109 protein-coding genes, 1 tRNA gene and 1 other RNA gene (1 of these 111 only partly in view) are annotated in these 111,464 nt (G+C 63.7%); 64 read left to right on the forward strand and 47 right to left on the reverse strand.

Translation table 11 applies throughout. The features are described from left to right. Window positions 1–14: 14 nt before the first annotated feature. From AAIH46_RS13505 to AAIH46_RS13535, 7 genes are all read right to left on the reverse strand, one after another. The gene (locus AAIH46_RS13505) at window positions 15–851 is read right to left on the reverse strand and encodes a DUF1206 domain-containing protein (protein WP_430306383.1); all 837 of its coding nucleotides are present in this window, start codon (window positions 849–851) and stop codon (window positions 15–17) included. A gap of 104 nt (window positions 852–955) precedes the next feature. Then, entirely contained in the window at window positions 956–1,981 is a 1,026-nt protein-coding gene (locus tag AAIH46_RS13510) for a DUF3618 domain-containing protein (protein WP_430306384.1), read from the reverse strand. Continuing rightward, window positions 1,981–2,397 (reverse strand): phage holin family protein, encoded by a 417-nt coding sequence (locus AAIH46_RS13515; RefSeq protein ID WP_430306385.1) that lies wholly within the window; start codon window positions 2,395–2,397, stop codon window positions 1,981–1,983. Before AAIH46_RS13515 ends, AAIH46_RS13510 begins: the two co-directional genes overlap by 1 nt. Beyond that, the gene (locus AAIH46_RS13520) at window positions 2,390–3,055 is read right to left on the reverse strand and encodes a nutrient deprivation-induced protein (RefSeq protein ID WP_430306386.1); all 666 of its coding nucleotides are present in this window, start codon (window positions 3,053–3,055) and stop codon (window positions 2,390–2,392) included. Before AAIH46_RS13520 ends, AAIH46_RS13515 begins: the two co-directional genes overlap by 8 nt. A 134-nt stretch (window positions 3,056–3,189) precedes the next feature. After that, entirely contained in the window at window positions 3,190–3,594 is a 405-nt protein-coding gene (locus AAIH46_RS13525) for a DUF2177 family protein (RefSeq protein ID WP_430306387.1), read from the reverse strand. Between the two features lie 29 nt (window positions 3,595–3,623). Further along, window positions 3,624–4,289: a ChrR family anti-sigma-E factor gene (locus AAIH46_RS13530; RefSeq protein ID WP_430306388.1), complete on the reverse strand. Its 666-nt coding sequence runs from the start codon at window positions 4,287–4,289 to the stop codon at window positions 3,624–3,626. Then, window positions 4,286–4,867: a sigma-70 family RNA polymerase sigma factor gene (locus tag AAIH46_RS13535; RefSeq protein ID WP_430306390.1), complete on the reverse strand. Its 582-nt coding sequence runs from the start codon at window positions 4,865–4,867 to the stop codon at window positions 4,286–4,288. Before AAIH46_RS13535 ends, AAIH46_RS13530 begins: the two co-directional genes overlap by 4 nt. Before the next feature lie 210 nt (window positions 4,868–5,077). Here AAIH46_RS13535 and AAIH46_RS13540 point away from each other — a divergent pair, with 210 nt between their 5' ends. From AAIH46_RS13540 to AAIH46_RS13550, 3 genes are read left to right on the forward strand one after another with little or no spacing between them, the layout of a single operon-like run. Further along, the gene (locus tag AAIH46_RS13540; RefSeq protein WP_430306391.1) at window positions 5,078–6,424 is read left to right on the forward strand and encodes an NAD(P)/FAD-dependent oxidoreductase; all 1,347 of its coding nucleotides are present in this window, start codon (window positions 5,078–5,080) and stop codon (window positions 6,422–6,424) included. Continuing rightward, window positions 6,421–7,200 carry a DUF1365 domain-containing protein gene (locus AAIH46_RS13545; protein ID WP_430306392.1) on the forward strand — a complete coding sequence of 260 codons (780 nt, stop codon included), beginning with the start codon at window positions 6,421–6,423 and terminating at the stop codon, window positions 7,198–7,200. The genes AAIH46_RS13540 and AAIH46_RS13545 overlap by 4 nt, the downstream gene beginning before the upstream one ends. A gap of 15 nt (window positions 7,201–7,215) precedes the next feature. Beyond that, on the forward strand, window positions 7,216–8,439 hold the full coding sequence (locus AAIH46_RS13550; protein ID WP_430306394.1) for a class I SAM-dependent methyltransferase: 1,224 nt from the start codon (window positions 7,216–7,218) through the stop codon (window positions 8,437–8,439). 42 nt (window positions 8,440–8,481) lie between these two features. Here the strand turns inward: AAIH46_RS13550 and AAIH46_RS13555 are convergent, their stop codons facing one another. Continuing rightward, window positions 8,482–9,258, reverse strand: coding sequence for an SDR family NAD(P)-dependent oxidoreductase (locus tag AAIH46_RS13555; RefSeq protein WP_430306395.1), 777 nt, complete (start codon window positions 9,256–9,258; stop codon window positions 8,482–8,484). Window positions 9,259–9,435: 177 nt separating this feature from the next. On the opposite strand from AAIH46_RS13555, the gene AAIH46_RS13560 reads away from it, so the two are divergent. Next, the gene (locus AAIH46_RS13560; protein ID WP_430306396.1) at window positions 9,436–10,383 is read left to right on the forward strand and encodes a nucleoside hydrolase; all 948 of its coding nucleotides are present in this window, start codon (window positions 9,436–9,438) and stop codon (window positions 10,381–10,383) included. Window positions 10,384–10,454: 71 nt separating this feature from the next. Here the strand turns inward: AAIH46_RS13560 and AAIH46_RS13565 are convergent, their stop codons facing one another. From AAIH46_RS13565 to AAIH46_RS13610, 10 genes are all read right to left on the reverse strand, one after another. Then, window positions 10,455–11,384, reverse strand: coding sequence for a pseudouridine-5'-phosphate glycosidase (locus tag AAIH46_RS13565; RefSeq protein ID WP_430306397.1), 930 nt, complete (start codon window positions 11,382–11,384; stop codon window positions 10,455–10,457). 4 nt (window positions 11,385–11,388) lie between these two features. Next, window positions 11,389–12,507, reverse strand: coding sequence for a carbohydrate kinase (locus tag AAIH46_RS13570; RefSeq protein WP_430306398.1), 1,119 nt, complete (start codon window positions 12,505–12,507; stop codon window positions 11,389–11,391). A 96-nt stretch (window positions 12,508–12,603) separates the two neighbouring features. Beyond that, entirely contained in the window at window positions 12,604–13,911 is a 1,308-nt protein-coding gene (gene pncB / locus AAIH46_RS13575) for a nicotinate phosphoribosyltransferase (protein ID WP_430306399.1), read from the reverse strand. Window positions 13,912–14,062: 151 nt separating this feature from the next. Next, complete coding sequence (locus tag AAIH46_RS13580) at window positions 14,063–14,371, reverse strand: hypothetical protein (protein WP_430306400.1); 309 nt, start codon at window positions 14,369–14,371, stop codon at window positions 14,063–14,065. A gap of 102 nt (window positions 14,372–14,473) precedes the next feature. Further along, the gene (locus tag AAIH46_RS13585) at window positions 14,474–16,102 is read right to left on the reverse strand and encodes an ABC transporter ATP-binding protein (RefSeq protein ID WP_430306401.1); all 1,629 of its coding nucleotides are present in this window, start codon (window positions 16,100–16,102) and stop codon (window positions 14,474–14,476) included. After that, window positions 16,099–16,365: a hypothetical protein gene (locus AAIH46_RS13590; RefSeq protein WP_430306402.1), complete on the reverse strand. Its 267-nt coding sequence runs from the start codon at window positions 16,363–16,365 to the stop codon at window positions 16,099–16,101. Before AAIH46_RS13590 ends, AAIH46_RS13585 begins: the two co-directional genes overlap by 4 nt. Before the next feature lie 232 nt (window positions 16,366–16,597). Then, a complete protein-coding gene (locus AAIH46_RS13595) occupies window positions 16,598–16,846 on the reverse strand; it encodes a hypothetical protein (protein WP_430306403.1) in 249 nt (82 codons plus the stop codon). A 63-nt stretch (window positions 16,847–16,909) separates the two neighbouring features. Then, window positions 16,910–18,064, reverse strand: coding sequence for an ABC transporter permease (locus AAIH46_RS13600; RefSeq protein ID WP_430306404.1), 1,155 nt, complete (start codon window positions 18,062–18,064; stop codon window positions 16,910–16,912). Next, entirely contained in the window at window positions 18,064–19,143 is a 1,080-nt protein-coding gene (locus AAIH46_RS13605) for a microcin C ABC transporter permease YejB (RefSeq protein ID WP_430306405.1), read from the reverse strand. The genes AAIH46_RS13600 and AAIH46_RS13605 overlap by 1 nt, the downstream gene beginning before the upstream one ends. Window positions 19,144–19,345: 202 nt before the next feature. Then, window positions 19,346–21,184: an extracellular solute-binding protein gene (locus tag AAIH46_RS13610; protein ID WP_430306406.1), complete on the reverse strand. Its 1,839-nt coding sequence runs from the start codon at window positions 21,182–21,184 to the stop codon at window positions 19,346–19,348. A gap of 213 nt (window positions 21,185–21,397) precedes the next feature. On the opposite strand from AAIH46_RS13610, the gene mepA reads away from it, so the two are divergent. The 7 genes from mepA (at window position 21,398) to AAIH46_RS13645 (ending at window position 28,382) form a co-directional block, all read left to right on the forward strand. Beyond that, window positions 21,398–22,435, forward strand: coding sequence for a penicillin-insensitive murein endopeptidase (mepA, locus tag AAIH46_RS13615; RefSeq protein ID WP_430306407.1), 1,038 nt, complete (start codon window positions 21,398–21,400; stop codon window positions 22,433–22,435). A 94-nt stretch (window positions 22,436–22,529) separates the two neighbouring features. After that, window positions 22,530–22,904, forward strand: coding sequence for a methylglyoxal synthase (locus tag AAIH46_RS13620; protein WP_430306408.1), 375 nt, complete (start codon window positions 22,530–22,532; stop codon window positions 22,902–22,904). Window positions 22,905–22,926: 22 nt separating this feature from the next. Further along, window positions 22,927–23,952, forward strand: a complete 1,026-nt coding sequence (locus tag AAIH46_RS13625; RefSeq protein ID WP_430306409.1) for a glucokinase — start codon at window positions 22,927–22,929, stop codon at window positions 23,950–23,952. 110 nt (window positions 23,953–24,062) lie between these two features. After that, complete coding sequence (locus AAIH46_RS13630) at window positions 24,063–25,847, forward strand: ABC transporter ATP-binding protein (protein WP_430306410.1); 1,785 nt, start codon at window positions 24,063–24,065, stop codon at window positions 25,845–25,847. A 30-nt stretch (window positions 25,848–25,877) separates the two neighbouring features. Further along, complete coding sequence (dapB, locus tag AAIH46_RS13635) at window positions 25,878–26,699, forward strand: 4-hydroxy-tetrahydrodipicolinate reductase (RefSeq protein WP_430306411.1); 822 nt, start codon at window positions 25,878–25,880, stop codon at window positions 26,697–26,699. A 32-nt stretch (window positions 26,700–26,731) separates the two neighbouring features. Then, a complete protein-coding gene (locus AAIH46_RS13640) occupies window positions 26,732–27,367 on the forward strand; it encodes a 2,3-bisphosphoglycerate-dependent phosphoglycerate mutase (protein WP_430306412.1) in 636 nt (211 codons plus the stop codon). A 328-nt stretch (window positions 27,368–27,695) separates the two neighbouring features. Then, on the forward strand, window positions 27,696–28,382 hold the full coding sequence (locus AAIH46_RS13645) for a DUF1045 domain-containing protein (protein WP_430306413.1): 687 nt from the start codon (window positions 27,696–27,698) through the stop codon (window positions 28,380–28,382). A gap of 44 nt (window positions 28,383–28,426) precedes the next feature. Here AAIH46_RS13645 and polA read toward each other — a convergent pair whose 3' ends face one another. Continuing rightward, window positions 28,427–31,426: a DNA polymerase I gene (polA, locus tag AAIH46_RS13650; protein WP_430306414.1), complete on the reverse strand. Its 3,000-nt coding sequence runs from the start codon at window positions 31,424–31,426 to the stop codon at window positions 28,427–28,429. A 514-nt stretch (window positions 31,427–31,940) separates the two neighbouring features. On the opposite strand from polA, the gene AAIH46_RS13655 reads away from it, so the two are divergent. Both AAIH46_RS13655 and AAIH46_RS13660 read left to right on the forward strand, forming a co-directional pair. Beyond that, window positions 31,941–32,381 carry a MarR family winged helix-turn-helix transcriptional regulator gene (locus AAIH46_RS13655; protein ID WP_430306415.1) on the forward strand — a complete coding sequence of 147 codons (441 nt, stop codon included), beginning with the start codon at window positions 31,941–31,943 and terminating at the stop codon, window positions 32,379–32,381. 106 nt (window positions 32,382–32,487) lie between these two features. Beyond that, entirely contained in the window at window positions 32,488–33,870 is a 1,383-nt protein-coding gene (locus tag AAIH46_RS13660) for a M20/M25/M40 family metallo-hydrolase (RefSeq protein ID WP_430306416.1), read from the forward strand. Between the two features lie 382 nt (window positions 33,871–34,252). On the opposite strand, the gene AAIH46_RS13665 is transcribed toward AAIH46_RS13660, so the two are convergent. Further along, window positions 34,253–34,462: a cold-shock protein gene (locus AAIH46_RS13665; protein ID WP_430306417.1), complete on the reverse strand. Its 210-nt coding sequence runs from the start codon at window positions 34,460–34,462 to the stop codon at window positions 34,253–34,255. Between the two features lie 515 nt (window positions 34,463–34,977). Between AAIH46_RS13665 and AAIH46_RS13670 the strand changes: the two genes are divergently transcribed. After that, entirely contained in the window at window positions 34,978–35,463 is a 486-nt protein-coding gene (locus AAIH46_RS13670; protein WP_430306568.1) for a YbaK/EbsC family protein, read from the forward strand. Here AAIH46_RS13670 and AAIH46_RS13675 read toward each other — a convergent pair. Further along, complete coding sequence (locus AAIH46_RS13675) at window positions 35,457–35,810, reverse strand: hypothetical protein (RefSeq protein ID WP_430306418.1); 354 nt, start codon at window positions 35,808–35,810, stop codon at window positions 35,457–35,459. The two genes, AAIH46_RS13670 and AAIH46_RS13675, sit on opposite strands and share 7 nt — an antisense overlap. A 114-nt stretch (window positions 35,811–35,924) precedes the next feature. Next, window positions 35,925–36,173, reverse strand: a complete 249-nt coding sequence (locus tag AAIH46_RS13680) for a hypothetical protein (RefSeq protein ID WP_430306419.1) — start codon at window positions 36,171–36,173, stop codon at window positions 35,925–35,927. Window positions 36,174–36,529: 356 nt separating this feature from the next. Between AAIH46_RS13680 and AAIH46_RS13685 the strand changes: the two genes are divergently transcribed. The 3 genes from AAIH46_RS13685 to dnaJ all read left to right on the forward strand — a co-directional run bounded on the left by AAIH46_RS13685 (window position 36,530) and on the right by dnaJ (window position 42,279). Next, window positions 36,530–38,959, forward strand: a complete 2,430-nt coding sequence (locus tag AAIH46_RS13685; RefSeq protein WP_430306420.1) for a PBP1A family penicillin-binding protein — start codon at window positions 36,530–36,532, stop codon at window positions 38,957–38,959. 198 nt (window positions 38,960–39,157) lie between these two features. Then, entirely contained in the window at window positions 39,158–41,059 is a 1,902-nt protein-coding gene (gene dnaK, locus AAIH46_RS13690) for a molecular chaperone DnaK (protein ID WP_430306421.1), read from the forward strand. An 83-nt stretch (window positions 41,060–41,142) separates the two neighbouring features. Then, window positions 41,143–42,279, forward strand: a complete 1,137-nt coding sequence (gene dnaJ / locus AAIH46_RS13695; protein WP_430306422.1) for a molecular chaperone DnaJ — start codon at window positions 41,143–41,145, stop codon at window positions 42,277–42,279. 67 nt (window positions 42,280–42,346) lie between these two features. Here dnaJ and AAIH46_RS13700 read toward each other — a convergent pair whose 3' ends face one another. The 3 genes from AAIH46_RS13700 to AAIH46_RS13710 are packed head-to-tail and all read right to left on the reverse strand — an operon-like array spanning window position 42,347 to window position 43,516. Further along, the gene (locus AAIH46_RS13700; RefSeq protein ID WP_430306424.1) at window positions 42,347–42,889 is read right to left on the reverse strand and encodes a DUF924 family protein; all 543 of its coding nucleotides are present in this window, start codon (window positions 42,887–42,889) and stop codon (window positions 42,347–42,349) included. Window positions 42,890–42,901: 12 nt separating this feature from the next. Next, window positions 42,902–43,141, reverse strand: coding sequence for a SlyX family protein (locus AAIH46_RS13705; RefSeq protein WP_430306425.1), 240 nt, complete (start codon window positions 43,139–43,141; stop codon window positions 42,902–42,904). A 54-nt stretch (window positions 43,142–43,195) separates the two neighbouring features. After that, the gene (locus AAIH46_RS13710) at window positions 43,196–43,516 is read right to left on the reverse strand and encodes a hypothetical protein (RefSeq protein WP_430306426.1); all 321 of its coding nucleotides are present in this window, start codon (window positions 43,514–43,516) and stop codon (window positions 43,196–43,198) included. Between the two features lie 144 nt (window positions 43,517–43,660). On the opposite strand from AAIH46_RS13710, the gene recF reads away from it, so the two are divergent. The 3 genes from recF to AAIH46_RS13725 are packed head-to-tail and all read left to right on the forward strand — an operon-like array spanning window position 43,661 to window position 46,060. Then, window positions 43,661–44,782 (forward strand): DNA replication/repair protein RecF, encoded by a 1,122-nt coding sequence (gene recF / locus AAIH46_RS13715; RefSeq protein ID WP_430306427.1) that lies wholly within the window; start codon window positions 43,661–43,663, stop codon window positions 44,780–44,782. A 34-nt stretch (window positions 44,783–44,816) separates the two neighbouring features. Beyond that, window positions 44,817–45,575, forward strand: a complete 759-nt coding sequence (locus tag AAIH46_RS13720) for a molybdopterin-synthase adenylyltransferase MoeB (protein ID WP_430306428.1) — start codon at window positions 44,817–44,819, stop codon at window positions 45,573–45,575. A 2-nt stretch (window positions 45,576–45,577) separates the two neighbouring features. Then, window positions 45,578–46,060, forward strand: a complete 483-nt coding sequence (locus tag AAIH46_RS13725) for a GNAT family N-acetyltransferase (RefSeq protein WP_430306429.1) — start codon at window positions 45,578–45,580, stop codon at window positions 46,058–46,060. Here AAIH46_RS13725 and AAIH46_RS13730 read toward each other — a convergent pair. After that, complete coding sequence (locus tag AAIH46_RS13730) at window positions 46,050–46,550, reverse strand: DUF3833 family protein (RefSeq protein ID WP_430306430.1); 501 nt, start codon at window positions 46,548–46,550, stop codon at window positions 46,050–46,052. The genes AAIH46_RS13725 and AAIH46_RS13730 overlap by 11 nt on opposite strands. 76 nt (window positions 46,551–46,626) lie before the next feature. Further along, window positions 46,627–47,631, reverse strand: coding sequence for a 2-hydroxyacid dehydrogenase (locus AAIH46_RS13735; protein ID WP_430306431.1), 1,005 nt, complete (start codon window positions 47,629–47,631; stop codon window positions 46,627–46,629). Window positions 47,632–47,808: 177 nt separating this feature from the next. Here AAIH46_RS13735 and AAIH46_RS13740 point away from each other — a divergent pair, with 177 nt between their 5' ends. Next, window positions 47,809–48,363 (forward strand): SH3 domain-containing protein, encoded by a 555-nt coding sequence (locus AAIH46_RS13740; protein WP_430306432.1) that lies wholly within the window; start codon window positions 47,809–47,811, stop codon window positions 48,361–48,363. Here AAIH46_RS13740 and AAIH46_RS13745 read toward each other — a convergent pair. Next, the gene (locus AAIH46_RS13745) at window positions 48,356–49,348 is read right to left on the reverse strand and encodes an adenosine kinase (RefSeq protein WP_430306433.1); all 993 of its coding nucleotides are present in this window, start codon (window positions 49,346–49,348) and stop codon (window positions 48,356–48,358) included. The genes AAIH46_RS13740 and AAIH46_RS13745 overlap by 8 nt on opposite strands. A 341-nt stretch (window positions 49,349–49,689) precedes the next feature. On the opposite strand from AAIH46_RS13745, the gene AAIH46_RS13750 reads away from it, so the two are divergent. Then, on the forward strand, window positions 49,690–50,637 hold the full coding sequence (locus AAIH46_RS13750; RefSeq protein ID WP_430306434.1) for an AEC family transporter: 948 nt from the start codon (window positions 49,690–49,692) through the stop codon (window positions 50,635–50,637). A 55-nt stretch (window positions 50,638–50,692) separates the two neighbouring features. On the opposite strand, the gene AAIH46_RS13755 is transcribed toward AAIH46_RS13750, so the two are convergent. After that, window positions 50,693–51,271, reverse strand: a complete 579-nt coding sequence (locus AAIH46_RS13755; RefSeq protein WP_430306435.1) for a c-type cytochrome — start codon at window positions 51,269–51,271, stop codon at window positions 50,693–50,695. 162 nt (window positions 51,272–51,433) lie between these two features. On the opposite strand from AAIH46_RS13755, the gene AAIH46_RS13760 reads away from it, so the two are divergent. The 3 genes from AAIH46_RS13760 (at window position 51,434) to AAIH46_RS13770 (ending at window position 54,061) form a co-directional block, all read left to right on the forward strand. Continuing rightward, window positions 51,434–52,189, forward strand: coding sequence for a 3-deoxy-manno-octulosonate cytidylyltransferase (locus AAIH46_RS13760; protein ID WP_430306436.1), 756 nt, complete (start codon window positions 51,434–51,436; stop codon window positions 52,187–52,189). A gap of 12 nt (window positions 52,190–52,201) precedes the next feature. Next, on the forward strand, window positions 52,202–53,065 hold the full coding sequence (locus tag AAIH46_RS13765) for a prephenate dehydratase (RefSeq protein WP_430306437.1): 864 nt from the start codon (window positions 52,202–52,204) through the stop codon (window positions 53,063–53,065). 84 nt (window positions 53,066–53,149) lie between these two features. Then, window positions 53,150–54,061: a DMT family transporter gene (locus tag AAIH46_RS13770; protein ID WP_430306438.1), complete on the forward strand. Its 912-nt coding sequence runs from the start codon at window positions 53,150–53,152 to the stop codon at window positions 54,059–54,061. On the opposite strand, the gene nudC is transcribed toward AAIH46_RS13770, so the two are convergent. Continuing rightward, the gene (gene nudC, locus AAIH46_RS13775) at window positions 54,062–55,024 is read right to left on the reverse strand and encodes an NAD(+) diphosphatase (protein WP_430306439.1); all 963 of its coding nucleotides are present in this window, start codon (window positions 55,022–55,024) and stop codon (window positions 54,062–54,064) included. It lies immediately after the preceding gene. Beyond that, the gene (locus AAIH46_RS13780) at window positions 55,021–55,431 is read right to left on the reverse strand and encodes an HIT family protein (RefSeq protein ID WP_430306440.1); all 411 of its coding nucleotides are present in this window, start codon (window positions 55,429–55,431) and stop codon (window positions 55,021–55,023) included. Before AAIH46_RS13780 ends, nudC begins: the two co-directional genes overlap by 4 nt. 86 nt (window positions 55,432–55,517) lie before the next feature. Between AAIH46_RS13780 and ffs the strand changes: the two genes are divergently transcribed. The 3 genes from ffs (at window position 55,518) to AAIH46_RS13795 (ending at window position 57,940) form a co-directional block, all read left to right on the forward strand. Continuing rightward, window positions 55,518–55,614: signal recognition particle sRNA small type (ffs, locus tag AAIH46_RS13785), an RNA gene on the forward strand. Window positions 55,615–55,694: 80 nt separating this feature from the next. Continuing rightward, complete coding sequence (locus AAIH46_RS13790) at window positions 55,695–57,596, forward strand: DNA polymerase III subunit gamma/tau (RefSeq protein WP_430306441.1); 1,902 nt, start codon at window positions 55,695–55,697, stop codon at window positions 57,594–57,596. A 20-nt stretch (window positions 57,597–57,616) separates the two neighbouring features. Further along, window positions 57,617–57,940 carry a YbaB/EbfC family nucleoid-associated protein gene (locus tag AAIH46_RS13795; RefSeq protein ID WP_430306442.1) on the forward strand — a complete coding sequence of 108 codons (324 nt, stop codon included), beginning with the start codon at window positions 57,617–57,619 and terminating at the stop codon, window positions 57,938–57,940. A gap of 95 nt (window positions 57,941–58,035) precedes the next feature. Here AAIH46_RS13795 and AAIH46_RS13800 read toward each other — a convergent pair whose 3' ends face one another. Further along, window positions 58,036–58,647, reverse strand: coding sequence for an MOSC domain-containing protein (locus tag AAIH46_RS13800; protein ID WP_430306443.1), 612 nt, complete (start codon window positions 58,645–58,647; stop codon window positions 58,036–58,038). A gap of 56 nt (window positions 58,648–58,703) precedes the next feature. Here AAIH46_RS13800 and recR point away from each other — a divergent pair, with 56 nt between their 5' ends. Together recR and AAIH46_RS13810 are read left to right on the forward strand one after the other, a co-directional pair. Then, window positions 58,704–59,309, forward strand: a complete 606-nt coding sequence (gene recR / locus AAIH46_RS13805; protein ID WP_430306444.1) for a recombination mediator RecR — start codon at window positions 58,704–58,706, stop codon at window positions 59,307–59,309. A gap of 12 nt (window positions 59,310–59,321) precedes the next feature. Then, a complete protein-coding gene (locus AAIH46_RS13810) occupies window positions 59,322–60,572 on the forward strand; it encodes a lytic murein transglycosylase (RefSeq protein WP_430306445.1) in 1,251 nt (416 codons plus the stop codon). A gap of 64 nt (window positions 60,573–60,636) precedes the next feature. Here the strand turns inward: AAIH46_RS13810 and AAIH46_RS13815 are convergent, their stop codons facing one another. Beyond that, a complete protein-coding gene (locus AAIH46_RS13815; protein WP_430306446.1) occupies window positions 60,637–62,277 on the reverse strand; it encodes an MFS transporter in 1,641 nt (546 codons plus the stop codon). Window positions 62,278–62,521: 244 nt separating this feature from the next. On the opposite strand from AAIH46_RS13815, the gene rimP reads away from it, so the two are divergent. From rimP to AAIH46_RS13865, 10 genes are all read left to right on the forward strand, one after another. After that, window positions 62,522–63,115, forward strand: a complete 594-nt coding sequence (gene rimP / locus AAIH46_RS13820) for a ribosome maturation factor RimP (RefSeq protein WP_430306447.1) — start codon at window positions 62,522–62,524, stop codon at window positions 63,113–63,115. 59 nt (window positions 63,116–63,174) lie between these two features. Next, the gene (gene nusA / locus AAIH46_RS13825) at window positions 63,175–64,800 is read left to right on the forward strand and encodes a transcription termination factor NusA (RefSeq protein ID WP_430306448.1); all 1,626 of its coding nucleotides are present in this window, start codon (window positions 63,175–63,177) and stop codon (window positions 64,798–64,800) included. After that, window positions 64,797–65,483: an RNA-binding protein gene (locus tag AAIH46_RS13830; RefSeq protein ID WP_430306449.1), complete on the forward strand. Its 687-nt coding sequence runs from the start codon at window positions 64,797–64,799 to the stop codon at window positions 65,481–65,483. The genes nusA and AAIH46_RS13830 overlap by 4 nt, the downstream gene beginning before the upstream one ends. Before the next feature lie 101 nt (window positions 65,484–65,584). Further along, window positions 65,585–68,350: a translation initiation factor IF-2 gene (gene infB, locus AAIH46_RS13835; RefSeq protein ID WP_430306450.1), complete on the forward strand. Its 2,766-nt coding sequence runs from the start codon at window positions 65,585–65,587 to the stop codon at window positions 68,348–68,350. A 267-nt stretch (window positions 68,351–68,617) separates the two neighbouring features. Continuing rightward, a complete protein-coding gene (exbB, locus tag AAIH46_RS13840) occupies window positions 68,618–69,661 on the forward strand; it encodes a tonB-system energizer ExbB (RefSeq protein ID WP_430306451.1) in 1,044 nt (347 codons plus the stop codon). Window positions 69,662–69,664: 3 nt separating this feature from the next. Beyond that, complete coding sequence (gene exbD, locus AAIH46_RS13845; RefSeq protein ID WP_430306452.1) at window positions 69,665–70,156, forward strand: TonB system transport protein ExbD; 492 nt, start codon at window positions 69,665–69,667, stop codon at window positions 70,154–70,156. After that, window positions 70,153–71,133: an energy transducer TonB family protein gene (locus AAIH46_RS13850; protein WP_430306453.1), complete on the forward strand. Its 981-nt coding sequence runs from the start codon at window positions 70,153–70,155 to the stop codon at window positions 71,131–71,133. Before exbD ends, AAIH46_RS13850 begins: the two co-directional genes overlap by 4 nt. 69 nt (window positions 71,134–71,202) lie before the next feature. Further along, window positions 71,203–72,192 (forward strand): Ldh family oxidoreductase, encoded by a 990-nt coding sequence (locus tag AAIH46_RS13855; protein ID WP_430306454.1) that lies wholly within the window; start codon window positions 71,203–71,205, stop codon window positions 72,190–72,192. A 372-nt stretch (window positions 72,193–72,564) separates the two neighbouring features. Continuing rightward, complete coding sequence (locus tag AAIH46_RS13860; RefSeq protein WP_430306455.1) at window positions 72,565–73,191, forward strand: ribonuclease D; 627 nt, start codon at window positions 72,565–72,567, stop codon at window positions 73,189–73,191. Between the two features lie 220 nt (window positions 73,192–73,411). Continuing rightward, a complete protein-coding gene (locus AAIH46_RS13865) occupies window positions 73,412–75,121 on the forward strand; it encodes a hypothetical protein (protein ID WP_430306456.1) in 1,710 nt (569 codons plus the stop codon). 83 nt (window positions 75,122–75,204) lie between these two features. Here the strand turns inward: AAIH46_RS13865 and rpsA are convergent, their stop codons facing one another. From rpsA to AAIH46_RS13880, 3 genes are all read right to left on the reverse strand, one after another. Further along, window positions 75,205–76,908 (reverse strand): 30S ribosomal protein S1, encoded by a 1,704-nt coding sequence (gene rpsA / locus AAIH46_RS13870; protein WP_430306457.1) that lies wholly within the window; start codon window positions 76,906–76,908, stop codon window positions 75,205–75,207. A gap of 162 nt (window positions 76,909–77,070) precedes the next feature. Further along, window positions 77,071–77,703 (reverse strand): (d)CMP kinase, encoded by a 633-nt coding sequence (cmk, locus tag AAIH46_RS13875; RefSeq protein ID WP_430306569.1) that lies wholly within the window; start codon window positions 77,701–77,703, stop codon window positions 77,071–77,073. A gap of 40 nt (window positions 77,704–77,743) precedes the next feature. Beyond that, window positions 77,744–78,451 carry a hypothetical protein gene (locus AAIH46_RS13880; protein WP_430306458.1) on the reverse strand — a complete coding sequence of 236 codons (708 nt, stop codon included), beginning with the start codon at window positions 78,449–78,451 and terminating at the stop codon, window positions 77,744–77,746. Between the two features lie 295 nt (window positions 78,452–78,746). Here AAIH46_RS13880 and AAIH46_RS13885 point away from each other — a divergent pair, with 295 nt between their 5' ends. Both AAIH46_RS13885 and AAIH46_RS13890 read left to right on the forward strand, forming a co-directional pair. Then, window positions 78,747–79,133: a TIGR02300 family protein gene (locus AAIH46_RS13885; RefSeq protein ID WP_430306459.1), complete on the forward strand. Its 387-nt coding sequence runs from the start codon at window positions 78,747–78,749 to the stop codon at window positions 79,131–79,133. 149 nt (window positions 79,134–79,282) lie between these two features. Further along, a tRNA-Ala gene (locus AAIH46_RS13890) sits at window positions 79,283–79,358 on the forward strand. A 168-nt stretch (window positions 79,359–79,526) separates the two neighbouring features. On the opposite strand, the gene AAIH46_RS13895 is transcribed toward AAIH46_RS13890, so the two are convergent. After that, window positions 79,527–79,781, reverse strand: a complete 255-nt coding sequence (locus AAIH46_RS13895; RefSeq protein ID WP_430306460.1) for a hypothetical protein — start codon at window positions 79,779–79,781, stop codon at window positions 79,527–79,529. A gap of 151 nt (window positions 79,782–79,932) precedes the next feature. On the opposite strand from AAIH46_RS13895, the gene AAIH46_RS13900 reads away from it, so the two are divergent. The 6 genes from AAIH46_RS13900 (at window position 79,933) to AAIH46_RS13925 (ending at window position 85,164) form a co-directional block, all read left to right on the forward strand. Then, a complete protein-coding gene (locus AAIH46_RS13900; protein WP_430306461.1) occupies window positions 79,933–80,553 on the forward strand; it encodes a DNA-3-methyladenine glycosylase in 621 nt (206 codons plus the stop codon). A gap of 130 nt (window positions 80,554–80,683) precedes the next feature. After that, on the forward strand, window positions 80,684–81,889 hold the full coding sequence (gene kynU / locus AAIH46_RS13905) for a kynureninase (RefSeq protein ID WP_430306462.1): 1,206 nt from the start codon (window positions 80,684–80,686) through the stop codon (window positions 81,887–81,889). A gap of 38 nt (window positions 81,890–81,927) precedes the next feature. Further along, entirely contained in the window at window positions 81,928–82,725 is a 798-nt protein-coding gene (gene kynA, locus AAIH46_RS13910) for a tryptophan 2,3-dioxygenase (protein ID WP_430306570.1), read from the forward strand. A 25-nt stretch (window positions 82,726–82,750) separates the two neighbouring features. Further along, entirely contained in the window at window positions 82,751–83,578 is an 828-nt protein-coding gene (locus AAIH46_RS13915; RefSeq protein WP_430306463.1) for an alpha/beta hydrolase, read from the forward strand. Window positions 83,579–83,645: 67 nt separating this feature from the next. Then, complete coding sequence (locus AAIH46_RS13920; protein ID WP_430306464.1) at window positions 83,646–84,377, forward strand: YoaK family protein; 732 nt, start codon at window positions 83,646–83,648, stop codon at window positions 84,375–84,377. A 4-nt stretch (window positions 84,378–84,381) separates the two neighbouring features. Then, on the forward strand, window positions 84,382–85,164 hold the full coding sequence (locus AAIH46_RS13925; protein WP_430306465.1) for a YdcF family protein: 783 nt from the start codon (window positions 84,382–84,384) through the stop codon (window positions 85,162–85,164). A 6-nt stretch (window positions 85,165–85,170) separates the two neighbouring features. On the opposite strand, the gene AAIH46_RS13930 is transcribed toward AAIH46_RS13925, so the two are convergent. After that, complete coding sequence (locus AAIH46_RS13930) at window positions 85,171–85,644, reverse strand: hypothetical protein (protein ID WP_430306466.1); 474 nt, start codon at window positions 85,642–85,644, stop codon at window positions 85,171–85,173. Window positions 85,645–85,764: 120 nt separating this feature from the next. On the opposite strand from AAIH46_RS13930, the gene AAIH46_RS13935 reads away from it, so the two are divergent. Next, window positions 85,765–86,418: a trimeric intracellular cation channel family protein gene (locus tag AAIH46_RS13935; RefSeq protein WP_430306571.1), complete on the forward strand. Its 654-nt coding sequence runs from the start codon at window positions 85,765–85,767 to the stop codon at window positions 86,416–86,418. 3 nt (window positions 86,419–86,421) lie between these two features. Here the strand turns inward: AAIH46_RS13935 and irrA are convergent, their stop codons facing one another. Then, window positions 86,422–86,838, reverse strand: coding sequence for an iron response transcriptional regulator IrrA (gene irrA, locus AAIH46_RS13940; protein ID WP_430306467.1), 417 nt, complete (start codon window positions 86,836–86,838; stop codon window positions 86,422–86,424). A 284-nt stretch (window positions 86,839–87,122) separates the two neighbouring features. Between irrA and fabA the strand changes: the two genes are divergently transcribed. From fabA to fabI, 3 genes are read left to right on the forward strand one after another with little or no spacing between them, the layout of a single operon-like run. Continuing rightward, window positions 87,123–87,638, forward strand: a complete 516-nt coding sequence (gene fabA, locus AAIH46_RS13945; RefSeq protein WP_430306468.1) for a 3-hydroxyacyl-[acyl-carrier-protein] dehydratase FabA — start codon at window positions 87,123–87,125, stop codon at window positions 87,636–87,638. A 60-nt stretch (window positions 87,639–87,698) separates the two neighbouring features. After that, the gene (gene fabB, locus AAIH46_RS13950; protein ID WP_430306469.1) at window positions 87,699–88,922 is read left to right on the forward strand and encodes a beta-ketoacyl-ACP synthase I; all 1,224 of its coding nucleotides are present in this window, start codon (window positions 87,699–87,701) and stop codon (window positions 88,920–88,922) included. A gap of 4 nt (window positions 88,923–88,926) precedes the next feature. Continuing rightward, on the forward strand, window positions 88,927–89,733 hold the full coding sequence (gene fabI / locus AAIH46_RS13955; protein WP_430306470.1) for an enoyl-ACP reductase FabI: 807 nt from the start codon (window positions 88,927–88,929) through the stop codon (window positions 89,731–89,733). A gap of 318 nt (window positions 89,734–90,051) precedes the next feature. Here the strand turns inward: fabI and AAIH46_RS13960 are convergent, their stop codons facing one another. The 5 genes from AAIH46_RS13960 to rbfA all read right to left on the reverse strand — a co-directional run bounded on the left by AAIH46_RS13960 (window position 90,052) and on the right by rbfA (window position 95,407). Next, entirely contained in the window at window positions 90,052–91,068 is a 1,017-nt protein-coding gene (locus tag AAIH46_RS13960; RefSeq protein WP_430306471.1) for a class I SAM-dependent methyltransferase, read from the reverse strand. Between the two features lie 77 nt (window positions 91,069–91,145). Next, the gene (gene pnp / locus AAIH46_RS13965; protein ID WP_430306472.1) at window positions 91,146–93,281 is read right to left on the reverse strand and encodes a polyribonucleotide nucleotidyltransferase; all 2,136 of its coding nucleotides are present in this window, start codon (window positions 93,279–93,281) and stop codon (window positions 91,146–91,148) included. A 340-nt stretch (window positions 93,282–93,621) separates the two neighbouring features. Further along, a complete protein-coding gene (rpsO, locus tag AAIH46_RS13970; RefSeq protein ID WP_430306473.1) occupies window positions 93,622–93,891 on the reverse strand; it encodes a 30S ribosomal protein S15 in 270 nt (89 codons plus the stop codon). Between the two features lie 160 nt (window positions 93,892–94,051). Continuing rightward, on the reverse strand, window positions 94,052–94,981 hold the full coding sequence (gene truB, locus AAIH46_RS13975) for a tRNA pseudouridine(55) synthase TruB (RefSeq protein WP_430306474.1): 930 nt from the start codon (window positions 94,979–94,981) through the stop codon (window positions 94,052–94,054). A gap of 6 nt (window positions 94,982–94,987) precedes the next feature. Continuing rightward, entirely contained in the window at window positions 94,988–95,407 is a 420-nt protein-coding gene (gene rbfA, locus AAIH46_RS13980; protein WP_430306475.1) for a 30S ribosome-binding factor RbfA, read from the reverse strand. Window positions 95,408–95,845: 438 nt separating this feature from the next. Between rbfA and AAIH46_RS13985 the strand changes: the two genes are divergently transcribed. Together AAIH46_RS13985 and AAIH46_RS13990 are read left to right on the forward strand one after the other, a co-directional pair. Continuing rightward, complete coding sequence (locus tag AAIH46_RS13985; protein WP_430306476.1) at window positions 95,846–96,934, forward strand: DUF475 domain-containing protein; 1,089 nt, start codon at window positions 95,846–95,848, stop codon at window positions 96,932–96,934. Window positions 96,935–97,213: 279 nt separating this feature from the next. Further along, window positions 97,214–97,972, forward strand: coding sequence for a siderophore-interacting protein (locus AAIH46_RS13990; protein WP_430306477.1), 759 nt, complete (start codon window positions 97,214–97,216; stop codon window positions 97,970–97,972). A 12-nt stretch (window positions 97,973–97,984) separates the two neighbouring features. Here the strand turns inward: AAIH46_RS13990 and AAIH46_RS13995 are convergent, their stop codons facing one another. Next, entirely contained in the window at window positions 97,985–99,706 is a 1,722-nt protein-coding gene (locus AAIH46_RS13995) for a chemotaxis protein (RefSeq protein WP_430306478.1), read from the reverse strand. 323 nt (window positions 99,707–100,029) lie between these two features. Here AAIH46_RS13995 and AAIH46_RS14000 point away from each other — a divergent pair, with 323 nt between their 5' ends. The 10 genes from AAIH46_RS14000 to AAIH46_RS14045 all read left to right on the forward strand — a co-directional run bounded on the left by AAIH46_RS14000 (window position 100,030) and on the right by AAIH46_RS14045 (window position 110,306). Beyond that, window positions 100,030–100,356, forward strand: a complete 327-nt coding sequence (locus tag AAIH46_RS14000) for an STAS domain-containing protein (protein ID WP_430306479.1) — start codon at window positions 100,030–100,032, stop codon at window positions 100,354–100,356. Then, window positions 100,353–100,721, forward strand: a complete 369-nt coding sequence (locus AAIH46_RS14005; RefSeq protein ID WP_430306480.1) for a response regulator — start codon at window positions 100,353–100,355, stop codon at window positions 100,719–100,721. The genes AAIH46_RS14000 and AAIH46_RS14005 overlap by 4 nt, the downstream gene beginning before the upstream one ends. Next, on the forward strand, window positions 100,718–102,742 hold the full coding sequence (locus AAIH46_RS14010; protein WP_430306481.1) for a chemotaxis protein CheA: 2,025 nt from the start codon (window positions 100,718–100,720) through the stop codon (window positions 102,740–102,742). The genes AAIH46_RS14005 and AAIH46_RS14010 overlap by 4 nt, the downstream gene beginning before the upstream one ends. Then, window positions 102,739–103,254 (forward strand): chemotaxis protein CheW, encoded by a 516-nt coding sequence (locus tag AAIH46_RS14015; RefSeq protein WP_430306482.1) that lies wholly within the window; start codon window positions 102,739–102,741, stop codon window positions 103,252–103,254. Before AAIH46_RS14010 ends, AAIH46_RS14015 begins: the two co-directional genes overlap by 4 nt. An 18-nt stretch (window positions 103,255–103,272) precedes the next feature. Further along, complete coding sequence (locus AAIH46_RS14020; RefSeq protein ID WP_430306483.1) at window positions 103,273–104,979, forward strand: methyl-accepting chemotaxis protein; 1,707 nt, start codon at window positions 103,273–103,275, stop codon at window positions 104,977–104,979. Window positions 104,980–105,130: 151 nt separating this feature from the next. Beyond that, the gene (locus tag AAIH46_RS14025) at window positions 105,131–107,038 is read left to right on the forward strand and encodes a methyl-accepting chemotaxis protein (RefSeq protein WP_430306484.1); all 1,908 of its coding nucleotides are present in this window, start codon (window positions 105,131–105,133) and stop codon (window positions 107,036–107,038) included. Window position 107,039: 1 nt separating this feature from the next. Continuing rightward, complete coding sequence (locus AAIH46_RS14030) at window positions 107,040–107,528, forward strand: chemotaxis protein CheW (protein ID WP_430306485.1); 489 nt, start codon at window positions 107,040–107,042, stop codon at window positions 107,526–107,528. Between the two features lie 12 nt (window positions 107,529–107,540). After that, on the forward strand, window positions 107,541–108,398 hold the full coding sequence (locus tag AAIH46_RS14035) for a CheR family methyltransferase (protein WP_430306486.1): 858 nt from the start codon (window positions 107,541–107,543) through the stop codon (window positions 108,396–108,398). 7 nt (window positions 108,399–108,405) lie between these two features. Then, window positions 108,406–109,485: a protein-glutamate methylesterase/protein-glutamine glutaminase gene (locus AAIH46_RS14040; RefSeq protein WP_430306572.1), complete on the forward strand. Its 1,080-nt coding sequence runs from the start codon at window positions 108,406–108,408 to the stop codon at window positions 109,483–109,485. 122 nt (window positions 109,486–109,607) lie between these two features. Then, window positions 109,608–110,306 (forward strand): ParA family protein, encoded by a 699-nt coding sequence (locus AAIH46_RS14045; protein ID WP_430306487.1) that lies wholly within the window; start codon window positions 109,608–109,610, stop codon window positions 110,304–110,306. 10 nt (window positions 110,307–110,316) lie between these two features. Here AAIH46_RS14045 and ccoS read toward each other — a convergent pair whose 3' ends face one another. Continuing rightward, the gene (ccoS, locus tag AAIH46_RS14050) at window positions 110,317–110,469 is read right to left on the reverse strand and encodes a cbb3-type cytochrome oxidase assembly protein CcoS (protein WP_430306488.1); all 153 of its coding nucleotides are present in this window, start codon (window positions 110,467–110,469) and stop codon (window positions 110,317–110,319) included. Then, window positions 110,466–111,464, reverse strand: partial view of a heavy metal translocating P-type ATPase gene (locus AAIH46_RS14055; RefSeq protein ID WP_430306489.1) — the end only. 1,293 nt of this gene lie beyond the right edge of the window; the window shows 999 of its 2,292 coding nt (coding positions 1,294–2,292); its start codon lies beyond the right edge, outside the window — the gene reads right to left on this strand; it ends in the stop codon at window positions 110,466–110,468. Before AAIH46_RS14055 ends, ccoS begins: the two co-directional genes overlap by 4 nt.

A 111,464-nucleotide genomic window follows, 5' to 3' on the forward strand; every position in this document is an offset into this window, starting at 1 on the left:
CAGCCGGCCAGACGCTAAATCGGCATCGCCTGTCTGGCCTGCTGCAGGCTCGGCGGTTGTACCCGGCGGTAGCGCGCCTCAATGAAACCGTAGAGGCCGAAGGACAGGAGACCAAGCCCCAGCAGGATATAAAGCGCGGCGCCGAACGGCAACTGCCTGACCCAGGTCAGCGCATCGGCGGTGCTGCCTGCCTGATCGGGATCAACGGCGAAGGCCGCATAGAGAAAGAAGCTGGCGACGATGAGAAACACGACGCCCTTGGCCACAAGCCCGAAGACGCAGGCGAGATCCAGCGCCGGATGCAGGTGCGCGTCGAGCGACAGAAACCGCCGATAGCGCCGGCCGATGCCCTTGAAGATCAACGCCAAGCCGGCGCCGAGGATGCACAGGCCGACAATGCCGACCAGATAGGGACCGAAAGGCTGCCGTATCAGCCAGGCAGTCCAGCTCCGCGAGCCGTCGCCGGAACCACCGCCGCCCATCTGCAGCGCGTGGCTTACGGCATAGAAAGCGAGACCGCTGTAGGTGATGGCGCTGACGAGCATTCCGGCCCGGGCGACGTAGCCCTTGGCGTTCTCCGGATGATTGTCGGCATTGGCGACTGCCTGCATGAGGCGCCACAGGACGAAACCGATGAGCGCCACGGCAACGAGACCAAGCCAGATGCGACCGAAGGGCTGATCCAGCAGCAGTTGCAGCGCCGACTTCGAATCCGGACTACCGCCGCCGACACTGCCAAGCAGCACAAGGCCCGCCACCATCACATAGACGAGCCCGCGCGCCGCGTAACCTGCACGCGCCAGCCATTCCAGTCTCTCCGTCGCCGATCTCTCCGCCGCCTGTCTTGTCATTGCCATCTCAAGCCTCGCCGCATTTCCGGTATCGTTCATATCAGACAGAGAAAGGCCCGCCGGAGGCGGACCTTTCCTGCTGCGTCACATTCTTCGCGCAGGAGTCAATGCGCGCGCGGCGTGGTGGTGCCGTCGGCCTGGCGATACTGCTGGGCTTCCTCTGCAATCCGCTCGCGTGCGACGTCGTGCACTTCGGATGCAACGGCTGCGACCTTGTGCGAGACATCGGTCACCACATCTTCGGCCTTGTCCATGGCCGCGGAAGCACGGCTTGCGACCTCGCCCTTCACCTGGTCGGCCATCTCGCCGAGCATCTCGTCTTCCTGCTCGGTCCGCGGCAGAGCCGCGCCGATTGCAGCACCGATGGCGAAGGCAAGCGCACCGCCGATCAACGGCTGGTCCTGGAACTGACGCAGGATGACTTCATTCATCCGCATCGTCTGCTCCTTCACCGTATCGCCCATGTGTGCCGAGCTCTTGCCGGCAGAGCGACCCGCTTCCTTGACGTTGCGGCCCATCTTGCTGGCCTGATGACCGATCTTCTGCCAGGTGCTGGAGATCCAGCCAGAGGCATCGTCGAACAGCTTGCCGGTCTCGTCGCGGATATCGTTGATCTGGCGGCCGGCAGAGTCGGCAAAGCCGCGATAGGTCTTGCCGCTTTGATCGACGAAGTGGCCGGCGCGGCGGCCGGTTTCATCTGTGATCGCCTTGAACCGGCTACCGGCAGAATCCGTGAAGTGGCTGTAGCGGCCGGTGGTGTCGTGCTCGACAGGGCCGAGACGACGGACCGGGCCGGAGACGGTGGCCAGCGGGTAATCCACATCGTCGTCCTCGACATCCGGATAGCGCGTCGCGGACGTGGTGGAACCAGAATTCTGGCTTGCCATCATCCACGCCAGGCTGACGCCCATCAGCGCTACCGGCATCGGGTTGGTCTTCACCGCTCCGCCAAGATTGGCAAAGAAATCGGCTGCGCCGCTGCCCTTCGCATAGGAAAGCGCCTCATCGATGAGCTGGCCCGGCGACATGCGGCTCTGGATCTCGTCCAGCTTCGCACCGATCCGCTGACGGTCCTGCTCGATTTCGCGCTCGATCTGCTCTGGGCTGGAATTATCGTTGGTGTAAGCCATCACGTTCTCTCCTTGAGGACCTGCGCATCGCGCCGAAGCGAGGTGGTGGTGCGGTCGAAATTGAGGTTGTTGTCCTTGATGGCAGCCAAACCCCGGGAAATCATGCCCCAGGCGATCAGCGCGACCACGACGCCAACAACAACAGCCGACAGTGCTTCGGCGTTATGCTCGGCGAAGCCGCGGGCAATGAGGAAGGCAGACAGGCCGCTGACCAGGGCGGCCAGAAGCACGCCGACGGCGCCGATCGCGAAGATCAGTCCCGCTAGAAGCGCCTCGACGCCGACGATGGCACGCGACATCTTTTCGGATGCCTCGGCCTTGGCAAGGCTGATCTCCTTGCGGAAAAGGCCGGAGATATCGCCGACCAGGCCCGTCACCAGTTCTGAAAGCGGGCGGTTGTCAGTTCCGTTAGCCATTGATGCCTCCCTGATTGGGCGTGGTGCCAGCCGTGGAGGCGGCAGTGCGGGTGCCGGACGCGGATGCGGTGCCGGTTGCACGTGGGGTGGTGGATGATGTGCCGAGGTCAGAGCCTGCGGTGCCGGTCGTGCGCGGCTTCATCGACGACTGGCGGCTGGCGGACGCCCCGATGAAGCGGCTGGCAGCGAGGCCGGCGATTGCAGCCATGCCCAGGAAGGCAAGCGGCTGGCGGCGACCGAAATCTTCGGCCATGCCGGCGATCTCGCTCATGTTGCGGCCCTTGATGTCTTCAGCAAAGCGCTCGACCGTCTCGCCCATCTGGCGTGTCATGCGGCCGACATCCGGCTGTTCCTGGTTTTCGAGTTCGTCACCGGCCTTCTTGATGGCAGCAGCGATGCCGGCCATCTTCTCGGCGGCAAAACCCTTCTGCTCCTCGGCCATTTCACCGGCGCGGGCAGACACGTTCGAAAACTCTTCCTGCGCCATGTTGCGCACCGAGGCCAAGTCTTCCTTGGCCTTCTGGCGCAGGTCGCCGTCGGCATGCGCGCCGGCGTTCGAGGATCCCTGGCCGTCCGACCGGCCGGGCTGGTCTGTGATGGATGCGTAGGTGGAGCCGGCCTGGGGACCGTCACCCCTGTTCATGTCTCTGTCCGTCATGGAACTCTCCCTTTGGTGGCGGGCGATCGGCTTTGCGAAGAGTTCGCTGCGATCAGGGAGAGAACACAATCCCGCCGGCTTTGTTCCGACGGCCCGGCAACCGGGCGCGCAACGCGCTGGGAGACGGTGTCGCGTTAGCCGACGAGCTTCTGGGTAACCAACAAGCCGATCGCGGCGGCAGTTCCTGTGAGCAGCGTGCCCCAGGCGAGATCGACGAGGCTCATCGGCAGGGGCCAGGACTTCAGCGTCGCGAGATTGGTGATGTCATAGGTTCCGTAGGCGACGAGGCCAAGCAGCGCACCGGCAAACAGCGCCTGGCTCCAGCTGCCGCCGGCGATATACGGATGTACGGCGAAGTAGACGATGCCGGCGACGTAAACGAGGTAGAAGGCACCCGCAGCGACGAAATTCGGGCGTTCACGCATCATCTCGCCGAGCTGACTGCGATAGAAGCCGGTAGCCACCGTTCCCAGCCATAGAAAATCCAGCCCGAAGAAAACGGCGGCCGTCGACAGGTAGGCAACCACATAGACCAACATCGTTATCTCCGCGTGTATCGGGGGTGCTATCAGATCTTCAGGATCGGCTGGATCAGCCGGACGATCCAGCTGCTGAATTTGAGCGGCGCCTCGGTCACCGCGAGGCAAATGCAGTCCTCGCCTTCGGTTGCCGTCGGCGTGTGCAGGAGATCGCCGTCAGCATCCTCCACGTCGCCGCGTGCAAAGACCTCTTCGCCATCCCGGAAGCTGCCGGACAGCACCAGGGTCAGCTCACGGCCCTCGTGCGTATGCTCGGGAACCGGGCGGCCGGCCGGGATCCGCAGGAGACGAACCTGGCTCGACCGATCGCCGGTATCGATCCGGATGTGGTAGGCGCCGCGGCCCAATGCCCGCCATTTGAGGTCGCCGACATCGCCACCCACATACGACCGCAGCGGCTCCGGAATCACACTCGGCACTGCCAACGGGGCGGACTTCGCAAGCGCTGTCGGCTCTTCGGCAGGCTCGCAGACGATGCGCGCCTTCATCCGTTCCCATTCCGATGCCGTCACCTGCGGACCCTCGACGATCTTGTCGAGCAGCGCACCGGCCGCTCCTTCCATCGCCTGCAACTGTCGCCGGCATGCCGGACACAGCGCAAGATGGGTGGCGACCACCAGGCTCCAGCCTTCCGAGAGATTGCCCGAGGCGTAGTCGAGCAAGAGCATTTCGTCGATGTGATGGTTGACCTTCACCGCCGGCCCTCCAGCGTCGTGCGCAGCTTTTCAAAGGCCAGCCGAATGCGGGATTTCACCGTTCCGAGCGGAATGCCCAGGTCCTCGGCGATGGTGGAATGCGACACATCGTCGAAGAATGCCCGGCGCAGCACGTCCATCTGCTCTGCGGGAAGCGTCAGCATTGCCTGCCGCAACAGCTCCGCATCCTGGCGACCTTCGAGTTCGACGTCGGCGGGCGGCACGTCGTCCTTGACGAAGACCGGATCGGTCTCGTCGAACACCGGACGCTTGCGGCGCAAGGCGTCGATCCGCTGATTGCGGGCGATCGTGAAGATCCAGGCGGACACGTTGCCGCGGCCGGGATCGAACTGCACGGCCTTGTTCCAGACCGCCGTCATTGTTTCCTGCATCAACTCATCCGCAAGCTGCACGTCGCGCGTCTTCATCGCCATGAAGGAGCGCACCCGTGGCCCGTAATAGCGAAACAGTCTCTCGAAGGCTTCGACGTCCCGACTTTCGCCAACTGCGGCAAGGAGGCGGGAGAGGTCGGCCGGTGCAAGATCCTGATCCGATGTTTGCCTGTCGCTACGTTTCATCCTGCGGCCATGCTGAATACGATCGATCGGCGGAAATACCGCCCTCGCTTCGTTGTGGCACGCCCTTGCCAGGATGGAAACCGTCAAGCTCATGCAGGCCGTTACGGCGAAGCCGCGAAGGCGGATCATCCAGAAAAGCGGAATTTCTGCAAATCCGTTTGCGTTTCTGCTGCGTAACGACAAAACCCGAACAAACAACGGAAATGGACAATGGTTTCAGGTCAGTCGGAAAATCGCCGTATCGCCGTTGTTGGCTCGGGCATCAGCGGACTTTCGGCCGCCTGGCTTTCCGCATCAGCACATAAGGTGGTCCTGTACGAAGCCGCAACACGGCTTGGCGGCCATGCGAACACCGCAAGCGTTCCCACCCCGACGGGCGACCTAGAGGTCGATACCGGCTTCATCGTCTTCAACGACAAGAACTATCCGAACCTGGTTGCGCTGTTTGACCATCTGGGCGTCGCGACGGAGGCTTCCGAAATGTCGTTCGCGGCATCGATCGACGATGGCGCCTTCGAATATTCCGGCACCGGACTGAAGGGCCTGATCGGCCAGCGTAGCAATGCCGCCCGCCCGCGCTTCTGGCGCATGCTGTCGGATGTCCTGCGATTTTACCGGGCGGCCGAGACGCTGATGCAGAAGGCCGATCTCGACACCATGACGCTCGGCGACTATCTGGACAGGGAGCGCTACTCGAAAGCCTTCATCGACGATCACCTGCTGCCGATGGGTGCCGCAATCTGGTCGATGACGACGTCGGACATGCGCTCTTATCCGCTCGGCGCCTTCGTCCGCTTCTTCGTCCATCATGGGCTGATCCTGCTCTCCGGCAGGCCGCGCTGGCGAACGGTGTCCGGCGGCAGCCGCCAATACGTTCAAAAGCTTGCCGACGCCTTTGCCGGCGAGATCCGCCTCGGCTGCGGGGTTGCAAAAATCTCGCGCCAGGCGACCGGCAAGGTTCTGGTGACCGACATCCACGGCCAGCAGGATCTGTTCGACGACGTGATCATCGCCTCGCACGCCGACGAGGCTTTGCGGCTTCTCGAGGATGCCGATCCCATGGAACGCGAACTGCTGGGCGCCTTCCGCTACACCGACAACGTCGCCATCCTGCATTCCGACGAGCGGCTGATGCCGAAGCGCAAGAGCGTGTGGTCGAGCTGGAACTACATCGGCGGCAAGCGCCAGGACGAAGAGACCCCGCTCTGCGTCACCTACTGGATGAACCGCCTGCAGAACCTTCCGCAGCAGCACCCGCTGTTCGTCACGCTCAACCCCTGCCGCGAGATTGCCGAAGACCGGATCATCGGCACCTACCACTACACGCATCCGCTTTTCGATACCGCGGCGATGGCCGCACAAAAACAGATCTGGGAGCTGCAGGGCCGCCGCAACACCTGGTTCTGCGGCGCGCATTTCGGCAGCGGCTTCCACGAGGATGGGCTGCAGGCGGGGCTCGCCGTCGCCGAAGCGCTGACCGGCACGCGCCGGCCGTGGAATGTCGCGGACGAATCCGGCCGGATCTACGCGCAACCGCTTCTGGCTGCAGCCGAATGAGCGGCACCTCCGCCCTCTATGCCGGCACAGTCGTGCATGCGCGCCAACGCCCGAAGCGGCACAGCCTGCGCTACCGCGTCTTTTCGATGCTCATCGATCTCGACGACGTCGAAAACCTCGACCGCTCGCTGAAGCTGTTCGGCTATAATCGCCGCGGCGTGTTCAGCTTCTGGGACAAGGATCACGGATCCGGCGAGACCGGCGCGCTTCGCACATGGGTCGAGGGCCATCTGCGCCAGGTGGGGATAGACAAGACCGACACCCGGATCCGCATCCTCTGCTATCCACGGATGTTTGGCTACGTCTTCAATCCCCTGACGATCTACTTCTGCGAGGATCCCGATGGCAGGCTGCTGGCCCTGCTCTACGAGGTCTGCAACACGTTCAAGGAACGCCACACCTACATCATTCCGGCCGCGGGAGCATCCGACGGCGCGGTCCGTCATTCCTGTGCCAAGGCCATGTATGTCTCGCCCTTCGTGCCGATGGACTGCACCTATGATTTCGACATCACTCCGCCGGGCGAACGCGTCCGGATCGACATCCATGAGCGGGATGCCGATGGACCGCTGCTGTTTGCGGGCTTCGCCGGCAGGCGCAAGCCGCTCGACGATCGTGGGCTCCTGAAGATGCTCGTGACCTACCCGCTGATGACGTTGAAGGTGGTTGCCGGCATCCACTGGGAGGCCTTCCGGCTGTGGCGAAAGGGCGTCCCCATCCATCGCCATCGGCCGGCAGCCAAGCCGATCGCCAGCTCCGTCGAAACTGCTGTCTGAGCAAGGAAGCACCGCATGACGCATGCAGACCACGGAAATCCGCTCCTCGTCGAACAGGACGCTCCCCTTTGGGAGCGGATGATCTGCCGGATGCTGGCGCGCACACGGCATGGCCGACTGACGGTGATCTTCCCGAGCGGCCGCGAGCATCACTTCGGCAGCGGTGCGACCGGTCCGGCCGCAACCGTCCGCTTCAACCGGCCGCGCGTGCTGCGGCGTATCGTTACCGGCGGAAGCCTTGGCTTTGCCCGCTCCTACATGGACGGCGACTGGTCCAGCCCTGATCTCGGCAAGGTTCTAGACCTTGCGATCACCAACGAAGCAGACTGGTCAAGGCTTGCAAAGCCGATGGCGCTGATCGCCAGCATCGCGCGCCTGAGACATCGGCTGCGCAGAAATTCGAAGGCCGGCAGCCGCCGCAACATCGCTTTCCATTACGATCTCGGCAACGAGTTCTACCGGCACTGGCTCGACCGTTCGATGACCTATTCCTCCGGCATCTACCCGGCGGCGGATGCAAGCCTCGAAGAGGCGCAGCGGGAGAAATACGGCCGCATCATCCGCGAGCTCGGCATCGGCCCGGACGATCACGTGCTGGAGATCGGCTGCGGCTGGGGCGGCTTCATGGAGCAGGCAATCCGTGAGACCGGATGCAGGGTAACCGGCCTGACACTTTCCAAGGAGCAGGCTTTCTTCGCGACGCGGAGGCTTGCCGAAGCCGGGCTTTCCGATCGGTCAGACATCCGCCTCGAGGACTACCGCGATTGCCGCGGACGGTTCACCAAGATCGTCTCGATCGAAATGTTCGAAGCGGTCGGCGAAGAGCACTGGCCGATCTATTTCGACCGTGTGCGAGACCTGCTGGTGCCGGGCGGCCAAGCGATGATCCAGGTTATCACCATCGACGAAGGCCGCTTCCAGCACTACCGCCGGCACGCAGACTTCATCCAGACCTACATCTTTCCCGGCGGCATGCTGCCGACCGTCAGCGGCTTCGGCGAGATCGCCGAGAAGGCGCATCTGAAGGTGCGCGACTGCCTGCGCTTCGGGCTGGATTACGAGCGCACGCTGCTCGCCTGGGACCGCGCTTTTCAGGCGACGTGGGGAAAGATCGCGCCGCTCGGTTTCGACGAGCGCTTCTTCCGTACCTGGCACTACTACCTGCATTACTGCGCCGCAGGCTTTCGCAACGGCCGCATCGACGTGGCGCAGTTCAGGCTGCAGAGCCCGGCAGCCTGACCGCCACGTCAGGCGCGGGGCGGCCTGTCAGCGGGCGGAGCGTCAGCGACGGACCATCCGGCGAGTGATCATGAAGCGCAGGCTTCGCGGAAGGGCGCGCAGGGTCTTGATCGACACCGCCATCTTCCACGGAAAGATGATCTCGAAGCGGTTGCTCTTCAGGCCCTTGATGATCGCGTCGGCTGCCTCGTCGACGGAAATCAGGAAGGGCATCGGGAAATCGTTCTTCTGCGTCAGCGGCGTGTCGACGAAGCCCGGATTGATGATCCGCAACCGGACGCCCTCGCGCTCGAGTTCCGGATACAGCGCCTCACAGAGAGTGTTGAGTGCCGCCTTGGAGGCGCCGTAGAAGCCCCCACCCGGCAGGCCGACGTAACCTGCGACCGACGCGACGACGGCGATCTCGCCACGGCGACGCGTCACCATGTCGGGGATGACCGCTTCCAACGTATGGCCCGTGCCGATCACGTTGAGCATGAAGGTGTCGGCCAGATCGCCGCTGTCAAAATGCGTGACGCTGTCGCGCTTGTAGCTGCCGGCGGAAAACAGCGCCAGATCGATCGGCCCCAGGCTGTTGCGGATCGCCGCACCGGTTGCGACGGCTGCGGCGCGATCTGTGACGTCGAGCGGGAAGGGAAAGATGCGACCCGGCAGTTCGGCCTGCAGCTGCGCCAGCTTTTCAGCGTTTCTGGCACTGACCGCGACGCGCCAGCCTTCGTCGGCGAGCCGGATCGCGACGGCCCTGCCGATTCCGGAACTGGCGCCGGTAATCCAGGCGACTTCGCCCTCGCCGGAGAGGGATGCGGGTGTGTCGGTCATCGTAGCCTCCGTTTTTACAGATCACTACGCATGCGATGCGGTTCGGTTCTTTCAGAAGCGCCGAGAACCGCAGGGAGCATAGGTCAAAGCGTCGGCTTCCTGCTTGCCGCTCGCTGTTCTGCATGGCAAAGCCATGTTGTATCGCATCGCCTTGCCACGCTAAGAGGACCGACATCCATGACCCAGAAGATCATCATCGACACGGACCCCGGCCAGGACGATGCGCTGGCGATCCTGCTTGCGCTGGCAAGCCCCGAGGTCGAGGTGCTCGGCATCGTCGCGGCCGCCGGTAACGTTCCGCTGTCGCTGACATCGAAGAACATCCGCAAGATCTGCGAACTGGCCGGACGGCCGGATGTGCGGGTGTTTTCGGGCTGCAAAGGGCCGATGGAAGGCAGCCTGTTCACGGCCGAATACGTCCACGGGGCAACCGGCATGGACGGCGCCGACCTGCCGGAGCCGACGATGCCGCTGCAAGCGCAGCACGGCGTCGAATTCATCATCGAGACGGTCATGGCCAATGCGCCGGGGACCGTGACCATCTGCACGCTCGGGCCGATGACCAATCTCGGGACCGCGCTTGCCCGCGAGCCGGCGATCGCCGGACGGATCAAGCAGATCGTGTCGATGGGCGGCGGCCTGTTCGAAGGCGGCAACGTGACGCCGGCGGCGGAATTCAACATCTACGTCGACCCGCGGGCAGCCGAGATCGTGCTGGGCTGCGGCGCGCCGATCGTCCTCATGCCGCTCGATGTGACCCACAAGACGCTGACAACTTCCGCGCGGGTTGCCGCCGTGAAGGCGCTCGGCACGCGGCTTTCGGATGCCGTCGTCGGCTGGCTGGAATTCTTCGAGAGGTTCGACGAGGCAAAGTACGGCACCGACGGCGGGCCGCTGCACGATCCGAACGTCATCGCCTACCTGATCAAGCCGGAACTCTATGCGGGCCGGCTTTGCAACGTCGAAATCGAGACGAAGTCGGAGCTCACCAAGGGCATGACCGTCGCCGACTGGTGGGGCGTCACCCAGCGGCCAAAGAACGCGACGTTCATGCGCGACGTCGATGCCGACGGCTTCTATGCGCTGCTGACTGAACGGCTGCAGCGTCTGCCGCACGAGGCCTGAGGCTTGGATGAGGTTCGCTCCGGAATGCGGAGAGAACCTGCTTCAGCGGGCAGTGGCCGACGGCGACGCCGTCAGCCGTTGGCCTTCTTGATTGCCGCATAGGCGACCGCCATGCGGGCCGCGAGCGCTGCATTGTTCTTCACCAGCGCAATGTTTGCCTTCAGGCTTTCGCCGTTCGACAACTCGTTGATGCGAGACAGCAGGAAGGGCGTCAGCTCCTTGCGGCCGATACCGCGCTGTTCAGCTTCACGCACCGCATCGGCAATCGTTCCATCGATGAAATCGGCCGTGAGGGCCGCGTCCTGCGGGATCGGATTGGCGATCAGCAGCCCGGTTCCGGTGCCGAGACGGTGATGAAGGTGCATGGCCTCGGCGATCTCTTCCGGCGTATCCAGCCGGTGATCCGCCTTGTAGCCGCTGGTGCGGGTGAAGAAGGCCGGAAAATCCTCCGTGCCATAGGCAATCACCGGAACGCGCTGGGTTTCCAGATATTCGAGCGTCTTGGCAATATCGAGGATAGACTTAACGCCGGCACAGACGACAGCCGTCTTCGTACGGCCAAGTTCCGTCAGGTCCGCCGAGATGTCGAAGGTCTGTTCCGCCCCGCGGTGAACGCCGCCGACACCACCCGTGGCGAAAATCTCGATACCGGCCAGGTCGGCGAGCAGCATGGTTGCCGAGACCGTCGTGCCGGCGGAAGCCTTGCGCACCATGGCGACCGCGAGATCCCTGCCGGACGCCTTGACGATGCCCTTGGCCTGCGCCAGCGCTTCCAGTTCGTCGCTCTCCAGCCCGGCCCGCAGCTCCCCGTCGACCACGGCGATCGTTGCCGGAACGGCACCGTTCTCGCGGACCACCGCTTCCACGGCAAGTGCCGTTTCGACATTCGCCGGATAGGGCATGCCGTGGGTGATGATGGTCGATTCCAGAGCCACCACCGGGCCGCCGGCGGCAAGCGCCTCTTGCACTTCACGGCTCAGCTTTGGACGTAGCAGGGTCATCGGTTCATCCTTCCTGGTGTGCAAGCCGGTGTGCATGGGCCTGCAGAAAATGTTGCGAGAGTTCGGGGTGGACGCTTGCCGAGGTTTCTGTGGTGAGCGCCCCGAGCAGGCTGCCGAGGCGGGCTGCCTCGTAGACATCCTGTTCTGCGAGAAGACCGTGGAGCGCGCCGGCGATCATGGCATCCCCGGCGCCCGTCATGTCGATGGCGTTTGCAGCAACGGCGGCAAACGTCCGGACGTTGCTCTCAGCGGCAACGGCCATGCCGCGCGCACCCATGGTGACGACGACGTTGCCAGCTCCCTGACCGGCAAGCCGGAGTGCGGCATCGGCCGCATCATCAAGAGACGTATGGCCGCTGCGGCCGAGCCGGCTGTTGGCCTCGTCGATGTTCATGAACAACAGGTCTATTCCCGTCAGATCCTCCGGCAGGCGGCCCACCTTGTGGGTCGAAACGGCATCGACCGCCAGCTGGAAGCGGGCGCCCTGCCGGCGGGAAACGAGGTAGGCGAGCGTATCGGCAGGCAGATTGCAGTCGGCAAATACCAGCGAGGCCGATGCAAGATGCGCCCAGGCGCGATCAATGTGGTCTGGACGCAGGAGATCGAAGATCCCCATGTCGGCAATGCCCATGACCAGATCGCCCTTCGGGTCGAGGATCGCCGCATATTCGGCCGTCTGTCGCTCACGCGTGGTCACCACCTGGCTGACATCGACGCCACGCTCGCGCAGATGCGCAAGAATCGATGCCCCTGTCTCGTCCTCGCCGACGAGCGAGACGAAGCTGGTGGGCGTGCCGAGAAGCGCCAGATTTTCTGCCACGTTGCGGGCGACGCCGCCGAAGCTGCGCGTACTGTCCACCGGATTGGAGGTTTCCATCACCACCGGCTCGCGCGCCCGATACTTCCGATCAAACACCGCGCCGCCGATCAGGACGGCACGTTTCGGTTCCGGGAGAAGATAGCCGCGCCCGAGCACATAGCCCTTCTGCACCAGCTGAGACACGTGCGCCGCCACCGTCGACCGCGCCAGGCCCAAAGCCGCTGCGATCTCCTGCTGACCGGCGAACGGATTGTCCCGGATGATCTTCAGTACCGATATTTCCTGCGAACCGAGATCGTCCATCAAAGTCGTGTCCCACGCAATCTTGGACACCTTCTCCCAACAACTGTTTTCGTTGTCAACAGTTGTTTAGTTGATGACCTTGACCCTATTGCCTTGTCAGACGAGAACAGCCTGCTCCACGCGATCCTCCTGTCCGAAGAAGCGCAGGTAGCGCTGAACTTCCGCAGGGTCGCCGGTCGCCTTGCGTGGATTATCTGAAAGCTTGACGGCGGGGCGCCCATTGGCTTCGCTGACCTTGCAGACGATCGAGATCGGCTTCAGCCCATCGATTTCACTCGGGGCGCAACCGGCAAAGTCGTTGGTGAGATTGGTACCCCAGCCAAAGCCCATGCGGACGCGGCCCTCGAAGTGCCGGTAGGTATCGATGATCGCATCGACGTCCAGCCCGTCGGAAAACACCAGCAGCTTCTGCCTCGGATCACGACCCATCTTCTTCCACCAGGCGATGATCCGTTCACCGCCCTCGATCGGCGGCGCGCTATCTGGCCGAAAACCAGTCCAGTCGGCCACCCATTCCGGCGCGTCGCGCAGGAAGGAGGCCGTGCCGAATGCATCCGGGAGAACGACCAGCAGGTTACCGCCGTAGAGGCGGTTCCACTCCTTAAGCACCTGGTAGGGTGCGGCGCGCAGCTCCGCGTCACTGTTGGCAAGTGCCGCCATCACCATCGGCAGTTCGTGCGCATTGGTGCCGACGGCTTCCAGATCCGAATCCATCGCAAGCAGGACGTTGCTGGTGCCGGTAAAGGCCGGGCCGATCCCTTCCTTCAGCGCCTCGACACACCAGCGCTGCCACAGGAAGCTGTGGCGACGGCGGGTTCCGAAATCCGAAATCCTGAGACCCGGCAGAGCCTGCAGACGCTCGACCTTCGCCCACATCTTCGCCTTGGCGCGTGCATAGAGAACGTCGAGCGTGAATGGTCCGAGGCTCCGCATCGCCGAGCGCGAGCGCAGCTCGTTGATGATGGCAAGCGCCGGGATCTCCCACATGGTGGTATCGGTCCAACGGCCGTGGAACGTCAACTCATACTGGCCGTCGCGCTTCGACAGCTCGTATTCCGGCAACTGGTATCTCGACAGCCAGGCAAGGAAGTCAGGTTCGAAGATCTGCTCCTTGCCGTAGAAGCTGTTACCGGCAAGCCAGATCATCTCCTTCTTGGAGAGCCGGAGCGTCCGGGCGTGATCGAGCTGATCGCGAAGCTCGGCCTCGTCGATTTCGTCGGTCAGCCGCACCGTCTTGGTGCGGTTGATCAGCGAAAACGTCACATCCGTATCCGGATGCAGCTTCCAGATCATCTGCAGCATCAGAAGCTTGTAGAAGTCCGTATCGATCAGGCTGCGGACGATGGGATCCAGCTTCCACGTGTGATTATAGACACGTTTCGCGATATCGGTCTTCGTTGCCATGGCTGCCTCTGCCCACACTCCTCCCGGGAGGGGGCTTCGTTACGACGGAGGCTCCCACGCAGGGAACCTCTCGGACGTTATCGAAAAAAGCCGGAGCAAAGTCCAGACACAGACCGCTTAAATCGATTGAGCCGCTGGCGACCTAGAAGCGTCAGGGATTGGCCGAGGGCTGAGCGTTGGGATTGGCCGGGGTCGTCGATCCGGCGGGCGGCGTTGCCGTCTGTTCGGCCGGCGGTTCCGTCGACTGTCCCCACCATTCTGCGGCTCCCCAGGCGACCATGGCGAGCACGAGGCCACAGACCAGCACCATGAAGACGGGCATGCCGCGTCGGCCCTGGCGGGCTTCCGTGGGGCTCATGGGACGCTCGGCCTGTTCCACCGGGCGCGTCGCGCTGCGGGTGAAGTTCGGATCCTGCAAATGTGCGGGCGTGGTCTCGGTGGGATCGATACGGCTGTTCATGCGCGTTACTCCTCTCGTCGCGCGGCATCGGCCCCGCGTCTCCTGCAAGGCAACGGGAAATCTTCGGGTTTGTTCCCGTAACGGCGACCTGCCTAATGGCGACTACTGCGCGATGGCACCGGTTGCGATCGCCTTCATGTTGAAGGCGGCAGCCATCAGGGCGCGCGTGTATTCGTTCTGCGGCGCGCCGAAGATCTGCTCCGACGGCCCCTCCTCCATCACCTTGCCGGCGCGCATGACGATCACGTGGTTTGCGAGCGCCTTCACCACCTTCAAGTCGTGGCTGATGAACAGATAGGCGAGATCATGCTTGCGCTGCAGGTCGCGCAGCAGGTCGACCACCTGCGCCTGAACCGTCATGTCGAGAGCGGAGGTCGGCTCGTCGAGCATCACGAACCGCGGCTTCAGCACCATCGCCCGGGCAATGGCGATGCGTTGCCGCTGGCCGCCGGAGAATTCGTGCGGATAACGCCAGCGCGTGGCGGGGTCGAGGCCGACCTCGTCCAGCGCACCGGCCACCGCCAGGTCCCGTTCGGCCGACGACAGGTTGGGCTGATGCACCTTCAGACCCTCGGCAATGATCTCTCCGACCGACATGCGCGGGCTGAGCGAGCCGTAAGGGTCCTGGAAGACCACCTGCAGCCTGTCGCGCAGCGGTCGCATGCGCTTGAAGCTGTAGGAGCCTATGTCCTTTCCTATGAAGGCGATCTGACCCTGCGACGAGATCAGCCGGGTAAGCGCAAGACCAAGCGTCGTCTTGCCGGAGCCGGATTCGCCGACCACGCCGACGGTCTCGCCGGCGCGCAACGTCACATCGATGCCGTCGACCGCCTTCACGTGATCGACTACCCGGCGCATGAAGCCGGCCTTTACCGGAAACCAGACGCGGACGTCGCGGCCTTCGATGACCACGGGTCTCGACGGATCTGCCGATGGCGGTTCGCCGCGTGGTTCGGAGGCAAGCAGGTGACGGGTGTAGTCGTGCTGGGGGGCGCTGAACACCTCCTCGACGGTACCCCGTTCGACGATCTTGCCCTTGGTCATGACGCAGACCCTGTCTGCAAACCGCCGCACAATGCCGAGATCATGGGTGATGAAGAGAATGGACATGCCGTACTCGACCTGCAACCGCTTCAGCAGTTCGAGGATCTGCGCCTGCACCGTTACGTCGAGCGCTGTCGTCGGTTCGTCGGCGATCAGCAGTTTCGGGCGGTTGGCGAGGGCCATGGCGATCATGACGCGCTGTCGCTGGCCACCGGAGAGTTCGTGAGGATAGGCCTTCAGCCGCTTTTCCGGGTCACGAATGCCGACCTGGTGCAGCAGTTCGAGGATACGCTCGCCAACCGCCTCGCCAGCCATCCCCTGATGCAGTTCGACGATTTCGCCAACCTGCCTCTCGATCGTGTGCAGCGGGTTGAGCGACGTCATCGGCTCCTGAAAAATCATCGTGACATCGTTGCCGCGCACCTTGCGGAGTTGCGGCTCGGTGGCTTTCAACAGATCTGCGCCGCCAAACAGGATTTCCCCGGAGGGGTGGCTGGCGGACGGATAGGGCAGAAGCTTCAGTACCGAGTTGGCGGTCACCGACTTTCCCGAACCGCTCTCGCCGACCAGAGCCATCACTTCGCCGGGCGCGATGTCGAAGGATACCCGGTCGACGGCCAGCGTCTGCTTGCCCCCCTGATGGAAGGCGACGGAGAGATCGCGGACGGAGAGAAGTGCTTCGGTCATGCGGTGAGGCTTTCGAGAAGAGCGGCAAGTGAGGGTTCGTCGAGCCGGCATATGTCGAGCTTCGACATCGGCCGCGGCCCAAGGATGGGATGATCGACCTCATCAAGTCCATCAATGCCAAAGTCGGCGCTGAGAAAACAGGTGGCCCCGCCGACCAAGGCAGACGAGACGTGTATGGCATCGGGCAGTTTACTGGCGTGCCGATTGGCTCTCAGGAAAGCAGCCAAATCCAGTACCTCGTTCGAAACAGGAAGGATCTCCATCCATGAAAGACCGCCGAACCAGGAACGGTATGCGCGATCAGTTGCGTTTCCCCGTTCCTGTACGGCTTTACCAGCAGTTCCGACAAAGTCAGTGTACTGGTGACGAGCATGGGCTTTGGTTTGGATGCGGCCACAGTGACAACCTGCTCCAGTAGACGGCGCGCTCTTCCCTCTCCTTCGTTCAAGAGAATGAGGGCGTTCGTGTCGAGGTAAAGACGGCGACCGCCCGCCATCAGTGGTCCCACTCGTCACGAAGTTCACGAATACGATGAACGGCATCCTCGACAGTGACCCGCTCGGGATTGTTCCGACGATATTCCTCAATCTGCCGCATCGATTCATGAAAGCTCATCGGCCGCTGTTCGACTTTAACAGCTTCCACTTCCACCACCACGCGCACCGTCGAGCCCGCCTCAAGACCTTCGCGCAGGTCTTCGGGCAGTTTTTCCACCGGGTAGTGCTCACGCACGATCTTGTTCATCTCGTCCGCCTTGTCTGCGCCAATCAGCATGCTGCCATAAAATGCGTCCGAAGACGATCCGGTTCACCCGAAGGTCTTGCGCGGATCGAAAGCGTCGCGCACCGCCTCGCCGATGAAGATCAGCAGCGACAGCATGATCGACATGGAGAAGAACGCCGCCAGACCCAGCCACGGTGCCTGCAGGTTGTTCTTGCCCTGAGCGATCATCTCTCCCAGCGACGGCGAGCCGGGCGGCATGCCGAAGCCGAGAAAGTCGAGCGAAGTGAGCGTGGCGATCGAGCCCGACAGGATGAAGGGCAGGAAGGTCAGCGTTGCCACCATGGCGTTGGGCAGAAGGTGACGGAACATGATCGTCCAGTCGCCGACGCCGAGCGCTCTTGCCGCTCGCACGTATTCGAAGTTTCTCGCCCGCAAAAATTCGGCGCGCACGACATGCACGAAGCCCACCCATTCGAACAGCAGCATGATGCCGAGCAGCACGAAGAAGCCGGGCGGCAAGATGGCTGCGATGATCAGCAGGATGTAGAGAACCGGCATCGACGACCAGATCTCGATGAAGCGTTGCATCAGAAGGTCGGTCCAGCCGCCGAAGAAGCCCTGGATGGCGCCGGCCGTAACGCCGACGATCGCCGAGCAGATGGTGAGGGCCAGGCCGAACAGCACCGAGATGCGGAAACCGTAGATCAGCCGGGCGAGCACGTCGCGCGCCTGATCGTCGGTTCCGAACCAGTTGAGGTTGCCGAGCCGGCAATTCACATCCTCGGCGCCTTGCGGATAAGCGCTGCAGCGTTCGCCCGCATCCATCAGCCAGAAGGGCGGGGTCGGCGCCGAATGCGGGATGGACGAGTTGACGGTCTGGTAGGAGTAGCGGATCGGCGGCCAGATCATCCAGCCATTGCTGTTGATCTCTTCCTGGATGAAGTCGGAACGGTAGTCGGTGGTCGCCAGGAAGCCGCCGAACTTCTCTTCCGGATAGTTCACCGCTACCGGAACCAGGATCTCGCCCTTGTAGGACACGAGGATCGGCCGATCGTTGGCGATCAGCTCGGCGCAGAGCGACAGCCCGAACAGCACGAGGAAAATCCAGAACGACCAGTAGCCGCGCCGGTTGGCCCTGAAGTTCTGCAGCCGGCGGATATTCGTCGGTGCAAGCCAGGGCCTGCGCGGCGGAGCGGCTCCGAGATTGTCTCGGTCGATGGTGGAAGCATTGGAGGTCATCATACCTCCCGCTTTTCAAAATCGATCCGCGGATCGATCCACGTATAGATGAGATCCGAGACAAGGCTGACGACGAGGCCGAGTAGCGAGAAGATGTAGAGCGTGCCGAAGACGATCGGATAATCGCGGTTGACGATCGCCAGGTAGCCGAGACGGCCCAAGCCGTCGAGCGAGAAGATGTTCTCGATCAGCAGCGAACCGGTGAAGAAGGCCGAGATGAACGAGGCAGGGAAGCCGGCGATGACGATCAGCATGGCATTGCGGAAAACATGCCCGTAGAGCACGCGCCGTTCCGGCAGTCCCTTGGCGCGCGCCGTCACCACATACTGCTTCTTGATCTCGTCGATGAACGAGTTCTTGGTCAGCAGCGTCGTCGTGGCGAAGGCCGACAGCGACAGGGCGATCAGCGGCAGCGTCAGGTGCCAGAAATAATCGAGGATCTTCTGCCACCAGGGCAGTTCGCTCCAGTTGTCGGAGACGAGGCCGCGCAGCGGGAACCAGTCGAAGAACGAGCCGCCGGCAAACACGACGATGAGCAGGATGCCGAACAGGAAACTTGGCACCGCATAGCCGACGACGATGATCCCGGAGGTCCAGACATCGAAGGCCGAGCCATCGCTGACGGCCTTCTTGATGCCGAGCGGAATGGAGATCATGTAGGAGCCGAAGAGGATCCAGACACCGAGCGATATGGAGACAGGCAGCTTGTCGAGGATCAGCTCGATTACCGAAGTATTGCGGAAGAAGCTTTCGCCGAAATCGAAGCGGGCGTAGTTCCACATCATCTCGAGGAAGCGCGTCAGCGGCGGCTTGTCGAAGCCGAACTGCTTTTCCAGCCGCTCGATCAGCTCCGGATCCAGACCCTGTGCGCCTCGATAGCGCGCTTCATCGCCGCCGCCGAGCTGCTGGACGTCGGAGCTTCCGCCGAGCCTGTCACCACTGTCGGATCCCTGGATCTGGGCGATCACCTGCTCGACCGGGCCGCCGGGGGCGAATTGCACGACGAGGAACGAGATCCCCATGATCCCGACGATCGTCGGGATCATCAGCAACAGGCGCCGCAGGATATAGGCGCCCATCAGTGCGCTCCGCCTGGGCAGCCGTCAGCGCTGCGGGTCTCGTTGGAAATCGGGCACTCGGTCATTGCAACTCTCGTTGGCTTCTTCTCATCGGGGAATCAGCGATCCGCTCATTTGGACTGTTTGCACCGGCTAGCACAAGCGCTCTCGCCTTCGCCGTAAGGAGATCCAGGCCCCTCACCGTCGTTGGATAGGCCGGCGGTCACTGCTTCGCCTTCGCCCACCAGATGTCCGGGAAGCCGATGCCATACTCCGGCAGCGTCTGCGGATGCGCAAGCCGGTTCCAGTAGGCGATCTTGGTCTCGCCCGTGTAGAACAGCGGCATGACGTAATGCCTGGCGAGCAGGACTCGGTCCATCGCCTTGACCGCCGCCACCTGTTCGTCGCGATTGGGTGCCGCCGTGATCATCCCGATCAGCGTGTCGATTGCCGGATCGGCGATCCCCGCATAGTTGCGCGATCCATTGCGGCCGACCGATTGCGAGCCCCAGTAGTCCGCCTGTTCATTGCCGGGGTTCATGGTCTGCGCCCAGACACTCCAGATGACATCGTAGTCGAAGCTGCGAATGCGGTTGATGTATTGCGAGGCGTCGACGGTACGGATGCGGGCATCGATGCCGATTTTCTTCAGGCTGGCGACGAAGGGCAGCACCGATCGCTCCAGCGCGGGACTGTTCAGGAGGATTTCGAAGCTCATCGGCTGGCCGGTCTTGGTGTTGACCATCCGGTTGCCCTTCAGCTCCCAGCCGGCCTCCTTCATCAGGGCGATCGCCTGCCGGAAATTGTCGCGAACCTTCTGCGGATCACCGCCTACCGGGTTTGTGTACGGCTTGTTGAAGACCTCCGGCGGCACCTGGTCCTTGATGCCTTCGAGGATTTCGAGTTCGCGTCCCTGGGGCAGGCCGGAGGAGGCAAGTTCAGTGCCCCAGAAGAAGCTGTCGACGCGCTTCAGACCGCCATAGGCGAGGTTCTTGTTCAAATCCTCGAAGTCGAAGGCATAGTTCAGCGCCTCGCGAACCCTCTCGTCCTTAAAGATGTCGCGGCGCATGTTCGGCACCATGGCCTGCATGACGCCGGTGGCGCGGAACTGGTTGGGAAGCGCCTCGCGCACCACCCGGCCGTCCTTCACCGCATCGAATGCGTAGCGGGTGGCCCAGCGGCTGGAACTGCTCTCCTGATAATAATCGACAGTGCCGGCGCGGAAGGCTTCGAACTCGACGTCCGGATCGGCAAAGTAGGTGTAGCTGATGGTGGCAAAATTGTGCTGCCCGACGTTGATCGGCAGATCCTTGCCCCAATAGTCGTCGCGGCGCTCGTAGCGGATGGTCGAGCCTGGCTGCACGGCGCCGATCTTGTAGGCGCCGGACCCCATCAGCGGCTCCAGCGTCGTGCGTGAAATGTCGCGCTGCTGACCACGGGCATCCTTGCCCTCCCACCAGTGCTTCGGCAGGACCGGAAAATCTCCGACGATGGCGGGAAGCTCGCGGTTGTTCTTCTCGTCGAATCGGAAGGTGACTTCACGGTCGCCGGTCTTCTCGGCAGCGGTCACATGACGGTAGTAGCTGGCAAGCTGCGTGCTGTGCTGCTTGGCAGCATCGAAGCTGAAGATCACGTCCTCTGGCGTCACCGGCTGTCCGTCGGCCCATTTTGCCTCCGGCCGCAGCCGGAAGCTCGCCGACGACATGTCGTCTGGAACGGCCACCGCTTCGGCAAGCAGTCCGTAGCTAGCCAGAACCTCATTCTCGGAAGTCTTGAGCAGTGTCTCGAACACGAGGGTCGTTCCCAAGGCCGGGCTACCGCGGTCGATCAGCGGATTGAAGCTGTCGAAGGTGCCTTCCGCCGACAGGCGCAGTTCGCCGCCTTTCGGCGCGTCAACGTTCACGTAAGGGAGCGCCTTGAAATCCCGCGGCAGTTTGGGCTCCTCGAGCACCGAGATCGCGTGCCGCCAGGTCGGCTCCTGGGCCCCGGCGACCAGCGGCACCCAGGCCATGGAGATCGTGGCGAGCGCCGTCAGACCAGTTCGCAGGTGCGCCAGGAGCATGCAGCTTTTCCTCGTAATGTTCGACCGATGTCGAGGAACATAAGACAAAGCGGGCCAAAATACAGTCGCACCGTCTCACAAGCTTTTTATCACGTCGCCTTCGTTACGCCGTGATCGGCGCGCGACGGATTCACGACAGGCCCAAATCAGTCTAGATTGACGGGCGCAAGCTTGCACGGCCTTCGCCGCGCTCAATCAGGTAAATGACAGTCGATGCCGAACCCACCCTTCTTGCTCCGCCGGCTCACCATCTCCTCGCTCGGGCTTCTGATGACACTCGCGGTTGGCGCTCCGGCGGTTGCCGACCAGCCCGCCAAGCAGGCTTTCGGCGCCGTGGCTATTCCAAGCGCCGGCGCGCCGCAGCCCGTCGGCTCCTACGCCAAGGGCTGCATTTCCGGCGCCGTGGCACTGCCGGACGATGGACCGCACTGGCAGGCGATGCGCCTGTCGCGCAACAGGCACTGGGGCATGCCGCAAACGATCGCGACGCTGCAACAGCTGTCGCAGGACGCGGTGCGACTTGGCTGGGGCAACGGCATCCTGGTCGGCGACATGTCGCAACCGCGTGGGGGCCCGATGGCATCGGGACATGCGTCCCATCAGGTAGGCCTCGACGTGGATGTCTGGTTCACGCCGATGCCAGACAAGCGCCTGACGCCTGCAGAGCGCGAGACCATCCCCTTCACCTCCATGCTCGACAAGAGCAAGTTCCTGACTGTCGACAGCCGGCGCTGGACCAGCACCTCCGCACGTCTGGTGATGACGGCTGCAAGCTATCCGCAGGTCGAGCGGATTTTTGTCAATCCGGCGATCAAGAAGAAGCTCTGCGAAAGCTGGACCGGCGACCGCTCGGATCTTGGCAAGGTCCGTCCAATGTACGGCCATGACGAACACTTCCACATTCGCCTCACCTGTCCGCCGGGCGTCGCAAGCTGCAAGCCGCAGGCACCGGTGGCATCCGGCGACGGCTGCGACAAGTCGCTGGCATGGTGGTTCACTCCGGAGCCTTGGGCCAAGCCGAAACCCGATCCGAATCGCAAGCCACCGCCGCCGCCAAGGCCTGTGATGGTTTCGGACCTGCCGAAGGCCTGTGCCGCGGTTCTGGCCGCCCCGAGTTCCAGCTCCGGCTCTGCGGTTCGCGCGTCCATGACGGCGTCTCCGGCCGAACCCGAGACCGCCGTGCCGGCTGCCGCTGTGGTTCCGGTCCTACCGGACACGGCGCCGGAGCCACGACCGCGGCCGACAAATTGATCCTGCGGCCGTAAATCGATTTAAAGCCTTCCATTGCGAAACACCTTCGGTGTAGAGAACGAGCCTCCCGAGAGAAGCCGAGGAACGAGGTCTCGTGACGGAAAAGCCCTGCATCGCGCTCATTGCGCATGACCAGAAGAAAGCCGAAATGGCGGAGTTCGCGCAGCGCCACGAGAAGGTGCTGGCCGGTTTCCGCATCGTTGCCACCGGAACCACGGGAGGACGCGTGCAGGAAGCCTGTCCCAGCCTCTCCGTCACTCGGCTGAAGAGCGGACCGCTGGGCGGCGACCAGCAGATCGGCGCGATGATCGCCACCGGCGAGGTCAGCATGCTGATCTTCTTCACCGATCCGCTCACGCCCCTGCCGCACGATGTCGACGTCAAGGCGCTGACGCGGCTTGCCACCGTCTATGACATCCCGATGGCGCTGAACCGCGCCACGGCCGAAAAACTCGTCGACTTCCAGTAAGTCCGCCGCACGGAGCCCCTTGATGGCAAGAGATTTTCACAGCGACGCACCGCTGGCCTTCCCGATCCTGATTGGCGATATCGGCGGAACGAATGCGCGGTTCTGGGTTCTGGCCGACAGTCTTGCCGAACCGCAGCAGTTTCCCAATGTCCGCACTGCGGATTTCGAGACAATCGACCAGGCCATCCAGCAGGAGGTCCTCGACAAGACGTCCAAGCAGCCGCGATCGGCAATCCTCGCCGTGGCCGCCCCCATCGAGGGCGACGAGATCCCGCTCACCAATTGCGACTGGATCGTCCGGCCGAGACGGCTCATCGAACAGCTGGGCTTCAGCGACGTGCTGGTGATCAACGATTTCGAGGCGCAGGCGCTGGCGATCGCGTCGCTGTCTCCGGACGACCGCATGCCGGTCGGTCCGCGTACCGATGCCCCGGTCGCCTCGCGCGTCGTGCTCGGGCCCGGCACCGGCCTCGGGGTCGCCGGACTGGTGCATGCCCGCGACATGTGGTTTCCGGTGCCCGGCGAAGGCGGGCATGTCGATCTCGGTCCGCGCAGCGAGCGCGATCTTGCGATCTTTCCGAACATCGAGCGGATCGAGGGACGCGTCGCCGGCGAGCAGATCCTCTGCGGTCGCGGCCTCGTCAATCTCTACCGCGCCATCTGCAAGACCGACGGTATCGAACCGATCTACAACGATCCGGCCGATATCACCTCGCATGGTCTGTCCGGCCACAACCCGCAGGCGTTCGAGACGCTGACGCTGTTCGTCACCTATCTCGGCCGGCTTGCCGGCGACATGGCGCTGATCATGATGGCCAAGGGCGGCGTCTATCTGGCCGGCGGCATTTCGCAGAAGATCATCCCGGCCCTCAAGCGACCGGAGTTCCGCGCAGCGTTCGAGGACAAGGCACCGCATACGGCGCTGATGCGCCAGATTCCCACCTTCATCGTCACGCATCCGCAGGCGGCACTCGCGGGACTGGCGTCCTATGCGCGGACGCCCGAGCAGTTCGGACTGGCGACGGACGGACGTCGCTGGCGGGGGTAGTAATGCAACAGCCGGCTGGAATCTAAACGGTGCTTCTAGCCAAAGATGGCACGACTGGTTAAGACCCCAACGCGCGGCCATCTTGCCGCACCGATAAGGGAAGACCTTTTTTGGACGCAGTCGACACAGCGAAGAAGCGCAAGTCCCTCGTGGATTCCGGCACCGTCACGGGCGTGCTGAAGCGGATCATTGCCGAAAACGGCCGCGAGCACCTGGGCGGATATGCGATTGCGATCTCCTGTCTGGTGGTGGTCGCGCTGTCGACCGCCTTTACCGCCTGGATCATGGAATCGGTCGTCAACGAGGCGTTCGCCAACAAGCGGGCCGATCTCGTCTGGATGATCTGCGGGGCGATCTTCATCGCCTTCGTGCTGCGTGGCCTTGCCACCTACGGCCAGGCCGTGACGCTGTCGAAGATCGGCAACAACATTGTCGCGCAGTACCAGCGCCGGCTTTATGCCCATCTGATGACCCTGTCGGTCGGCTTCTACAGCGAATCCCGCTCCGCGCATCTTGCCGCCCAGATCAGCCAGAACGTCAACGGCATCCGTGACGTGCTGAACCTCACCGTCACGTCGACGGCGCGCGACTTCCTGACGCTGGTGGCACTGATCGCCGTCATGGTCAGCAAGGATCCGATCCTGTCGCTGATCGTCTTCGGCGTCGCCCCGCCGCTCCTTTATGCGCTCCGCTACGTATCGAAGCGACTGCGCAGCGCCACCAAGGAATCGGTGGAGCTGAACAGCCACGTCGTCGGCGCCATGCAGGAAACCATCCAGGGCATTTCCATCGTCAAGTCGTTCACGATGGAGAAGGAACTCAGCCGCAAGGTCAACGGCATCATCGACGCCGCCGAGAACCGGGCGAACCGCATTGCCCGCCTGACCGAGCGCACCTCGCCGCTGACCGAAACGTTCGCAGGCCTGTCGATTTCCAGCGTGCTGGCCTATGCCGCCTTCCGGTCGATCTACGACGGCGTACCGCCCGGTGCCTTCTTCGCCTTCGTCGCGGCGCTTCTGATGGCCTACGACCCGGCTCGCCGACTGGCGCGCCTGCAGGTGCAGATGGAACGCGCCGTGGTCAACGCCCGGATGATCTACGAGCTGCTGGACCTGCAGCCGCAGCAGCGCGAAGAGCCGAATGCGCGGGACCTGGTGGTCACCGAAGCGCGCATCGAGCTCAAGGGAGTGACCTTCCGCTACGGCGGCGGCGACCAGATCCTGAAGCAGGTCGACATCGTCGCCGAGGGTGGCAAGACGACGGCTCTCGTCGGCCCTTCGGGTGCCGGCAAGTCGACGATCATCTCGCTGATCCCGCGTTTTTACGATCCGGCGGAAGGCGCCATCCTGATCGATGGCCAGGACATCGCCAAGGTCACCAAGTCGTCGCTTCGCCGTCATCTCGCCTACGTCTCGCAGCAGCCCTACCTGTTCGAGGGAACGATCCGCGACAATATTCGCTACGGCCGCCCGGAAGCTACCGATGCCGAGGTGGAGGAGGCCGCGAGGCTCGCCTATGCGCACAGCTTCATCATGGCGCAGCCGCAGGGCTACGAAACACCGGTTGGCGAGAACGGCGTGACGCTGTCCGGCGGCCAGCGGCAGCGGCTGTCGATCGCCCGGGCACTGGTCCGCAACGCGCCGATCCTGCTGCTTGACGAAGCGACGTCGGCGCTCGACAACGAGTCCGAAGCCGCCGTCCAGAAGGCACTCGATACGGCGATGAACGGCCGCACGGTGGTCGTCGTCGCGCACCGCCTGTCGACCGTCGTCAAGGCTGACAAGATCATCGTCATGGCGGAAGGCCAGGTAGTCGAGGAGGGTAACCACGAGGCGCTTGCACGGCGCCCCGACGGGCTTTACGCTCGGCTGAACAATCTTCAAACACCCGTCTGACGGGACGCAGAACGGAGCCGAAATTTCCGCATGAGCGAACATGACATGAAGCTGGTGGTCGTGGGCGCCGCAGGACGCATGGGCCAGACGATTATCCGCGTCATCCAGCAGATGCCCGGCGTCAGGCTGCATGCCGCCGTCGAGCGCGAAGGTTCACCGTTCATCGGCAAGGACGCAGGCGAATTGTCCGGCGCCGGCTTCGTCGGCGTTCCGATCACTTCCGATCCGCTGGAAGCCTTCCTGCATGCGGAAGGCGTCATCGACTTCACCTCCCCCGCCGGCTCCGTCGAGTTTGCAGCACTTGCCGCTCAGGCACGCATCGTCCACGTCATCGGCACAACCGGCTGCTCGACTGCCGACAACGAGAAGATCGCCGCGGCCGCGCGGCATGCGCGGGTGGTCAAGTCCGGCAATATGAGCCTCGGCGTCAACCTGCTCGGCGTGCTCGTTGAACAGGCCGCCAAGGCGCTTCCGGCCAGCGGCTGGGACATCGAAGTGCTCGAAATGCACCACAAGCACAAGGTCGACGCGCCTTCCGGCACGGCTCTGCTGCTGGGCGAAGCCGCCGCCGCCGGACGCAAGATCGACCTGGCTGCCCAGTCGGTGAGGGTCCGCGACGGCCATACCGGCGCCAGGAGCGAAGGCACGATCGGCTTTGCGACGCTGCGCGGCGGCTCGGTCATCGGCGAGCACTCGGTGATCCTTGCCGGCGAAGGGGAACTCGTGACCCTCTCCCACAGCGCTCTCGATCGTTCGATCTTCGCCCGCGGCGCGATTGCCGCCGCTCTCTGGGCACGGCCGGAAAAGCCCGGCCTCTACTCGATGCTCGACGTGCTCGGGCTTACCCGCTAACTCTCAGATCATAGACCTTCCTGGAGGAATTCATGACCGGCACACTCGTCCTCGTTCGCCACGGTCAGAGCGACTGGAACCTGAAGAACCTGTTCACCGGCTGGAAGGACCCGGAACTCACCGAGCTCGGCGTGCAGGAAGCGAGTTCCGGCGGCGTGGCCCTGGCGGCAACCGGGATCAAGTTCGACATCGCCTTCACCTCCGAACTTAAGCGTGCGCAGGAGACCTGCCGGATCGTGCTCGACAAGGTCGGCCAGAGCGACCTCGAGACGATCCGCGACGTGGCGCTCAACGAGCGCGACTACGGTGATCTCTCAGGTCTCAACAAGGATGACGCGCGCGCAAAGTGGGGCGAAGAACAGGTGCACATCTGGCGCCGCTCCTACGACATCCCGCCGCCGGGCGGCGAAAGCCTGCGCGATACCGGTGCACGGGTCTGGCCTTACTATCTGACGGAGATCCTGCCGCGCGTGCTGCGTGGCGAAAAGGTTCTGGTTGCCGCACACGGCAACTCTCTGCGGTCGCTGGTGATGGTCCTCGACCGGATGAGCAAGGCGGAAATCCTTAAGCTCAACCTCGCGACCGGCGTTCCGATGGTCTACCGGCTCAACGCCGATTCGACCGTCGCTTCCAAGCAGGTGCTGGGCGACATGTCCGGCGCTCACTAGGCAGCGAGCAGCACAAGATGGTGGGAAGCGCGTCGTTTCCGGGGCGCATCCCTTACTTGGCGTACCAGTAGGCCGTCAGAACGCCGCTGGCGGCAAAGACCGAAATGAAGGTGGTGAAGATAACGGTTGCGTCCATGATCCTGTCTCCTTTTACGAGCGGTCAACGCAGCGAGTATCAATTTCGTTGCATCCCCCTCTTTAACACCCATCACATCCGGCTGAGCTGACACGTCGATGTCATGATCGCAGCTTAGCTGTCGCTGCCTCGCAGACGGTTAGCCGACAGGGCTGAACCCGGATGCGGCGCTTCAATCAGGTGACATTTCGCATGCGTTACGCCGTCTATTTTACTCCACCCGAAGCACATCCGTTGACCAGCGCCGCTGCAATCTGGCTTGGACGCAATGCTTTCGATGACGCGAAGCCATCGATTTCAGTCCCGCAGACCGATCTCGCCCACGATCAATGGCTGACGGCAACGGCGGAACCGCGCCGCTACGGCTTTCACGCGACGCTGAAGGCGCCGTTCTCGCTTTCCCCCGATATGCAGGCGCACACGCTTCACGAGGCGTTCCGCAGCTTCTGCCGGACGACTTCGGCAACCGTCATCCCACGGCTGGTGCTGGCCCAGCTGGGTCCCTTCTTCGCTCTTGTTCCGGATGGGGAATGCCACGCCGTGGCAGAGCTTGGCGCGTCCTGCGTTCAGGCCTTCGAACCCTACCGCGCCCCGCTCTCAGAGGCCGACATGGCGCGCCGCAAGCCTGAGCGGCTCACCGCCCGGCAGCGCGAGAACCTGGAACGCTGGGGCTACCCTTACGTCTTTGACGAGTTCCGCTTCCACATGACCTTGACCGGGCCGATCGAGACCGCCGACCAGCCGCGGATGCGTGCGATCCTCGAGGAGCGCTTCGCCCCCTTCGTCGGCCAGCCGCTTCAGATCGAGCACCTCGCATTGTTTGTCGAGGAAGAGCGCGGATCGCCGTTCAAGGTCGCCGAGCTTCTGCCGCTCGCCTAATCGCGAGCGGCGCGGCCGCTACCCCATGGATCCGTTCGCCAAGATCAGTGGGCTTCGTCCCAGTTCAGGGCGGCGCGGGCATCGACCTTCAACGGCACCCGCATATCGAGCGCCGGCATTGCTGAATGCTCCATGGTCCGCACGATGACCGGCATCGCCGCGTCGATCGCATCCTCCTCGACCTCGAAGATCAGTTCGTCATGCACCTGCAAGAGCATCCGCGCACGCTCCGCGAGGCCTGACTTTTCCAGCGCCGGCTCGATCTGCACCATGGCCCGGCGGATGATGTCGGCGGCCGAGCCCTGGATCGGCGCGTTGATCGCCGCCCGCTCGTTGAACGCGCGCACCGACGGGTTGGACGACTTGATTTCCGGATAATGGGCGCGGCGGCCGAAGATGGTTTCGACATAGCCATGTTCGCGGGCAAACGCCTTGGTGCTTTCCATGTAGTCGCGGATGCCCGGGAAGCGCTCGAAATAGCGCTTGATGTAGTCGCCCGCCTCGGACCTCTCGATCGACAGCTGATTGGCGAGACCGAAGGCCGAGATGCCGTAGATGATGCCGAAGTTGATTGCCTTGGCGCGGCGCCGGACATCCGCCGACATGCCATCCACCGGAACGCCGAACATCTCGGATGCCGTCATCGCGTGGATATCCACGCCATCGGCAAAAGCCTGGCGCAACTGCGGGATGTCTGCGACGTGGGCAAGCACGCGCAGTTCGATCTGGCTGTAGTCGGCCGACAGCAGCCTGTGGCCTGGCGTCGAGACGAAAGCGGTGCGGATCTTGCGGCCTTCGGCATTGCGCACCGGAATGTTCTGCAGGTTCGGCTCAGACGAGGAGAGGCGCCCGGTCGAGGTTGCCGCCATCGAGTAGCCCGTGTGGACGCGCTTCGTCTCAGGATGCACGTAGCCCGGCAGCGCATCCGTGTAGGTGGACTTGAGCTTGGTCAGCTGGCGCCAATCGACGATCTTGCGCGGCAGCGGCTCGCCCTGGGCTGCAAGATCCTCGAGAACCTGCGCCGACGTCGACCACTGGCCGGTCTTCGTCTTCGACCCTCCGGCAAGCCCCATGCGGCCGAACAGGATGTCGCCAAGCTGCTTTGGTGAGCCGATGTTGAAGCGTTCGCCGGCAAGCTGGTAGATCTCGTCCTCGAAGGCTGCTGCCTTCTGCGCCAGTTCGCCGGAAAGCCTCGACAGGATCTGGCGGTCGACGGTGATGCCGCGCTCTTCCATGCGCGCCAGAACCGGTACCAGCGGCCGTTCAAGCCGTTCGTAGACGCGCGTCAGACCTTCGGCCGCCAGCCGCGGCTTCAGAACGAGCCATAGCCGCAGCGTCAGATCGGCGTCCTCAGCAGCATACGTCGTCGCCTTGTCGATATCGACGAGGTCGAGCTTGACGGCCGATTTGCCGCTGCCGGCAACTTCCTTCAGCGGGATGGGTGTATGACCCAGCCACCGCTCAGCGAGCGGCTCCATGGCATGATTGCCCTGGCCTGCCTCCAGCACATAGGAGATGAGCATGGTATCGTCGAAGCTCTGCATGGTGATGCCATGCCGCTTCATCAGCAGGTAGTCGTATTTGAGGTTCTGCGCGACCTTCAGCACCGCCGGGTCTTCCAGCAGGTCCTTCAGAGCCGCAAGGCCCTGCGCGAGCGGCACCTGGTTGTCGACGAGCTTCACGCCCTCGCTGAACAGATCGTCGGAGCCGGCCTTGTGGGCGAGCGGCACGTAAGCCGCACGGATGGTCGAAGCCGCCGGTCCGGCGCGGTTGTCCTGCACGGCCAGCGAGACGCCGACGAGTTCCGCCTGCATCGGGTCGATCGACGTGCTCTCGGCGTTGAAGGCGACGATGCCGGTGTCGCGGGCCGCAGCGATCCACGTGTTGAGGGTCTCGAGATCGCGGATCGTCACGTAGCCGCTGTGATCGATCGGGTGACCGGAAAACGCTTCGTGGCGGGCGGCGGCCACGTCTGCCGCACGGCCGCCGTCGAGAGAGGCTTTCGCCTTGCCGGATGTCCTGGCGGAAGGTACCGAAGCGCCTGGCTGGGCGGCGAGATCCTGGTTGTGCTCTACGCCGGGATCGAGGTCAGGACCATGGGCCGTCGGTCCCCACTCGACCAGAACCTCCGCCGGCTCGATGGCGCTTGCGTCGCAGTCGCAGGCATCCGCCACGCGGCGCGTGAGCGAGCCGAATTCCATGGCCTTGAGGAAGCCGATGAGCTTCGGCCCGTCCTGCTTTTCGAGCACCAGCGCGTCGAGCGGCATGTCCAGCGGAACATCGGTGCGCAACTCGACCAGACGGCGCGAAAGCCGCGCCTGCTCGGCATTGGCGATGATGTTCTCACGCCGCTTGGCTTGCTTGATCTCACCGGCACGCGTCAGCAGCGTTTCCAGATCGCCGAATTCTTCGAGCAGCTGGGCCGCGGTCTTCGGACCGATGCCCGGAATGCCGGGCACGTTGTCGACAGAATCGCCGACCAGCGCCTGCAGGTCGATCATCTTTTCCGGCGGAACGCCCCACTTCTCGATGACGTCCGGGATGCCGATCTGCTTGTCCTTCATGCTGTCGTACATGTGGACGTTCGGCGTCACCAGCTGCATCAGGTCCTTGTCGGAGGAGATGATGGTGACGTCGGCACCGATGGCTTCGGCGGCTCTGGCATAGGTGGCGATGATGTCGTCTGCCTCGAAACCGTCGGTTTCGATGCACGGCAGGTTGAAGGCGCGCGTCGCCTGGCGGATCAGGCTGAACTGCGGCACCAGCTCTTCCGGCGGCGCCGACCGGTTGGCCTTGTAGTCCTCAAAGAGCTCCTTGCGGAAGGTCTTCGAGGAGTAGTCGAAGATCACCGCGAAATGGCTGGGCGTGACGCCTACATTCGTGTCGCGGGCGTTGGTCAGCAGCTTCCACAGCATGTTGCAGAAGCCGGAGACGGCACCGATCGGCAGGCCGTCCGATTTGCGCGTCAGCGGAGGCAGGGCATGGAACGCCCGGAAGATGAAACCGGAGCCGTCGACGAGGAAAAGGTGATCGCCATTTTTCATGGGCGATGGATAGCGCGGCGCGCGGCAAAGGTCCATCCGCCAGCATCGCGCGGCCAGTGAATTCCACGGTCTGAGCTGCCCCCGGTGACCGTCGACGCGCTCCCAAGTCTTCCTGGTATCTTCACCGTAACGTTACCGCTTTGTAATTTTCAGATGCCTTGAAAACCCCAGCCAGTGGAGCCATTTCGGTTTCATCGGCGATTGATCACGCCGTTGTCTGGTTGCTGGCCTGTCCCCCGCCGCGCCAGACCTGGGCAAAGGCCTCACCCCCTCTCCGGGCCTTTGTCCTTCCATCACCGCCACGGCCTTCCCCCTCCCGGGCCGTGGCGGTTTTCATCTGGCCGTTCAGCTCGCAGCCAGGCCGCTTTCCCAACAGTTCGATAATCGATAGAGTGCTATGCAGCTTCGGCGCGGGCATCCGCACATCTTGTTCTCTCGCTGGCAGTGCCTCGACGAGATCAGCGACAACGCGGGGCACTGCGCCTTCAACAGCAACGGCAAGGGATGTCGCTCCATGGGCTTTGAACGCTCGGATTCCCTCCTCTATCTCGCCAGCCGCCTGACGAAGACCTTGGCGCGCGCGCTGCACAAGCGGGCCGCCGCGCTCGGCTTCTCGCCCGGCCAGTTTCCCGTCCTTCTTGCGCTTTGGCATCAGGACGGGCTGACGCAGAGACAGCTTCTCGATCGTCTGGAAGTGGAGCAGGCGACGCTTGCCAATACGTTGGCGCGCATGGAGCGCGACGGGCTGATTGCCCGCAAGCCGCACCCGAAGGACCGGCGGGCGCAGATCATCGAGCTGACCGAGCGCGGCCGCGATCTGGAACGCGTGGCGACGGAGGCCGCGGCGCAGGCGGATGCCGAGGTGTTTGCCGGTTTTCGGCTGTTCGAGCAGGAATTGCTGAAGGAGTATCTTCGCAAGGCAGCTTCCAATGCCAAGAACCTCGACCAGCTCTGAGTTCGCCGGCTTCCAGGAAGCGCAAAATCCCGATTTCGCGGTTTCCCTCGCCAGCCGAAGGGTTTAGGTTGAGGCTTATCCTATCATCCGCAAGGCAGATCCCCTGATGACCGACCTAACTTCCGTCCTCGAGCAGGCCGACCGCAATCTCACGTCCAGCCTCGACCGCCTGTTCGAGCTGGTGCGCATCCATTCCATTTCCACAGATCCGGCCTACAAGGCCGAGTGCCGCAAGGCTAGCGAATGGCTGGTGTCGACCCTCAACGAGCTCGGCTTTACCGCCTCGCTGCGGGACACGCCCGGTCATCCGATGGTGGTGGCACATCACGATGCGGCTTCGTCCGATGCCCCGCACGTCCTCTTCTACGGCCATTACGACGTGCAGCCGGTCGATCCGCTGTCGCTGTGGGAAAATGATCCGTTCGACCCGAAGATCAAGGATATCGGCGAAGGGCGCAAGGTTATCACCGGCCGCGGCACCTCCGACGACAAGGGCCAGTTGATGACCTTCGTCGAAGCCTGCCGCGCCTACAAGGAAATCAACGGCAGCCTGCCGGTGAGAATCACCATCCTGTTCGAAGGCGAGGAAGAATCCGGTTCGCCGTCGCTGAAGCCTTTCCTCGAAGCCAATGCCGCAGAACTGAAGGCGGAATACGCGCTCGTCTGCGATACCAGCATGTGGGACGCAGAGACGCCGGCAATCGCCGCGACGCTGCGCGGCCTGGTCGGCGAGGAGATAACGATCACCGCAGCAGACCGTGACCTACATTCCGGCCTGTTCGGCGGCGCTGCCGCAAACCCGATCCACATCCTCACCAGCATCCTCGCCGGCCTGCGCGACGAAACCGGCCGCGTCACGCTCGACGGCTTCTATGACGGCGTCGAGGAGACGCCGCAGAACATCAAGGCAAGCTGGGACAATCTCGGCCGCTCCGCCGAAAGCTTCCTCGGCGAAGTGGGACTGTCGCAGCCTTCCGGTGAGAAGGGCCGTTCCGTCCTCGAGCTGACCTGGGCTCGGCCGACCTGCGAAGTGAACGGCATCTGGGGCGGTTACACCGGCGAAGGCTTCAAGACGGTCATCGCTGCCAAGGCCTCGGCCAAGGTCTCCTTCCGGCTTGTCGGGGAACAGGATCCGGCGAAGATCCGCGAGAGCTTCCGCAACTACGTGCGCTCCGGCATTCCGGCCGACTGCAGTGTGGAGTTTCATGAGCATGGCGGCTCACCCGCGATCCAGCTCGCCTATGATTCGCCGGTCCTGACCAAGGCCAAGGCGGCGCTTTCGGATGAATGGCCGAAGCCCGCGGTGGTGGTCGGCATGGGTGGCTCGATCCCGATCGTCGGCGACTTCCAGACCTACCTCGGCATGGACTCGCTGCTCGTCGGCTACGGGCTGATCGACGATCGTATCCATTCGCCGAACGAAAAGTACGACCTCAACTCGTTCCACAAGGGCATCCGCTCGTGGATCAGGATCCTCGCAGCGCTCTGACGCTGTCTGAACGCGCCTGCGCCACCAACCGTGGAGCAGGCGCAGGCTCACCTGACTGACATGCCTCAGAGAGAGCCGCAAAAACAAAAAGGCCGGGACTGAGCCCGACCTTTCATACCCGTTTCCACCTGCCAGTACATCCGTGGTCAAACACGAAACGGGTCCGGCATTTCGATCGCTGCGGCTTTTCAGCCTTCGCTTACAAGTCCATCGTCTGCCAGCAAGGTTAACATCCGGTTAAGATGTCCCGTCATTGGCCGACGGCGCAACAGATGTTGCTCGGAGCGGGCGCTGCGATCGTGCCGCTTGATGCAAGAAATGGGAATGGCGCCCCGCGTTTGCAAGGGCGCCATCAATCTTTTCAGCAGGATGTCGCGAAGGCTCAGGCCGAACGCAGGTTGTCCGCCGACATGCGGCCCGAACGCTTGTCCGAAACCAGCTCGTAGGAAACCTTCTGGCCGTCGTTGAGGCTGCCCATGCCGGCGCGCTCTACAGCCGAGATGTGAACGAAGACGTCCTGTGCGCCGTCGTCAGGCTGGATGAAGCCGAAGCCCTTGGTTGCGTTGAACCACTTTACAGTACCGGTAGCCATTACGATGTCCTTTCGATCGCAACGTTGACTCTGCTCCATGACCAGCACGGAGCGCGGATTTCGTATTTGAAGGATGGGTCGTCGTCGGCATGTGCCGTAGTACCGTCGTCAAACAAATAGCGATTGGCATGACCTAGCGTCGAGCCTGAATCGTGTCAAGACGGAGCAGAACTGGGTTGGCTACAGCTGCAACCCCAACATCCGCAGGCCTGAGATGTCGGACAGGCTTTCGAGGATGGTGTCTGGACGCTGAAAAGCAAGAAGCCCGGCGCGGGAGGAGGTGCGCCGGGCTTCTAAAACTGACCAGCAACCGGGAGGAGGAGGTGTTGCTGGTCCCCTCGCAAGACACTGGGAGGAGGAGTGCGTCTTGCGATGATTTGACTATAGCTGAGGCACGCTTAAAAAACAGACAGAATTTCGCAGCGCAGCACTGCGAAAAACGCATAGCTCTTGGAGCGCACGGCCCCTATCGGCTGGACTTGCCGCCGTCATCTCGCCTGGCTAGTCTTGCCCGCATGAGCCTGTCATCCGTCAAAGCCTTCTTCGCCGCGCATGCCGCTGACATCGAGGTGATCGAAACCGAAGAAAGCTCGGCCACGGTCGCTTTGGCTGCCGCAGCCCACCAGGTCGACCCTGATCAGATCGCCAAGACCATCTGCTTGCGGGCCGGTGACACGATCATGCTGCTGGTGACATCGGGCAACAGCCGCCTCGACAACCGGAAATTCCGCGATGCGTTCGGGGCAAAGCCACGCATGCTTTCGGCGGAAGAAGTGGTTGAGCGGACCAGCCATCCGATCGGCGGGGTCTGCCCGTTCGGACTGGCCGAACCGCTTCCCATTTATTGCGATGTGTCGCTGAGACGCTGGACGGTCGTCGTGCCTGCTGCAGGCGCCATCAATGCGGCGGTGCGCATTGCTCCAGAAAAAATGGCGGCACTGACGGCCGCCACCTGGATCGATGTCTGTCAGGAGCCGAAATCCGGCGATCCCGATCAGTAGTAACGGTGGTACCAGGCCTGCCGCTGTTCGGCAGAGGCCGAAGCGGATGCCACCAGATAGCCGATCGCGAAGCCGATGCCGCCGATCAGCGTCATCAGTGTCGTCGCAGTCGCGGGGTGTTCGCGGATGACGCCGGCCATCGAGGTGGCTTCTTCCTGGACGTAGACGGCTGCATCGCCAGCGCGGCGCTTCACCGTCTCATAGGTTTCGGCACCGAAATCCGACATCGTCGAGCGGATGCTTTCGATTTCTGCGCGGAGCGACGAAATCTCGGCCTTCATCGCCTCGGAAGCTTCCTGGGCGGCTCTCTGTTCGTGGCTTTCCGGCGATCCTACGGATTCTACCATTGCGGTCTCCTCGACTATCGCTGTGTGGTGATGTGACGGCCATCAACTTGCGAAGTCGCAATAGGTTCCAGAGACGGCGTGGCAAGCGTCAGGACTGTTGTGGCGAGGAGAGGCTCAGCGGCTATGCGCGAGAGCTTCGGCAAGCGAGGCGAGTGCCTCCTTCTCGCTCATGCCCTTCTGCAGCGAGTTGACCAGGATCAGGGCGAGCGCTTCACCATCGGCGCTTGCCTTGTTGATCTGATGCTCGGCGCAGGCGGCATCGAAGACCTGCTGCAGCAATGACAACTGGTCTGGATTTACCGGACGTCTCACAACTTGTGTTGGCACCAATCCCTCCATCTCCGACAGCTTGTTCTCCGCCATCTTCGTAATCCACCCCCAGCGACTAGATTTATTTCATGGCGCGAGCGTGGCAAGTCTTATTCCAGTCACGTTATTTAGCATCCACTTAAAATTAGGGTGCCGACGCTTGGACTACCAAACAAGAGGCCGAAAAGTTCCATCGCGCGCGCTTGCGCAGAAGATAAACCCGCTCCGGCCATTCGGTGGGCGGCTCGGATCGCTATCCTAACGACTCCTTAAATCGCCGCATTTAACCTTCATCGGGATCACAGCGGACGGCTCGGACGCTCATGACCTCCTCAACGGAGACACGCGTCGCTTGCCGCTATAGCAGATACGAGCATTCGCAAGACGGCTGGGGAGCATCACCGGAACACATGGCATCGGGAAACAGATCGCGCCATCGCGTCGAACCGTCCTTCGGCGGGGATCGGCAAGAAGACGAAGTCCGCATCGATGCCGCCGAACGGATTGTCGGGGGTCGAACGGGCAAGACGTCCCGGCAGACGGTCGACGACGAGCAGGCAAAGCCGGCGGCTCGCGCCTCGCGCGCCAGGCGCGGACGCCGAGAGGGCGGCAGCTTCTTCGGCGCCATCCGATCGCTCGTCTACTGGTGCATCGTGCTCGGCATCTGGGGCGCCATCGGCGTTGGCGGGCTGGTGCTCTATTTCGGCGCGCAGATGCCGAGCGCCAGCTCCTGGAGCATTCCGAACCGGCCACCCAACGTCAAGATCACCGCGCTCGACGGCACCCTGCTTGCCAACCGCGGCACCACCGGCGGCGAGGCGGTGGCGCTCGAGGAAATGTCGCCGTTCATTCCCCAGGCGGTGATGGCGATAGAGGACCGCCGCTTCTACTCGCACTTCGGCGTCGATCCTCTCGGCCTGGCGCGTGCGTTCGTCAACAATCTCACCGGCCAGAGCATCCAGGGTGGATCGACGATCACCCAGCAGCTTGCCAAGAACCTGTTCCTGTCGCCGGACCGGACGTTCGAGCGCAAGATCCAGGAAGTGCTGCTGTCCTTCTGGCTGGAGCACAAGTTCACCAAGGACCAGATCCTGGCAATGTATCTGAACCGGATGTTCTTCGGGTCGAATGCCTATGGCGTCGAGGCCGCCTCGCAGCGTTACTTCAAGAAATCCGCCCGCGATGTGAACCTTCAGGAGGCCGCGACGCTTGCCGGGCTGCTGAAGGCGCCGACCCGCCTTTCGCCTGCCCGTGATCCGCAGGCTGCCGAAGCCCGTGCCCAGGTGGTGCTCGGCGCCATGCGCCAGGAAGGCTATGTCACCGCCGAAGAGGCAAAGACGGCCATGGCGCAGCCGCCGGCCAAGGCACGCAGCTACTGGTCGGGCGCCGAACACTATGCTGCCGACATGGTGATGGACGAGGTCAAGTCGCTGATCGGCGACGTCAAGACCGACGTTACCGTGCAGACGACGCTGGACCTGAGGCTCGAGCAGGATGCCGAAAAGGCGCTGACCGATGTGCTGAAGAAGGAAGGCGGAAAGCTCAATGCCTCGCAGGCGGCACTGGTATCCGTCGATGCGACCGGCGCCATCCGCGCCGTCGTCGGCGGCCGCGACTACACCGAAAGCCAGTTCAACCGCGCCTTCAAGGCAAAGCGTCAGCCGGGCTCTGCCTTCAAGCCCTTCGTCTATGCTGCAGCCCTGGAGGCCGGATATCGGCCAGACACGGTGATGGTCGACGGGCCGGTGAAGATCGGCAACTGGACACCGGAAAACTACGAGCAGAAGTACCGTGGCAATGTCACCGTTTCCACGGCGCTCACCCATTCTCTCAATACCATTGCGGCGCAGCTGGTGATGCAGGTGGGACCGAGCAACGTCATCGCCATGGCGCACCGGCTGGGCATCGACAGCGAATTGCAGCCGAACGCCTCGATCGCGCTCGGCACCTCGGAGGTTTCGCTCGTCGAACTGACCTCGGCCTATGCGCCGTTCATGAACGGCGGGTTGAAGGCGACGCCGCATCTGGTGACGCGGATCACCGACAATGACGGCAAGGTGCTTTACGATGCCGATTTCTCCAACCCCCCACGGGTGCTGAGCGAGCAGATCGTCGCCAGCATGAACGGCATGATGAACCGGGTTCTCGTGGAAGGCACCGGCAAGGCGGCACGGCTCGCCGACTGGCAGGCAGCCGGCAAGACCGGCACCACCCAGTCGTTCCGCGACGCTGTATTCGTCGGCTACACCAGCACACTCACCACCGGCATCTGGTTCGGGAACGACGACGGCACACCGATGAAGAAGGTGACCGGCGGCGGCCTCCCCGCCAAGGCCTGGAAGGAATACATGACCGCGGCGCTCGACGGTTATCGCCCGACCCCGCTCTATGGCGTCGGCGTGCTTCCCGCGCAGCCGGCGGCACCTGTCGGCGAGCCGTCGATCGGCGACCTGATCTCCGGTGTCTTCCACGGCGATGCGCCGGAAAACGCCTATCCGGCCGCCCCTCAGGCGCCGGCACAACATCCGGCGGCCCAGCACCCAACGGCCCAGCACCCAACGGCACCGCAGCCGACGGCAGCCGTTCCGCAAGCTGCGCAGCGCATGCCGCCGATCAACGATCCCCCCGCCGCAGGTGTGCGCGACTATCGCGATTACCGCGGGCCGTACGAGCAGGCGAACGGGGGCGGCAGCGAGCCGGAATACGATGAAGACTACGACCAGCCCCTGCCGCCGGCCGATGTCGGAGGCGGGCCGGTCCCTCCCGCTGACGTCGGCGAGCAGGCGCCGCGCCGGTACTCACGGCAGAGCACCCTGCTCGACGTCATCATGGGGCAGTGAGTTCCACGCGCCGCAGTCCGACAACGGCTGATTTTTTTGCTCTGCGGCGGACCTCTTATCGCCTTGCAGTCGGAAAAACCGGTCCTTATATACGCGGCATGACAGCAGCCCATGCTGCGCACCATCCCAGTCGAGGAACTGTCAGGGAAATGCCTTGATACGGGGTTCCGACAGTTCGCTTTAAGGAGAGAGAAGAACATGGCAAAAGTAATTGGCATCGACCTTGGCACAACCAACTCCTGCGTCGCCGTCATGGACGGCAAGGACGCACGGGTTATCGAAAATGCCGAAGGCGCGCGCACCACGCCGTCGATGGTGGCATTCAGCGATGACGGCGAGCGCCTCGTCGGCCAGCCGGCAAAGCGTCAGGCCGTTACCAACCCGACGAACACGCTGTTCGCCGTCAAGCGCCTGATCGGCCGCCGCTACGAAGATCCGACCGTCGAGAAGGACAAGGGCCTGGTGCCCTTCGAGATCACGCGCGGCGACAATGGCGACGCCTGGGTCACCGCCAACGGCAAGGGCTACTCGCCGTCGCAGATCTCGGCGATGATCCTTCAGAAGATGAAGGAAACCGCGGAAGCCTATCTCGGCGAAAAGGTCGAAAAGGCCGTCATCACCGTTCCGGCCTACTTCAACGACGCCCAGCGTCAGGCCACCAAGGACGCAGGTCGCATTGCCGGCCTCGAAGTCCTGCGCATCATCAACGAGCCGACGGCTGCGGCCCTCGCCTACGGCCTCGACAAGAAGGACGGCAAGACCATCGCCGTTTACGACCTTGGCGGAGGCACCTTCGATATCTCGGTTCTCGAAATCGGCGACGGCGTCTTCGAAGTGAAGTCGACGAACGGCGACACCTTCCTCGGCGGTGAAGACTTCGACATGCGTCTGGTCGAATACCTCGCAGCTGAGTTCAAGAAGGACCAGGGCATTGACCTGAAGGGCGACAAGCTTGCCCTGCAGCGTCTCAAGGAAGCTGCTGAAAAGGCGAAGATCGAACTGTCCTCGTCGCAGCAGACCGAAATCAACCTGCCGTTCATCACTGCCGATGCTTCCGGTCCGAAGCACCTGACGATGAAGCTGACCCGCGCCAAATTCGAAAGCCTGGTCGACGACCTGGTTCAGCGGACGATGGCACCGTGCAAGGCAGCTCTCAAGGATGCCGGCGTGACTGCAGCCGAGATCGACGAAGTTGTTCTCGTCGGTGGCATGAGCCGCATGCCGAAGGTTCAGGAAGTCGTCAAGCAGTTGTTCGGCAAGGAGCCGCACAAGGGCGTCAACCCGGATGAAGTCGTCGCACTCGGCGCTGCCATCCAGGCCGGCGTTCTGCAGGGCGACGTCAAGGACGTGCTGCTGCTCGACGTGACCCCGCTGTCGCTCGGCATCGAAACGCTCGGCGGCGTGTTCACCCGCCTGATCGACCGCAACACGACGATCCCGACGAAGAAGAGCCAGGTGTTCTCGACCGCTGAAGACAACCAGCAGGCCGTGACCATCCGCGTCAGCCAGGGCGAGCGCGAAATGGCAGCTGACAACAAGCTGCTCGGCCAGTTCGACCTCGTCGGCCTGCCGCCGTCGCCGCGCGGCATGCCGCAGATCGAAGTGACGTTCGACATCGACGCCAACGGCATCGTCCAGGTTTCGGCCAAGGACAAGGGCACCGGTAAGGAACAGCAGATCCGCATCCAGGCATCTGGTGGTCTGTCCGACGCCGACATCGAGAAGATGGTCAAGGACGCCGAGGCGAATGCCGAGTCCGACAAGAAGCGTCGTGCCGGCGTGGAAGCCAAGAACCAGGCCGAAAGCCTCGTTCACTCGAGCGAAAAGTCGCTGGCCGAATACGGCGACAAGGTCACCGAGACCGACCGCAAGGCGATCGAGGATGCCATCGCCAGCCTGAAGACGGCCATTGAAGCTTCCGAGCCCGATGCCGACGACATCCAGGCGAAGACGCAGACGCTGATGGAAGTGTCGATGAAGCTCGGCCAGGCGATCTACGAAGCCCAGCAGGCGGAAGCCGGTGCTGAAGGCGGCAAGCCCGAAGACGGCGTCGTTGATGCCGATTACGAGGAAATCAAGGACGACAAGAAGTCGGCCTGAGGCGCGTCTCGCTCGTATTCGTGTAAATGCGTTGACCTCCGGCTGCCTCGTGCAGCCGGAACCTTTTCGGGACCATTACCTTCATGGCAAAAGCTGACTATTACGAAACACTGGGTGTCGGCAGGACCGCTGACGAGAAGGAGCTGAAAAGCGCCTTCCGCAAGCTCGCAATGAAGTTTCACCCGGACAAGAATCCTGGCGATCAAGAAGCCGAGAAGAAGTTCAAGGAAATCGGCGAGGCCTATGAGGCCTTGAAGGATCCCCAGAAGCGGGCGGCCTACGACCGTTTCGGTCATGCAGCCTTCGAACAGGGCGGCATGGGCGGAGGCCAAGGCTTTGGCGGGGGCGGCCAGGGTGCCGGTGGTTTCTCCGACATCTTCGAAGACATCTTCGGCGAGATGATGGGCGGCGGACGCGCAAGGCGTTCGTCCGGCGGCCGTGAACGCGGTGCCGATCTTCGCTACAACATGGAGATCTCTCTGGAAGAGGCCTATGTCGGCAAGACCGCGCAGATCCGCGTGCCGACGGCCGTGACCTGCGACGTCTGCTCCGGATCGGGTGCCAAGCCGGGCACGCAGCCGAAGACCTGCGGTACCTGCCAGGGTTCCGGCCGGGTGCGCGCCAGCCAGGGCTTCTTCTCAGTCGAACGCACCTGTCCGACGTGTCACGGCCGCGGTCAGATCATCCCTGACCCCTGCTCCAAGTGCCACGGCCAGGGTCGCATCACCGAGGAACGTTCGCTGTCCGTGAACATTCCGTCGGGCATTGAGGACGGCACCCGCATTCGCCTGCAGGGCGAAGGCGAAGCCGGGGCTCGCGGCGGTCCGGCCGGAGATCTCTACATCTTCCTGTCGGTCAAGCCGCACGAGTTCTTCCAGCGCGATGGCGCGGATCTCTACTGCAGCGTGCCGATCTCGATGACGACGGCAGCGCTCGGCGGCACGTTCGACGTGGCAACGCTCGACGGCACCAAGTCACGCGTCACGGTGCCGGAAGGCACCCAGCCGGGCAAGCAGTTCCGACTGAAGGGCAAGGGAATGCCGGTGCTGCGGTCGTCGCAGACAGGCGATCTCTACATTCAGATCCAGATCGAGACGCCGCAGAAGCTGAGCAAGCGACAGCGCGAGCTGCTGCAGGAGTTCGAGCAGCTGTCGTCGAAGGACAATAATCCGGAATCGACGGGCTTCTTTGCCCGGATGAAGGAATTCTTCGACAGCTGAATTGTCTGCCGAACTGTGGATAAAGAAACGCCGCCGTCATCTGACTGGCGGCGTTTTGCTGTCCGGATCAGCCGGAAAAGCCGCCGGCCGCCAGAAATGCCTGCTCCCCGGGCGTCGTCGTGCGCAGCAGTATGTCGTTGCGATGCGGAAAGCGTCCGAAGCGCTGGATGATCTCGCGATGCTCGACGGCGTGCTTCAGCAGATCCGCACCGAGCGGTTCGCAAAGCCGGCAGCAAAGATCCTGGTCGTCCAGATCTTCGGAATGCATGAACGGCAGGTAGAAGAAGATCCGCAGCGCCTCCTCGACCGGGCCATCCCACCCCTTGTCGAGCATCAGACGCGCGTAGTGACGCGCCAAAGGGTCGGTTGCGTACATGTGTGCCGTGCCCCGGAAGCAGTTGCGCGGAAACTGGTCGAGCAGAAGCGTCAGTGCCAGGCTGCTTTCGGCGTCATCGAGCCAGAAGGCCAGATCCTGACGGGCCGCCGCCAGATGCAGCTCCCGGAAAGTTTCGTGGAAAAGGGCGTCGAACTGGACGTCCTTCTTGAACCACTTCTCCGGTCCTGCCTCCTTCCAGAAGCCGAGCACGTCGCCAGCGGACGCCATCATCATCGAATGTGTCTCTCAGTAATGCGGCGGACGGGTATTTGCCGGCGCGTCCAGCGAGGTCTCTTCCAGCGAGAGGAAGCGCTCCGTCAGCCGGTCGAGCTTGGCGCGCGTCTGCTCGACCACCTTCCACTGCTCGGCCAGCTGTTCGGACAGCTCGTCGATGGTCCGCGCCTGGTAGGCGACGGTTTCCTCCAGCGCGAGAATGCGCTCGGCAACGCTGGAACTCGGTTCGGGTGCGTGGGCGTTCTGGGACATGGGGCCTTCCTACTGCAGGCGCGCTTCCTTGGGAAGCAGGTAGCTTCGCCCGCGTCAGTCTCTGTGCCTGCGCCTGTCGGGCAGCATCATGATGGCCGAAGCCGTCAACGCACCTGCAAAGGTCGAGGAAAGCGGCGCGCAAAGCAGGATGAATGCCAGGATCGGTGTCTGCGACCGGGCGATCCGGGAGCCCAGGCCTGCCACGTCCAGCCATACCATCAGCGCCGCCATCGAGAACCCCAGCGCCATACCGAAAGCGGCATTCACGCCGAGGAAGCGCAGCATCCGCGCATGATCTGCGCGGGCCTCCTCCTGTGTCAGGTCTCGCTCATTGCTCATGACCCGTATCCACGTCTGTTCCAGGCGGAAGAACAACAACCATGACCGAGAGTTCCGTCAGCATCGGCCTGTCGCGGATCCTGACGGCGACGAGTGCCTGATGCGGAAGTCCGACAGCACCGTGCTTGCCATCCGCGGCGCAACGCATTAGCTGCTGAGCCTGGCGAAACGCGAAGATCCATGGCGCAGAAGACTTCGATATCCCGGCTCAACCTGACCGATTTCCGCAATTATGCGGAAGCCGCGCTGTCGCTCGACGACCGGCATGTGGTGCTGACAGGCGACAATGGATCGGGCAAGACCAACCTTCTTGAGGCGGTGTCCTTCCTGTCGCCAGGGCGTGGCCTGCGACGGGCAGTGCTGTCGGACGTCACCCGGGTCGGAGCGAGCGGCGGATTTTCGGTCTTTGCAAACGTCGACGGGCGCGATGGCGACGTGGCGATCGGAACCGGCATCGATGGCGGCGAGGACAGCAATGTCCGCCGCCTGCGGCTGAACGGCACCGCCGTCCGCTCGGTGGAGGAACTCACCGACCACCTCAGCGTCCTGTGGCTGACGCCGGCGATGGACGGGCTGTTCACCGGCGGCTCGTCGGACCGCCGACGTTTCCTCGACCGGCTGGTCCTGTCGCTCGATCCCGCCCATGGTCGGCGGGCGGCCGACTACGAGCGCGCCATGCGCAGCCGCAACCGGCTGCTGTCGGAAGGTCGCTTCGATCCCAGCTGGCTGTCGGGCATCGAGGTGCAGATGGCAGAACTTGGGATCGCCATGGCCGCGGCCCGGATCGAAATGCTGGGGCTTCTCTCGGCGCTTGTGGCACGCAGCGGCGAGACTGTCTTCCCCTCCCCCGACCTGGCCCTATCCGGCTTCCTCGACGACCGCGACGGCAGACCATTTGCCGAACTGGAAGAGGAATATGTGATTGGACTGCGTGACAGTCGCTACCGTGACGCCGCCGCCGGCCGCACGCTGGCCGGGCCGCACCGGGTGGATCTTCTGGTCCGCCACCGGGAGAAGGACATGGACGCCGCCCGCTGTTCGACGGGCGAGCAGAAGGCGCTGCTGGTGGGTCTGGTGCTTGCCCATGCGCGTCTGACGGCCGACATGACCGGCTATGCTCCGGTGCTGCTTCTCGACGAGATCGCCGCGCATCTGGACGAAGGGCGGCGGGCAGCACTGTTCGACCTTGTCGACGGGCTGGGCGGCCAGGCCTTCATGACCGGCACCGACCAGGCGATGTTCTCGGCGCTCGGAGAGCGCGCGCAATTCTTCACCGTCAGCCATGGCAAGGTCCTGGCCTGATCCCCGATCCTCTCTCGATGCTGGACTTGACCCCATGGACCCCCTGAACCCGGACGAGATCGAACGCTACAAACGCCACATCCTGCTGCCGGAAGTCGGCGGCAGCGGCCAGCAGAAGCTGAAGGCGGCGCGCGTTCTGGTGATCGGAGCTGGCGGCCTCGGCGCGCCGGTCCTGCATTATCTCGCGGCAGCCGGCGTCGGAACGCTGGGGCTTGTCGACGACGACCGGGTTTCGCTCTCCAACCTCCAGCGCCAGGTGATCCACGATACCGGCACGATCGGCGAGATGAAGACGCAGAGCGCGGCAGAGACGATCGCGCGGCTCAATCCGCATGTGCGGACGATGCGCTTCGAGGAACGCTTCGATGCGACGTTCGCCGCAACGCATCTTCCGCGCTTCGACCTCGTCATCGATGGCTCCGACAACTTCGACACCCGCTACGCCTCGGCGGAGGCCGCAGAGGCAGCGCGGTTGCCGCTGGTGACCGGCGCCGTCGGCCGTTTCGATGGAACCGTCACGGTGCTGATGCCTTACGCGGAAGACGGTGAAGGTCGGCTCAACCCGACCTATCGCGACCTCTTCCCGGTGAAGCCGCCACAAGGCCTGCTTCCCGACTGCGCCCAGACCGGCGTCATCGGGGCGCTCACCGGCGTCATCGGCACGCTGATGGCGATGGAGGCGATCAAGCTGATTACCGGCATCGGCGAGCCGCTCGTCGGCCGCCTGCTCAGCTATGACAGCCTGGCCGCGACCTTCAACACCATCCGCTACCGCCGCCGCGGAAAGGCCTGACCGTGGTCACCATAACGCCGATCCATCCGGCCTTCGATGACTGGGACGGATTGCTGTCGCTCATCATGTCCTCGTTCGCCTCGATGGACGGCGTGATCGATCCGCCGTCGTCCGCCCTTCGCCTGACGCCGGCGTTGCTGAAAGAGAAGGCGTTGGAGGAGATTGTCCATCTGGCGCAGGACGATGGGCAAATGCTCGGCTGCGTGTTCTGCAAGCCGGAGCCGCCGGATTGCCTCTATATCGGCAAGCTTGCGGTCCTGCCGCAAGCGCAGGGGAAAGGCATAGGCCGCCTGCTGGTCAATGCCGCGGAGATGGAGGCAAGGCGGCGGGACCTGCCGCAATTGCGGCTGGAGACGCGCATCGAACTTACCGCCAACCATTCGACCTTCGCCAGCTGGGGGTTCGCCTGGAGTGCCGACGGCGCGCATTCCGGCTATGCGCGCACGACCTTCATCGAGATGCGCAAGCCACTGATCAGCGGCTGAAGACGACCTTGGACCGGGCAACCGGGAAGAGGAACTTGGTGACCAGCGCCGTGTTGACGAGGCTCCCGTCCGCCTGCAACTCCATCCGATCGTAGAAATGCACGCGGTTCGGCTTGGCCGGCGTGCCGAGATTGACGACATAGTTGAAGCGGGCGACCTTGCCCTCGATGACGACGTTGGTCGAGCCGACCACATCCTCGCGCGTGCCGGTGTAGCGTCCTTTGCCGGTCTTGGTGAAGCGCCAGGTCTTGGTATCGCGCTCTCCATCGGAATAGTGGAAGTCCTCGCGCAGCGTCAGGACCTTGCCATTCCAGCGGCCTGTCAGCGCGACGGTGAACTCTCGCCTGACGCCGTTGATCGCGCTGAACGAGCCCGTCGCCTGCGTCTTGCAGGAAAAATACCGTTCGAGAGCCAGGTCCGCTGCGTGCGCGGTATGCGTCATCGCCAGCATCGTCAGCCCCATCGTCATCGAGAAAAGAGCCCTGTTCATAGAGTGGCCTCCAGTTGATCTGAAGACTTCTACGGCAGGCGATGTAACCTGGATCGATGCGGCCGGAGCAAATCTCTCAGGAGCGGCCCGGCAGAACCCGGTTCGGCGGACGGTGGCCGTCGAAGAAGGTGCGGATATTGATGATCACCTTGTCGCCCATGTCGATGCGGCCCTCGATGGTCGCCGATCCCATGTGCGGCAGCAGGACCGCCTTACCGGCGCTGGCAAGCTTCAGGAGCTTCGGGTTGACGAGAGGTTCGTTGGAAAACACGTCGAGCCCGGCACCGGCAATCTTGCCGTCGCGCAGCAGCTGGATCAGCGCCGCTTCGTCGATGATGTCGCCGCGGGCCGTGTTGACGATGATGCTCGAGGGCTGCATCAACGCCAGTCGCCGCGCGGACAAGAGGTGGAAGGTCGCCGGCGTCGACGGGCAGTTGACCGACACGATGTCGACGCGCGCCAGCATCTGGTCGAGGCTGTCCCAGTAGGTGGCCTCCAGCTCTTCTTCCGTCGCCGGATTGACGCGGCTGCGGTTGTGATAGTGGATGGACAGGCCGAAGGCCTTGGCGCGGCGGGCGACGGCCGTTCCGATCCGTCCCATGCCGACGATGCCGATCCGCTTGCCGCCGATGCGCCGGCCGAGCATCCATGTCGGCGACCAGCCGGCCCAGCTGCCCGGCTGCTCCGTCAGCACCCGGGATCCCTCGATCAACCGGCGCAGGACGGCGAAGATCAGCACCATGGTCATGTCGGCCGTATCTTCAGTGAGGACATTCGGGGTGTTGGTAACCGTGATTCCCTTCCGGGCGGCGGCGTCGACGTCGATGTGATCCACGCCGTTGGAGAAGCTGGCGATCAGCTTCAACTGCGGGCCGGCAGCCTCGATGACCGCCGCGTCGATTCGATCGGTGACGCTTGGCACCAGAACGTCGCAGGTGCGCATCGCTTCGGCCAGTTGATCATGCGTCCGCGGCACGTCGTCAATGTTGAGTTCCGCGTCGAAGAGTTCGCGCATCCGGGTTTCGACGGCGTCCGGCAGCTTGCGGGTGATGTAGACCCTGGGCTTTTTCCTGGCGGTCATGGGTGTCCTTCGACGCGTGTTGAGAAGTCGTTAACCAAGATCGGCGACATTCGACGGATCAGGCGTTTTCTACCAGACCCACCGGCGAAGACAAACGAAACCTCGTGGCGGCGGGCCGCTGCAGGCAGCTGGAAGGTCCGGGTGGTCTCACGTCTGGCGACATCGAAGAGAAGACCCATGCGCCGCTTTCCCCGTATTTCCCGCTTTGCCGTCCTTCTGGCTGTCTCGACCGTGCTTGTCGTCGCAGTCGCCGATCAGAGCCCCGTTTTTGCGCAGAGCGCAGCGAAGGGTGCCAGCGGCCTGCCGCTGCCACGCTTCGTCAGCCTCAAGTCCCGGCGCGTCAACATCCGCGTCGGCCCGAGCACGGACTACGCCGTTTCGTGGATGTATATGAAGGAAGGGCTGCCGGTCGAAATCATCCAGGAATACGACAACTGGCGGCGTATCCGCGATGCGGAGGGCACGGAAGGCTGGGTGAACCAGGCCCTGCTGTCCGGTGAAAGGACCGCCGTCGCTGCCCCCTGGATGCGCGGCAAGGGGCAGGACGTGTTCGTCAACGTCAGGCGTGATCCGCAGTCTTCCGGCCAGTTGCTGGCCAAGCTGGAGCCGGGCGTCATCGTTCGCATCAAGGAATGCAACGGCACATGGTGCCGGTCGGAAGCCGGCTCCGTGCAGGGCTGGGTGAACCAGGGCGAGATCTGGGGCGCTTACCCCGGCGAGGCCTTCAAATAAGGCCTGCCGCTTCTCCAGCAGCTTTCAACGATGCCATCGGACGCGGGCCGATCTGCTGGATGACGATGCCGGCCGCAAGGCAACCCAGCCTGCCGCAGACGTCGAGCGACTTGCCGGAGGTGTAGCCAACGAGGAAGCCCGAGGCAAACAGATCGCCGGCGCCGGTCGAGTCGACCACGCTATCGATCTTCAGGGCATCGACCTTGATGCGCTCCTCGCCGCGCACAATCACCGCTCCATCCTCGCTCAGCGTCACCGCCGCCAGCTTGCAGTCGGCAGCGATCTGGGTCAGCGCCGCCTCGAAATCATCCGTCTGGTACAGTGCCAGCGCTTCCTGCTTGTTGGCAAAGACGATGTCGACAGTGCCGGATCGCATCAGATCGAGAAACTCGTCACGGTAGCGGTCGACGCAGAAGGAGTCCGACAGCGTCATCGACACTTCGCGGCCATTCTCGTGGGCGATGCGGGCACATTCGCGAATGGCTTCCTTGGCACGCGGCGGATCCCACAGATAGCCTTCGAAATAGGTGACCTTGGAATCGGCGACGATCTGCGGCTCGACATGCTCCGGCCCGAGATCGACACAGGCGCCGAGATAGGTGTTCATCGAGCGTTCGCCGTCGGGCGTGATGAAGATCATCGAGCGTGCGGTCGGCGGCACCGTCCCGTCGGGCAGCGTCTGGTAGTGAACGCCCTGGGCGCGAATGTCGTGCTGGAAGATCTTGCCAAGCTCATCCTCGGCCACCTTGCCGAAGTAGGCCGCGCGGGCGCCGAAATTTGCCACGCCGGCGGCCGTATTGCCGGCGCTGCCGCCGGACGCCTCGTGTGCGGGCCCCATCAGCGAGTACAGCAGTTCCGCACGATCGGCATCGATGAGGTTCATCGCACCCTTGATGATGCCGTTCTCATCGAGGAAGCGATCCTCGCACCGCGACAGGATGTCGACGATGGCGTTGCCGATGGTCAGGACGTCGAACTTGCTCATTGAGCTCTCAATCTTCGAAGGTTGTAAGGCAATCCCGTCTTAAAGATTTCGAGATCGAAGAAAAGCAAAAAGGCAGTCCCAGCCGCCGCCGTCATGCTTTCGTCATCGAGCCTTGCTAGATGCTCGATCATCGGAACGCTCTTCAGACCACGGATGAACTGGCAGAGAGCGTGCCGATGCCATCGGGGCGCGGGCGGTCGACAACACTGTTCGTCATCTATCGCCAAGTTCCAGCTGTGATCATCCCTGTCTGGCGATTGACGCGCCCGGGCGCCATAGCGCTTTCATATCCCCGCCAAAGGATTTAAACGGAACCTCTCCTCTCTTGGAAAGACTTCCGCGTGTCAGCCGTTTTCGTCAACGTCGCCCCCGTTTTCCTGCTCATCCTCATCGGCTGGATGGTCTCACGAACCGGCCTCATGGAGGAGAAGGCGGGAGACGCGATCGCCGAATTCGTCTTCAAGATCGCCCTCCCGACGCTGGTTTTCCGGACGCTTGCCGAGGCGCATTTCGAGGGTGCTTCCCCGTTTCGCCTGTGGATCGCCTATTTCGGCGGCGTCGCGATTACCTGGACGGCCGGGCACATCGTGGCACGACGATTCTTCCAGCGCGACGCGAAGATCGGCGTCATTGCCGGGATGTCGTCGGCCTTCGCCAACAACGTCTTCATCGGACTGCCGCTGGTCGGCCGGTCGGTCGGTAATGACGGCATCGTTGCGATCTCCATCCTGCTTGCCATCCACCTGCCGCTGATGATGATCGCCGGGACCATCCTGATGGAGCACGCCGCCTCGAAGGTCGACGGCGGCGGGCGTCGGAGCCTCGGCGCCATTCTGCGCCAGGTGGGAGCGAACCTGGCGCGCAACCCGCTGGTGATCGCCCTCTGCGCCGGCCTCATCTACAATCTGAGCGGCATCGGTGCCCTGCCGGTGGTGGTTAAGAGCGTCGTCGACCAGATTGCCAGCACGACGGCGGCAGCGGCCCTGATCTCGCTCGGCATGACGCTGCGCAAGTATCCGGTGCGCGGCAATCTTTCGCTGGCGGCGGTGATGGCGGTGCTCAAGCTGCTGCTTCTGCCGGCAGCCGTGTTTTCGCTCGCCAAGCTGCTCGGGCTCTCGCCTGCCTGGACGTCGGCCATGGTGCTGACCTCGTCGGTACCAACCGGGATCAACGCCTGGATCATTGCCACCCGCTTCCAGTCCGGCAGCAGCCTTGCCGCATCGGTGATCAGCATCACGACGATCTTCGGCGTCATCTCGGTAAGCTTCTGGGCCTGGCTTCTGAACTGAGCGGGCCAAACAAGAAGGCCCGGACGAGCCGGGCCTTTTGTTGTTTTGCGAGAAATCAGTTGGTTGCCGGGACTGGCGCGGCTGCCGGATCCGGCAGCGGAACCGGGGTCTCCGCCAAAGACCGCAGATAAGCGATCAGGTTGGCGCGCTCGTCGTCCTTCTTCAGGCCGGCAAAACCCATGGCCGTGCCCGGGATGTAGGACTTCGGCGCCGTGAGAAAGTGGTTCAAGTGTTCGAAGTCCCAGACGACGGACCCACCCTTGGAGAAGTCCTTCATGGCTGCCGAGTAGCCGAAGGCGGCATGCGATGCGAGAGGCCGATTGACCACGCCCCAGAGGCCGGGTCCGACCTTGTTGGGGCTGCTGGGATCGGCGGAGTGACAGCTCGCGCATTTCTTGAAGACAGCTTCGCCGGCCTTGGCGTCGGCCGTAGCGAGAAGCTGGGCGATCGGCACTGCGGCCGCAGTGGCTGCAGCAGCGCCACCTTCGCTTGGAGCTTCTTCGGCAACGATCGCGAAGCCCGGCTTCTCCGGCGCTTCCGAATGGAAGAGGCCCTCGGACGCGATCGAAACCGACATCATCACAAAGACAGTGCTGAGCAAGGCCCCCACAGCCATGTTCGTATAGGAATTCATCCGCCAAAAGCTCCTTGCCGCCCGCCGGCCCACCCGCCGGAATCACAGGCGTCCCACCTTGAAATTCGCCGAAAGCTATGTCTTTTGCGGAACCGGTGCAACCTTATTCACATGATCCCCCCTGAGACCTTTTGCCATCCTCAGGGCCGAGCGAGGCCTTCCATGCGCAATCCGGATTTCGACAGAACGATCGTTCTCATTCCTGCCCGCATGGCCTCGACGCGCCTGCCCGGAAAGCCGCTTGCAGACATCTGCGGGGCACCGATGATCGTCCAGGTGGCGCGCCGCGCACGCGAGGCGGATGTCGGCCGTATCGTTGTTGCCGTCGACGACCAGCGCGTCTTCGACGTGGTAAAGAACGAAGGCTTCGATGTCGTCATGACCCGTCAGGATCACCAGTCTGGCTCGGATCGCATCCACGAGGCGCTGCAGGCGGCCGATCCCGATGGCAGGAGCGAGTTCGTCGTCAATATCCAGGGCGACTTACCCACCATCGACCCGGCCGCCGTGCTCGCTTCGCTGCGTCCCATGCAAGACCCTTCCGTGGATATCGCGACGCTTTCCGTCGTCATCGACAACGAAGCCGACAAGACGCTGCCGCACATCGTCAAGGTCGTAGGCTCGCCGCTCTCGAACACCCGGATGCGGGCGCTCTACTTCACCCGGGCGACGGCCCCGCATGGCGACGGCCCGCTTTATCACCACATCGGCCTCTACACCTATCGGCGCCGCGCGCTGGAACGCTTCGTGTCGCTTGCACCGTCGGTGCTCGAGAAGCGTGAATCGCTGGAACAACTGCGGGCACTCGAGGCCGGCATGCGCATCGATGTCGAGATCATTGACACCGTTCCGCTCGGCGTCGATACTCCGGCCGACCTCGAAAAGGCTCGCGCGCTCCTCGCCGGCCGCTCCCTCTGACGGACATCCCCCATGGCTTCCCCGACCAATCGCATCGCCTTCCAGGGCGATTATGGCGCAAACTCCGACATGGCCAGCCGGGACATGTTCCCAGCCATGGATCCGCTGCCCTGCCCGACCTTCGAGGATGCCTTCACGGCACTTGAAAGCGGCGAGGCGGACCTGGCTATGATTCCGATCGAAAATACGCTTGCCGGCCGCGTGGCCGATATCCATCACCTGCTGCCGGAATCGAAGCTGCACATCGTCGGTGAATATTTCATGCCGATCCGCTTCCAGCTGATGGTGCTGCCGGGCGTCGGACGGGACGAGATCCGCACCGTGCACAGCCATATCCATGCACTCGGCCAGTGCCGCAAGATCATTCGCTCGAACGGCTGGAAGGCCGTTGTCGCGGGTGATACGGCCGGCGCCGCCAAGCTCGTCGCAGAACGCGGAGACCGCTCGATGGCGGCGCTTGCGCCGCGGCTGGCCGCCGGCCTCTACGGTCTCGACATCCTGCAGGAGAATGTCGAGGACTCCGAGCAGAACGTCACCCGCTTCGTGGTCCTGTCGCGGGATGAAAACTGGACGCCGAGGACAGGCGGCGCGGACGTGGTCGTTACCACCTTCGTCTTCAATGTCCGCAATATTCCGGCAGCCCTGTACAAGGCGCTCGGCGGTTTTGCGACCAACGGCATCAACATGACGAAGCTGGAAAGCTACCAGATTGGCGGGACGTTCACCGCCACGCAGTTCTATGCCGACATCCAGGGACATCCCGAGGATGCCCCGGTGCGCCGGGCGCTGGAGGAGCTGCAGTTCTTTTCGGAAAAAGTCCGCATCCTCGGCGTCTATCCCGGCCACCCGATGCGCGGTGCGCTGAACGGCAACTAGCCCTCCTCTCTCGTCCCGGGCGACGGCGTCGGGGCATTCATCGCCCTCGGTCGTCGGGGCGAAGGCATCACAAGGATGTCCGGCATGTTCATCGGAATTCTCGCCGGCTTGCTGACGGGCGCCCTCTGGGGGCTTACCTTCGTCGCGGCGCGGCTGGTCCAGCCCTTTTCGCTGTTCGACATCACCATCGCCCGTTATGCGATCTTCGGGCTGACCTGCCTGATCACCATGCTGCATCCGCGCTTCCGGCTGCGCGGTATCGGCATACGGCGGGCATTTGTCGGCATGGCGCTCGGCGTCATCGGCTATGTCGGCTATTTCGTGCTCGCCTCGCAGGCAGTCCTGCTTGCCGGACCGGTCGTGCCGCCGCTGATCATCGGCGTGACGCCGGTGGTTCTGCCGGCTATCGCCAACCTCATCGAGCGGACGATCGGCTGGAAACGGCTTGCCGCGCCGCTCCTGATGATCGGTGCCGGCATCCTCATCGTCAATGTCGAGCTGGTGGCCAAGCTGGATGTCGAAGGCCAGCGGATGATGCTGGCGGGAGCCGGCTGCGCCGTCGCAGCACTTCTGGTCTGGGTCATCTACGGTATCGTCAATTCCCGGCTGATGCGCGCCGAGAACCCGCCCAGCGCGCTTGACTGGACGACGCTGCACGGATTTGGGGCGCTGGCAGGCTCGCTGCTACTGATCCCGTTCTCCTCGGACGCCTACCGGACGGTGCCGACCGAGGTACTGACGCATTTTCTGCTCTGGGCACTGGTGCTCGGCATGGCCGCCTCGTGGCTCGCCACCTGGTGCTGGAGCATCGCCTCGCACCGCCTGCCGCTTGCCCTCACCGCCCAACTCATCGTCGCTGAGACGGTGTTCGGGCTGATCTTCGGCCTGTCGCTCGACGGGCGGTGGCCGACGGTTTCGGAAGCTGCCGGCTGCCTGCTGCAGATCGCCGGCGTATCGCTTGCGGTGCGCGAATTCACCCGAAGGCAGCCCGCCTGATCAGCGCGGCCAATCGACCCAGTCACGCATCAGCCGGTGGGCGATCGCGCCCCCAGGCGGCGCGAACGGTCCTTCGCTGGCCGGATCCGCGTCGAGCATGGTCTCCACCTCTGATCGGGTGAACCAGCGGCAGTCGGCAAGCTCCTGCGTGTCCACCGAAATCTCCTCCGACAGCGCCTCGGCAAAGCAGCCGATCATCAGCGAATGCGGCATCGGCCAGGGCTGCGAGGCGTGGTAGCGGACGCGGCCTACACGAATGCCGCTTTCCTCCAGCGTCTCGCGGCGGACGGCATCCTCAATGGTTTCGCCCGGCTCCAGGAAGCCGGCAAGCGTCGAATACATGCCCGGTGTGAAGTGGTGGCTACGGCCGAGCAGGACGCGATCGCGTGCGACGTCGACCGTCAGCATGATCACAACCGGGTCCGTGCGCGGAAACATCATGTGGCCGCAGGCGGGGCAGATGCGCTTATAGCCGCCGAGCCGGCTTTCGGTCGCCGTGCCGCACTTGCCGCAGAACCTGTTGGCGGCGTTCCAGTGCAGCAGGCTCAGCGCCTGCGCCACCTCGCCCAACGTCTCCTCGTCCAGCAGCCCGTCGCGGAAGGCGGAGCGGGCTTCGGTGATCTTGAAATGGGTCGCCAGTTCCTCTGTCTGCAGGGCGACGTTGACCGCCAGCCGCGGCTCGCCGTTCGGCCGGTAGCCGAGCAGGATCAGCGTATCCATCTGCGGATGCAGCCCGGCCAGTTCATGCGGAGCAAATAGCGCATCGAGCACCTGCTCGTCGTGCTTCAGCACGAGCTTGCCGGCGGCAGAGACCAGGACATGGGCGCCCGGATGCTGGAGCGCCGTTTCGATGCAATCATCGCCGCGATGTTCGGCATCGCGATCCAGGCGGTTGCCGGAGAAGGCTGTGAGGCGGCTCGCCTCCTCGTGGGGGGCGGCGGTATCGAACAGGGAAAGTGTCATGATGAAAGGGCTTCACTCAGTGTTTTCAGAAAGGCCTTCTTGGCGTTTTCGTCGTAGGCTGTGGCAGAACCGTGGCCCCAGATCGGCCCTGGCCAGTTCGGATCACCCTCGTTGCGCGCCACCACATGCACGTGCAGCTGCGAGACGACATTGCCCAGAGCGCCGATGTTGATCTTTCGCGCATTGGTGACCTTCTTCAGCGCCTCGGCGACGAGATTGGTCTCGAAGGTCAGCAAGGCCTGATCGAGCGGCTGCAGTTCGAAGACCTCCGTCTTGCCGGCCCGCTGCGGCACCAGCATCAGCCAGGGCCAGCGGCTGTCGTGGAGAATTCGCAGCTGGCAAAGGCCAAGCACGGTCACCAGATCGGAATCCCTGGCCAGCCGCGCATCCAGTTGAAACTCACTCACGACACCCTCCTGATTTTCATAAGGGCTAGCAGTTTTTTGCCGGCTTGGCTTGCATTTGGTTCTCGAATTGTCGATATGTGACGCCGGGAGGTTGGTGGTGGACGAGCCACTCGCCAACCGGGTCAGGTCCGGAAGGAAGCAGCCCTAACGAGCCAGGCACGGGTCGCCGTGCCAGCCTCCCACCTCATTTTTCCTTGGTCAGCGTCCGGTCCAGTCCATAGGCTGGTTGAAGGCTGGAACGGCCCCTAAGGCTGGCGGACTTCATGAGCGACACCTTGCCGACAATTTCGGGAAACGGCGCGACGGGAGCCTCCGGCTACCGCGTGCTGGCGCGCAAATATCGGCCCAAGGATTTCTCAGATCTGATGGTCGGTCAGGAGCCGATGGTCCGCACGCTGACCAACGCGTTCGAGACCGGCCGCATCGCCCAGGCGTACATGCTGACCGGCGTGCGCGGCGTCGGCAAGACGACCACGGCCCGCATCCTGGCGCGTGCGCTGAACTACAAGACCCCTGAGATCGATAAGCCGACAATCGACCTGCGCATCCCCGGCGAGCATTGCCAGGCGATCATGGAGGGCCGGCACGTCGACGTGATCGAGATGGATGCCGCCTCGCATACCGGCATCGACGACATCCGCGAGATCATCGAGCAGGTGCGCTACCGGCCGGTTTCGGCGCGCTACAAGGTCTACATCATCGACGAAGTGCACATGCTCTCGACGCAGGCCTTCAACGGCCTCCTGAAGACGCTCGAGGAGCCGCCGGAGCACGTGAAGTTCATCTTCGCGACGACCGAGATCCGCAAGGTGCCGATCACGGTCCTGTCGCGGTGCCAGCGGTTCGACCTGCGCCGCATCAGCGCCGCCGATCTGGTTGGGCTGTTCTCCACCATCCTTGGCAAGGAAGGCATTCCCTTCGAGCCTGAAGCGCTGGCAATGGTTGCCCGTGCCGCGGAAGGCTCGGCGCGCGACGGCCTGTCGCTGCTCGACCAGGCGATCGCCCATGGCGGCGGGCATGTGCAGGTGGACACCGTGCGCAGCATGCTCGGCCTTGCCGACCGGGCGCGCATCGTTGACCTCTTCGCCAACATCGTCAGCGGCGACGTGACCGCTGCCCTGCAGGAGTTCACCGGCCAGTACGAGGCAGGTGCCAATCCGGTGGTGGTGCTCACCGATCTCGCTGACTTCACCCACCTGGTCACCCGTATCAAGTATATCCCGGATGCCGCCGACGATCCGTCGCTCAGCGAAGTGGAACGGTTGCGCGGTGCCGAGTTCGCCGGGTCGGTAGCAGTCAGCACGCTGTCGCGCATCTGGCAGATGCTGCTGAAGGGCATTCCGGAAGCCGAAAATTCGTCGCGCCCGGCCGGTGCCGCCGAAATGGTGCTGATCCGCCTGACGCACGCGGCACACCTGCCTTCGCCGGAGGATGCCGCACGCCGCGTTGCCGATCTGTTGAACGGCAGTGACGGCCGAAGCCAGCCGGCCCCGCCGACGCCATCCGGCAACGGCGGTGCGCGGGCAAGCCTTGGCGGCAATGGTTCGGGACAGGCTTCCGCAACGGCCCGCGTCGTCGACGTCGCCATGCCTTCCCGCGCGCCACAGGCTCAGCCAACGACGATGCTGCATGCAGTGCCGTCATCCCAGCCTCAGCCGGCAGTCGTCGGCATGACCGAGGCGCGGACGCAGGAAGCTCCGCAGCCGAAGGTCCCCGTCAGGTCGCTGATGGATATCGCCGATCTCTGCACCAAGAACCGTGACGCCAAGCTGAAGGCGCTGGTGCGCAACTTCGTCCGGCTGGTGAAGATCGAACCCGGCCGGCTCGATATGCGGATGACCGACGGCGCGCCCGGAACGCTGCCGGGCGAGCTCGGCGTCAAGCTGAAGGAATGGACAGGCATCCACTGGATCGTAAGCCTCAGCAAGGAGGCCGGCGAGCCGACCCTCATCGAGGCCGACAATTCCGCCCGCGAGGCACGGCTGACGGATGCCCGTGCCGATCCCGATGTGGCGGCGATTCTTGCCCAGTTCCCCGGCGCGAAGGTCACCGACGTGCGGATCCGCGTCAGTGAAGAGGACGAGGCCGCCGAGGAAGCGCCGTTGCCGGCGGCCATGGAAACCGCCGAGGGAGACATTCTTCCGGGCGACGACATCGAATTCTAACGAGAAGAAGGAGCCGCCCGATGCGCGACATCATGGGAATGATGGGCAAGGTCAAGGAAATGCAGGCCAAGATGGAGACGATGCAGGCGGAGATCGCCGCGCTCGACGTCGAGGGCAAGGCCGGCGGCGGACTGGTCACGCTGCGACTGAACGGCAAGGGCGAGATGCTCGGCCTGAAGGTGGACCCGTCGTTGTTCAAGGAAAACGAGGTGGAGATCCTCGAGGACCTGATCATCGCCGCCCACAAGGACGCCAAGGACAAGGCCGAGACGATCGCCGCGGAAAAAACCCGCGAGCTGACGGCCGGACTTCCCATTCCTCCCGGCATGAAGCTGCCGTTCTGATAGCCGGCTGAGATCCGATGAAAGCGCATGAACTATCGTGCGCTTTCATCCTTGCTCTCTGAAGATGGCAGGTGCTGCAGTTGCGATCGCGCCCGCTAGCTCTTGAAGGTCAGCCTCCAGCGGCTGCCGATCGGGGCGGCGAGGAACCGGGCCTTCTCGGCATCCGTCAGCGTTTTTCCGACAGCGGCCAGCATTTCGGCAATGCTTACGCGGTCGCCGCCGTAGAGTTCATGACTGACCGGATCGCCGACCGAAACGGCCCCCGTTTCGATGACGCGGCAATAGATGCCGGGCCGCCCGCCTCTGAAATAGGTCTTGACGAAGGTCGGATCACCCATCTTCACCGCGAAGGTGTTGCAGGGACTGCGGGCGCAGCTTGCTTCCAAGACCACCTCCCCCACATGGAAGCGATCGCCGGCGGCGACATCGCGATTGTCCAGCCCGTCGATGACGAGGTTCTCGCCGAACGTTCCCGGCGGCAGGTCCCTGCCGAGCTGCTGCGCCCACCAGTCCAGGGTGAGGCTGCCTTCGAGGAGAATCGCCTGGTCCGGTCCGCCATGGTATTTGCGATTGCAGACCGCATCACCCAGCAGACCTTCGGTGTCGACAAGCACCGCCGACGACACCGGCTGCTTGTTGATGCCCGTCTTGAAGCTCTTGCCCGGCAGCTTCTCGGCATTGCCGATGCAGATGGCGCTGACTTTCATGCGGGGAGCCTTAACTGTTGATTCCGTTCCGCAACCATATGGTCTAAAAGCGGCGCATGGCAAAACGCGTTACTGGTCCTGAAATCGAAAAACTCATCCAGCTGCTGGCAAAGGTGCCGGGTCTCGGGCCCCGGTCGGCGCGCCGGGCAGCGCTGCACCTCATCAAGAAGCGCGAACAGCTGATGGGCCCGCTGTCGCATGCGATGGGCGAGGCCTACGACAAGGTGAAGATCTGCTCGCATTGCGGCAATGTCGACACTGTCGATCCCTGCACGGTCTGCACCGACGAGCGGCGCGACCAGTCGATGATCATCGTCGTCGAGGACGTCTCCGATCTCTGGGCGCTGGAGCGCGCCGGAGCGATGAGTGCCGCCTATCATGTCCTCGGGGGTACACTATCACCGCTCGACGGCGTCGGGCCCGACGACCTCAACATCAAGGGGCTGATCGACCGGGTGAGCGAGGGCGGCATCCGCGAGCTCATCCTCGCCGTCAACGCGACGGTCGAAGGCCAGGCGACGGCCCACTACATTACCGACCGGCTGACCGATCTGCCGGTCAAGATCACCCGGCTTGCTCATGGCGTGCCGGTGGGCGGCGAACTCGACTACCTGGACGAGGGAACGCTGACGGCGGCGCTTCGCGCCCGAACCGCTATCTGAGGAGCTGACGTGATGAGAAAAGCCCCCCTTCTCCTTGCCGCAGCAACGGCACTCATTCTGTCGCTTGGCTTTCCCGCTTCGGCCGCTCCGTCCAAATCCGAAGTGGAGGCACAGTTCCGAACCTGGCTGACCCGGGAGATTGGCCCGGAAGCGCAAAAGGCCGGCGTTTCCGCCGCTACCATTTCCGGCGCGCTGAACGGCATCAAGCTCTACTGGGACCTGCCGGATCTCGTGCCGCCGGGAACCACACCGCCGAAGGAGCGCGACCAGAGCCAGGCGGAATTCTCCTCCCCCGGCGCCTATTTTTCCGAACAGCGCCTGCAGGGACTAGCCGCCAGCGGCCGGACGCTTGCCGCCACGCATGCCGCGACGCTGCGCAAGATCGAGCAGGCCTATGGCGTGCCGGGTGCGATCGTGCTTGCCGTCTGGGGTCGCGAGTCCGGTTACGGCCGGGCTAAGCTGCCCTACCCGGCAATCGACGTGCTGGCGACGAAGGCCTTCATGTCGACTCGCAAGGAGATGTTCCGGACCGAGCTTATCGATGCGCTGCGGATCATCCAGCACGGTGACATCACCGCCGGCCGGATGATGGGGTCTTGGGCGGGAGCCCTGGGGCAGCCGCAGTTCATGCCGTCAAGCTATGCCAAATATGCGGTCGACTTCGACGGTGACGGACGTGCGGACATCTGGGATTCGGTGCCGGACACGCTGGCTTCGATCGCCCACTATCTGGCTTTGAAAGGCTGGCAGCGCGGCCGCGACTGGGGCTTCGAGGTGACCATTCCCGCCAGGCTCTCCTGCGCGCAGGAAGGACCTGACCTCGCCAAGCCGCTTTCGGCATGGGCTGCGACCGGCATCGAGCGCGTCGGCGGCAAGGCTTTTCCTGCCCATGAGGCAAAGGCGGACGGGATGATGCTGGTGCCGGCCGGCCGCCACGGCCCCGAATTCCTGGTGACGCCGAACTTCTACGTGCTCAAGGAATACAACAACTCCGATCTCTACGCGCTGTTCATCGGCAACCTTGCCGATCGCATCGCTCATGGAGCGGGCTCCTTCCAGGGCCAGTGGGGCGCTGTCGGCAAGATGCTGCGGTCAGATGTCCAGTCTATGCAGAAGGCGCTGCAGGCGAAGGGTTACGATGTCGGCAAGGCTGACGGGCTGGCCGGCTTCAAGACCCGCCGGTCTCTCGGCGACTGGCAGGCGAAGAACGGGCTCGCGGCCACCTGTTTCCCGGACGAAAGCCTGAAGGCCAAGCTGCGCTAGAAGTCTTTGAAGCAGCGGCTTGAAGGCCAGCACGGTGGCGCAGACACGCGTCATCGGCGGGCCCTCAATGGTGAAGGTCGAGCGACGTCTTGTGAAACACGTCGTCGAGCGCATCATGCGGCGGTATGGCTTGGCGCTCGATCATCCGGTGGACGCGCGGCCCTTCGCCTCCCGCATGCAGCTCGCGGATCCGCTTCCAGACCTCTGCATCGGCCTGGGTGCGTCGCTGGTTGTGGCGCACGTAGTCTGCCCAGGTGGCGGTGTGGTAAGTTTCCGTCCAGATGTCCGGGTTCTCCAGGTCGCGCATCAGCGCCCACTGCCGTGCGCCATCGCGGATGCGGATACGGCGGCGCTCCGACATCAGCGTCAGGAACTCGGCCACGTTCTCCTCGTGGATCGTGTAGTCGATGAGCAGCACGATCGGCCCGCTGCGCGGCTGCAGGTCGAGGCGCAACGACGGCTCGCGGAAGGTGTTGGCGGGGTCGAGGTTCAGCGTCTCGAGCGACGGCAGCCAGAGCTTCCAGCCGACTGCTGCGCCGAGCACCATGACCAGGCTTGCCAGCATCAGCGAGGTGGAAACGCCGTATTCCTCCGCGAGGTATCCCCAGACCCAGCTGCCGACGGCGATGCCGCCGAAAGCCGCGGTCTGATAGAAGGACAGCGCCCGACCGACAACCCAGCGAGGCGTCGAGAGCTGCACCGTGGTATTGAAGAGCGACAGCGCAAGCACCCAGCAGGCGCCCGGCACCAGCAGCACCAGAGCCGTCATCCAGGTTGAACTGGAGAGCGAGGCGACGACGGAACTGGCGGCAAATCCGATGAACGAGATCCGCACGATCATTTCGCTCGAGAACATCTCCCGCAGCCGGGCGTTCAGCATCGCCCCGCCGACCGCGCCAACCCCGAAGGCGCCGAGCATCACGCCGTAGGTGAGCGGTCCACCGGCCACGAGGTCGCGCGCCACGAGCGGCAGAAGCGCCAGGATGGCGCTTGCCGAAAGGCCGAAGAGCAGCGCCCGGAACAGCACGTTGAGCAATTTCGGCGACATGGCGACATAGCCGAAGCCGGCCGACAAGGCGCGCGCCATGGTTTCCCGCGGCAGCTTGCTGTCCGGCGTCTCCAGCTTCCAGCGGAACAGCGCGAAGATCAGCGCCAGATAGCTGCAAGCGTTGACGGCGAAGGCGGCGGCCGCGCCAAATGCTGCAACGATGGCGCCGCCGACCGCCGGGCCGAGGCTGCGGGTGATGTTGAAGCCGACGCTATTCAGCGTAACCGCGGCCGGCAGCACCTCACGCGGAACGAGATCACCGACGGAAGCCTGCCACGACGGATTGTTGAGTGCCGTTCCGCAGCCGATGAGAAAGGTGAAGGTCAGCAGCAGCCAGGGGCTGAGGAGGCCGAAGAAGGCAAACACCGTCAACAGCAGCGACACCGCCAGCATGAAGCCCTGGGCGGTCAGCATGATGGTCCGCCGGTTGTAGTTGTCGGCGAGCGCGCCTGCGATCAGCGAGAACAGCATGATCGGCAGCGCCGTGGACGACTGGACGAGCGCCACCATGTTTTCCGAACTGGAAATGGCGGTCATCATCCAGGCGGCGCCGACGGCCTGGATCAGCCCGCCGAAGTTGGATGAAATGCTGGCAATCCAGATGGTGCGGAAGGTCTGGTGACGGAACGGCGCCAGAGGGGAGACCCGCTGTGGCACGGTAAACCTCTCAGTGAATCATGATATGGTTCTAAACTAGTCGTGCCGTCGGGATCGGCAAGCCGAAAAGCGGCACCAGGAGGCGGAAAGCCGGAGCCCTTGCAATAGCGGGTCCAAAAGTGTATATGAACAGCATATTCTTGATCGGCAGATGAAGAGTGGGCCCGCAAGGACCCGCTCTTTTTTGTTAGGCGATCGACCACCAGGATGTTCGCCGCATGCGGCGACTGCGCCGGAAGAGCTTATGCAGGACAATGTGAAGGAACCGCGTCTTATCGTTGAGACCGGCCTCGACCTCAGGGTCGCTGAAATCATCGAGCCGACGCTCGATGCCATGGATTTCCGTCTCGTACGGGTTCGGCTCCTCAACCAGAACGGCATGACGCTGCAGATCATGTGCGAGCGCAACGACGGGACGATGAACGTCGAAGGCTGCGAAGCCGTGTCCGTCGCCATCTCGCCCGTTCTTGATGTGGAAGATCCCATCGATCGGGAGTATCATCTGGAAGTATCGTCGCCGGGCATCGACCGGCCGATGGTGCGCAAGTCGGATTTCGTCCGCTGGTCCGGGCATCTGGTCAAGTGCGAGACATCGGTGCTGGTCGACGGGCGCAAGCGCTTCCGCGGCAAGATCGTCGAGACCAGCGAAGACGGCGTGACGCTCGAACGTGACCAGCCGGCAAACGGCGAGGATCCGCGCGTCACGGTTCCCTATTCGGCGCTCGCCGAGGCAAAGCTGATCCTGACGGACGACCTTATTCGTGATGCGTTGCGCGCCGACAAGCTGGCGAAGGCCGAGGCCGCCAACCAGAACGACGAAATCGAAGACGAAGACTGAACCTTTTTCCTGTCCCGCACCCCGGGACACCGAAATTCGATCTACGGAGACCGACGACAATGGCAGTGAGTGCTAACCGGCTAGAACTTCTGCAGATTGCAGATGCAGTGGCGCGCGAAAAGGTCATCGACCGCGAAATCGTGCTGGCCGCCATGGCCGATGCGATCCAGAAGGCCGCACGCTCGCGCTACGGCACCGAGAGCAATATCCGCGCCGACATCAACTCGAAGACCGGCGAAATCCGCCTGCAGCGTCTTCTGGAAGTGGTCGAAGTGGCGGAAGACTACACGACACAGATCCCGCTGGAACTGGCACGCGACCGCAACGTCGACGCCAAGATCGGCGACTTCATCGCCGACCCGCTGCCGCCGATGGATTTCGGCCGCATCGCTGCCCAGTCCGCCAAGCAGGTGATCGTGCAGAAGGTTCGCGAAGCCGAGCGTGACCGGCAGTTCGACGAATTCAAGGACCGCGTCGGCGAGATCGTCAACGGCACCGTCAAGCGCGTCGAATACGGCAACGTCATCGTCGACCTGGGCCGTGGCGAAGGCATCATCCGCCGCGACGAGATGATCCCGCGCGAGAACATGCGCTACGGCGACCGCGTCCGCGCGTACGTCTACGACGTGCGCCGCGAACAGCGCGGCCCGCAGATCTTCCTGTCGCGTACCCACCCGCAGTTCATGGTGAAGCTGTTCACCATGGAAGTGCCGGAAATCTACGACGGCATCATCCAGATCAAGTCGGTTGCCCGTGACCCGGGCTCGCGCGCCAAGATCGCCGTCATCTCCAACGATAGCTCCATCGATCCGGTCGGCGCCTGCGTCGGTATGCGCGGTTCGCGCGTCCAGGCCGTCGTCGGCGAGCTTCAGGGCGAGAAGATCGACATCATTCCGTGGAGCCAGGATCCGGCTTCGTTCATCGTCAACGCCCTGCAGCCGGCTGAAGTCGCCAAGGTCGTTCTCGACGAGGATGCCGAGCGCATCGAAGTTGTGGTGCCGGACGAGCAGCTGTCGCTGGCCATCGGCCGCCGCGGCCAGAACGTCCGCCTGGCATCGCAGCTGACCGGCTGGGACATCGACATCATGACGGAAGCCGAGGAATCGGAACGTCGCCAGAAGGAATTCAACGAGCGCACCAACCTGTTCATGGACGCGCTCGACGTCGACGAAATGGTCGGCCAGGTCCTGGCATCGGAAGGTTTCGCGCAGGTCGAGGAACTGGCCTATGTCGAACTCGACGAGATCGCCTCGATCGACGGCTTCGACGACGACACGGCCAACGAAATCCAGATGCGCGCCAAGGAATATCTGGAGCGGATCGAAGGCGAAATGGACGCCAAGCGCAAGGAGCTCGGCGTTACCGACGAGTTGCGCCAGATCGATGGCCTGACAGCCAAGATGCTGGTCGCGCTCGGTGAAGAGGGCATCAAGACTGTCGAGGATTTCGCCGGCTGTGCGGCCGACGACCTGATCGGCTGGAGCGAGCGCAAGGACGGCGAAACCAAGAAGTTCGAGGGCACCTTCTCGAAGTTCGAAGTGTCGCGCGTCGAGGCGGAGAACATGATCGTGCAGGCCCGTCTGATGGCCGGCTGGATCACCGAGGAAGACCTTGCCAAGGATAACAATGCCGAACTGGACGCCGATGAGGCTGATGAGGAGGCGGACGCCGCAGTTCAGGAATGATCGCGGCAGCGACTGTCGATGACGGAGGCGCAGACGATGCGGAGCTGGTGGTGAACGACCGCACCTGCATCGTCACCCGCGAAGCCACGTCGCCGGAGATGCTGATCCGCTTCGTCGCCAGCCCCGCCGGCGACGTGGTTCCCGACCTGAAGCGCCAGCTTCCGGGACGCGGGTGCTGGATCAAGGGCGAACGGGCCCTGATCGACACGGCGATCAAGCGCAAGCTGTTCACGCGGGCGCTGAAGACCGAGGTCAGCGTGTCGCCCGATCTCGGAGCGCTCGTCGACCGCCTGCTGGTTGCCGACCTTCTCGGCATGATGAGCATGGCGCGCAAGGCGGGCCAGTTCGTCACCGGCGCCACGAAAGTGGATGCCGCCATCCGCTCGGGAGCGGCCGCCGGCGTGTTTCACGCAGCGGACGCTGCAGCCGACGGAGTGCGAAAGATAGACCAGGCCCGCAAGGCCTGGAGGCTGGGTACGGAAGCAGAAGAGGACATCCCCTCCTTCGCCCTTCTGACCTCGGCCGAAATGGACGAACTGATGGGCCAGAATGCTTTTATCCATGCCGCGGCGCTTGCCGGACAGGCGGGTGAGGGTGTAGTGAAGCGCGCAAACATGCTCAAAAGGTACCGCAATAGCGGTCAATCCGGAGCACGGAGCGGCGCTGGCCGGCCAGAACTATGATGCGGTCACCGGCAACAGCCGGCCGCCGTACCGGATTAATGCATATAATCGACGGGATTTGATGGTCGCCATCCGTTCCCGTCCGAAGGAACAGGAACGGAATGACCGACAACAAAGACGACAAGACGCTCGGCGTAAAGAAGACCCTCACCCTGAAGCCGTCAGGAATGAGCCAGGGTACCGTGCGCCAGGACATGGGCCGCGGGCGCACGAAGGCGGTCGTGGTCGAGACCGTGAAGCGCCGCCCCACCCGACCGCTGGACGAAAAGCCGATCACGCCGGTGGCAGCACCCGTACAGCCGCAGCGCACCGCTGAAGCAGCTCCTGCTGCCGCCCCGCGCCCAGCAGCACCTCAGGCACCTTCGCCGCGCACCCCGCAGCCGAGCCAGCCGTCGCAGCGCCCGCATCAGGCAGGCCAGCGTCCGCAGCAGTCCGGCCAGCGTCCGCAGCCGAGCCCGCAGCGCCAGCCCGACCGGCCGCGCGGCACCGTCCTGCACGACCTTTCGGCCAGTGAAATGGATGCCCGTCGTCGCGCACTTGCCGACGCCCAGGCCCGTGACATCATCGAAGCCAAGCAGCGCGCCGAAGACGAAGCGCGCCGCAAGGCCGACGACGAGCGCCGTGCCGAGGAAGAACGTCTCGAAGCGATCCGTCGCGCCGAGGAAGCACGGCTCAACCCGCATGCAGCCGCCGAAGCCGCTGCGGCCGAAGCTGCGGCTGCGGCTGCTGCCGAGGCAGCGGCTCAACAGGCCGCAGCGCCCGCTCCGGTTCCCGCACGCGGCGCCGATGGCCGTCCGCAGTCGGCACGTCCCGGCGCTCCGGCTGCTGCTCCGGCACAGCCAGGCGTGGTACGTGGCCGCAAGGGCGGCGACGAAGACGACGATCGCGGCCCGCCGCGCGGTATCCCGGGACGTGGCAAGGTTGCCGCTCCGGCACCCGCCAAGGTTCCTGCACGTCCGAAGGAAGAAGATCGCCGCCGCGGCAAGCTGACGGTCACCACCGCCGGTACCGATGAAGACGGCAATGCTCGTGGCCGCTCGTTGTCGGCCATGCGCCGCCGCCAGGAAAAGTTCCGCCGCAGCCAGATGCAGGAACCGCGCGAAAAGGTCATGCGCGAGGTCATCCTGCCGGAAACCATCACCATTCAGGAGCTGTCGCAGCGTATGGCCGAACGGGCCGTCGACGTGATCAAGTACCTGATGAAGGAAGGCCAGATGATGAAGCCGGGCGACGTCATCGACGCCGACCTTGCCGAACTCATCGCGACCGAATTCGGCCACACCGTCAAGCGCGTGTCGGAATCCGACGTCGAGGAAGGCATCTTCAACGTTGCCGACGACGCGGGCGAACTGGTGTCGCGTCCTCCGGTCGTGACCATCATGGGTCACGTCGACCACGGCAAGACCTCGCTGCTCGACGCCATCCGTCAGGCGAACGTCGTGTCCGGCGAGGCCGGTGGCATCACCCAGCATATCGGTGCCTACCAGGTCGAACAGAACGGCCAGAAGATCACCTTCATCGACACGCCCGGTCACGCCGCCTTTACGGCGATGCGTGCCCGTGGTGCACAGGCGACGGATATCGCGATCCTCGTGGTCGCAGCCGACGACAGCGTGATGCCGCAGACGATCGAATCGATCAGCCATGCCAAGGCGGCTGGCGTTCCGATCATCGTGGCGATCAACAAGATCGACAAGCACGAAGCCAATCCGGACAAGGTGCGTCAGCAGCTTCTGCAGCACGAAGTGTTCGTGGAATCGCTGGGCGGTGAAGTGCTCGACGTCGAAGTGTCGGCGAAGAACAAGACCAACCTCGACAAGCTGCTCGAGGCGATCCTGCTGCAGGCCGAAATCCTCGACCTGAAGGCGGACCCGAGCCGTACGGCCGAGGGCATCGTCATCGAAGCGCAGCTCGACCGTGGCCGTGGTGCCGTGGCAACCGTGCTCGTCCAGAAGGGCACGCTGAAGCCAGGCCAGATCATCGTTGCCGGCGACCAGTGGGGCCGTGTGCGCGCGCTTGTCACCGACAAGGGCGAACAGGTCAAGGAAGCCGGTCCGGCCATGCCGGTCGAAGTGCTTGGCCTTTCGGCGACGCCTGCTGCCGGCGACCGTTTCGCCGTCGTCGAGAACGAGAGCCGCGCCCGCGAGATCTCCGAGTACCGCCAGCGCCTGACCCGCGACAAGGCAGCCGCCCGTCAGTCCGGCCAACGTGGTTCGCTCGAACAGATGATGAGCAAGCTGCAGAACACCGGCTACAAGGAGTTCCCGCTGCTCATCAAGGGCGACGTACAGGGTTCCGTCGAAGCCATCATCGGCGCGCTCGACAAGCTCGGTACCGACGAAGTCCGTGCTCGCATCGTGCACTCCGGCGCCGGCGCGATCACCGAATCCGATATCTCGCTCGCCGAGTCCTCGGAAGCGGCAATCATCGGCTTCAACGTTCGTGCCAATGCGCAGGCGCGTACGGCAGCCGAGCGTGGCGGTCTCGAAATTCGCTACTACAACATCATCTACGATCTGGTGGATGACGTGAAGGCAGCGATGTCGGGCCTGCTGTCGCCGGAACGCCGCGAGACCTTCCTCGGCAATGCCGAAATCCTGGAGGTGTTCAACATCACCAAGACCGGCAAGGTCGCGGGTTGCCGCGTCATCGAAGGCAAGGTCGAACGTGGTGCGGGCGTCCGCCTGCTGCGCGACAACGTCGTCATCCACGAAGGCAAGCTCAAGACGCTCAAGCGCTTCAAGGACGAAGTGGCCGAAGTGCCGATGGGCCAGGAATGCGGCATGGCCTTCGAGAACTACGAAGACATCCGCGCCGGCGATACGATCGAGTGCTTCCGCGTCGAGCATATCACCCGGACGCTCTAAGCCTCCGTCACAAGAAAATCGCAAAGCGCCGGGCCTCGTGCCCGGCGTTTTCGTATCCGGATGCCGGCGGCCTCACTCCCCCGCACGCATTTCATTATTCTTTTCGCATCTGCGACATAAAATAGTTGTCAAAGTTACTCATGTTTATTATCCGGTAGCCATACGATGCGAGCGCGGCGCCACGATGGCTTCGTTCGCCTTCTCTGCCCGTGGGCCCGCAGCGTCCCTTGAGGCAGCGCCTACGCAAAAACATGTCCGGAGTTCGTCATGCCGATCCAGTCTACCACCGCCCGGTCGATCGAACGGTTTTCGTCGCTGCCGCTGATCGCGGTGCTTGCCGGACTGACGCTCGCCACGCCCACGGCGTTCGCCCAGACCGCGCCACCGGCACCGACGGAAACCGTTCAGCCGCAGCCTGCACCCGCCACGGACAATGCCGCACCGCAGAGCCTCCCGGCGCCGCAGAACCCTCAGCCACAGAACGCTCAGCCACAGGACGGCACGCCTGCGCCAGACGTCGCGCCCGCTCCGGAAGCTGAGCCGGCCGGCCTCATTCCGCAGTTCCTGGACGCCGACGCACGAACTGACATCCCGCACAACCTGTCGCCAGTCGGCATGTTCATGGCAGCCGACTGGGTGGTGAAGAGCGTGATGATCGGTCTCGCCATCGCCTCGCTGATCACCTGGACCGTATGGGTGGCAAAGTCGCTGGAACTGGCGGGTGCAAGCCGGCGGGCCAAGACGGTGATCAAGTCCATCCGCGGCTCGAAAACCCTGTCGGAAGCTCTCGCTGCTACCGAAAAACGCGGCGGACCGGCGGCGCTCATGCTGCGCGAGGCGGCCCGCGAACTGCAGCTTTCCGAAGGCGCACTGGATCACGCCGAGAATGGCGGCGTCAAGGAACGCGTGTCGTCGACGCTGGGCCGGATCGAATCCTATGCCGGGCGGCGGATGACGCGCGGTACCGGCGCACTTGCCACCATCGGCTCCGTCGGACCGTTCGTCGGGCTGTTCGGCACCGTCTGGGGGATCATGAACTCGTTCATCGGCATCTCGGAGTCGCAGACCACCAATCTCGCGGTCGTCGCACCCGGCATCGCCGAAGCACTGCTGGCAACCGCGATCGGCCTGGTCGCCGCCATCCCGGCAGTGGTGATCTACAATATCTTTGCCCGCTCGATCACGGGCTACCGACAGCTGCTGGCCGATGCCGCAGCCGGCGTCGAGCGGCTGGTGAGCCGCGACCTGGACTTCCGCAAGGTACCGCCGGGCGCGCGCAAGACGCCCGTCTCGCTGGTGGCTGGAGAGTGAACCATGGCCGGAGGCATTCGCGACAATCACGGCGACGACCTGCAGGAAAACCATGAGATCAACGTGACGCCGTTCATCGACGTCATGCTGGTTCTGCTGATCATCTTCATGGTCGCAGCGCCGCTGGCAACTGTCGACGTCAATGTCGATCTGCCAGCCTCGACGGCGACGCCTGCGCAACGTCCGGACGAGCCGCTCTACCTGACCGTCAAGGACGACCTGAGCCTTAATATAGGCAATGACGCCGTTACACGCGAACAGCTTGCAGCGACGCTGGAACGCGTCACCGAGGGCGATCGCGAAACACGCATCTTCCTGCGTGCCGACAAGGCTGTCGACTACGGGCACTTCATGGAAGTGATGAACCTGCTGCGTGACGCGGGTTATCTGAAGATCGCGCTGGTCGGTCTGGAATCGGTCCCCAGTGCGGCGCCCGCCGTACCGGCCTCGACCGCCACACCGGCGGCCGGAGGCGTTCCCGGAGCCACACCATGAGCCCCATCGTCCCGCGCAGCCGTAACCGTAAGATCGGCGAGGCCATGCTCTGGAGTGGCGCCGCCGCTGTCGTGCTTGTCGCGCATATTGCCGGAGCGGCGGTCCTGCTACGCCAGGAGCCGGATAGCGCGGCGCCTCCAGGCGCGCCCGCTGCCATCATGATCGAGCTGGCGCCAGAGCCGGAAGCAGCGGCGATCGAAGAGACGGTGGTCTCCGAGGAGCAGCAGGATTCGCAGGAAGTGAAGAGCGAGACGGTGGAGCCGGTTGAAGAACCACCACCCGAGCCGACGCCCGTTCCGCCCGAGCCGCCGCCGGAGGTTACGCCTCCGCCAGAGCCGCCGCAGCCCGAACCGGTCGTCGAGGAGGTTCAACCCGAGCCGCCGGAGCCGGAGGTCGCCGAGACCACTCCCGAACCTACGCCGGAGCCCGTCGAGCCGGAAGTCGACGTGCAGGCCGAACAGCAGCTGGCGCTGCTGAGCAAGGTCGAGGTGCCGTTGCCGGTCGTGCGGCCGCCCGAACCGGTCGAGCCGAAACCCGAGGTGAAGAAGCAAGAGCCGAAGCCGGTGCGCAAGCCGGTTGCCGAACGTCCACGGCCGAAGCCGCCGGCACCGGCCGCCAGGGAGAGCCAGCAGGCTAAGGCTGAGGTGCAGCAGTCGAACCGTACCGCGGCTCCCAAGACATCGGACAACGTCGCGCGCTCTTCCGTGTCGCCTGTCCGCTGGCAGAGCCGCCTCGCCGCCCATCTTGCCCGTCAAAAGGGTAAATGCCCTGCGGCCGGCCGCGGTAGCACCGCCTATGTGACGTTCCGCATCGACAATAGCGGTAATCTCAGCGGCGTCGGCCTGTCGCGCTCGTCGGGATCGCCTGATTTCGACAGCTACATGGTGGATCTGGTGCGGCGCGCCTCACCGGTTCCGGCACCGCCGGCCGGCGTCGGCAACAAGGTGACGGTTCCGCTCGGCTTCAGGAACTGCTAAGGCGGCGGCTGACCTCCCACCGGGTCGCATGCTCTCTGCCTGCGGCCCACCGCCTCAGGAACCTGCAAAATGCACACCCCGCTTGCCGAGCTGGAACGGCAGATCTCCGCCGTCTTCGAAACGAATGACGTCCTCCCCTCCGCGGCGCGCTCGGTCGCTCGCGCACTGGTCGCCGCCGAGGCCGCCGGGCAATCGGGGCACGGCCTGCGTCGGGTTCCGGCCTATGTCAAACAGGTCCGCGCCGGAAAGGTCGATGGCCGGGCAGAGCCGTTCACGGAGCTCCGCCGTCCGGGAGCGCTGTCGATCGATGCCGGCTTCGGCTTTGCCTATCCGGCTCTCGATCTGGCGGTCGCCGAGCTTGCACCGCTGGCGCGTAGCCAGGGCATCGCTTCCGCCGCCATTCATCGTTCTCACCATGCCGGGGTCATGGCCCTCACCGTCGAACGGTTTGCCGAACAGGGCCTGATTGCGATGATGTTCGCCAACGCGCCGGCGGCGATGGCGCCTTGGGGTGGCAAGAAGCCGGTGTACGGAACCAATCCCATCGCTTTCGCGGTGCCGCTGACGGATGCCGATCCGATCGTCATCGATCTGGCACTCTCGAAGGTGGCGCGCGGCAAGGTGATGGAAGCACAGCAGAAGGGCGTCGCCATCCCCGACGACTGGGCTCTGGATGCCGACGGTCATCCGACCACCGATCCCGACGCGGCGATGAAGGGCACAATGGCGCCGGCCGGCGGGGCGAAGGGCGCTGCTCTTGCGTTCATGGTCGAGGTGCTGGCAGCCGGGCTGACCGGTGCGCATTTCTCTTATGAGGCAAGCTCGCTGTTCGACGACAAGGGGCCACCGCCAGCACTCGGCCATTTCATCATCGCCTTCGATCCGCAGGCGACCGCTGGTGCGGGCGTAGCCGAACGGCTGGGTGCTTTGGCGCAGGCCATGCAGAGCGAAGACGGCGTGCGGCTTCCCGGACGCAGAGGCCGCTCTCTGCGGCGCCACGCTCTGGAACAGGGACTGGAGATCGATGACGGTGTGATGCAGGCGATTGCCGCACTCTGATTCTGGGGGGGCGCCTCGGGCGCCCTTGCTTCCTCGCAAAGGAGAAGTCCATCTGGCGAACAATTGAAAGCTATGCCTGAAAATGAAAAAGCCTGCCGCGGGAGGAGGTGCGGCAGGCTTTTAAACTTGATCGGCAATTGGGAGGAGGAGGAGATTACCGATCTCATCTGGCGACGCTGGGAGGAGGAGTGCGCCGCTTCGATGCTCAATATTTAGCGACGGCACCTGATTCACGCAAGCCGTACTGCTGCATTGCAGCAATGCATCCCATGCAGGGCTCCCGTCGCTGCTGCCGCTCGCACGTGCATCTCCGGGGCATATCCAGTTCGCCACAGTTGCGCTATAGCGATGCCAACGAGACAGAAGGATTTCATGATGGCTACCATTCGCTACCACGAGGGAGATATTTCGGCCGAGGATGCGGCACGCTACGCCGGCGCCATTGCCATTGATACCGAGACGCTCGGGCTGGTGCCGCGTCGTGACCGGCTCTGCGTCGTGCAGCTCTCGCCCGGCGACGGCTCGGCCGACGTGATCCGCATTGCAGCAGGCCAGCAGCAGGCGCCGAACCTTGTCGAGATGCTCGCCGACGAGCGCCGCGAGAAGATCTTCCACTACGGGCGGTTCGATATCGCCGTGCTCTTCCACACCTTCGGCGTGACGACCGCCAATGTCTTCTGCACCAAGATCGCCTCACGGCTCGCACGCACCTATACGGACCGTCACGGGCTGAAGGACAATCTCAAGGAGATGCTCGACGTCGACGTCTCCAAGGCTCAGCAGCAGTCGGATTGGGCGGCAGCGACGCTTTCGCCGGCACAGCTGGAATACGCCGCCTCCGACGTTCTGCACCTGCATGCGCTGAAGGACAAGCTGACCCAGCGGCTGATCCGCGACGAACGGCTGCATCTGGCGGAAGCATGCTTCGCGTTCCTGCCGACGCGGGCCAAGCTCGACCTGCTTGGCTGGGAAGAGACCGACATCTTCGCACACAGCTGAGGCTTGCCAGCGCCGGCGCGCGGTATCGGCCGCGGTTGGTTGAAAGCCAATTTCAGGGCCGGGACGTGCGTTAGCCATTCGTTAACCATTTCCCGGCATCATCATTTGTCATACGGCCTACAAGACGCCATGAGGCGCTGCGGCAGCGACAAATCGAAGTCGCATTTACATATCAGCCAAGGCCAGCCTGTCCCGTCAATCGACCAGCGTGGAGCAGCCCGTGTTGCCGCCCGTCGCCTCAGTCACGGACATCCTGCGCGGTCAGTCGAACCAGCCGCAGGTCGTTGCCGCCACCCCCCGGGTCCTGATCGGCCAGCCACCTGCCGAGGCGCGGGTGCCGTCTGATGCCACGGCTCTGACCCCGGCAACCGACCGCCTGACGATCCTCTCGGTGTCCGGCCAGATGCAGTTGGCACAGGGCCTGTCCGTGGCCGCCGAAACCGTCGGCGCAATGATGAAGATCGCCCGACGCGAAAGCGAGCCGCTGTCCGACTATGCCGGACGCATCGCCGAGGCGATCGCCGCCCTCTCCAGCGCCCAGAGGGCTGCCCTTCAGCGGGCGCTTAACCAGCTGGTCAAGGGATTGACGATCCGGCTGCTCGCCGAGATCCTCCAGAACCCGGCCGGACCGGAAGCCACGCGGCTGTCGCTGCAGCTGGAAAGCCGCACAGCCAGGGATCGCGACCTCGCAGCCCGAGGCGTCGTCAGTTCCTACCGCCAGAACGACAGTTCCGGCATGCCCGCCGCGATCGCCGCGCGACCGCCGACGCTGCCGAGCCGTCTCCCCTCTGCAGCCGCGGGTTCGGTGCCTGCCCCCACGCAGGTCACTGCAGCTCTCTCGCCAGTCGGCGCCTCGGCAGCGCCGGAGCCACGCGCAGCCAGCGCGCTGTCCAATACCCCTGCCGACCATACAGGCGACCGCGCAGAGACAGCTCGGCCTGCGGCTCCCGCAACGACAGTTTCAGTCGAAACCGGAGAGTCTCAATCCGAGGCGATGCGTGCCGGAGGCAAGGACGGAGCAGCCGTCGCGGAGACGGTCTCCCCGACAGTTTCAGGCGGCCGAGCCATCGTCCGGGGGTTACAGGCAGAGGCAATTGCCCAGCAGGATGTGCAGGGCGCCGAGCAGCCGTTGAAGGACGACGCGGCGTCGCAAGCCGTTGCCGATGCGGGTGAAGCCGTGGCAGCCCGTGCCCGGTCACTGCAGGGCACCACCGAAGAAATTACCTACGACGCCATGGCGCTTCTCCGCGAGCGCGCGCTCACTTCTGCGGCAACGCAAGCAGCTGCCACTCCCGGTTCGTCCGGCATGCCATCGGCTGCCCGGGCAGCCGGAGGCGGGCTGGTCGCCGCGATCCTTGGAACCGGCTGGTTGGCGGGCGCCGCCGCAGACGGACCTGCAACCGTGCAGATGCAAGCCGAGGGCCCACCGACCAGCTCATCTCCTCCCGCATCGGCAGGATCACCGATCGACGGTCGCGCTGCCATGGCCACGCCAGCATTGGTCGGGATGAGCGAAAGCGCAGGCCTGGCTGGCGAACCTGCCTCGCTTGCGGCCGAGATGGAAATGTCGCCACCGGCAGATCCTCACGCCGGTACCGACATCAGTCCTGCGGAACTACAGCTTGCCGTCGTCGCCCAGGCGGTGCTGCTGGCGCGTGCAGCGCCACGCGACGCGCTGGTTCCCGTCTATGTTCCCTATCCTCCGCGTGAGGAGGAGGAGGATGAAGATGAGGACCGTCCATCCGTCTCGGCGGTCGACAGGGTTGATGAAGACGGATCGCGCGGCAACAACGGTCGCCAATCGGATCAGCAGGCGGATGACAACTCGGACGGCCATGAGGAAGCGGAAAGCGAAGCCGGCGCAGCCGAAGAAGGCGATGCGGCATCCAGGGACGCCCAGCAGTTCTACCGACGCATGACGGACTGGTAGCGGTTTCAGCCGCGTCGCAATTGGACATGAAAAACCCGCCGGATCGCTCCGGCGGGTTCTTTAATCTAGAGGCTTTGCGAGGATTATTCGCCGCCGCGGTTCTTCAGAGCCGCGCCGAGGATATCGCCGAGCGAAGCGCCGCTATCGGACGAACCGAACTGAGCAACGGCTTCCTTCTCTTCTGCGATCTCGAGAGCCTTGATCGACAGCATGACCTTGCGGTCCTTCTTGGAGAAGTTGACGACGCGGGCGTCGAACACCTGGCCAACCGAGAAACGCTCCGGACGCTGATCGTCGCGATCGCGTGCAAGGTCGCCACGGCGGATGAAGGACGTGACATCTTCGTGAGCCACGAGCTTCACTTCCACGCCGCCATCGTTGACGCCGATGACTTCGCACGAAACGACAGCGTTCTTGCGCAGTTCGCCGGAGGTTGCAGCTTCACCAACCGCATCGCGGCCGAGCTGCTTGATGCCGAGCGAGATGCGCTCCTTGTCAACGTCGACGTCGAGAACGACGGCCTTGACGACATCACCCTTGTTGTACTCTTCGATGACCTGTTCGCCCGGACGGTTCCAGTCGAGATCCGACAGGTGAACCATGCCGTCGACATCGCCTTCGAGGCCGATGAACAGACCGAATTCGGTCTTGTTCTTCACTTCGCCCTCAACTTCAGTGCCGGACGGGTGGCTGAAGGCGAATGCCTGCCACGGGTTTTCCAGCGTCTGCTTGAGGCCGAGCGAGATGCGGCGCTTCGACGGATCGACTTCGAGAACGACAACGTCGACATCCTGCGTCGTGGACAGGATCTTGCCGGGATGTACGTTCTTCTTGGTCCAGGACATTTCGGAGATGTGGATCAGGCCTTCGATGCCCGGCTCCAGCTCGACGAACGCACCGTAGTCGGTGATGTTCGTGACGGTACCGGAGATCTTCTTGCCGACCGGGTACTTGGCCGAGATGCCATCCCACGGATCCGACTCAAGCTGCTTCATGCCGAGCGAGATGCGGTGGGTTTCCTGGTTGATGCGGATGATCTGAACCTTGACCTGCTGGCCGATGTTCAGGATTTCCGACGGATGGTTGACGCGGCGCCATGCCATGTCGGTGACGTGCAGCAGGCCGTCGATGCCGCCGAGGTCAACGAACGCACCGTAATCGGTGATGTTCTTGACGACGCCGTCAACAACCTGGCCTTCTTCGAGGTTCTGCACGATTTCCGAACGCTGCTCGGCACGCGATTCTTCAAGAACCGTACGACGCGAAACAACGATGTTGCCGCGACGCTTGTCCATCTTGAGGATTTCGAAGGGCTGCGGGTTGTGCATCAGCGGGGTGACGTCGCGGATCGGACGGATGTCGACCTGCGAACGCGGAAGGAAGGCTACAGCGCCATCCAGATCGACGGTGAAGCCACCCTTGACCTGGTTGAAGATAACGCCTTCGACGCGCTCGCCGGCTTCGAACTTGGCTTCGAGCTTGATCCAGCTTTCTTCGCGGCGAGCCTTCTCGCGCGACAGAACAGCTTCGCCAAGTGCATTTTCGATGCGCTCGACGTAGACCTCGACTTCGTCGCCGACCTTGAGCGAGCCGTCCTTGCCCTTGGCGCCGAATTCCTTCAGCGCGATGCGGCCTTCAACCTTCAGGCCGACGTCAACGACGGCCATGTCCTTCTCGATCCCGGTGACGATGCCTTTGGTGACATAGCCTTCGGCCAGATCGTTGGTTGCGAAGGATTCCTCGAGGAGGGCCGCGAAATCATCACGCGTGGGGTTTGCTACTGACATGAAATCTCCTGGTCGCGTCCCTTTACGGACACGGGTGGCGCCGGGGGTTCGTGTTGATGATCTCAAAGAGAGGTCCGCCCTCCTTTTGGAAGGCAATCCGGCGCGGGGACCTACGCTTTGAGCTTGCTGTTGCGATGGACTGGCCGGCAAGCCGGCAGGCCGTCAATTGTTTTCCAGGGCGGCGTCGATGATAGACTTCGCGGCACTGAACGCGGCCTCTATACTCATTTCCGAGGTGTCAAGCAAGTGCGCATCCGGAGCCGGCTTCAAGGGACTGTCGGACCGGCCCATATCGCGTTCGTCGCGCGTCTTCACCTCGTCGAAGATGGCCGCATAATCGGCCGCCTTTCCACTGGCGACGATCTCGTCAAAACGGCGTCCGGCGCGCACCTCCGGGGATGCGGTCACGTAAAGCTTCACGGCCGCATCCGGACATACGACGGTGCCGATATCGCGGCCGTCGAGGACGGTTCCCGGCAAACGCTGCGAAAAGGCACGCTGAGCCTCGACCAGAGCCTTGCGAACCGACGGCATGACGGCGATGCGGGATGCCGCCTCGCCGATCGAATGCACCGCCAGCACCGAACGATCGAGCCCGGCAAGGTCCACGTCCCGCGCCATCTTCTGCGCAACCGCCTCATCATCAAGCGGCAGGCCCGCGTCGAGCAGCGCCTTGGCCGTCGCCCGATAGGTGAGCCCGGTGTCCAGGTGGTGGAAGCCGTAGGTCTCGGCGATCCTGCGTGAAAGCGTGCCTTTCCCCGCCGCAGCCGGTCCGTCGATGGCGATGATCACGATGTCGCTCCTTCTTTCTCTGTCGGCTTTCTCTATCGGCTGGCTATCTCTGTCCGGCGGCGCTGTCGGCAGCCTCGCTCCCGTCGAAGACGATTTCTGCTGCCATCAGCCGTCTGCGACCCGTGACCGCGATCTGTGCCGGACCTGACCCGGTCTGCCTCAACTTGATCTCGGCACCGAAGCTGCGGAAGAGCTCGACCAGCCGTTCTGGCTCCCGCGGTGCCACGACAGAGGTGCAACCTGGCGTATTCAGGCCGGCCAGAAGCACGGCGGCACCGATATCCTCGGAAACGTGGGGCGTCATCCACGAGATCGGATTTGCGCTGCGCGGACCGTGCAGGACCGTTTGACAAGGAAGCAATTGCAATTCCGCATCCGGCGCCTCCACCTGTGCGCCCATTGCGGCAAGGGGAGCGAGAAGATCGGGATCGGGTGCTGCGTCCAGGCGGCAGGTGACCGGGAAATCATAGCTCGAGGCCATGCCGGCAAACAGCGCGAAGGCGCGCGGCGCGTTCTCGAAATCGAGCGCCTGCAACGGTTCGAGCAGGGCCCCGCTTCCTGCACCGGCAACCACCCAGCCCGAAGCGCTCCGGTCGATCATCACGCCCATTGCCTCGAGCGCCTGCGCAGCCGCAACGAGATCGCCGCTTTGAGCCAGTCCGACGAGCCTGCTGCGACCGATCGAAACGCCAGCCAGAAGCAGGGCAAGCACCGACAGAAGCGGCAGGTCCTCAGCTGGTGCTCTCAGCACGAGCCTCGGCCGTTTCGACTGCTCGACAGGCTCCAAATACCCCGGCTGCGACATCTCAAAACCCTGTCATCTGCGAAACGCTGCGAGATCGGCACGCGGGCAACCAGCCTCGCTGCCGGCTCCTATCACAAGAAACATCCGCGGTCATGCGCAGGCACCGCGGAAACCCGGGGCTTTGGCTGCCAAGTTTGCCTTTGACATGCCTGGGGACAACGATTAAGGGGACCGGCTAGCATTTTCAGCGCCGCTTTCGCGGCAACGCCGAACAGATCGGCCATTTTACGGGGCTTCGACAGTGGCAAAAGCGGAACTTGGAACCAAGCGCACCGACCCGGATACGGGCAAGAAATTCTACGACCTGAACCGTGATCCGGTGGTTTCCCCGTATACGGGCAAATCCTGGCCGCTCTCCTTCTTCGAAGAGAACACCGTCCAGATGAAGATGGAGCAGGCCGAGGAAGAGGAAGTCGCGGAAGTCGATGCCGAAAACCCGGACGTCGAACTGGTCTCGCTCGAAGAAGGTGACGAGGCCGCATCCGGCGACGACATCCCGGACATGGGCGATGACGACGTCGAGATCGAAGGCGACGACGACGACACCTTCCTGGAAGCCGACGAAGACGACGACGATGACGATGTCTCCGGCATCATCGGTGTCGGCGGTGACGACGACGAGGTCTGATCAGACAATTCCGGCCCGGGCGAAAAAATTGCCCGGGCTTTTCATTTTTGACTTGCACTCCGAAAACACCGGACGTATGAAGCCGCCACCCCGACGCAAGCACTGCTTCGGCGGGGTTCCCGGAACCGGAGAATGCCCGGTACCCTGATGGGGCTATAGCTCAGCTGGGAGAGCGCTTGCATGGCATGCAAGAGGTCAGCGGTTCGATCCCGCTTAGCTCCACCAAACTTTTCCCTAGTCTATGGTAGTTGATCGAAGTCTGAGTTCGTCAAACACGATCCACCGTCGCGATCTTCCAGATCCGTCGGTGAGATGAGTTGCCGACGAGGTCGGTATCCGACTGTCGGACCAAGTCCATGCGACAGCGATCAGACAACTGCCGCCTGTCAGCCACTACCGCCGTGGTTCGCCACCCGGTGCGTAGACGCTCTTGCTTTCGAAGCGGAACTTATGGCTGCACTGGCAGCGCAGCATGTATTTCTTCGGGTCGCGGGAGGCGAATTCGGTGAAGAAGCCTTTTGGCATCTCGTCGACCGAAAAGCCCGGATCCTTGCGGCGCGGGTCGTCGTCCTCCGACACTTCGGCAAAGCCGGCATGTCCGCATTGGGGGCATTCGAGTTTTCGGGAATATCGGTCGCGTGCTGCCATTTGCGCTTAACTAGTGATTCGCCCGGCGGGTGGCAAGCCGGCAACTGTGAAGCCATGCACGCCGACGCCATTCGCGGCAAGCAAACCGCAACCTCGATCACCGGGATCTCATCAGCCGGCGTCCGCGCCAAGCCGGCCCAGACATCAGCTCTTGCTCTCAACGCATCAGGCGACCAATAAGACAGTATTCATCAACGACATGAACACTGGTGCCATGCAGCTTCAGACTTTCTTCGACCGTAGCGCCGTCACGGTGGCATCCGAACTGATCGGCGCCATGCTCAGCGTCGACGGGGTCGGCGGGATGATCGTCGAGACGGAAGCCTACCAGCCGGACGATCCTGCGTCGCACAGCTTTCGCGGGCCGGGCATCCGCAACCGGACGATGTTCGGGCCGCCTGCGCATGCTTATGTCTACCGATCCTACGGCATCCACTGGTGCCTCAATTTCGTCTGCCGGCCAGGCTCTGCCGTGCTGATCCGGGCGCTGGAGCCGGTCTTTGATCTGTCACGCATGGCCGAGCGTCGCGGCCGGGCCGATCCGCTGACTTTGTGTGCCGGGCCGGGCCGGTTGGCGCAGGCCCTGGGCATCGATATCGGCCTGGACGGTGCATCGATCGAACAGCCACCGTTCCGGCTCGAGCTTCGCCAGTCGGAGCCGGCGATCGTCTGCGGTCCGCGGATCGGCATTACCAAGGCCGTCGATCTTCCATGGCGGTTCGGCCTGCAGGGTTCGCCGCATCTCAGCAAGCGGTTTCCGAAGACACCCTGATCGCGGCGGCAACCAAATGATGGTGTCGGGCAAAATTCGGTTCAAACCCGCATCGTCTTCGCTATGCTCCGCACTCCAGCAGGAGTGGAGACTGCCAGCGCAGTTCCGGAGGGTGCAGAAGGTGGCAAGCATGACGGATTTCGACAGGACACGGGCGCTGTTTCACATGCCGGCGGGCGTGATCTATCTCGACGGCAACTCGCTCGGGCCCCTGCCGCTTGCCGCGACGGAACGCGTGGCGTCGCTGATGACGAACCAGTGGGGCGAGATGCTGATCCGCGGCTGGAATCAGGCGGGCTGGATGAACATGCCGCGGCGTATCGGCGACCGCATCGGCCGGCTGATCGGCGCGCCGGAAGACACGGTAGTCATGGGCGACACGCTGTCGATCAAGGTCTACCAGGCGCTTGCCTCGGCGATCCAGCTTGCCGCCGAAGCCGATCCGAAACGCCGGGTGATCCTCTCGGACAGCGGCAACTTCCCATCCGATCTCTACATCGCCGAAGGACTGATCGGCGCGCTCGACCGCGGCTATCACCTGAAGGTGGTGGAGCCGGAGGCGGTCGAGGCGGCGATCGACGACAGCATTGCGGTGCTGATGCTGACGGAGGTGGATTACCGGACCGGCCGGCTGCACGACATGAAGGCGCTGACCGCGAAGGCGCACCAGGCGGGCGCCCTGGCGGTCTGGGATCTGGCGCACTCCGCCGGTGCGCTGCCTGTCGATCTGGCCGGTGCCGATGCCGATTTCGCCGTCGGCTGCACCTACAAGTACCTGAACGGAGGCCCGGGCGCGCCTGCCTTCATCTACGTCGCGCCCCGTCACCTCGACAGCGTACGCCCTGCCCTCTCCGGCTGGCTGGGACATGAAAAGCCCTTCGCCTTCGATCTCGGCTACCGCCCGGGCGACGGCATCGACCGGATGCGCGTCGGCACCCCGCCGGTCATCGCGCTCGCTGCTCTCGACGCGGCACTCGATGCCTGGGACGCGGTGGACATGGCCGATGTGCGGTCCAGATCCATCGCGCTCACCAACCTCTTCATCGCGGAAGTCGAACGGCGCTGCCCGTCGCTGACGCTCGGCTCGCCGCGCGACGGCGCCAGCCGCGGCAGCCAGGTCTCGTTCCTGCACAACGAAGGCTATGCGATCATGCAGGCGCTGATCTCGCGCGGCGTGATCGGCGACTTCCGCGCGCCGAACGCCATCCGCTTCGGCTTCACGCCGCTCTATATCGGCGAGCGCGAGGTGCTGGCGGCCGTCGACATCCTGTCCGACATCATGGACAAGCGGTTGTGGGACGTGGCGCAGTTCAAGCAGAAGGCACTCGTGACGTGACCGAAGACCGCTACGATCCGGCAGAGGAAGGCGCGCAGATGTCCTTCCAGGAGCGGATGTCCTACACGGACTACCTGCAGCTCGATCCGATCCTCTCGGCGCAGAAGCCGCTGTCTTCGGCGCATGACGAGATGCTGTTCATCATCCAGCACCAGACGTCCGAGCTCTGGATGAAGCTTGCCATCCACGAGATCGGCTCGGCAATCAACGCCATCCGGGGCGATCAACCACAGCCGGCCTTCAAGATGCTGTCGCGCGTGGCGCGCATCTTCGAACAGCTGAACAATGCCTGGGACGTGCTGCGCACGATGACGCCCAGCGAATACACCGAATTTCGCGAGGCGCTCGGCCAGTCGTCAGGCTTCCAGTCCTGCCAGTACCGGGCGATCGAGTTCCTGGCGGGCAACCGCAACCTGGCCATGCTGGGACCGCACCGGCACCGGCCGGATCTTCTGGCGCAGCTAGAAGCGATCCTCTGGCGGCCCAGCCTCTATGACGAGGCAATCCTGCTGCTTTCGCGCCAAGGCTTTGATATCGGGCCCGATGCGGCACGGACGGACTGGCGGGAAACCCGCCGCGAGAGCGCCGAGGTGCTGGAGGCATGGCGACAGGTCTATGCCTCGCCGCAACGATACTGGCACCTCTACGAGCTTGCCGAGAAACTCGTTGACTTCGAGGACTATTTTCGTCGCTGGCGGTTCAACCACGTGACCACCGTCGAGCGGGTGATCGGCTTCAAGCGCGGCACCGGCGGAACGTCCGGCACGCAGTATCTGAAGAAGATGCTCGAGGTGGAGCTCTTCCCAGAACTGTGGCGCGTGCGTACCGTGCTCTGAGACGACGACAAGACGAGAGGCCGAGATGATTTTCCAGCAGATCAAGGATTGGGACGACGCCTATACCAATGGCGCCAACATCCCGTGCGGCGAGGCCTGGCCCGCGGCATGGGTCGAGCCGGCCCGGACCTACCGCGAACAGCTGCTGGCAGCCGGGCGTGCGCAGCTCGATCTGTCCTACGCCGACAAGCCGCGCAACCGCTTCGATCTTTTCCTGCCGCAGGAAACGCCGCGCGGCCTCGTCGTCTACGTGCATGGCGGCTACTGGCAGGGCCTCGACAAGTCCTACTGGTCGCATCTGGCTGCCGGCTCTGTGGACAGCGGCTATGCGGTCGCCATGCCCAGCTACACACTCTGCCCGGAGGTGCGGGTCGGCCAGATCGTCGAGGAGGTCGGCGCGGCAATCACCGATGCGGCGAACGAGATCGACGGGCCGATCCACCTCACCGGGCACTCGGCCGGCGGCCATCTGGTGACGCGGATGATCGCTGCAACGTCACCGCTTTCCCCTGCCATTCGCCAGCGGGTGCGCACCGTGGTGTCGATCTCCGGCGTGCACGATCTGCGGCCACTCGTGAACACCTCGCTCAACAAGAACCTGCGGCTCTCCGCGGAAGAAGCCGCCGCCGAAAGTCCGGTGCTGATGAGCCCGGGCGACGGAGCCCGGCTGTTCTGCTGGGTGGGCGGCAACGAGCGGGCGGAGTTCATTCGCCAGAACGCGCTGATGGCCAGCCTCTGGCTGGGGCTCGGCGCTGAAACCGGCGCCTATGTGGAGCCGGACCGACATCATTTCAGCGTCGTCGACGGCCTTGCCGACGTCGATCACCCGCTGACACGGACGCTGCTGTCCTGATCCCCGGGGAACCAGTCTCAAGGGCATCTGCGGACGCAGCGCAGTCCGAGGCAAACCTGGAGCGAACATGACACGCGCGAGGCGAAGACGGATCATACGCATCCAGCGCACCTGGACGGGCATCGCGCTCGTGGCGGCGATTTCCTTCATCGCCGGAATGACGGATGCGGTAGGCCTGCGGCTCTCGGGAGACTTCGTGTCGTTCATGACCGGCAACACCACGCGCGCGGCGATCTCTCTGGCCGATGGCCAGACACACCATGGACTGATCCTGCTGCTGGCCATCCTGGTCTTCGTCGCCGGCAATGCGCTCGGCGTCATCGTCGCCCATCTCGTGGCGCGCCGCATCTTCGGGGTGCTGGCCGGAGTCTCCATCCTGCTGGCAACGGCATCGCTTCTCGGCGAGCCGTCGCTGCACCTGCCGCGCTTCTATCTGGTGGTCCTGGCGATGGGCATGGTCAACGCTGCCGTCGAGCACATCGAGGGCCTGCCGATCGGCCTGACCTATGTGACCGGCGCCCTGTCGCGGCTGGGACGCGGGATCGGTGCCTTCATCATGGGCGAACGGCGGTTCGACTGGGGGATTCAGCTGGTGCCCTGGCTCGGCATGGTCAGCGGCGCGATGACGGGTGCGATTATCGGGATCGCGATGCCGCAGTTCGCGCTGTTCATCGCCGCCATGCTGTCGCTCGCCGTTGCGCTTTCGACGCTCATGCTGCGCCGCGCCCTTCACCAGCGTTACAAGAACCGGCGCCCCGCTGCCGCTTCTGCCGTTCCCCGTACTCTCGCCCGCAAGTGAGCTGATGTTCTATCTGTCTAAAATCTTCTGGTTGGTCGTCCAGCCGCTATCGCTTGCATTCCTGCTGGCGCTGATCGGCGCACTGGCGGCCCTTGCCGGGTGGCGACGCCTCGGCGGCTTGTCGTCGCTCGTTGCGGCACTCGTCCTGTTCGTGACGCTCTACACCACCACGGGCAATGTCCTGCTCCAGTCCCTCGAGAACGAGGTTCCGCGACCCACCGAGCCGCCAGCCGCTATCTCCTGCATCGTCATGCTGGGCGGTGCGGTCGAAAACGAAGTGATGAGCGGCCGTGGCGGCATCGAGTTCAATGCCGCAGCCGACCGTTACACCGAAACGCTGCGGCTGGCACTCGCCCATCCGCAGGCAAGGATCCTCGTGTCCGGCGGCGACGGCTCGTTCAGCGGCAGATACGAGGGAGAAGCCGGCGCCTCGGAACGGTTCTTCGCAGCCTATGGAGTGCCGGCCGATCGGCTGATCAAGGAAAACACCTCGCGCAATACCTGGGAGAATACGCTCAACACCCGTGAGATGCTGGCTGCGGAAAACCTTGCGGACTGCGTGCTGGTGACCTCGGCCTTCCACATGCCACGGGCGATGGCGCTGTTTGCCAGGGCCGGGATCGAGGTAACGCCATGGCCGGTAGACTATCGCACCAGCGGCCGCCTCTCATTCGGCTTCGACTTCACCCAGCCGTCCCTGAATGCCCAGAATACGGCGACTGCGGTGCGCGAATGGCTGGGGCTGATCGGCTATTACGCGACAGGGCGCATCGACCGGCCGTTCTGAAACCCGCTACTTTCTGGAAATGGTGACCATCCGCGCACCACGGACACGGACCGTCATCTCACAGGGCGTATCATCGGTGCGATCGCAGTAGCGCGGCGCCATCTTGAAGACGAAGACCATGTTGCCGAAGCGCTTGATGAAATCGTAGCCAAAAATCTGCGCGGTGGCGATCATGAAGTAGCCGCCCTCCTTGACCTGCAGATAGAAGTTATAGGGGCAGCCCTCGTCGTTGCAGGCAGCGGCCTTCTTGCCGTCGCAGGTCATTTCATCGTGGTTGGCGATGGCATCGATGATGCCGTCATTGTTGATGTCCAGACGGGTAATGAAGCCGTCGCCGAACTCGACCTTCTGGCACTGCTTGCGGAAATGGTCCTTCTCGTAAATTTCCGGGTCGCTCAGCAGGCTCTGCTGGGCGCCGGCCATGGTCGGGATGAGCACCAGCGCCAGCAACATGGTCATCCGGATGAAGATATGCTGCATGGCCGTCGATCCCTATTCGTCTGTAGACAATGCGCGGCGTCGATGGCCGGGCGTGGCGTGCGGCGCTATGCTATGTGCGTGCACTTGCGCGACGCTGGTGCCGGCTGACGGGGAATGACGATGCCGCTTCTGACGATCCTGGATTATGCGGGCGTGGCGCTGTTTGCCGCAACCGGGGCGCTTGCCGCCTCGCGCAAGGAACTCGACCTCATCGGCTTCCTGTTCTTTGCCGCCGTGACCGGCGTCGGCGGGGGAACGCTCCGCGACCTGGTGCTCGGCCAGGGCCCGGTGTTCTGGGTGGTGGATCCGACCTACCTGATCATCTGCGCGGCGATCGGCGTCATCGTGTTCCTCAGCGCGCACCGCGTTGAGTGGCGATACCGGCTGCTGGTATGGCTCGATGCGGTGGGACTTTCCGCCTACAGCGTCATGGGCGCGGCAAAGGGGCTGGCGATCAGCCAGTCTCCGACCATCGCCATCGTCACCGGGACGATGACCGCGACGTTCGGCGGCATCCTGCGTGACCTGATTGCCAACGAGCCGTCCATCCTGCTGCGTCCGGAGATCTACGTGACGGCCGCACTCGCAGGTGCCAGCGCCTTCACCGCGGCGCAGCTTCTCGGACTGCCGCCGACCTTCAGTTCGGCTGTCGGCATCCTGCTGGCGTTTTCGCTGCGGGGTGGCGCCCTGCGGTTCGGCTGGACGCTGCCACGATACCGCCCGCGCGCCGGACGTCCGGCGCACGAGGCGATGAAAAAGAAGAAGCGGAAGTGAGTGTCAGCCGCGCTTTTCGCGCAGCCGGATGATCACGTCGACATGGGCGATTTCCATGCCATCCGGCGCATCGGGCAGGTTGCCGATGGCGATGTTGCTGACCGGAATATCGAGAACCTCGTTGCGGCCTTCGACGAAGAAATGGTGGTGGTCCGAGACGTTGGTATCGAAGTAGGTCCGGGCGCTCTCGACAGCGAGAACGCGGATGAGACCCGCTTCGGTAAACTGATGGAGCGTGTTGTAGACGGTGGCCAGCGATACCGGAACGCCGGCCGCGGTCGCTTCCTCGTGCAGTTCCTCGACCGTCAGATGCCGATCACCCTTGGCAAACAGCAGATCGGCGAGAGCCACCCGCTGCCGGGTCGGCCGCAGGCCACAATGGCGCAGTCTGGTTTCCACATCCGTGATGGCTTCGGCCATTATCGAGGCAAACTCCCGTCGAACGACGATTTGTCGAGTTTTGGATATAACTTTTACTTGGCCGCCTTTCAATAGGGCGCTTCCGTGCGCCTGCGACCGGCGCGATATGTAAAAATTTGCCTCGCTTGCCTCTAGTTTGCCCTGCCGGGTTCCTATATGCGGACCTATCTCAACCTTGGATACGGCAGCCCTGTGTCGCAGGAAGCCGCCTCCATGCGCTTCAATTTCGAACGGTCTTGCTTTAAACACGCAGGACCGATGACGAGGGGGAACGGACAGACCTCATGGACAGCAGACAATCCAGCTTCACTTACGAAGAAATACTCACCTGTGCGCACGGCCAGATGTTCGGCCCGGGCAATGCACAGCTGCCACTGCCACCCATGCTGATGTTCCACCGGATTACCGAGATCTCCGAGACCGGAGGCCCTAACGACAAGGGCTTCATCCGTGCCGAATTCGACATCACGCCCGACCTGTGGTTCTTCCCCTGCCACTTCGAAGGCGATCCCGTCATGCCCGGCTGCCTAGGCCTCGACGCCATGTGGCAGCTGACCGGCTTCTATCTCGGCTGGCTGGGCGAGCCCGGCAAGGGCCGCGCGCTGTCCACGGGCGAAGTCAAGTTCACCGGCATGGTGACGCCGGAGACGAAGCTTGTCGAATACGGCATCGACTTCAAGCGCGTCATGCGCGGTCGACTGGTGCTCGGCATCGCCGACGGCTGGATGAAGGCCGACGGCGAGGTGATCTATCGCGCTACCGATCTGCGCGTCGGTCTCTTTCAGGAAAAGGCCGCCTGACGGCCCGCGGCCGGGTGTGAACCCGGTCTCGCGATACAACGATTGAAAAGGTCTAATCTCATGCGACGGGTAGTTGTCACAGGTCTCGGTGTGGTTTCCTCCATCGGCAACAATGCCGAAGAGGTCACTGCGTCCCTGCGCGATGCCAAGTCCGGCATCTCGTTCTCCAACGATTTTGCCGAGCATGGCTTCAAGTGCCAGGTCTGGGGTAGCCCGAACCTTGATCCGACCGATCTGGTGGATCGACGGGCGATGCGCTTCCTGTCGCAGGGCGGCGCCTGGAACCATGTGGCGATGAAGCAGGCGATCGCCGATTCGGGTCTCGAGGAAGCCGACTACGCGCAGAACGAGCGCGTCGGCATCATCATGGGATCGGGTGGTCCATCCACCCGCACGCTGATCGAAGCCGCCGAGATCACCATCAAGAACAACAGCCCGAAGCGTATCGGACCGTTCGCCGTGCCGAAGGCCATGTCTTCCACGGCATCTGCGACGCTTGCCACCTGGTTCAAGCTCCACGGCGTCAACTACTCGATCTCGTCGGCCTGCTCGACCTCGGCGCACTGCATCGGCAATGCCGTCGAGATGATCCAGTGGGGCAAGCAGGACATGATGTTTGCTGGAGGCCACGAAGACCTCGACTGGACGATGTCGAACCTGTTCGATGCCATGGGCGCCATGTCGTCGAAGTTCAACGACCAGCCGGCCAGCGCGTCCCGCGCCTATGATGTCAACCGCGACGGCTTCGTCATTGCAGGCGGCGCTGGTGTTCTGGTGCTCGAAGAGCTGGAGCATGCAAAGGCCCGCGGCGCCAAGATCTACGCCGAAGTTGTCGGCTACGGCGCGACCTCCGACGGTTACGACATGGTGGCTCCGTCCGGCGAAGGCGCTGCGCGCTGCATGCGTCAGGCGCTCGCCACCGTCGACGGCACCGTCGACTACATCAACACCCATGGCACGTCGACGCCGGTCGGCGATTCGAAGGAAATCGGTGCCATCCGCGAAGTGTTCGGTGACAAGATCCCGCACATCCAGTCCACCAAGTCGCTGACCGGACATTCGCTCGGCGCCGCCGGCGTGCAGGAATCGATCTACTCGCTGCTCATGATGCAGGCCGGCTTCATCGGCGAAAGTGCGCACATCCATGAGATCGACCCGGAATTTGCGGACGTGCCGATTGTTCGCAAGCGCATCGACGACGCCAAGATCGACATCGCACTTTCCAATTCATTTGGGTTTGGCGGCACGAATGCCACGCTCGTCTTCCAGCGTTTCAACGGATAAGACCATGAGCGGACTAATGCAGGGGAAGCGCGGCCTCATCATGGGCGTCGCCAACAATCACTCTATTGCCTGGGGTATCTCCAAGGCGCTGGCGGCACAGGGCGCTGAACTCGCCTTCACCTACCAGGGAGATGCGCTCGGACGCCGGGTGAAGCCGCTGGCGACGGAAGTCGGATCGGACGTCGTCGTCCCCTGCGATGTGGAGGATCTCGCCTCCGTGGATAATGTCTTCTCGGAGGTGGCGGAGCGCTGGGGCAAGCTCGATTTTGTCGTGCATGCCATCGGCTTCTCCGACAAGAACGAGCTGAAGGGCCTCTACGCCGACACCACGCGCGAAAACTTCAGCCGGACCATGGTGATTTCCTGCTTCTCGTTCACCGAGATCGCCAAGCGGGCAGCCGGCCTGATGACCGAAGGCGGCTCGATCCTGACGCTGACCTATGGCGGCTCGATGCGGGTGATCCCGAACTACAACGTCATGGGCGTCGCGAAGGCGGCACTTGAAAGCTCGGTTCGCTATCTAGCTGCCGATTTCGGTCCCAAGGATATTCGCGTCAATGCAATCTCGGCCGGTCCGGTGCGCACGCTTGCCGGCGCCGGTATCTCGGATGCCCGGGCGATCTACTCCTGGAACCAGAAGAACTCGCCGCTGCGGCGCACGGCGACGATCGAGGACATCGGCGGATCCTCGCTCTACCTGCTGTCGGACCTGTCGCGAGGCGTGACCGGAGAAATCCACTATGTGGATGCCGGCTACAACATCACGTCGCTGCCGACCCTCGAGCGCCTGCGCAACGCCGACGTGGAGTAGGCGGAACGCCTACCGATAGTTTGCCGCCCACAGCGGCATCGACCATCAATGACTAAGGCCCGGCCATCGGAAATCGACGGCCGGGCCTTTGTCATTCAGGTATGGAGGAGCGGAGAGCGCTCAGCGGTGTTCGAGTTTCGCCGCGCCAGCCGACCGCAACTCTTCCTCAGCCTGGCATTGCCGGCCATGGCGGCGTCCGCCAGCGGCCTGCGCGCACGCAGAGGCTCGGTCAGCTTCAGGATCTGCGACAGCCGCTACAGGGCTAGTCATTGCCGGTATCTGGCATCGCCGGTATCCGCAGGCAGATCTCGAAACGTGTCACTTACGGGCTTGCAGCACCTTGAAGCGGGCGTTGCGGCAGACTTCGCCGCTCTCCTTGAACTCGGCGGCCAGGGTCGGCTCATAGGGCAGGCCGCGGTTGGCAACCATCAGCAGCCGGCCACCGATCCGCAGGGCGGCGGAGGCAGCCTTGATGAAGGCCTGACCGAGTTCGGGATCGGCCGCATGTCCTTCGTGGAAGGGCGGGTTCATGATCACCAGGTCGTATTTCTCCTTGATCGGCTCGGCGGCCAGATCCTGCCAGAAGAAGCGGGCCTGCAGGTCCGGGCAGTTGAGGGAAAGGTTCTTCTTCGCGAACTCGAGCGCCCGGTGATCAGCCTCGAACAGGTCGATGCGGTTGGTGCGCGGCGACGCTTCTGCCAGCATCACCGAAAGATAACCCCAGCCGGCGCCGAGATCGGCGGCGTTGCCGTCAAAGTCGGTCGGCAGGCGGCTGGCGAGAAGTTCCGAGCCCGGATCGACGTGATCATGCGAGAAGGTACCGGGAATGGTCTGGAAGCGCGCCGAGATCACGCTCGGCTGCTTTGTGAGCTTCTCGACTGCTGCCGAGACGTCCTGCGGGCGCTCGAACCAGGCAACGACGCCGTGGTACTTCGGCAGGTGCTCTATGGTGAAACCGAAATTCGCCAGCTGCTTGCGGAGCGGCTGGATGCCGTCTTCCTTCGAGCCGGCAATCACGATCATGCCGCCGTCGCGGACGCGTGCGAGCGCTTCGGCAACATTCTGCTCGTTCTCGCCCTTGTGCTTACCGCAGAGGATCAAGGCGGCATCATAGCCCTCACCTTCCGGCTCCGGCACCACATGCGCGCCAGCGATGCTCAGGGGGCGAAACAGCGGCCGCAGCGGCTGGACGTTGGTAATCTCGGCAGCGAAGCCTTCCGGCAGGCGCGGACCGCTCTCGGCGGCGAGAAACAGAATGCGAGATCCTTCGGCAGGCGCCGGCAGCGTGCCGGTCGCGAAGGGATGGAACAGCGTCTTCACTGCGTCGCGGCTCATGGGCGTTTTTCCATGTCTTGATAAGAAAAGGGCGCGGAAAATTCCCGCGCCCCGAGAGGTGTCCGGAAGCTCAGGGCTTACTCGGCAGCTTCGCCGCCTTCAGCCTTGGTGAGCTCCTTGCCGGTTGCTTGGTCGACGACCTTCATCGACAGGCGAACCTTGCCGCGTTCATCGAAGCCCATCAGCTTGACCCAGACCTTCTGGCCTTCCTTGACCACGTCCTGGGTCTTGGCGACACGATCGGAGGCGAGCTGCGAGATGTGGACGAGGCCGTCGCGGGCGCCGAAGAAGTTGACGAAGGCGCCGAAGTCGGCGGTCTTGACGACCGTGCCTTCGTAGATGGCGCCGACTTCCGGTTCTGCGACGATCGAATGGATCCACTTGCGGGCCGCTTCGATCTCCTTGCCGGAGGACGAGGCGATCTTGATCGTGCCATCGTCTTCGATGTTGATCTTGGCGCCGGTCTTTTCGACGATTTCGCGGATAACCTTGCCGCCGGAGCCGATGACTTCACGGATCTTGTCGACCGGGATGTTCATGACTTCGATGCGCGGTGCGAACTCGCCGAGCTGGCTGCGACCCTCGGTGATGGCATTGGCCATTTCGCTCAGGATGTGCTTGCGGCCGCCCTGTGCCTGGCCAAGCGCGACCTTCATGATCTCTTCGGTGATACCGGCGATCTTGATGTCCATCTGCAGCGAAGTGATGCCGTCGGCGGTGCCGGCGACCTTGAAGTCCATGTCGCCGAGATGATCTTCGTCGCCGAGGATGTCGGAGAGGACCGCAAAGCGCTCGCCTTCGAGGATCAGGCCCATGGCGATGCCGGCAACCGGCTTTGCCAGAGGAACGCCTGCATCCATCAGAGCCAGAGAGGTGCCGCAGACGGTTGCCATCGAGGACGAGCCGTTGGACTCGGTGATCTCGGAGACGACGCGCAGCGTGTAGGGGAACTGTTCCGGCGTCGGCAGCATCGGACGAATGGCGCGCCATGCGAGCTTGCCGTGGCCGATTTCGCGACGGCCCGGGGAGCCCATGCGACCGGTTTCGCCGACCGAGTAGGGCGGGAAGTTGTAATGCAGAAGGAAGCGTTCCTTGTACATGCCGGTCAGGCTGTCGACGTACTGTTCGTCTTCGCCGGTGCCGAGCGTTGCAACAACGATCGCCTGGGTCTCGCCGCGGGTGAACAGGGCCGAGCCGTGGGTGCGCGGCAGGATGCCGACTTCCGAGACGATGGCGCGAACGGTTTCAAGATCGCGGCCGTCGATGCGGCTCTTGGTGTCGAGGATGTTCCAGCGAACGATCTTTGCCTGCAGGTGCTTGAAGACGGCGCCGATGACTTCGTTCGTGTACTTCGGCTCGGCACCTTCCGGGAAGAAGTGCGCCTTGACCTTGGCCTTGACGGCGTCGACGGCAGCGTAGCGCTCGGCCTTCTGCGTGTTCTTGTAGGCAGTGCGCAGTTCGGCTTCGAAATGCTGCAGCATTTCTGCTTCGAGAGCCGAATGGTCTTCTGCTTCGAACTCGCGCGGCTCCTTGGCAGCCACTTCGGCAAGCTTGATGATCGCGTCGATGACAGGCTGGAAACCGCGGTGACCGAACATCACTGCGCCGAGCATGATGTCTTCGTTCAGTTCCTTGGCTTCCGATTCAACCATCAGGACTGCGTCGCCGGTGCCGGCAACGACCAGATCGAGGGTCGATTCATCCATCTCGTCGAGATGCGGGTTGAGGACGTATTCGCCGTTGATGTAGCCAACGCGCGCGCCGCCGATCGGGCCCATGAAAGGGATGCCGGAGATCGTCAGGGCAGCGGAAGCGGCGACCATCGACAGCACGTCCGGATCATTTTCCAGGTCATGCTGGATGACCGTGACGACAACCTGCGTGTCGTTCTTGTAGCCTTCCGGGAAGAGCGGGCGGATCGGACGGTCGATCAGGCGGGAAACCAGCGTTTCCTTTTCCGACGGACGGCCTTCGCGCTTGAAGTAGCCACCCGGGATCTTGCCGGCGGCGTAGGTCTTTTCCTGGTAGTTGACGGTCAGCGGGAAGAAGTCCTGGCCCGGCTTCGGCGACTTGGCCGAAACGACGGTGGCGAGAACAACGGTTTCGCCGTAGGTGGCGAGAACGGCGCCGTCAGCCTGACGGGCGATCTTGCCGGTTTCCAGCTTGAGCGGGCGGCCTGCCCACTCGATTTCGACGGTATGCGTATTGAACATGATATGTCCTTCGTAGCGTGGCGGCGCGGCATCGGCTCCCTCCTCGGGAGCCGGAAATGGCGGCGGCCTTCGCAATGTGACGAGATCACGGGCAAGACAGCGGGAGGCTTTCGATCGAGCGCCCTCATTTTCGAGGGTCGTGGAGAAGCGTTGGCGCTTCATCCCAAAGCATCCGGCAATCCTGCCCCATGACAGGTCAACGGTTTGGTTTTGGCAGAGCCGGCCCATCCGGATCTGCGGGCACTCTCACCACGCGAACAGGGCGCGGCGCGGGAATTGCATCGGACAGGGTCCGAACGTAAAGCGGCAGGCGCTCGATGCGAGCGCCTGCCGGAATGTGCTAGCGGCGGATGCCCAGCGCAGCAATGATCTTGCTGTAACGGGATTCGTCCTTCTTCTTGAGATAGTCAAGAAGCGAACGACGGGTCGATACCATGGTCAGAAGGCCACGACGCGAGTGGTTGTCCTTCTTGTGATCCTTGAAGTGACCCGTCAGATTGTTGATGCGCTCCGTCAGGATCGCGACCTGAACTTCCGGAGAACCGGTGTCGCCTTCGACGGTTGCGTATTCCTTGATGAGCTCAGCCTTGCGCTCTGCAGTGATCGACATCGGGTGATCCTTTCGTGAAGGGGGAACAGGACGCCAGAAGCCGAGATGTCGGTCAGCTTTGGCCGTGAAAGCTTAAAGAGGCGCAATAAGCGCGTCTACAGCTGGCGGTGCCTATAAACCATCCGGCGAGCCTTGGGAAGTGGAATGTTCCGGCCGGCCCTCAGGCAAAGACGCGCTTCGGGCGGAACTCCCCCTCGCCGATTTCACCGATCGCCACGAGCTTGCCGCCGGCAAGCGCGACCGCTTCCGGCTCGGCCACGGGCGCATCACGGCCGCGCAGGATGATCGGATTTCCCATCCGCAGGCGGTGGGCCTGGTCGTCGCTGATGCGGATCTGCGGCAGCGCCGACAGAGCCTCGCTGGTATCGACCAGATAAGCATCGAGAGCCGCCAGACGTTCGTCACGATCCTCGATTTCCTCCAGGGCGATCAGCGTCGAAAGCGGCACCATCGTCTCTTCGGCGAACGGCGCCACGAAGCTGCGGCGGAGTTCGGAGATGTGGCCGTAGCAGCCGAGCTCACGGCCGAAATCACGCGCGAGCGAACGGACATAGGTGCCCTTGCCGCACTCGACCTCGAAGAACGCCCTGTCGGTCTCCGCCTTCAGGAGCGTCAGGCGGTGCACCTCGACCTCGCGTGACGGGATTTCCACCGTCTCGCCCTCGCGGGCCAGGTCGTAGGCGCGTTCGCCGGCGATCTTGATGGCCGAGAACTGCGGCGGGATCTGACTGATGACGCCGATATAGGCCGGCATGAGGGCGCGGATCTGTTCTTCCGTCGGCCGCTGGTCGGAGGTCTGGGTGACCTCGCCCTCCAGATCGTCCGTCGAACGCTCTTCGCCCCAGGTGACGGTGAATTCGTAGATCTTGCGGCCGTCCATGACGTAAGGGACCGTCTTCGTCGCATCGCCAAGCGCGATCGGCAGCATGCCGGATGCCAGCGGATCGAGCGTACCGGCATGGCCGGCCTTCTGGGCGTTGAACAGCCACTTGATCTTGCCGACGGCTTCGGTGGAACCGAAGTCGACGGGCTTGTCGAGGATCAGCCAGCCGGAAACCGGCCGGCCCTTGGGTTTGCGGGGTCTGGACATGCTTCTCTATTCTGGTTTGTCGTCGGTGGACGCGTCGGGCTCTTCCAGATCGCGACGGACTTCAGGCGAGCGCAAGAGGGCGTCGATCTTCCTGTAGTTGTCGAAGCTGGTATCATCGCGGAAACGCACTTCCGGCATGTACTTCATCTGGCGCAACTGGCCACCGATGCGGCCGCGGATGAATTTTGCGTTCCGGTTGAGCGCTGCGATCACCCCTTCGTGGTCCGCCACACCGAGCGGCGTCACATAGGCGGTCGCCATCTTCAGGTCCGGCGACATGCGCACTTCGGACACCGAGATGACCGTCTTCTCGAGCAGATCGTCGCGGACTTCGCCGCGCTGCAGAACCTGGGTGATGGCGGCGCGGACCTGTTCGCCGACCCGCAGCATCCGCTGCGACGGCGCGGAAGATGTAACTTTGCTCATTTTTGTTTTTCTTTCCTTCGGCCAGTTTCTTGCAGGCAATATAACAGAAATGCCGCCGACTGGCGCGGGCAGGCGTGCCTCATGCCTTGCAAAGGCGAAAAGGTCAAGGTGATCACGCCGATCCCAAAAAAAGGCTGCTGCGGCTTCGAATGCCATGCAAGCGGAATGGGCGCAGACGCGGACGCCCTTGACGTTTAGCGAAAAGCCGCCAATTTAGGAACAGTCTCCTGCGGTCCAACCGAACCCCAGGGCGGAATACTGGTGCCGGGCCCCTCTGGCGAGAGTTTTTACGGCGCTCTCGCGATGTCGGTACCGCCTGCAAGCAAGCCGGCGGATTGAACTCATGAAATCCTTCAACATCCCACGTGCGGATGCAGCCTTTGGCATGCATGCCGCCTACTCGTCCTTGTGCCTCGTCCTGCCGATCGAGGTGCGCACATGAATCCGAATTCCACGACATCGGCGCTCGGCTACTTCCGCTGGGCCTTCATCGTCACCATTGTCGGCCTGATCCTCGGCGGCGTGCTCGGCTGGCAGTCGACCGGCACCATCGGCGGCATGCTGACCGTGTTCTTCATCTGCGCCGTGCTGGCGGTACTGGAAATCTCGCTCTCCTTCGACAACGCCATCGTCAACGCCAACAAGCTGAAGGACATGACGCCGGTCTGGCAGCATCGCTTCCTCACCTGGGGCATCCTCATCGCGGTGTTCGGGATGCGCATCGTCTTCCCGTTGCTGATCGTCGTGATCGCCGCCGGTATCGGGCCGATCGATGCGATCGTGCTTGCCGCCGCGGAACCGGAAGAATATGCGCGCATCATGAACGACGCGCACCTGCCGATCGCAGCCTTCGGCGGCACCTTCCTGATGATGGTCGGCCTCACCTACTTCTTCAACCACGAGAAGGACATCCACTGGATTGAGGTGATCGAAAGCCGGATGGCGCGCTATGCGTCGATCAAGGGTGTCGAGATCGCATTCGTCCTGCTGCTGATCATGCTGTTCTCGCAGCTGCTGCCGGAAGCGGAAGCATCAACCTTCGTTCATTCGGCGGTCTACGGCCTCCTCACCTTCCTGCTCGTCGAAGTCCTGGGCGGGGTGCTGGATGCCTCGCAGAAAACCATGAGCGAGGCCGCAAAGGGCGGCCTCGGCGCCTTCATCTATCTGGAAGTGCTGGATGCCAGCTTCTCGTTCGACGGCGTGATCGGCGCCTTCGCCCTGACGCAGAACCTGTTCATCATCGCCATCGGCCTTGGCATCGGAGCAATGTACGTGCGCTCGATGACCATCATGCTGGTGGAGAAGGGCACGCTTGCGGAATACCGCTACCTGGAGCACGGCGCATTCTACGCGATCCTGATCCTGTCGGTGATCATGTACGTGCAGACCCTGTACCACATCCCGGAAGTAATCACCGGTCTGGGCGGTGCGGGACTGATCGGCCTCTCGCTCTGGTCGTCGATCCGCTACAATCGGCGGGAACGCAGCCGCGAGACGCATGGCACGCTGGAAAGCAGCCACGTCTGAAACGCCTTCAACATCTGACGACACGACAGGCCCTTCGGGGCCTGTCTTTGTTTGAACGCGACGACCTGGCGACGCACCGGTCGAAACCCGTCGCGCGCGTCTCGGCCGCACGGAAACCCCGGCAGCTTTCTAGGGTTCACATGGCGGTATCCGACATCTCGCGGCCGGCCGCATCGCACTTGCAAAATATGACTTCTAAGGGAAGGAATTCCGCGGTATCGGTCAGCATGTTCTGGAGGCAGCGCTGAGCCGCTGCCCGATCGAAGAAAGGAACCTCCGATGGATCAGCCTACCAACACTGCCGAAGGCGCGCCGCGCCAGCGCCCGATGCTTCCCAGCTGGACGCTCACGGTAACCGATGCCTTCGACGTGACGCCACAGCTGCGCCGGGTGCTTCTCGGCACCGACCGGATCGCCGAGTTCACCTACAAACCCGGTCAGGACATCGTGTTCTTCCTGCCGCTGGAGAATGGCGAACTTGGGCGCCGCCACTACACAATCCGCAAGGTCGACCGCGAGACCGGTACGATCGCGGTCGATTTCGTCATGCACGGCGACAGCGTCGGACCGAACTTCGCCCGAGGTGCCAAGGCTGGCGACGCGGTTGAAGTGAAGGGGCCGCGGGGACGGATCGTCTTCAACCCGGAGGCCGACTGGCATCTGCTGACGGGCGACGAGACCTGTATTCCGGGTATCCTGCACATCCTGGAAGAGCTGCCGGCCCGGTCGCGCGCCTTTGCCTTCATCGAGGTGCAGGATGCAAGCTGGCAGATGCCGCTCGACACGTCCGGCGACGTGTCGATGGAATGGATCCATCGTGGCGAGATCCCGGCCGGGCCGAACAACGTCATGCTCGACCGGCTGTCCGCCTTCGCCCTGCCGGATGGCCAGGGCCAAGCGCTGGTCATCGGCGAAACCAGCAATGTGCGGGCCCAGCGGCGGCATCTGCTGGAGCGGGGCATGCAACGCAGCCAGATCGCCTCCGAAGGCTACTGGCGGCCGGGCCGCCTGGGCGGCCACGACCACGTCGACGACTGAAGGCCGCCGCTCCTAGAACAGCGCGTCGTCGAGATCATCGTCCGACAGGACCATCAGCGGCGGCTCTACCGGCGCGGCTGTTCCCAGGATGCGCGCATGCAGTTCGCGCTCCGATGCCATGGTGTAGAGCCTGTTGATCTGCGGGCCGACCACGGCGATCGCCTCCTCAAGCCCCTCCAGCGACAGATCTTCGCCATCGATGGCGAACTCTTCGGCGCAGAGCCGCAGCGTGTCGCCGAGATCGGCCTGGAAGTCGAGCTTCAGCAGAGCGGCATTCATCTGCCGGATGCCGCCCTGTCCTTCCTCCGCGATCCGTTCGAGATCGGACTCCATCGCATCCGCAACCGCATGGATCCGGTCGATGGCACGAGCGAGGCGCGCATCGAGCGTATCGCCTTCCGGCTGTGCCGAGGCCCCATCCGCATCGGCCAAAAGCTGCTCGGTCGTGCCCTGCAGCCCCTTCAATTCGTCCAGGATCTGGTCGGCCACCTCATCAAGCCGGCCGGCAAAGATCCGCAGTTCCGCCGTCACCACGTTGATCGCCCGGCCCTCCTCGCCGATCTTGCCGCAGCGCAGGTTGGTGTTCAGCGCCATGTAGTGGATATCGCCGCGGACGATCTGCACGACGCCGATCCCCTCCAGCAGCGCCTGCACGGTTGAGAGCGTCCGTTCGGTCATCTCGCCCGCAGCGCGCGCCACCAGTTCGATCTCCCCGACAGCCCGGCGCGCCTCTGCAACGCCTGCTTCAAGGTTTCGCATGGCGCCGGCGCTCCGATCGTCATCCTCACCGGTCATTGCCTGCTGGATGGCGGCAATCTGCGCCAGTTCCGATGTGAAGCTCGAGACGGTTTCGACGATCAGGGTCGTGTCGCGGTCGAAGTCGTGCCGCGACTGTGCGAGCTGATTGGCCACGAGGTGACGAATGAGCGACGTCAGTTTCTGGCGGTTGTCGGCATTCAGATGATCGGCGTCGGCGGAGCCGAGATAGTCTTCGAGGATCGCGAAGCTGGACTGGCAATGTTCGAGGCGCTGGCGGGTGATGTCGCCGATCTGCATGGCTGACAGCGTCGAGGCAAGCTTGCCCTGGATGCCACGGGCGATGGAGCGCACCTGGCTGGCGCGGGCTGCAAGATCCTGCCGCTGGGAGCGGATCTGTGTGATGCCGCCATTCAGGCTGTCGACGATCTTCGGCACCTGCTGGCCGTAACGGGCAAGCGTTGTCTCGCCCTTGGCCATCACCGGGCCGAGACCGGCGCCCAAGGCTGCAAGCCGATCGGAGAAGTTGTTGACCTGCTGCGCGCCTTCCTGGATGCGCTGCAGGATTTCCTCGGCGAAGCCCGCGAAATCGGCGATGCCGGCACCGGTGATCTTTGCCGTCACGGCAAAGGTGCGGAGGTAGCGGAGCGTCTCCTGCATGGTGGCGACGTGTGGCCGCAGGACACGCTCGCAGAGCGCGATGTCCTTGAGGCGAGCCTGGCGATCGGCCTGCCGGGCCGTCATGCCTGACAGGACGGAGATGGTGGCGGCAAGTTCGTCCATCGTCGCGGCGGCGGTCTCCTCGTCCAGCGAGCCGGTCAGCGCGTCAAGCGAAGCGATCATCTTGTTGAGGATGTCGAGAACCGACAAGAGCACCGCCCCACCATCCAGAAAGCGCTGCTCGAGACGCGAGCGAGCCTCTTCGATCATCGTCAGCTGCGGATGCCCGGGCAGCGTCGGTTGGGTTTGGTAACTCATCGCAGTCAAAGCCACAGCCGCGGCCTCCTTCATCATGTCCCGCCTTCGCGGATCTCGCAGCCGTTGCGAAATGATGCGTCCGATCTTGCGTCGCCCATCCAGCACGTTGCGCATTCAGGTTGTGACGAGGGGGCGTTAATGACTGACGAATGGCGTTTTTCAATCAGCGCGCGTGGTTAATTTTGTTCTGCTAATTTACCAAGGATTCGACCATCAGTCTTTCCGAGCGAGAAGTGGTAGCGGGCCCTTAGGGAACCATTAATGATATTTGCTCAGCTTCTGCGTGCACTATCGTAGGTAATGACGCACGGAGAGCGCCTAACATGTCAGTCGTACCGGGGCGCTTCGAGCTCAGCCTGAACGGCCCTCTTTCTCTGCGCACCATCACCGATCATCGAGCGAGCCTGCTGTCAGCTCTCACCGCCAATTCGTCGGTGTCTCTGGCCATCGCCGAGGATGCGCAAATCGATCTGAGCTTCCTGCAGCTCGTCGAGTCGGCGCGGATCTATGCCGCCACCTCCGGCCGACAGATTGCACTCGCCAAGCCTGCTTCCGGAACCCTGCGCGATCTGCTCGAGCGCTCGGGCTTCCTTCAAGACATGTCGTCGGAAGATGCAAACTTCTGGCTTCACCAAGGAGACGTACAATGACTGCCAGCATCCTGACCGTTGACGATTCGGCCAGCATCCGCCTGACGACGCGGGTCGCGCTCAGCAATGCCGGCTACACCGTCACCGAGGCGGTGGACGGCGTCGATGGCATCGCCAAGCTGCAGGGCGCCCAGTTCGACCTCATCGTCACCGATCTCAACATGCCGAACATGGACGGCCTGACAATGATCCGCGAGCTGCGCAAGATCCCCTCCTGCATGGGTGTCCCGGTCATCTTCCTGACGACCGAGTCCGACCAGGAACTGAAGCAGGAGGCCAAATCGGCTGGTGCCACCGGATGGCTGACCAAGCCTTTCGATCCGGAGAGCCTGGTCAAGATCGTCAGGAAGGTACTCGGACGATGAGTTTTCCCGATCCCGTCCAGGTGTTCCGCACCGAGGCCGCCGAGCTCCTGGAACAGGTCGAGGCGGGTCTCCTGGATCTCAACCATGACCTTGGCGACAAGGAACAGATCGACGCCGTGTTTCGCGGACTGCACACGCTCAAGGGCTCCGGCGCCATGTTTGGCTTCGAAGCCCTTGCGGCGTTCACGCATCATTGCGAAAGCGCATTCGACCAGGTGCGCAAGGGAACGGTTCCGGCCAGCCACGATCTCGTCAACGCAGTCCTCGGCGCCACCGATCACATGCGGGCGCTGATCGAGGTGCCGGGCGGCAACCATGACGCGGTGAGCGAGATGCTTCTGGCGCGGCTGCGCACCGCTGTCGATTCAGTCGGCAAGCCGGCTCCGGCCGTCCCCGCGAGGCCTGCCGCCTGCACTTACAGGCTGCGCTTCCAGCTGCCGGTCAACGCCATGGCGAACGGCACCAATCCGATAGGCCTGCTGGACGAACTTCGCGACCTGGGTGATTGCAGGATCGTTGCCGACCGCTCCACTGTACCAGCGCTCGACGACCTGGTCCCGACCGATCTTCACATCGCCTGGACCGTCGAACTGATGACCGAGCAGCCGCGGTCGGCCATCGACGACGTGTTCATCTTCGTCATGGACGACATGCAGCTCGATGTCGAAGTGATCACGGGTGCAGGCCCAACTACCGGATCCGTGCGCAAGCCGGCGGTCGAGGCCGTCAGGCCGGAAGCCGCACTGCCGCAGGATCTGCCGCAGGTACAGAGCCAGCCCGTCGCCGCCGATCTGCCGGCAGCGACAAGGTCCGCGCCCGCTCAGGCCGATGCCAAGCAGGCAAAGAACAACGAAAACGTCCGGGTTCCAGCCGAACGCCTCGACGAGTTGATGGATCGCGTCGGCGAGCTCGTCATCGCCCAGTCGCGTCTCAGCCAGCTGGCCGGCGTCAGCGGTGACCTGATGCTGCGGGCGGTCTCGGAGGACGTGGAACGTCTGTCGGGAGAGCTGCGCGATACGATGATGGTGCTACGGATGGTGCCGGTGGCGCATCTGTTCAGCCGCTTCCGCCGGCTTGTCCACGACCTCTCCATCGAGACCGGCAAGACGATCGAACTGATCACCGAGGGCGAAAGCACCGAAGTCGACAAGAGCGTCATCGAACGGCTCGCGGATCCGCTGGTTCACCTGGTGCGCAACTCGTGCGACCACGGGCTGGAAACGGCCGATGAGCGCCGCGCCGCCGGCAAGCCCGCCTCGGGCAGCATCCTCCTGTCGGCCCGCCAGGCCGCCGGCGAAGTGATCATCACCATCAGGGACGACGGTCGCGGCATCGACCGCGACCGGGTGCGAGCCAAAGCGGAAGCATCCGGGCTGATCGCTCCCAATGCAGTTCTCGGCGACCAGGAGCTTCTGCAGCTGATCTTCCAGCCGGGCTTCTCGACCGCGCAGCAGGTGACCAACCTGTCCGGCCGCGGGGTTGGCATGGATGTCGTCAAGCGCACCATCGATGCGCTGCGCGGCACCATCAGCGTCGTTTCCCGCCCCGGCGAAGGGTCGGAAATCTCGCTGGCCATTCCGCTGACGCTTGCCATCATCGACGGGCTCCTGGTGCGCGTCGGCACCGGCCGCTATGTCATCCCTCTGTCCGCGGTCGAGGAATGCCTCGAACTGTCCGTCGAGGAAGACATGCGCTCGCGCGGCCGCAGCTTCATCTCGCTGCGCGACAGCCTGGTTCCGTTCATCCGGCTGCGGGATCTCTTCCGCACCGGCAGCAAGCCCGACCAGTTCCAGAAGGTGGTGGTGATTTCCACCGGCTCCGAGCGCGTGGGCCTGGTCGTCGACCAGATCATCGGTGACCACCAGACCGTTATCAAGAGCATGTCCAAGCTTCACCACGACGTCGCCAGCTTCTCGGGCGCCACGATCCTCGGAGATGGCGGCGTGGCACTCATCCTCGACGTCGCGCATCTCGTGTCGGCTGGACAATATCAGGAGGCGCAGTTGCGCGCTGCAGGATGAACGAAACGCTTCGCAAGATCTCCGACAGCCTCTGGGCAGGCCGCACCGAACTCGAGGTGCTGACCTTCGACATCGCCGGCGAGATGTTCGCAATCGAGGCGGTGAAGGTTCAGGAAATCCTCGACCTCCTGCCGGAGACGCCGGTGCCCGGGGCGAAGGCCTTCGTCGGCAGCGTCATCAACTTCCGCGGCAAGGTCATTCCGCTCGCCGATATCCGGCTCGCTTTCGGCATGGAGGCGACGGTCCCGACCATCGACAGCCGCATCATCGTCATCGAACTCGACATCGAGGGCGAGCCGACGCTCACCGGCATCCGCACCGACAAGGTCAACGAGGTGACGACGCTGGAGAGAAGCGCCGGCGAACCGCCGCCGAGCGTCGGCATGCGCTGGCGGCCGGACTTTATCGACTGCCTCGTCCGGCGCGGCGGCGAATTCATCATCATTCCCAACCTGCAGACCATCTTTTCAAGCCAGCAGGAGCGGCCATCCGCTCATGCTCTCACGGCCTAACGCACCAGAGGACATATCATGCGTGCATCGATCAAACTTAAACTGGCCTCCGCGTTCGGCTTTCTCATCCTCATGCTCGTGGCCGTCGCGACGCTTGGAATCATCAGCCTGGGCGGTCTCAACGCGACGCTCGAAAACACCATCGAAGGTCCGGCCGCCCGCCTCAAGCTGACCCAGGATCTCGCCAACGCGCAGCTGCAGCAGCTGAGACAGCAGAAGAACATGCTGCTCGCCACCGATGCCAACGAGATCCCCGGCTACGCATCGAAAATCGATACGCTGCGCAAGGATTTCGACGTCAGCTACGACGCGATCCTGCAGAAGGCTACCGAAAAGGGCATGGTCTACTGGAGCAAGCTGAAGTCGCTGGTGACGGATTACCGCAAGCAGGACGACCAGATCCGCGCGCTGATGCTGGCTGGCGATCATGCCGGTGCGCTGCGGATTTCCTCGACCGACAACCGCGTTACCGTGACCGAAATGGACAAGCTCCTCGACGAAGTCGTCGAGATGGAAACCGCGCGCCTGGCCGAAGCGAAGGCGGATGCGGCAGCAGATTACCAGCAGACGCGGATGATCATGATCGCGGTTGCCGGCATCGCCCTGCTGGTCGCGCTTGCCGCTGCTTTCTGGATCGCGCTCTCCATCAATCGCGGCCTGCGAAATGCCGTGACTGCGGTACAGAACGTTGCCGAGGGCGACCTGACGACGCTCGCCACGATCACCACCCGCGATGAAATCGGCGACCTGCTCGGCTACGTCAACACGATGATCGAACGCCTGCGCGGCGTGGTCGGCGACGCGCTTGCGGCTTCCGACAACGTGTCGTCGGGCAGCCAGGAACTGTCGTCCAGTTCCGAGCAGCTGTCGCAGGGTGCGACGGAACAGGCATCTGCTGCAGAACAGGCCTCCGCGTCGATGGAGGAAATGGCGGCCAACATCAAGCAGAATGCCGACAATGCCGCACAGACCGAAAAGATCGCCCGCCAGTCCTCGCGTGACGCAGAGACCTCCGGACAGGCCGTTTCGCGTGCCGTCGGTGCCATGCGCACGATCGCCGAGAAGATCTCGATCGTCCAGGAAATCGCCCGCCAGACCGACCTCCTGGCGCTGAATGCCGCCGTCGAGGCGGCACGTGCCGGCGAACACGGCAAGGGCTTTGCCGTCGTCGCATCGGAAGTGCGCAAGCTTGCCGAACGCAGCCAGGCGGCCGCGGCGGAAATTTCCGCGCTCTCCGGCGACACCGTTCAGGTGGCGACCGATGCCGGCGAGATGCTGAACCGCCTCGTGCCGGACATCCAGAAGACGGCCGAACTGGTGGCCGAAATCTCGGCTGCCTGCCGCGAGCAGGACGTCGGGGCAGCACAGATCAACGAAGCGATCCAGCAGCTCGACCGGGTAACCCAGCAGAACGCCAGCGCATCCGAGGAAATGTCTTCGACCTCCGAAGAGCTCGCCGCGCAGGCCGAGGAACTGCAGGCGTCGATCGCCTTCTTCAAGGTCGAGCATGGCCATGGGTCAGCCCGCAGGCTTGCGCCGGCAGCACAGCCGGTGGTTCGCAAGATCGCGCCTGCCAAGTCCGCTTCGCCGAAGGCGGCGGCCACACAGGCCCGCCGTGCCGAACACAGCGTCACTGCCCAGCAGGCACGCGTGAAGGGCTTTGCCCTCGACATGTCGACGGGCGGCCCGGATGCCGACGACGCCGACTTCCGCCAGAGCGCCTGAAGACAAAGCGCGGGGCCTCGGGTCCCGCGCAGCTTTTACGTCTGCGCATGATGCACGGGATGTTCAAGCGGCCGGTGAAAGCAGGAGCTTTCGCACCGGCCGCGCTTGTGCCGGATGTGGATCCGACATGTAACGAGATTGGATTTGCGAGATGCGGTTCACCATCAAATCAAAACTGAGCCTGGCGTTCGCGCTGCTGACGGCGCTGCTGATCGGCGTCGCCATCTATGGCGGCGTGAGCGTCAGCAAGTTGAACGACGCCAGCACGCACATGCTCGACGGTCCGGTCCGGCGCCTGGAACTGGCACTGACGGCGAACGTCGCCTCGGTGGATGCCGTTCGTGCGCAGGAAACCGCGCTGCTGATGACCAATCCTGCTGAGGTAAAGGCATTCTACAAGGAATCGGACGAACACCTCCAGCTGTTGACGAAATCGGCCCAGGAAGGACTGAACATCTCTGCGGCTGAAGGGCGCGCCTATTGGGAGCAGTTGCTGGCGGATGCCAAGCTGTTCAGCCAGAAGAGCGACGAGATGGAAGGCCTGCAGACCAGCGGCAACCGGGATGCTGCCGTCGCCCTGGCGATGAACGAGGTGCATACGATCTCGACGGAACTTGCCGCCTCGGTCTCGGGGCTTCTCGACATCCAGCGCCGCGGCATGGCGGAAACCCGCCAGTCGGATGCTGAACTGTTCACCGCGACGATGACCATTCTCACCGCCGCCGCGACCCTTGCCGTACTCGTTGCCATCGGCGCGGCATTCTGGATCACGCTCGGCATTACCCGTGGCTTGAGCAAGGCGTCTTCCGTCGTCAATGCAGTGGCGATCGGCGACCTGAACCAGACGGTATCGGTAAAGACGAACGACGAGATCAAGGACCTGATCGACACCGTCAACATCATGACCGCCAATCTGCGGGCGACGGCCGGTATTGCCGACCAGATCGCCACCGGCGATCTCTCCGTCGAGCCCAAGCCGCTTTCCGACAAGGACACGCTCGGACATTCGATGCGCAGCATGGTGTTGAACCTGCGGGAGACGGCCCGCGTTGCAAACGAGATCGCCTCAGGCGACCTGACCGTATCGCCGAAGCCGCTGTCCGACCAGGACACGTTGGGTCTTGCGCTGCGCAGCATGGTGGAGCGCCTTCGCGGCGTGGTCGGCGATGCGCTGTCGGCTTCCGACAACGTCTCGTCCGGCAGCCAGGAACTGTCGTCCAGCTCAGAGCAGCTGTCCCAGGGTGCGACGGAACAGGCATCGGCTGCCGAACAGGCATCTGCCGCCATGGAAGAGATGGCCGCCAACATCAAGCAGAACGCCGACAACGCTGCACAGACCGAGAAGATCGCACGCCAGTCCTCGCTCGATGCCGAAGCATCGGGACAGGCCGTGTCGCGGGCCGTCGGTGCCATGCGCACGATCGCCCAGAAGATCTCGATCGTCCAGGAAATCGCCCGCCAGACAGACCTGTTGGCGCTGAATGCTGCGGTCGAAGCCGCACGTGCCGGCGAACACGGCAAGGGATTTGCGGTCGTCGCTTCGGAGGTCCGAAAGCTTGCCGAACGCAGCCAGGCGGCTGCGGCGGAAATCTCCGCCCTCTCCGGCGATACGGTGCAGGTGGCGACCGACGCCGGCGAGATGCTGAACCGCCTGGTGCCGGACATCCAGAAGACGGCTGAACTGGTGGCCGAAATCTCGGCTGCCTGCCGCGAGCAGGACATCGGCGCGACCCAGATCAACGAGGCGATCCAGCAGCTCGACAAGGTCACTCAGCAGAACGCCGGAGCGTCCGAGGAAATGTCCTCGACCTCCGAAGAGCTTGCCGCACAGGCCGAGGAGCTGCAGGCCTCGATTGCCTTCTTCCGGGTGGAAACGGCACTGAAGGCAAGGACGGCCGGACGCGCGCCGACCGTCCGCCAGCCTGCCCAGACCCAGCCGTCGCGACCTGCAACAGGCCGTTCGGTGTCTGCTCAACAGGCGCGGGTGAAGGGCTTTGCCCTCGACATGTCGATGGGCGGGCCAGACGAAGACGACGCAGAGTTCCGGGAGAGCGCATAACATGGCAGCAGCATCTGAAGCGCAGTTCGTCACCTTCAGCCTCGGCAACGAGATCTTTGCCGTGCCGGTGGAAGTCGTCCGGGAGATCCTCGACCACGAGGAACCCTTCCGCATTCCGCATGGGCCGGAATATCTGCTGGGCCTGCGCGACGTCCGCGGCCAGGGTGTGCCGGTCATCGACCTGCGGCTGCGGCTCGGGATGAGTGCTACGGAGAAGACGCCGCACACTCGCATCCTGGTGCTCGACGTGCCGGTCGACGGCCGCGTGCTGGCGCTCGGGCTGGTGGCAGACCGGGTCTACGAGGTGGTGCCCTTCCAGCGCGAGCAGATCGAGACCGCGCCGGACATCGGTATTCGCTGGCGTTCCGACTACATCGCCGGCGTCGTGCGTCGCGATGCCGGCTTCGTGGTGATCATCGACCTCGCCCGGTTGTTTTCCGATTCCGGCAGCGCGCTTGCGGGCGTGACGCCGGCGCAGCAAGTGGCATAGGCGGAGTTCAGCGTGGCCTCATCGGCAAGCCTTCAACGACAGCCTCTGGACGACCGCCTCAGCCGGCGGAACTTCGACAGGCTGGCGAAGTACATCTACGACTACAGCGGCATCAAGATGCCGATCACCAAGCTGACGATGCTGGAGGGCCGGTTGCGGCGCCGGTTGCGCGCGACGGGGGCGACGACCTTCGACGGGTACTGCGACTTCCTGTTCAGCGGCAACGGGCTGGAGGGCGAATCCGTCTATCTGATCGATGCCGTCACCACCAACAAGACGGACTTCTTCCGCGAGCCCAAGCATTTCGAGTATCTCGCCGAGGCCGCCCTCCCCGAACTGCTGCAGTCTGGCAGCAACCAGATCCGCGTCTGGAGTTCGGCCTGCTCAACCGGTGCCGAACCCTACACGATCGCCATGGTGTTGGCCGAGTGTTTGGCACAGCGGCCCGACACCTCGTACAAGGTGATCGCGACCGATCTGTCGACGGAAGTCCTGGAGACGGCCCGCCGGGCGATCTACACCAAGGAAATGGTGCGGCCGGTGCCGACCCAGATGCGGCGCAAGTACGTGATGGAGGCCATCAACCCGCGCCGCGACGAGGTGCGCATCGCGCCGGTCTTGCGCCAGCGTGTCGGCTTCGGCCGGCTCAACCTGATGGACGAGGCCTATCCGCTGAAGGAGGCCCAGCATGTCATTTTCTGCAGAAATGTGCTGATCTACTTCGACAAGCCGACTCAGCAGCATGTTCTTTCGCGCCTGTGTGATCGTCTGGTGCCGGGCGGCTATCTGTTCATCGGCCATTCGGAAACCGCCTCGGGTCTCAACCTGCCGATCCGCCAGGTCGCCAATACTGTGTTCAAACGGGTATGACGCCATGCTGGGAAAGAAGATCCGCGTCCTGATCGTCGATGATTCGGCCAGCATCCGCCAGACGCTTACCCAGCTGCTGTCCGAGGATCCGGAAATCGAGGTGATCGGCGCCGCGGCCGATCCGTTTGCCGCGGCACGCAAGATCCGCGAAGAGATCCCCGACGTCATCACGCTCGACGTCGAGATGCCGCAGATGGACGGCATTACCTTTCTGCGGAAGCTGATGTCCCAGCATCCGATTCCCGTCGTGATGTGCTCGTCGCTGACCGAGGCGGGGTCGGAAACCCTGCTGCAGGCGCTTGATGCCGGCGCCGTCGACGTCATCCTGAAGCCGAAGATCGGTGCGGCCGATCATCTGGCGGAAAGCGCCGAGCGCGTGCGGGCGGCGGTCAAGGGTGCGGCGCGCGCCCGGCTTGGCAAGCTGCGCCGGTTCCGGCCGGACAGCGCACCGACGGCCAAGCTGACAGCCGATGCGGTGCTGCCGCCGCCGCGTATCGGCGCGATGGCGAAGACCACCGAGATGGTGGTCTGCGTCGGCGCCTCGACCGGCGGCACCGAGGCGCTGCGCGAGCTGCTGGAAGCGCTGCCGGCGAATGCGCCGGGCATGGTCATCGTCCAGCACATGCCGGAAAAGTTCACGGCCGCCTTCGCCAAGCGGCTGAATAGCCTCTGCGAGGTCGAGGTCAAGGAGGCCGAGCAGGGAGATCCGGTGTTGCGCGGCCATGTTCTGATTGCTCCCGGCGATAAGCACATGCTCCTCGACCGGCGCGGCGCACGCTATGAGGTGACGATCCGCTCCGGCCCGCTCGTCTCCCGCCACCGCCCGTCGGTCGACGTTCTGTTCCGCTCCGCCGCCCGGGCTGCGGGGGCGAACGCCATGGGCGTCATTCTGACCGGCATGGGCGACGATGGAGCCCGCGGCATGGACGAGATGCACCAGGCAGGGGCCTTCACCATTGCGCAGGACGAGGCAACGTCGGTGGTCTTCGGCATGCCGAAGGAGGCAATCGCCCGCGGCGGCGTCGATCGCGTTGTGCCGCTCGATCAGGTGGCGCGGGAAATCCTGGCGGCAGACAAGCGCCATTAGTCCGGGTCCGGACAGGCCGTCTTCGTCTTTCGTTAACCATGCTGCGTCAGAATGGCGGCTGCACAATGACAGTGCTCTGACTGAGCGATCGAGGCTCACGAACCTTTGCCCAAGGATCGACGATGCCCGTCATTACATTTGCCAACACCAAAGGCGGCGCCGGCAAGACGACCGCCGTGCTGCTGCTTGCGACAGAACTCGCCCGCATGGGCCACCGCGTCTGCGTTCTCGATGCCGATCCGCAATACTGGATGTCGCGCTGGTACGACCTCTCGCAGCCGGTAAGCCGGCTATCGGTCGTCTCCTACGTGACGCAGGCCTCCATCGACCGACATCTGGAAGAAAAGCGCGCCACAACGGATTATTTCCTGATCGACCTGCCAGGCGCGCGCAGTCCCCTGCTGGCGAAGGCCATCGGCCTGTCGGACCACGTGCTGATCCCGATCCAGGGCTGCGCGATGGATGCCCAGGGCGGCGCGCATGTGCTCGAACTCCTGCAGTATCTCGACGCCAAGCTCGGGCTGAAGGTGCCGCATTCGGTGGTCCTGACCCGGGTGAACTCGATGGTCACCACCCGTGCTCTGCTCGCCGTCAAAGGTCTGCTGGCGCAGCGCAATGTCGACGTCCTCAATACGCCGATCATCGAACGCTCTGCCTTCCGAGATGTCTTCGACTGCGGCGGCACGCTCTACTCGATGAGCCCGGAGCGGGTCAGCAATCTCGACAAGGCACGCGAGAACGCCGGCTTGTACGCGCAGGAAATCCTGCGCCGGGTCCCGGTCGGGATCGGCCGGCCACGCATGGAGCAAAGCGCCGCCTGAGACGGCTGCACTAAGCATCCGGCGTGTCATCCTCCTCCAGCACCCGCCAGGCCGCACCGTCGAGGTCTTCGTACTGACCGCTGCCCAGCGACCAGAGAAAGGCGCCGAGGCCTAAGGCTCCCAGCAACAGCGCGATCGGTATCAGGTAGATCAGCATGTTCATGCGAGGCTGGCCTCCGCGGCAGTCTGGACGCCAAGTCGCTGCGTTTGAGCAGCATCGGTTGTCGGCCGCGCCATGCGGTTGAGACGCAAGGCATTGACCACGACGATCAGCGACGATGTCGACATGGCGACTGCCGCAACCAGCGGCGTCGCATAGCCGGCGATTGCCACCGGCACGGCGATGACGTTGTAGCCGACGGCGAGCGCGAAGTTCTCGCGGATCAGCCGCGCGGCAGTGCGGGACACCGCGATGGCCGTCTGCACCGGCTCGAGGCCCTCGCGCAGGAAAACGAAATCGGCCGCCCGACGACCGATATCGGCAGCCGTTGCAGGCGCCATCGACACATGGGCGGCACTCAGCGCCGGCGCGTCGTTGATCCCGTCCCCCACCATCAGGACGTGGCGTCCCGCAGCACGCAGCCGCTCCAGGGCTTCCGTCTTGCCCTGCGGCGATACATCCGCCGTCCACGCCTCGATACAGAGCCGGTCTGCAGCATCCCGGACGGCCGCCGCGCGGTCGCCGGAGAGGATCGAGAGCGGAAACCCCTGCTGATGCAAAGACAGCACGACGCGTTTCGCATCCGGTCGCAGCGCGTCCCGAAAGGCGAAGCGCGCCTTTTCCTCGCCGCCGACGGCCAGCACGACTTCGGAGGCAACGTCGGCGTCCCGCGTCGTGGATCCGGCGCAGGCAAAGGCACGTCGTCCGAGCCGCACTTCACCGGCCGGTGTGTCGACGGCCATCCCCTCGCCGGCGATTTCACGGACGCCTTCAATGGCAGGCGTTGGACCATGATGCGAGGCCGCCAGCGCCCGCGACAGCGGGTGACGCGAATGGGCGGCAATCGCAGCGGCCAGGGCCTGGAATTCGGGATCGCCCTCAGCCTCGATCAGAACCGGCCGGCCGACAGTGAGTGTTCCGGTCTTGTCGAAAGCGATGGTATCGGCTTCGGCGAGCCGTTCCATCGCCGACCCGTCCTTCACCATGATGCCGCTCTG

Source organism: Rhizobium sp. 0TCS1.26 (assembly GCF_050455525.1).
In the GTDB taxonomy this organism is placed as follows: Bacteria; Pseudomonadota; Alphaproteobacteria; order Rhizobiales; family Rhizobiaceae; genus Neorhizobium.

Excerpts from the sequence above, each read along its gene's own strand:
- rimP (WP_430306447.1), top strand. The coding sequence starts at position 62,522 with ATGCAGGACAATGTGAAGGAACCGCGTCTTATCGTTGAGACCGGCCTC.
- polA (WP_430306414.1), bottom strand. The coding sequence starts at position 31,426 with ATGAAAAATGGCGATCACCTTTTCCTCGTCGACGGCTCCGGTTTCATC.
- AAIH46_RS13920 (WP_430306464.1), top strand. The coding sequence starts at position 83,646 with ATGACACGCGCGAGGCGAAGACGGATCATACGCATCCAGCGCACCTGG.
- AAIH46_RS13745 (WP_430306433.1), bottom strand. The coding sequence starts at position 49,348 with ATGAGCAAGTTCGACGTCCTGACCATCGGCAACGCCATCGTCGACATC.
- AAIH46_RS14030 (WP_430306485.1), top strand. The coding sequence starts at position 107,040 with ATGGCAGCAGCATCTGAAGCGCAGTTCGTCACCTTCAGCCTCGGCAAC.
- AAIH46_RS13915 (WP_430306463.1), top strand. The coding sequence starts at position 82,751 with ATGATTTTCCAGCAGATCAAGGATTGGGACGACGCCTATACCAATGGC.
- AAIH46_RS13740 (WP_430306432.1), top strand. The coding sequence starts at position 47,809 with ATGCGCCGCTTTCCCCGTATTTCCCGCTTTGCCGTCCTTCTGGCTGTC.
- pnp (WP_430306472.1), bottom strand. The coding sequence starts at position 93,281 with ATGTTCAATACGCATACCGTCGAAATCGAGTGGGCAGGCCGCCCGCTC.
- dnaJ (WP_430306422.1), top strand. The coding sequence starts at position 41,143 with ATGGCAAAAGCTGACTATTACGAAACACTGGGTGTCGGCAGGACCGCT.
- AAIH46_RS13625 (WP_430306409.1), top strand. The coding sequence starts at position 22,927 with ATGGCAAGAGATTTTCACAGCGACGCACCGCTGGCCTTCCCGATCCTG.
- AAIH46_RS13645 (WP_430306413.1), top strand. The coding sequence starts at position 27,696 with ATGCGTTACGCCGTCTATTTTACTCCACCCGAAGCACATCCGTTGACC.
- AAIH46_RS13565 (WP_430306397.1), bottom strand. The coding sequence starts at position 11,384 with ATGACCCTGCTACGTCCAAAGCTGAGCCGTGAAGTGCAAGAGGCGCTT.
- AAIH46_RS13685 (WP_430306420.1), top strand. The coding sequence starts at position 36,530 with ATGGCATCGGGAAACAGATCGCGCCATCGCGTCGAACCGTCCTTCGGC.
- AAIH46_RS13720 (WP_430306428.1), top strand. The coding sequence starts at position 44,817 with ATGGACCCCCTGAACCCGGACGAGATCGAACGCTACAAACGCCACATC.
- AAIH46_RS14010 (WP_430306481.1), top strand. The coding sequence starts at position 100,718 with ATGAGTTTTCCCGATCCCGTCCAGGTGTTCCGCACCGAGGCCGCCGAG.
- AAIH46_RS13735 (WP_430306431.1), bottom strand. The coding sequence starts at position 47,631 with ATGACCGCCAGGAAAAAGCCCAGGGTCTACATCACCCGCAAGCTGCCG.
- nudC (WP_430306439.1), bottom strand. The coding sequence starts at position 55,024 with ATGACACTTTCCCTGTTCGATACCGCCGCCCCCCACGAGGAGGCGAGC.
- AAIH46_RS13590 (WP_430306402.1), bottom strand. The coding sequence starts at position 16,365 with ATGGAGATCCTTCCTGTTTCGAACGAGGTACTGGATTTGGCTGCTTTC.
- AAIH46_RS13985 (WP_430306476.1), top strand. The coding sequence starts at position 95,846 with ATGAATCCGAATTCCACGACATCGGCGCTCGGCTACTTCCGCTGGGCC.
- kynU (WP_430306462.1), top strand. The coding sequence starts at position 80,684 with ATGACGGATTTCGACAGGACACGGGCGCTGTTTCACATGCCGGCGGGC.
- AAIH46_RS13755 (WP_430306435.1), bottom strand. The coding sequence starts at position 51,271 with ATGAATTCCTATACGAACATGGCTGTGGGGGCCTTGCTCAGCACTGTC.
- irrA (WP_430306467.1), bottom strand. The coding sequence starts at position 86,838 with ATGGCCGAAGCCATCACGGATGTGGAAACCAGACTGCGCCATTGTGGC.
- AAIH46_RS13660 (WP_430306416.1), top strand. The coding sequence starts at position 32,488 with ATGACCGACCTAACTTCCGTCCTCGAGCAGGCCGACCGCAATCTCACG.
- AAIH46_RS13640 (WP_430306412.1), top strand. The coding sequence starts at position 26,732 with ATGACCGGCACACTCGTCCTCGTTCGCCACGGTCAGAGCGACTGGAAC.
- AAIH46_RS13760 (WP_430306436.1), top strand. The coding sequence starts at position 51,434 with ATGCGCAATCCGGATTTCGACAGAACGATCGTTCTCATTCCTGCCCGC.
- AAIH46_RS13520 (WP_430306386.1), bottom strand. The coding sequence starts at position 3,055 with ATGACGGACAGAGACATGAACAGGGGTGACGGTCCCCAGGCCGGCTCC.
- AAIH46_RS13585 (WP_430306401.1), bottom strand. The coding sequence starts at position 16,102 with ATGACCGAAGCACTTCTCTCCGTCCGCGATCTCTCCGTCGCCTTCCAT.
- exbD (WP_430306452.1), top strand. The coding sequence starts at position 69,665 with ATGGCCGGAGGCATTCGCGACAATCACGGCGACGACCTGCAGGAAAAC.
- AAIH46_RS13655 (WP_430306415.1), top strand. The coding sequence starts at position 31,941 with ATGGGCTTTGAACGCTCGGATTCCCTCCTCTATCTCGCCAGCCGCCTG.
- AAIH46_RS13525 (WP_430306387.1), bottom strand. The coding sequence starts at position 3,594 with ATGTTGGTCTATGTGGTTGCCTACCTGTCGACGGCCGCCGTTTTCTTC.
- AAIH46_RS14020 (WP_430306483.1), top strand. The coding sequence starts at position 103,273 with ATGCGTGCATCGATCAAACTTAAACTGGCCTCCGCGTTCGGCTTTCTC.
- AAIH46_RS13830 (WP_430306449.1), top strand. The coding sequence starts at position 64,797 with ATGATCGCGGCAGCGACTGTCGATGACGGAGGCGCAGACGATGCGGAG.
- rbfA (WP_430306475.1), bottom strand. The coding sequence starts at position 95,407 with ATGAGCAAAGTTACATCTTCCGCGCCGTCGCAGCGGATGCTGCGGGTC.
- AAIH46_RS13765 (WP_430306437.1), top strand. The coding sequence starts at position 52,202 with ATGGCTTCCCCGACCAATCGCATCGCCTTCCAGGGCGATTATGGCGCA.
- AAIH46_RS14005 (WP_430306480.1), top strand. The coding sequence starts at position 100,353 with ATGACTGCCAGCATCCTGACCGTTGACGATTCGGCCAGCATCCGCCTG.
- AAIH46_RS13860 (WP_430306455.1), top strand. The coding sequence starts at position 72,565 with ATGATGGCTACCATTCGCTACCACGAGGGAGATATTTCGGCCGAGGAT.
- AAIH46_RS13665 (WP_430306417.1), bottom strand. The coding sequence starts at position 34,462 with ATGGCTACCGGTACTGTAAAGTGGTTCAACGCAACCAAGGGCTTCGGC.
- AAIH46_RS14025 (WP_430306484.1), top strand. The coding sequence starts at position 105,131 with ATGCGGTTCACCATCAAATCAAAACTGAGCCTGGCGTTCGCGCTGCTG.
- AAIH46_RS13795 (WP_430306442.1), top strand. The coding sequence starts at position 57,617 with ATGCGCGACATCATGGGAATGATGGGCAAGGTCAAGGAAATGCAGGCC.
- AAIH46_RS13580 (WP_430306400.1), bottom strand. The coding sequence starts at position 14,371 with ATGAACAGCCGTATCGATCCCACCGAGACCACGCCCGCACATTTGCAG.
- rpsA (WP_430306457.1), bottom strand. The coding sequence starts at position 76,908 with ATGTCAGTAGCAAACCCCACGCGTGATGATTTCGCGGCCCTCCTCGAG.
- AAIH46_RS13540 (WP_430306391.1), top strand. The coding sequence starts at position 5,078 with ATGGTTTCAGGTCAGTCGGAAAATCGCCGTATCGCCGTTGTTGGCTCG.
- AAIH46_RS13855 (WP_430306454.1), top strand. The coding sequence starts at position 71,203 with ATGCACACCCCGCTTGCCGAGCTGGAACGGCAGATCTCCGCCGTCTTC.
- AAIH46_RS13700 (WP_430306424.1), bottom strand. The coding sequence starts at position 42,889 with ATGATGATGGCGTCCGCTGGCGACGTGCTCGGCTTCTGGAAGGAGGCA.
- AAIH46_RS13680 (WP_430306419.1), bottom strand. The coding sequence starts at position 36,173 with ATGGCGGAGAACAAGCTGTCGGAGATGGAGGGATTGGTGCCAACACAA.
- AAIH46_RS13555 (WP_430306395.1), bottom strand. The coding sequence starts at position 9,258 with ATGACCGACACACCCGCATCCCTCTCCGGCGAGGGCGAAGTCGCCTGG.
- AAIH46_RS13995 (WP_430306478.1), bottom strand. The coding sequence starts at position 99,706 with ATGAGTTACCAAACCCAACCGACGCTGCCCGGGCATCCGCAGCTGACG.
- AAIH46_RS13515 (WP_430306385.1), bottom strand. The coding sequence starts at position 2,397 with ATGGCTAACGGAACTGACAACCGCCCGCTTTCAGAACTGGTGACGGGC.
- AAIH46_RS13610 (WP_430306406.1), bottom strand. The coding sequence starts at position 21,184 with ATGCTCCTGGCGCACCTGCGAACTGGTCTGACGGCGCTCGCCACGATC.
- pncB (WP_430306399.1), bottom strand. The coding sequence starts at position 13,911 with ATGGCAACGAAGACCGATATCGCGAAACGTGTCTATAATCACACGTGG.
- AAIH46_RS13670 (WP_430306568.1), top strand. The coding sequence starts at position 34,978 with ATGAGCCTGTCATCCGTCAAAGCCTTCTTCGCCGCGCATGCCGCTGAC.
- AAIH46_RS13550 (WP_430306394.1), top strand. The coding sequence starts at position 7,216 with ATGACGCATGCAGACCACGGAAATCCGCTCCTCGTCGAACAGGACGCT.
- nusA (WP_430306448.1), top strand. The coding sequence starts at position 63,175 with ATGGCAGTGAGTGCTAACCGGCTAGAACTTCTGCAGATTGCAGATGCA.
- dnaK (WP_430306421.1), top strand. The coding sequence starts at position 39,158 with ATGGCAAAAGTAATTGGCATCGACCTTGGCACAACCAACTCCTGCGTC.
- AAIH46_RS13675 (WP_430306418.1), bottom strand. The coding sequence starts at position 35,810 with ATGGTAGAATCCGTAGGATCGCCGGAAAGCCACGAACAGAGAGCCGCC.
- truB (WP_430306474.1), bottom strand. The coding sequence starts at position 94,981 with ATGTCCAGACCCCGCAAACCCAAGGGCCGGCCGGTTTCCGGCTGGCTG.
- ccoS (WP_430306488.1), bottom strand. The coding sequence starts at position 110,469 with ATGAACATGCTGATCTACCTGATACCGATCGCGCTGTTGCTGGGAGCC.
- recR (WP_430306444.1), top strand. The coding sequence starts at position 58,704 with ATGGCAAAACGCGTTACTGGTCCTGAAATCGAAAAACTCATCCAGCTG.
- AAIH46_RS13895 (WP_430306460.1), bottom strand. The coding sequence starts at position 79,781 with ATGGCAGCACGCGACCGATATTCCCGAAAACTCGAATGCCCCCAATGC.
- mepA (WP_430306407.1), top strand. The coding sequence starts at position 21,398 with ATGCCGAACCCACCCTTCTTGCTCCGCCGGCTCACCATCTCCTCGCTC.
- AAIH46_RS13930 (WP_430306466.1), bottom strand. The coding sequence starts at position 85,644 with ATGCAGCATATCTTCATCCGGATGACCATGTTGCTGGCGCTGGTGCTC.
- AAIH46_RS13925 (WP_430306465.1), top strand. The coding sequence starts at position 84,382 with ATGTTCTATCTGTCTAAAATCTTCTGGTTGGTCGTCCAGCCGCTATCG.
- AAIH46_RS13810 (WP_430306445.1), top strand. The coding sequence starts at position 59,322 with ATGAGAAAAGCCCCCCTTCTCCTTGCCGCAGCAACGGCACTCATTCTG.
- AAIH46_RS13990 (WP_430306477.1), top strand. The coding sequence starts at position 97,214 with ATGGATCAGCCTACCAACACTGCCGAAGGCGCGCCGCGCCAGCGCCCG.
- fabI (WP_430306470.1), top strand. The coding sequence starts at position 88,927 with ATGAGCGGACTAATGCAGGGGAAGCGCGGCCTCATCATGGGCGTCGCC.
- AAIH46_RS13560 (WP_430306396.1), top strand. The coding sequence starts at position 9,436 with ATGACCCAGAAGATCATCATCGACACGGACCCCGGCCAGGACGATGCG.
- AAIH46_RS13505 (WP_430306383.1), bottom strand. The coding sequence starts at position 851 with ATGACAAGACAGGCGGCGGAGAGATCGGCGACGGAGAGACTGGAATGG.
- AAIH46_RS13605 (WP_430306405.1), bottom strand. The coding sequence starts at position 19,143 with ATGGGCGCCTATATCCTGCGGCGCCTGTTGCTGATGATCCCGACGATC.
- AAIH46_RS14015 (WP_430306482.1), top strand. The coding sequence starts at position 102,739 with ATGAACGAAACGCTTCGCAAGATCTCCGACAGCCTCTGGGCAGGCCGC.
- AAIH46_RS13705 (WP_430306425.1), bottom strand. The coding sequence starts at position 43,141 with ATGTCCCAGAACGCCCACGCACCCGAACCGAGTTCCAGCGTTGCCGAG.
- AAIH46_RS13510 (WP_430306384.1), bottom strand. The coding sequence starts at position 1,981 with ATGGCTTACACCAACGATAATTCCAGCCCAGAGCAGATCGAGCGCGAA.
- fabB (WP_430306469.1), top strand. The coding sequence starts at position 87,699 with ATGCGACGGGTAGTTGTCACAGGTCTCGGTGTGGTTTCCTCCATCGGC.
- AAIH46_RS13595 (WP_430306403.1), bottom strand. The coding sequence starts at position 16,846 with ATGAACAAGATCGTGCGTGAGCACTACCCGGTGGAAAAACTGCCCGAA.
- AAIH46_RS13535 (WP_430306390.1), bottom strand. The coding sequence starts at position 4,867 with ATGAAACGTAGCGACAGGCAAACATCGGATCAGGATCTTGCACCGGCC.
- AAIH46_RS13770 (WP_430306438.1), top strand. The coding sequence starts at position 53,150 with ATGTTCATCGGAATTCTCGCCGGCTTGCTGACGGGCGCCCTCTGGGGG.
- dapB (WP_430306411.1), top strand. The coding sequence starts at position 25,878 with ATGAGCGAACATGACATGAAGCTGGTGGTCGTGGGCGCCGCAGGACGC.
- infB (WP_430306450.1), top strand. The coding sequence starts at position 65,585 with ATGACCGACAACAAAGACGACAAGACGCTCGGCGTAAAGAAGACCCTC.
- fabA (WP_430306468.1), top strand. The coding sequence starts at position 87,123 with ATGGACAGCAGACAATCCAGCTTCACTTACGAAGAAATACTCACCTGT.
- AAIH46_RS13545 (WP_430306392.1), top strand. The coding sequence starts at position 6,421 with ATGAGCGGCACCTCCGCCCTCTATGCCGGCACAGTCGTGCATGCGCGC.
- AAIH46_RS13570 (WP_430306398.1), bottom strand. The coding sequence starts at position 12,507 with ATGGACGATCTCGGTTCGCAGGAAATATCGGTACTGAAGATCATCCGG.
- AAIH46_RS13790 (WP_430306441.1), top strand. The coding sequence starts at position 55,695 with ATGAGCGACACCTTGCCGACAATTTCGGGAAACGGCGCGACGGGAGCC.
- kynA (WP_430306570.1), top strand. The coding sequence starts at position 81,928 with ATGTCCTTCCAGGAGCGGATGTCCTACACGGACTACCTGCAGCTCGAT.
- AAIH46_RS14045 (WP_430306487.1), top strand. The coding sequence starts at position 109,608 with ATGCCCGTCATTACATTTGCCAACACCAAAGGCGGCGCCGGCAAGACG.
- exbB (WP_430306451.1), top strand. The coding sequence starts at position 68,618 with ATGCCGATCCAGTCTACCACCGCCCGGTCGATCGAACGGTTTTCGTCG.
- AAIH46_RS13730 (WP_430306430.1), bottom strand. The coding sequence starts at position 46,550 with ATGAACAGGGCTCTTTTCTCGATGACGATGGGGCTGACGATGCTGGCG.
- AAIH46_RS13960 (WP_430306471.1), bottom strand. The coding sequence starts at position 91,068 with ATGAGCCGCGACGCAGTGAAGACGCTGTTCCATCCCTTCGCGACCGGC.
- AAIH46_RS13800 (WP_430306443.1), bottom strand. The coding sequence starts at position 58,647 with ATGAAAGTCAGCGCCATCTGCATCGGCAATGCCGAGAAGCTGCCGGGC.
- rpsO (WP_430306473.1), bottom strand. The coding sequence starts at position 93,891 with ATGTCGATCACTGCAGAGCGCAAGGCTGAGCTCATCAAGGAATACGCA.
- AAIH46_RS14000 (WP_430306479.1), top strand. The coding sequence starts at position 100,030 with ATGTCAGTCGTACCGGGGCGCTTCGAGCTCAGCCTGAACGGCCCTCTT.
- recF (WP_430306427.1), top strand. The coding sequence starts at position 43,661 with ATGGCGCAGAAGACTTCGATATCCCGGCTCAACCTGACCGATTTCCGC.
- AAIH46_RS13935 (WP_430306571.1), top strand. The coding sequence starts at position 85,765 with ATGCCGCTTCTGACGATCCTGGATTATGCGGGCGTGGCGCTGTTTGCC.
- AAIH46_RS13850 (WP_430306453.1), top strand. The coding sequence starts at position 70,153 with ATGAGCCCCATCGTCCCGCGCAGCCGTAACCGTAAGATCGGCGAGGCC.
- AAIH46_RS13600 (WP_430306404.1), bottom strand. The coding sequence starts at position 18,064 with ATGACCTCCAATGCTTCCACCATCGACCGAGACAATCTCGGAGCCGCT.